Source organism: Moraxella sp. CTOTU49097 (genome assembly GCF_032064105.1).
GTDB classification, from domain to species: Bacteria; Pseudomonadota; Gammaproteobacteria; order Pseudomonadales; family Moraxellaceae; genus Faucicola; species Faucicola osloensis_B.
Map to the genome: position 1 here is coordinate 1 of NZ_DAMBOA010000006.1, position 115343 is coordinate 115343.

Consider the following 115343-nt stretch of genomic DNA (forward strand, 5'->3'; position numbering starts at 1 on the left):
TACTTTTTCATTATCCTGACAGCCGCACGCTACCTAGAGCAGGATTGGTACATCGGATCGATAAAGAAACATCGGGTTTAATGGTAATTGCAAAAGACAGTCAAAGCCAGCTGCATCTAATTAATCAGCTTAAAGACAAATCCGTGTACCGGCTTTATCAAGCGATTGTGTTAGCGTCCACGGCTGAGCTTGCCCGCCATCGCACCATTGATGCCCCCATTGGTCGCCATCCGACCCAGCGTACCAAAATGGCGGTGGTGGGTAGTGGTAAACCGGCTATCACTCATCTTGAGAAAATCACAGCGATAAGCGACGCTGTCTCATTGGTCAGCGTGCGACTAGAAACAGGGCGCACCCACCAAATCCGTGTGCACTTATCAAATTTAGGTTTTTCATTGCTCGGAGATCCGCTATATGGCGCTGCTCGTAAAAATGCCATATTGTTAAAAACCTTGGATGACGACCAAAAACAGATCGTACAACAGTTCCAGCGTCAGGCGCTGCATGCGTATGAGCTTGGCTTTATCCACCCAAAAACAGGCGAGCCTATTAAAGTCCAAGCACCCCTGCCCGAAGACATGCAAAAATTACTCGACACCCTAAAGCCCTAACAAAGCCATAACTTTTTACCGTAATCTTACTTTTATTAGATTACTGAGGTGTTATTGAGTCGTGTTAGTGGGCGATTAGGGTATGCCCCGCTATTAACCCATTTTTTCTGTCAAATATTTCCAATAGCGTTTTGGCAAATACTGAATATGCAGCTTGCGATTTAAACGCTCTTTGATGGTCACGTGGGTAAAATATTTTTGCCAAAGCGTTTGGTATTGTTGTTCTGCCTCGCTATAAAACTGCTGCGGATGCAGTAGCGCTTCATCATCTACCTCACAGATGATATGGACTTGTTCGCTGGGGTCATCGTGAGCGTAATAAATACCAAACCCGCGTTTGACATCATAAATCGCCCAAGTCTGATCGGCATAGCGTTCTTTAAAATGCTGATGCAAAATGGGTAATACATTAAAATCAGGCTCAACACGCGCAAAGTATACCGGTTTGTCGGCGTCTGGCATTTGCATTTGCTCAAATCGCACAAACGCCTGCATACGGTGGCGCTCACGCCCGACCATTTTGATAAGCTTGCTCACTGCCATCACATCCGCATGGGTATAATTCTCCCACACATCAAGGTTGGGATTGGACAATTGAAACCGTACCACCCCAAACAGATGACTATACACCGTAGGCGATTCTGATAAAAAGCCCCACAGCAGTTGCCGCATACCGTTTTTGCCAAAGACGTTCTCTAATTTATCACTCACCCGTAAGGTTTTGGCTTCATCGGTCGCGACGGTGACAGTGGCTTGCCAAAAATTGGGCACCACTTCATGCTCGGCTTGAATGGTCACAATCGGGGTGTGCTGCCAACCGTTCTCAAAAATGGTGAACACACACGTGAGCCACCCTTCAAAGCTGCCATCAAAGATTAAAATGGGGGTCTCAGCCGTCACTAAATCCATGAATGATTGACCTTTTGCACAGTGAACTTTAAAACCTTAATTTTAAAAGATTGATTTTAAAAAATTAAGTCTAAAATAATAATGCTAAAACAACGCCAATTGACCATGCCGCTCGGCTTTGAATTTGGTTTGGGTCTGCGCCAGCACATAATCGCGAAAATTATCTTGCGTTAAATGACTTAAATGCTCATTGCGACCTTTGAGTGCGATAAAGTATTTGGCACGGTTCACGGCAGCGCCCATTTGCTTGAGATGATCGAGTGTCAAAGTCGAAAATTTTCGTGCCTGAACAATTTTTTTGGCGGTTCGGGTGCCAATACCAGGAATACGTACAATCATTTTGTAGGGCGCGGTCTGAATATTGACAGGGAAATGTGACTTATTACGAATCGCCCAAGCCAATTTGGGGTCACAGTCCAAATCCAAGAACGGATGGTCATCGGGTAGAATTTCTTCTGCTTCAAATCCATAAAAACGCATTAACCAATCCGCTTGGTACAAGCGATTTTCTCGTACCATCGGCACAGGGCTGCCTATGGCTGGCAAGCGATTGTCACTGAGCATAGGCACATACCCTGAATAGTACACCCGTTTTAGGTCATATTCTTGATAAAAATGGCTCGATAAACGGATGATTTGTAAGTCGGTCTCTTGCGCTGCGCCCACAATCAGCTGGGTACTTTGACCCGCAGGGGTAAATTTTGGGGTATGTTTGTGTTGTTTTTTACTATCTTTAAACACCACGATTTGTTCTTGCACCACTTTCATTGGCGCTTTCATATCGTCATGGTTTTTTTCAGGGGCGAGCAATGCCAAGCCAGATTTGGTGGGGATTTCCATATTGATGCTTAAGCGATCGGCGTACAATCCTGCTTCCTGCATCAGCTCAGCAGACGCACCGGGAATGGTTTTTAGATGAATATAGCCATTGAATTTGTGCGCAAGGCGCAAGGTTTTGGCGACACGAACCAATCGCTCCATGGTATAGTCGGGCGATTTAAAAATCCCTGAGCTTAAAAACAAACCTTCAATATAGTTGCGCCGATAAAACTGCATGGTCAAATCAACCACTTCTTCGACAGTAAAAGCTGCGCGCGGCGTATCGTGACTGCGCCTTGAGGTGCAATACGCGCAATCATAGATACAGTGATTGGTAAACAGTATTTTTAATAAGGAAACACAGCGGCCATCTTCGGTATAGCTATGACAAATACCCGAGTTAGCTGTGCCGAGTCCTTTGTTATGATTGTCACGTTTGCTGCCACTCGATGAACAGGAAACATCATATTTGGCAGCATCGGCTAAGATGGATAATTTGTCTTGCAATCTTTCATAATTCATCGCGTAAACCTTGCATATCTCATATATCAGCGGATAAAAACATAAAAAATAGGTTGCAAAATTAAACTTAAGATGACTATTTTACCTTATCAGCGGCTAAAAATACGGTTAAAAAAAAGCAAGACGACAATGTGTGACGTCTTGCTTTTGGTAGATTAACGAATTAGTGTCTACGAATTACGAATTACGAATTACGGATTACGGATTCACGATAATAGCCGGTGCTGTCGTGACAGGCACAGGGGTCATTGTCGCTACCGCAGGCGTTGATGTGGGTAGCAATACGGGGGTTGTCGTAGTAGTAGACACAACAGTGGCAGGTTTTGACACGGTTACTGTCGCGCCTGAGCCAGTTTGTACCGTCACTGGGGTGGTGGTATTGACATTCGATGTTGATACTACCGTCGTGCTAGGCGCTGTTGTTACCACAGGGGCTGTGGTAGTGACGACAGGCGTAGAGGTAGATGTAGAGACAGTGCGATAAGTCGGCGTGGTGACAATTTGTGTGGGGTAAAATGGCATACCGTCAACGATGGTAAATCCATTGGGGCGAACCATCACCGTATCGCTCGTGCCATCGATATGTTGATTAACAATCGTTGTGGTTTTTGGCGCCACGCGGGTCGTGGTTACTGTTGTGGTTTTTTTGGCGGCTGATTTAACGGTGCGCGCATTACTGGGCGTTGCCATGGCACTCATGGCAATCACCGCAACTGTCGCGGCAACGATTTGGGATTTTTTTATAGCAGTTATCATAATATTGTGTTTCCTCAAAAATACACCGGATTGATAAAATCATTATGCGCATATTGTTGATAGAAATATAAGTTATAAATGTAAATAACACGCAAAATTTGCAATTTATGCGATAACTGCTGTGAGAAAATGTAACTGCATGGGTAGGTTAACTTATCGAAAGGGCAACTTTGATAGGCTTAAAACTTTGTCAGGTAAAGCGCTTAGATAAGCAAAAAAATAGGCGTGACGGTTGTTTTATTGGGTTACAAGGTTTATCCTTATCCGTTGACATTGAATATTTGGGCAATGCCACGTTAGCGTAAATTTTTTAGCAGTCAAACTTATCAATTAAATGTAGGAGCTATTCATGTTTTCACATGTAGAACCGTATGCGGGTGACCCGATTTTGGGGTTGATGGACAAGCATAAACAAGACCCACGTGCCGACAAAGTTAATTTGGGTGTGGGTGTATACTTTGATAATGACGGTAAATTACCCGTCCTTAACTGTGTGCAAAAAGCTGAAGCACAAATCGCTAATCCACCAAAACCACGTCCCTATCTGCCAATGGACGGTCTGCCAGGTTATCGCGCCGCTTGCCAAAACCTATTGTTTGGTAAAGACGCACAAGTATTAAAAGACAAGCGTGTGGCAACCACAGCGACCATCGGTGGTTCAGGCGCGCTCAAAGTCGGGGCTGATTTTATTCATGCTTGGTTTCCACAAGCCAAATGCTATGTGTCTGACCCAACGTGGGCGAACCATATTGGTATTTTTGAAGGGTCTGGTTTTGCGGTGGGCAAATATCCTTACTATGATGCAGCGACCAATGGCATCAAATTTGATGAGTTGATTGCCTTTTTAAACACCTTGCAAGCCCATGATGTGGTGTTGCTGCATCCTTGTTGTCATAACCCAACGGGCGTTGACTTGACCCAAGCGCAATGGGATAAAGTCCTTGAAGTGGTGAAAGCGAAAAACTTGCTTGCCTTTATGGATATTGCCTATCAAGGCTTTGGTGAAGACATGGATGCAGATGTCTATGCGATTCGCAAAGCAGTGGACATGGGCTTGTTGTTCTTTGTCAGTAACTCATTCTCAAAAAATCTATCACTATATGGTGAACGCGTTGGTGGTTTATCTGTGGTGTGTAAAGACGAAGCACAAGCCAAAGCAGTACAAGGTCAACTGCAGTTCAATATCCGCCGCATTTACTCAAGCCCACCTTCGCACGGCGGTCACGTGGTTGATATCGTGATGAATGACGAAGCGTTATTCAATGAATGGGTACAAGAAGTGTATGTGATGCGCGATCGTATCAAAGAGATGCGCCAAAAACTGCGTGACAGTTTAGAGGCCAAATTACCGGGTCGCAGTTTTGAATATATCACCAAGCAAAACGGTATGTTCAGCTATACTGGTCTTACCCCTGAGCAAGTAGCGCGCATTATCAAAGATTTTGGTATCTATATGGTCGCTAATGGGCGTATCTCGGTTGCCGGTCTAAACGCTAGCAATATTGACTATGTGGCCAATGCCATGGCAGAAGTGTTAAAAGACTAAGCCTGTTAAATGCGCTTATTAAATAAACCTGTTAAAAAACTAAGATAATTAAACAATCAAAACCCTTAACCGCGTGTTAGGGGTTTTTTATGACTTATAACTTATGGTTTACGACTTATGATTAACGGGGCGGGGGAGTATTTAAGCCCTTCTGGTAAGATTGTAGAAATATTTTTGACGGTTGTTAATTAAATCGCCACAAAAAACCTTGCTTTTCGTATCGGCTTTTGCTGAGATACCGATTACAATAATTTTTATAAAAATAGGATATCTTTTATGGTCGCCCACAACCCCATACCCAATTTTCAAACCGCAACTGATTCTACGCCGCCATCCATCCCGCAAGCCATCACCCCGCAGTTTCGTGAAATCGACTACGGCAATAACGTTGCCCAGCGTACCCTCTGCGTTTTGGTGTTGGATTTGTCAGGCTCAATGGCGATACGCTCAGGCAATGGTGACAAACGCCGTATCGATATGCTCAATGAAGGGATTGAAGCGTTTTATCATGATTTGATGAAAGATGAAACAGCCCGCAACCGTGTGCGTTTGGCCATTGTCATCGTGGGCGGGGTCAATGACACTGCAGAGCTGATGATGGACTGGACGGATGCAATTGATTTTTTCCCCATTACATTTCGTGAAAATGGCATGACGCCGCTCGGGCAAGGTATGTTGCTTGCGCTCAATTTGATTGAGCAAGAGCGTATCAATCTACGCGACAACGGTATCAATTATACCCGTCCATGGGTTATTGCCATGACGGATGGTCTGCCCACTGACAGCCAAGATGTGTGGCAGGCGGCTATCAATCAATGTCACCAAGCCGAGCAAAATAATCAATGTATTATTTATCCGATTGCCATTGATGCGGGTGCGCAAGAAGTTAAGATGCTCAAGCAACTGTCGATTTTAACCCCGCCCGTGCATCTCAACTCCGTTAAATTTGTCGAATTTTTTGTGTGGTTGTCCGCGAGTCTTAAGACCGTGTCACAATCTGCGCCTGGAGAAACCGTGCAATTAGGGAGCATCTCACCGTGGGCGACCATTCAAAGTTGAAAGATAATCAGCTTCAACGCTCATAATAATGAAAAACCTAAAAAAAATTGGGGATAATGATGAACCAAACCACGGATTTGTTCGCGCAAACATTGCAATCACCAGTCCAATCATCTTGGCAAGTGTATGGCGCATCCAGTATTGGTAAATCCCATATCGACAGCAACTTGCCCAATCAAGACAGTATCTATTTGCAAAAAACCCAAGACGGTTTGGCCGCTGTGGTATGTGATGGGGCGGGCTCGGCAAAATTTAGCCAAGCGGGGGCAGCGTTTTTTAGTCAATCGATTGCACAAATGCTTCTGGGTCTTAGTGTCAGTCACAGCGGCATTGCGCTTGATTTAGGACAACTTAAACAGCAAATTATCGAGCAATTATCACAAATACGCCTTGACCTGCAGTCACAGCTGCCCGCTGAATCGAGCCTAAGAGATTATCACACTACCTTTACCGGGCTACTTATCCATTCAAATCATCAAGCCATATTGGTGCAAATCGGTGATAGCCCGCTCATCACCAGCCAATTTGTTGTACGCCATCCTCACATTGATTATTTTACCAATTTGCAAGTGTACGGGGATGATAGCAAGAATGAATACGTCAATGAGACGCATTTTATCACCCAAGACAATTGGCAATCCTTTTTAAGGGTTGAGCCCATTGATTTATCGCAAGTGGATTGCCTTGCACTGATGTCGGATGGCTGTGCGGACTTGGTATTTGAAGGCGCAAGTATTACGCCCAAAATTTACCGCCCTTTTTTTGGTAACTTGCTATTTAATTTAGCTCAAAGTCAAAGCTCACAGCAGGGCAGCGCGATTATTGAACAGGCGCTTGGTAACCCTGCGACCTATCGATTAACCGGTGATGATAAATCCTTGGTGGTGTTATTAAAAAATCAACCGCATTATCAAAGCCTTGAACCCATGGTTGATGGGCAAAATAAAACCCTTGCTAATGACACTATAGCGGCTGCACCAAATAATCCCACGGTTTGGCATACCGATGCTGTCAATCATAAAAACAACCGCGCCACTAGCACGCCTGATGACGTAGCATTTAATGACATAACCTCCAATAACATCAATAACGTAGCGCCTAACCCAACTCCGCATTCTGACAGTGGTGTACAGACTGCTCCTGCAACTTTAGCAGCTACAACGTCACAGGTTTTGCCGCCTTCACAGTCCGTCAGTGACTCAACCAGACAGCGGCGTAATACTGCTATGATGGCTGGCGCCGCGATGCTCATTGGCACCGGTGTATTGGGCTGGATAAATAAAGATCGATTGCTGCCCACGCAAACTGTCAACAATGCCAATACTGCGGCATCGGTGGCGAGCACAACGCCCACCTCGGCCATAACGACCCCACTGACCGCGCACGCACTGGGTGATTCCTATGCCATTGACTTGACCAAAGCCGCAACGGTTACCGATAGTGGCAATCCCATTGATGATCCCATCTTAAAGGTGATAGTAGCTAGCCCGCAAGGTCAGTCTATCGATGTCATCGAGCAAAACTCTAAACAAACAAGCAGCGCTAAAACTAAAAAAGACAATAAAAATAGTGTGAATCAGCCTTTATTATCCGCCACTGTGACCACGGTGGTCGCTAATAAAAACCCAACGGTCGCCAGTGGCGCAGCGAGTACCGCTTTGCAAAACCAACATACCGAGACCGAGGCTACTTTGACCGACTCAAAATTTAACAATTATGCTGTCAAACTTGCGGCTAAAGCAAGCTGTTTGCCAGTGACCGATACCCATGATTTGACAAGTTTAGGGGTCACCATCCAGCCCACGATGCATTACTACAACTGCCAAATTAGCTTGCCTATCAAATCGATGACGAGCCAAATAGCGGGGTTAAGCAAAAAGACGGAAATCTTGGATAGTCTGACGCTCGATAAAGGGCTATCAGAAATTTTAACCCACTCTACCACCAATACCGCAGCTATCGCCTCATCGGTTACGGGTTTGCCTGCTAGCACGGTCAGCGATTCTGGCGGCAATCAGCAAATACAGCTATACTATTTGGGTATTACTGACCCAGTAAACCATATGAGTGCCCCTGCTAGCACTGAGTTAGCCGCTTTACCCACCTAATCTGCCAATCTGAAGAGATAGTCCATGCCGTATTTAATTGCAAACAATCAGCGTATCACCATTGATTTGCCTATCTCTCATGAGATCGGCTCTGGCGGTATGGGCATTGTCTACCGTCTTGGTAATCTGTTAGGCACGGGCAATTTGGTGGCAAAAATCTTTAAAAATCCCAGCGATCCCAAAAACCCCAGTCTTGCCAAACTACAAGCCATGATGGCGCGCCCGCCTGAGCATATTTATGAAGTGATTAATGGGGTAGGGTATACCCAGTTTGCTTGGGTGAGACATTTGATTGTCGGCGAGCATGATGAGCTGATTGGCTATGCCATGCCAGAGCTGGACTTTGATAGGTCGTTATCGCTCAATCCTTTTATGTACCCCCGAGAGGCAGCAAAACTGACCGCGTATCAGCAGAGTCTCAATTATCGCGTGCAGCTGTGTGCCAATATTAGCGCCTTGATGGCGGATTTACATGGTCATGGGCATGCCTTTATTGATTTTAAAGAAGCCAATATGCGCCTGATGCCAGAGCCAAGCACGGGCATGGATGATGATTATAAAGGCTTTATTGTTGGGTTTATCGACTGTGATAGCTATCGTATTACTGGCAGTGATGGCAGCGTTTATCCCAGTCCTGTCATATCCCCTGAAATGACAAGTCCTGAATATCATGAACACAAAGATATTGGTTTATTGGATGAAAAACACGACCGTTTTGTACTGGCGATTGAGCTGTTTAAAATTTTAAACAATGGTATTCATCCTTTTTATTTCATTCCTGTGTCAGACCGATTAAAAAATGCTGCCCATCGCAACACCGACCAATTTATCAAAGAGCGGCTGTATGCCTACGGCTTGCAGCCACAGCCAGAGATTGCACCGCTAAAAAACAGCATTCATATGTGTTGGGATGACCAAACCCGTGCGATGTTTGATAAAGCGTTTTTATCCACCCATCCAACTGATCGCCCAAGCGCCGCCGAGTGGGAAAACCATCTACGCGGATTGGTTCAACATCGACAGTTTAAAGTGTGTGAAAATTATCCCAATGATGCCAGCCACATTCATTTTGTCGGTAAACCCTGTCATCGCTGTCTGTTTTTAACCGTACCGAATAACCCGTTAACCACGCCCGTCACGCCTGTACCCGCCATCAGCGCTGCAGCGACAAGCAGCGTCTGGCAAACCACGCCCACCCGTGCTTCTGTAGCGTCCACTGCTGCAAATCACCCAAGTCATCAGTCAAATCAGCAGCCAAGCGCGGCTTTGAGCGGTTTGATGGATGATGAGACATTGGAAAACAATCGTCGGCTTGAACAATCGCTCAATACCCAGGCTAACAGTCACACGGGCATACCGAGCCAGCCCATCAATTTAGTCAATGCAAATGTAGTCAATGCAGGGAATGCAGTCGACGACGCGACCCAAACACCGGCGACTCATTCAATGGCGATGCCAAATACAATGCCAGATACAATGACAGATGCGAGAACAGCACCCGCGCATCACACTGATACTACAGAGGCGACACCCACTTCGCCACCGCATACCACTGCCACAGGTGAGGTAGCTGTCAAAAAGCCCTCTAAAGGGTGGTTGATAGCGATGATTGCTGGCCTAGTGGCAATCGGTGGCTATGGCGTATCAAGGTTAAAATCCGCCTCAACACCGACGACATCACAATCCGCCACTAGCAATCAGTCCGGTAATGCCAAAGCGGCAAATACCGATGACAATCCACAGAAAAAACCAAAAAGCCAAAATAGTTACAGCACCATCATCAAATCGCTGCCAACAGCAAAAGCCACTATGACGCAAGCGCTTAAAGCGCAAAATGGCTTTTTTTCTTCCTCATCGCAAACTAGCGTAGCCAAGCTTTATCAAGACACGCTCGGTATTAGCCCTGAGTTTTTTGATAACGTAGTCAAGGTGGGTGAGTTTGCCGAGCCATCGCTCAAACAGCTGCAAGAGCTGGGTTACAGCCAAGATATCAATGCGACAAAGCAATACTCGCTTGAAGCCTTTCGCAACGCGGATATGGGCTATTTTAAACAGCAGCCCACCAATAAAACGCTCGCTAAACAACTCAATGAAGCGGCAAAAAGCTATTACTGGCGCAAAAAAGACCCAAAAGCCGCCGTTTATCTTCAAGCGCAAGCAGTCAAATACAATCCTAACCAAGGCGAATATGTCGCCAATTTTGCTTATTATTTATTTAAAAACAACTATCCTTATAGCAAATCTTTTTTGCTTTATGCGCTACAAACGCCGCGTGATAACAGCAAATACCCCAATACTTATATGATTGAATTGGCAGCGGCAATGGCCCTGCAAGCGGGTGATGACAAAGGCGCAGTGGGGTCGTTATTGGCACAGTTTTATACCACGGACGATCAACAAAAACGTTGCCAAAACATGTTAAATTATCCGCAAACCTATCCAGAACTGGTACCCATCGCCGAGAAAGTATTAGCCATTATCGACCAGCAAAACAGTAGCGGCGCCAATCCTGTGCCCGCTGAGTGCTTGCCGCCATACAACTGGGTGGTTGGATCGTCAAATTAGTTTATCAAATTGAAAATATGAAAATAGGGTAGTAAACATCTATGATTATTGTCTGCCAACAATGTGGTCAAAAATTACCAAAAACTGCGGTTATGTGCCCAAATTGTGGCAGTCGTCAGTTTGCGCAACAATCTGATAATCATACTCAGCCGCAGCAAGCAAATTCTTTTGTACAGTCAAGTGGCTATAATGCCTATGACAGTACCCATAACGCGACTCAGACCTCTCAAGTGAACCAGCCAGAACATTCTACTTGGCAAAGTTATACGCCAAATCCATCTGCAGGCAATTATCAACCGACCGATATGCCGCCTGTTCAGGCTAGTCAACCTATGCAGCAACCTGCTCAACCAATCTATGCACAGCCTAATTATGAACAGCCTGATATTGCTCAGGCGTCAAATCCACCCGCACAACCCACTGACTATGCGACTTCTTATGTCGCTCCCGCAGTGCAACCCCAACAACCTAGTCAATACCCAACGCCCGCTACCAATCAGCTCCCTTCGACCGCGCTGCAGACTCGCAAGCCGGCTCATACCATGCTGTATGCAGGTTTTTTGCGCCGCGCATTGGCTTATCTATTTGATTTAGCGTTAGTGAGTTTATTATTGGGATTGGCTTATCAATTATTGTTACCGCAGATTTTACCGCAGCTTGGCATTCGTGGGTTTACCGATCAAACGCTTGCCTTGATAGCGTATGGATTTTATTTGTTCTATATGACGTTATTGACCTGTTTGGGACGACAAGCAACGGTGGGCAAGGTGATTATGGGTATGTGGGTGTTTGGTATGCAGGGTCAACGGGTTAATTTTTTCCATGCGTTAATCCGCGAAACCTTAAAACTTATCTTATTGCCATTTGGTTTTTTGATGTGGTTTACCGCCCGTAAACAAACGCTGCATGATTTAATCGCACGTACCGTGGTGTTGTATGACCCCAATTAATTTTTAAACAGGGATAGCAATAAAAAAAGTTAATCAATTTGGAAAACCCCATGCTAAACATAGTGAGTCGTACAAAAGCCAGCAAAAAACCTAACGCCAAAGCGCAAACGTTGAGCGAAATCATGATTTTAGCGGTGGTATGGCTCCTGTTAATTGGGGCGTTTTTACTGGCAGATTACGCCCATTCACCCAAACTGCAGCGTTATCAACTCGAACTCTCCAGCTATACTGAAGGCATCGCCAAACCGCAACTGCTCAGCAAATATTGTGTCGACAATGTCATTACTAATCTGTATGACAACCGTAATGACCCCAACTATGGCATGACTCAAGCCTGTGCCCAAGCCAGTCAGCCCACACAATTAATGAGTGAGGCAAAGCAACATTTTGCCAAAACCCAACAAGCTTTAGCGGCCGCATGGCAAGCCCAAGGCAAACAGCAACGCCAAACGGAGCTGGTTGAGAATGAAACCGAAGTGAATTTGGGTGGCGATAAACTCAGCAATCGCCAAGATTGGCTACACCTTAACGCTAGTGGGCAACTCGATAGTTTAGACAACCTAATGGCGCTGAAAACCGATAAATTATCCCCTGCCGACCAAGCTAATTTTGCGGTGTCATTGCTTGCGGTTGCTGATGGCAATCGACGTTTTCCCTACAATCGCCTGTTTAGCAATCAGCCTGCCATTGCCAAACTGTTAAATCAATCGGCAAACGATGTCGCCAGTATCTATGACGCCAATAACAACCAACAAAAAGCCCTGCAAGCGAACAATTTACTGCCGTTAATTGGCACGCCCACGCATTTGGGAATGCTCACTCAGGTGTGTATTTGGTCATGGGTGACGTGGGGCTTGCTATGGCTGTCGCGGCGTAAGCACTGGCTAGAAGTGTTGCCGATAGCCATCACCGTGTGGGGACTGGTTATTGCGGGTGTTAGCCATACGGTGATTCTGCCGATGATGGTGGGGGGCGTGCTGTTTTGCGTCGGCGTGCTACTGAGTGTATTGACGATTTTTTCCCCCATGCGTCGGTTCATGGAAAAATTCCCCGACAACCGTGCCATGCTGTCATCTGCGTGGATTTATCCGTTGTTTGTAGGCTTTGCCACCTTTGGCTTGATGATTTTATTTGATTTAAGCACCCGTAGTTATTTGTCACTGCGTTATATTTTTCTCAATCATTTCAAAGATTTGTTTTGGTGTTTTGTGTTTATTAGCCTGGCTCGCCCGATTAGCAGTTTGCTGAGTTGGGGGCTTAAAACCCTCATTGCCAATAACTTACTACACAGCAGTTGGGGCAATGTTAAATCGGCGATGACTAAAGCGCGTGTGTGGCTACTTGCCTTTGCGGTGGGCTATCTGGGCTTGGCAGTGCTGATTCACAGTGACAGCGCGAAAGTCGCTGAATTGTCAAAGATTTGGCTGATGGTGTTTTTGGGCGTGTTTTTGGCGATTAACCAACGCGGCTTGATTAATCATCTGTTTTTCCGCTCCAAAAAAATGACACTACTGCTTGCTTTTGCAGTAGTGTTACCATTTATCGCGCTAGGTATTGCCAATGAAAAAGGCACGATGCTGGTATTTTTGTTTTTGTTTACCTTTTTGGTGGGCGTGGCGCTATCCAACAAGATTTTCCAAATGGGTGGGCGGGGTTATATTTTGGGCGTGTTGTCGAGTACCGCGATTTTGCTTTTGCTGATGATGGTGTTGGTGAATTTAAGCGGATTTGATGCGCGTACTGCCGAGCGGGTCAATGCGTGGGTCAATCCGTTTGTGGCGAGCAATGATCAGATGGCGATTTTGCATTGGTTTCGCGATAGTGTGCCGATGATTGGCTATGGGTTTGGCGATATTCCGTGGTGTGGTTATCATTTGTCGGGCTGTCAGGGCGTACCGCTACAGATGCAAAGTGACTATACGATTACCTCGGTGATGGCAGTGGTGGGTATCGGGGCAAGTGTGGTACTGATGATGGTGTATTTTGCGTGGCTTACGCTCATTGCCCGTCAGCAGATGGCGTTCGCCAGTGAGCAGATGAAATCACGGCTGTTGTCGGGTGGTTATTTTTTGCTGGCGTGGGTGATTTTGCTGTGGGTGGTAATTACGGTGTTTCAGGCACTTGTCACCATTTCGGGGAATTTAGGAATTTTGCCTCTCACGGGGGTGACGTTGCCGTTTTTAAGTTATGGCACCAGTAATTTATGGCTCAATAGTATTATGCTCAGTTTGGCGCTGTTTCAGCCAAAGTTGATGTTGGACGGCAATAAACCATAAACTGTATGCTCAATAACTTATCCAATCGTAGAAACGTCAAATTTTAGTAAGGCTTGCAAAAATTAAAGGTTCAAAATGACCGAAAACCAAACCCCGAAAGACGAAAACAGTCAAGAAACTATGAACAGTGGCGATTTAGAAACTGTCAACAACACAGGTTCTGACACGCTGTCACAGGACGAAAATGTCGCTGATTCAGTAGATGTTGAACAAATCACCCCGCCTGCCAATGCCTCCGACAATACGCAAGCAAGTGAAACAAAAAACACTAACAAAAAAATCAAAAACGACGGTAAAGTTGCCAGTTTTCGGGTTTCTCAAGCGCTTTACAAAACCATTTTGACCAACTTACAAGTGATTTTGGTGGTGTTTGTTGTCGGTCTTATCGGCTGGCTGGCGTGGTATCTCTCGCCCTTAACCGCCTCAAATACCACGTACAATGCAGAGGCGAATGAAAACGCCGTGTCACTTGTCGTCGATAATCTGGGTATGGCGGATGTGGTCAACCAAGCCAATAGCCAAACTGCTAATACCCAAAGTGCAACCGCTAATTTATCGAGTTCGGTCAACGCCACGCCTGCCAAAACGTGCGATTTAACTCAGCCCAAAAACCAAGCCCGTTTTACCGACAGTATCAACCGAGTCAATCAAAGTCTGCTCAGCTTGTACCAGCAAAAACGTCTAGCCAACCACTACCAACTGCAAACCGCCAGCCTTTGGCAACAAGCCTGTGAGCAACATATCAACGAAGACGCGTTAGCCTTTGCGCTAAAAACGCTTGCCAGCCCCGAGCGATTGTTGCAGCTACAATGGCGAGAACAACAGCCCAATCGCCGAAATCAAAACGACCCCAATGTCGCCCATATGCCAACCAATTGGCTCACCCAAACCAACCCTTGGTATGGGCTACCGGGCTGTGTATACATCAAAACCGCCAAAACGGCGGACAATCAAACAGGCTATCTGTATGTCGATAGTCGTGGCAATACCATGACTGACACAGGTGACGTTGACCCATTAACCCAGCTTTGTAATAACCCTAGATTGATTCCGGTGTCAGTCAAATCCTTGGCGGTCAAACCATTGACAGGGGCGGCGACTTTACCCAATGCACCAGCATCTGACCCAAATAATGCTTTTAATAAAACCAAAAACGATATTCAAAACCAAGCCAATGGCGTGCTGCAAACCCTACAAGACAAACCCACGCAAGACCCGAAGAAACGGATTGCCTCCACCAGCAAAACTGAGGTTGCTTTGCCGACCAATCTAGGGTTGATGTATAGCGAATTGTCCAACATTCACGCCAGCCATTTTGACCGTCAGTTATTGGATGCTTATCAAAGCTACCAACAAAAAAATGATCAACGCAGCTGGTGGCAAAAACTCACGGCACCGCCAATCAATAGTATCAATGTCGATGGCTCGGATATCAAAATCGGCTACAACATGGCGTTAACCCTGGATCCCGCTGTACAGACCACCGCCCAGCAAGTGGCGGATTGTGTCACCAATAATCCCAATGGCACGGACTGTAATAGCGTGCTATCGCCTGCGTTGCAAAATGTCGCCAATGGCATGTATGAGAACGCCTTGGTACGCAGTATCGGTATCGCGGTGATTGATGTCAAAACCCAAGGCGTGCTTGCCCTTGCTAGCGCTGACTCCAACTGCTACCGTGCCGATAATGGCGATACCACGATTAAGCCCACAGGTTGCCCGATACTGTGGAAAAAAGACTGGAGCAAGCAAAACCTGATGAACCATGCGTTATACCAAACCGTGTACCCTGGTTCGACCGTTAAAACCGTACAAGCATTGGCACTGGTACGCGCCAATCCACGGTTTAAAAATATGCAAACCCCTGAAGCGCACTATCTCAAACAAGTGATGGCAAGCTCATCTACCGAAAAAGTGGCGAATTTTTTATATTGTCACCGCACCACCAGTGCGATGTCATTGCAACGTGACCGACAAGGCGTTTGCCCGGGTATGCCCGCCTTTAAAAAAGCCAGTGATGACATGGGCTGGAGTGTGAATTGTGCCGATAAAGGGGGAGTGAATTGCGGATTTAAAGATTTATTGTTTGGTAAAGCCTATAATAGCGACCCGATGCTACAAAGCCGCTATTTTTCAGGTGTACTGCTCACCGATGGCAAGCAAGATTACACCACCAAACAATTGCAATTTACCGAAAGCCAAGTGGCAAGCTGTGTCAAAGCCAATGGCGGACGTATGAACGGGGCGTGTCGTCAAGGGGGCGATATGCTCAATGCCAGCATGAACCAAGTGTTTGGCGCAGGTAATGCCAAAACCTCAGTACTGGGTGTGTCGGATATGTTTGCCAATCTGCTGATTGCCGATAATGGTGCGACCCAGCGTCGTGGCGTGCATTTAATTGAGGATTTGTGGGGCGTCAATCAAATTCCACTGCGTCCTAAAGCTTGGCGAGGCGATGCCCAAAGTCAAGAGACACTGACCACAGCTACCAGCCAACTCGGCGCCATGCCACTGGGTATCAACCAATCTGACGCCCGTGGTGCGCTCAATTTATTATCAGGTACGCTGCTAGCAGGCACAGGTTTGGGCGGTGGCAATGGCACAGCTTTTACTGCCTGTAACCAAGCGATTGGTAGCTGTGCATGGACACAGGGCGTGATGGTGGGCAAAACAGGCACACCCGGCTTTAACTATCCCACCCGCCAAAACGGTCGCAGCTTTTATACCCCCAATGTGACCGTCAGTATGGTGGCAAATCTGTGTAACAATGCGGACATTCGCGCAGGCAAAACTCAGCCATCGGTGGCGTGTTATGCTCGTCCGTATAAATGGTTTGTCTATGGGCTAAAAGATAAAAATGGCAAATGGGATAAAGCGGTAGCGGTATTGGTTGAGCGTAACTGGACTAAAAACGGCTTGGTCGATGACCCCCGCGATGGCATTAACCGAGCGGTACAGGCAGGCATGATATTAGCCAAACAGATGTATCAAAGCTCGGCGATTAGCCGTCCTGCAAACGCCAACCCACGGGCTGATTCAGTGGCTAGTCCAGTAACTGATGCTACGCAAGCGGTTAAAAAAACACAAACTCATCAATAAAAAAGTTAACCATTAAGAGTAAATTATGGCTTACATCACTACCAACCACCGATTTATCATTGACGACAAACACCCAAGCGATGTGTTTGATGAAATGGAAAATTTCTTTAGCCTATACACCACCGCCATTGATGACTTACAACGGGTGAGCGTTCAGCTCTCCGTGCCGACGAGTTTTGATATCACTGCCAATAAGAAAATGGCAGAAAGCTACCGACAATTTACCCAATCGCTCAAATACACCATGCCTGATATTCATATTTTGCCAATTAAAACCCATGCCGCCCAAACAGCGGATGACGATGACACAGCCAGCGAAGCAGATAATTCGGTCATTTTGCTGATTCAACGGCTTGATGGCTATGCGCTAGATGACGAAGAGGAAAATACCAGTCTGTATCCCAGCCTATATAGAAGTGTGTTAGGGCGACTGATACCACGATTTGCTGAAGAAAAATCCGAGGTGGGATTCTACCCTGAGCGTGCCCCAATCATCTTGCCTGAGCCTATCGGGCAACCAGCGCCTTCAGCCCCGATATCTGTAACGCCGCAGTACCCAACCCAGCCTGTTTCGCCACAACCACAGCCTGCTCAAGCTTATCAAACGCCTGTGCAGCCAACAATACCGCCTTCAATCCCCAATCCAGTGCCTGCGGTTGCGCCGCCGCCGCTGGTCAATACCGAGCCTACGCCACATAAGCCACAACCTACGAGGGTGCAACCGCCAATTCAAACGCCAACAGCTGCGCCCAAACCGATGGTCACTGTGTTGCCAAATATCCAAAAATCCGCCAAGCCGTATCAAGATTTATTGACCGATGCGATTATGGCAGCGGCGAAACAATGGGTAGATAAATCCCAAGTGATTACTCAAATCACCTTAAAATCCAATGATGGGCTGACAACCGCGATGGTGGAACAGTTATTTAGCAGTTTTAATCATGCCCATGAACCCAACCATACCCCGCATGATGCCATTGATTTGGTATCTTACGGTTATGAAGTATTAAAACCCAAGCTTGCCACAATTGGGGTAACCTTGTCAGACGAAGCGCAATTTGGGTTAAAAGCCAAAGTGCAAGCCAAGCCAACTGATATCGCACGTTTGCAAAAAGGTGAGGTATTTAGCAATGAGATTAAACTGGGTGTTAAATTCATGACTCAGAATCAGGCACAGCCAAACTCAAATCATCACATCCCAGCAAGCCCGCACGCTTTTACTGCTACGCCACGCCAAGCGCAAAGCAAACTGCCGCAGTTGAACCAAAATCTACAGCAGATTGTTTTGACCATAAAATCTGTGGATGGGCTAGGGGAGCGCCAACAAAAAGTACGTGAGTTTCCGATTGTGTTTGCCAGTCGTGAGGCGCAAATCGCGCATGCCTTACGTCTATTTGCCGCCAATGACCTAAAGCTTGCCAGTGGCATGTATTTTGCGATTGTCGAATCTCAAGGACAGCTGCTGATTGATGAGATTGATCCCAACATCAGCATTACCCGAAACGGTCAACCCATCAACCGACATGATGTTTTGCTGCCCAATGATGTGTTAAGCATTAATCATGCGATAACTGTGCAGTTGTTGTTAGCCCATTAAATGGGCGTAAAATAAAACAGCATCGATAAAGTGGTTTTTTAAAATGATAGATTTAACATGATACAGTGTGGCATGAAACCCAGTAAGTTATATTTACCCCATGATAAGTCGTATATGGGTGGGCGGCTTATCGATTATTTGGCAGCGCATTTTTCTCATATTAGTTTGACAAACTGGCAACGACGATTTGACAGCGGTTTAATTAGCCTTGAGCGTGGTGAGCCGCTCAAGCACGATTCACCCTATTTGGCAGGGCAAACCATCTTGTACTATAGGCAGGTTGAAAATGAGCCTATCATTCCATTTGAGCCCAATATTCTTCATTTGGATGAACATTTACTGGTGGTCGATAAACCGCATTTTTTACCCGTTATACCGTCAGGTCGCTATGTCAGCCAAACCCTGCTAGCCAAATTAAGAAATCATCCAGATTTACAGCAGCTAGCCGTGAATGATATTTCACCCTTGCATCGGTTGGACAAAGACACGGCAGGCGTGATGTTATTATCGGTTAATCCAAGTAGCCGCGCTTGCTATCATGCGCTGTTTGCCGATAGACACATACACAAAACTTACCACGCCATAGCACCGACTCGCAGCGATTTAAGTTATCCCTTTCACATCCATTCCAGACTTGAGCGTGGCGAGCCGTTTTTTTTGACCAAGACGGCCCAAGGTGAGCCCAATGCGCACACTATGATTGAATTGATTGAAAATAACGGGGCGTTTAGCTTATACCGATTAACCCCTGTAACGGGCAAAAAACACCAATTGCGGGTGCATATGGCAAGTTTAGGTATGCCGCTGTTAAATGACAATTTTTATCCCACTGTCAAGACTCAAGGCAGTAGCGATTTTGCAAAACCGTTAAAATTGCTGGCAAAATCCATCGCTTTTATTGACCCATTGACTAACGAATTAAGGGATTTTAATAGTAATTTGAGTCTAAATTAATCCAAAAAACAAATGGACTAGAGATAAAACTAGGTAAGGTAAGGTAAGGTATGCAAATGAATGATTTTTCACAGGCGATTAATGCGCTACAAGCACGTTTTGGCAATCAATTATCGACCAATTTAACCATTCGTGAACAGCACGCCCACACTATGAGCTGGCTACCCAATGAGCCTGCCGATGCTGTTTTGACAGCTCACAACAAACACGACGTCGCCGATGCCGTAAAAATTTGCAACGAGTATAAAATGCCTGTGATTGCCTTTGGTGTTGGTTCATCGATAGAAGGTCAGCTTAATGCCCCTCATGGCGGATTGTGCATTGATATGTCTGCGATGACCGAGATTTTGCAGGTCAATGAAGCGGATTTGACCGCCACCGTACAGGCTGGCGTAACTCGTGAACAGCTCAATCATTATTTGCGGATGACTGGGCTATTTTTTCCCATTGACCCTGGGGCAAATGCCACGCTTGGCGGTATGGTCGCCACTCGGGCGTCTGGCACGAATGCGGTGCGTTACGGTACGATGAAAGATGTCGTGCTGTCGCTTGAAGTCGTCATGCCAAATGGTGAAATCATCCACACAGGCACACGAGCCAAAAAATCATCGGCAGGCTATGATTTGACACGGCTGATTATCGGCTCGGAAGGCACGCTTGGTATTGTGACCGAGATTACGGTGAAACTGTTTGGCGTGCCAGAATGCACAGGCTCTGGGATTTGCCATTTCCCAAGCATTGACTTGGCGTGTCAAACAGTGATGACAACCATTCAATACGGCTTGCCAGTGGCTCGCATTGAGCTACTCGATGCGGTGCAGATCAAGGCATGTAATGCGTATTCCCAATTAACCTTAAAAGAAATGCCAACCTTGTTTGTCGAATTTCATGGCACAGAAAATGGCGTAAAAGAACAAGCCGAATTGTTTGCAAGTATTATTGCTGAGTATCAAGGGCAAGACTTTGCGTGGGATACTGCCGAAGATAAGCGTAAACAGCTTTGGACGGCTCGCCACAATGCCTATCACGCCAGCCGAGCATTACGCCCAGAATGTGGCAGTTTATCGACCGATGCGTGCGTGCCAATCTCGCGCCTTGCTGAATGCGTCACCGAAACGGTCAAAGACATCGAAAGCACAGGGATGCTTGCCCCGATTGTCGGTCATGTGGGCGATGGCAATTTTCATGTGTTGCTGCTCATCAATATGAAAGAAGAAAATGAAGTGAAAACCGCTGAAGGCATTTTACATCGCCTAGCCGAGCGAGCGATTGATATGGATGGAACTTGTACAGGTGAGCATGGGATTGGGCAGGGTAAACGTAAATATATGGATAAAGAACATGGCAATGCGATTTATTTTATGAAAGCGATTAAAAACGCCATTGACCCAAACAATATCATGAATCCTGATAAAATTTGGTATTAATTATTGATTTCATAATTATTTAATCATATTTTTGAGCTGTTGACTGGCGAGTTTGACATCTTTTTGTCCCAAAATTGCAGAAACGACTGCCACGCCGTCAATCACATCACCCATGGACGTGTCGGCAGCTTGCAGCGCTTGTTGTAAGGCGGGCAGGGTGGTGTGATTGATACCACCAATGGCGACAATCGGAAGCGTTACCGCTTGTCGTATCTGGGTTAAGCTCGCTATGGTAACTGTTTGGGCATCTTGTTTGGTGGATGTAGCAAACATCGCGCCAACGCCCAGATAGTCTGCGCCATCTGCTTGCGCTTGAATGGCTTGCTGGGCGGTGCGCGCGGAAACTCCAATGATTTTATCTTTGCCTAAAATTTGTCGAACCACGCGACATGGCAAATCACTTTGACCGATATGCACCCCATCTGCCTCAACTGCGAGGGCAATATCGACACGGTCATTAATCAGTAATGGCACATTATAGTGGTGGCAAATCGCTTTGATACGCAGCGCGCGCTCATAGAATTCTTTGCTAGCAATCGCTTTTTCTCGAAGCTGCACCAATGTCACGCCGCCCAATATCGCTTGTTCAACGGCTTGTTCAAGCGTCTGCTGTTGCAGGCAATTGCGATCTGTGACCAAATACAGCCGATAATCAGCACGGTTAAGCATCATGTTTGACTTCCCATATCATATTGACATGCTCAATGCCATCTTCAAGGTAACAGTCACCTTGTATACAAAAGCCGAGCGCTTGATAAAAGTGTATCAGATAAGTTTGAGCGGCGATAAAAATCGGCTGGCTAGGGTAGTATTGCTGGCAAATTTCAATGGCTTTTTGCATCAAATCACGCCCATAATGGTGACCGCGAAAATCGCCAACCGTTAACACGCGACCAATCGCGACATAACCCAAATAATGATAATCAGGTGGGATAATCCGCGCATAACACGCCAGATTATTATCGATAAAACCCTGTAAATGCCAACACACCAAGTCGGTGTCATCAATGTCTGGATAGGCACAATGTTGCTCTACAACAAACACATCGCAGCGCGCCTTAAAAATGCCATATAAGGCTTGTGATGATAACTGTGGCAGTAGATTGAGTTGAAACGTTAGCATACGAATAAATTGAACATCAGCACTATTTTAGGCTGGCTTGGCTGTCGATATTATGCCATTTGACCATCTTTTTACCCAATAACGGTAAGCAAAACGAAGGCAATTGGTACGCGCCAATCAGCGGTAAAAACATCGCACCCATAAACGGCGTGGTGATGGTATAAGCCAATAACACATTGCGACCACCGCACGCCAGCGCAGAGATAATGGCGTTTTCATAGCCAAAGCGGCGGTATAAAAAATAAGCAGAAAAGTAAAATACTAACGACAAGACGGTGCCCAAACCAAATAAGCTTAACGCCTGCATGGGATTGGTGTCAAAGGTATGTCTAAAGCCCGACATCAATCCAAGCGGGAACATCATCAGTAAAATAATGTTAAACTTGGCAATTTTTGGATAATAAGTATTGAGCTTATCATGGGGAATATATCGGCGTGCCGCGACCGCCAAAATCATGGGGGCGATAATGTAAATCAATAACCGCTTAATATACAGAACAAAGTCTAAATGAGCGTCCTTGCTGCCAAGTAACCACAATATCACCAGTAAGCTAACAGGCATGACCAACGTGGCTGTAATGGTCTTTGCCATGGCTAGCAGTGCATCAAAACCCACTGCATTCACAATAGCGCCCGTGCCAAATAGCGGCGCGGTGGCTGACAGACCCGCGATAGCCAACAACAAATCACCACGGACACCCAGTAAATAAGCAATCAAGGTCATGGCTAAGCTCATCAGCGCACTTTGGAATATAGCAAAACCCCAAACATATTGGGTGGTCATTCGTCTAATTAGCTGGGTTTGGTCAATGCCCAACAAGGTAAAAAACATCAAGAAAAATAAAATCTGCGGCAGAAGCCCAAGCACAAAATGCGACACATCAGGAAATATAAATCCAATCACACCAAACAACGGCATAAAAATCGTACTGTGACGGGCAATAAATCCAATCATGATAAATCCTTGGCGATTTTAATGATAAACAAACAAATGATAAATAAATAATTGAGTGAGCATACTACTCATTATTGATTGATAAATGCAAATGGTTTTACTGCTAATTGTCATTTCATCATTAAATTAATCACAGTGCCATACATCTCGTTTTTGACGCCGATAGCTTTTATTTCGCATAATGTATATTATGTTAAATAAAATAATTCAAACTAAACGCTAACTGCTACTCAAACCTCACTGTATCTGCTAACGGTCTTTTACAGCTTGCAATGCGTTATCAAGATTTTGATTCACCGTCTTTTCTATCAGCGGCAAAAAACTTTTGAATAAAAACCCAAGCGTTGCTTGCATATCAAATAATTTATCATTCACTGTTAACGTACCTGTCACACCGGCACGAGAAAAGTTGACGCGTATTTGATCATCACTGCGCACTACATCGCAATGCATTTTATAGTCTTTTTCTGCTGAGACAATCCAGTCTTCGGTTATCTCAAAGGCTTGCGCTTTACTGATGCCATGCTCACGATGAATCACAAAATTACTCATACTTTTCTACTTTTTTTCTACGCTGTCTTGGGTTTTTAGCTATTTATTGTTAGTGGTCTGCGTTAGCTTAATTTAGGTTAGCCCTTCAAAACACGTGCGGGTCACGATAGCGATAATCTCATCATCGTCATACAACTGCGACGAACGTAAAAACCCCAGTACAGGGTCACAAGCTCTGGCATACAAGGTGTATAAAATTGCCAGTCCTGGTATGTTGCTTTGCAACTTGCCCTCTGCTTGCGCTTGCTCAATCCATTCACCGATGCTATCTGACAACATGACCAAGTTGTTGGTGTAATCGTCATTGGCGATTAGCAGCTCGCGCAGCTGGGAGTTTTCACTCGGCAGATTCGGCATTTTTTGCGCCAGTTTTAGTCGCATCGCCCACTGTGTCAGCGCCTTGAGCTTATCGATGGCTGTTTGGTCGGTTGCGTTTAGCTGATTGATGACCTCAAGCGCTTTGTGCATGATATCAACCAGCGCTGCCATGCCTAGCGCTTCTTTACTGGGAAAATGTCGATACAATGACGCCTTGGCAATGCCCACTGTATCGGCAATCTCATCGACGGTCATCGCGTCATAGCCTTTGGTGGCTAACAAATGGTTGACCGTTTCAATAATCAGCGACTCACGCTCTAGCATCATTCGCTGTTTAAACGTTAACTTTTTCATCACAAGTTTCTAATGTTCTTCAGGTTTCTAATATTTATGAGGTTAAAAATTAGCTAATATTATACTACAAATGTTTTTATGATACTCATTATTTTATTATATACCAATAATTATATTTTTATACTAAATAGTATAAAAACTATTGCCAACCATCCGCTACTCTTTTATAGTATTCGGTAAGTCGTTTTCAAAATTTTGTATTGAGTTGTTATATTGAGTCGCTATGATGCCCAGCCCCCATTCCTCAAAGCCATTATCCATCGTCATTACAGGTGCAACCTCAGGCATCGGTCTACAGTTGGCGATGGATTATCTAAGCCAAGGGCATGATGTTTATACGGTGGGGCGAAACAGCGATGTTTTGCACACGTTGGCAACGATGGGTGCAAAAACGATTCAGCTCGACTTAACCGAATATGATGCCGTGATGCAAGCTTTTAACGACATTAAAACGTTGGATTTATTCATTGCGGCGGCGGGTATTTGCGAATACATCGACATGCCAAACTTTGATTCGCGGTCTATCATGAGGGTGATGAACGCAAATTACGGCTCGTTAGTGCATGCCATCGAAGCGCTCCTACCCGCCCTCAAGGCAACTAAAGGTAAAATTGTCACCGTCGGCTCAGCTTCTGCTTTAGTGTCCTTTGTGCGTGCAGAGGGGTATGGTAGCTCAAAAGCGGCAATCCATTATCTTAGCAAAACCTTGCAAATGAGCCTGCAACCTTATGGGGTCAAAGTGGCTTTGGTAGTGCCGGGCTTTGTCAAAACACCGATGACGCTGCACAACGACTTTCCAATGCCTTTTTTGCAAACCGTACAGCAAGCTAGCCAAGCCATCCAACAAGGGATTGCCCATGATGATAATGTCATTGAATTTCCACAGACATTGGTACAGCCCCTCAAGCTATTGGCGAAGTTACCTGATGCAGTATGGCATTTTGTGGGCTCAAAACTTTCTCATACGACTTAATTATTTGACTTGGCTTTAAAGGCATATCCGCACATGGCAGTGTTTACAAAAAAATCCCCGCACTCTACTCACACAGCACTCAAGCCTGTAGTGGCCAAACCTACTAAACCAAAGATTGCCATTATTGGCAGTGGTGTATCAGGGCTAACTTGTGCGTATTATCTCAAAGACAGTCATGCAGTGACGATGTTTGAAAGCAATGATTATCTAGGCGGGCATGTCAATACGCTGGATGTCACTGTTACCGAGCGTTCAGCTTTTAAAAATCCGTTTAGATCATCAACGGAAAAAGTCGCCATCGATACAGGGTTTATTGTATTTAATGAGCGTACTTACCCCAATTTTATTCGCCTGCTTGATGAACTCAATGTGCCGTTTCAAAAAGCTGAGATGAGTTTTTCGGTTAAAAATACTTATATTGATTTTGAATACAATGGTCACACGTTAAACAGTCTGTTTTCTCAGCGCCGCCATGTGCTAAGCCCCAGATTTTGGCAATTTGTTCAGCAGATTTTACGCTTTAATCGCGAGACCAAATCACTATTAGCAAATTTTCGCCAAGCCGATAAAATGCAGCAAGCAGCTTTAAGCCAGCAAACACTCGGGGATTATTTAGACAGTCATGACTATGGCGAGTTGTTTAAAACCAACTACTTGGTGCCGATGGTATCTGCGATATGGTCGATGGGAATGGATGACGCCAAGCGTTTTCCCCTACTCTTTTTTGCCCAGTTTTTTGATAATCATGGGCTGTTAGATATGGTCAATCGCCCGCAGTGGTTTACCTTGGTGGGCGGCTCGAAGCAATACGTCAATGCCTTAATCACTCGGCTCGCTGCAGCAGGTACAACCCTGTATATCAATACCCCAGTGCAATCAGTCACGCGTGGCAAGGATGGCGTTAGCATTGAATTTATTCATCAAGGTAAGCGTCAAGCCCAAGTGTTTGATGACGTTGTATTTGCTTGCCATGCCGATGTGGCAAGACATCTACTAGCTGATATCACTGAGACAGAATCGGCTATTTTAGGGTCTTTTGAGTATACAGATAACGAAGCGGTTTTGCATACTGACACCCAAGTTCTACCCAAAAAACCGCTGGCTTGGGCAAGTTGGAATTACGCGATTGATAAACCCTCCGCGCGCGTGGCTGACCAAAAACCTATATTGACGTATCACATGAATATCCTTGAGCGATTGACGGCAAAACATAACTATTTGGTGACGCTTAACACACCGATTAATGAGGCACATGTCATCAAACGTGTGGATTATCGCCACCCTGTATATGACAACAAAATGACCGATGCCCAAAAACGCTGGCATGAAATTTCAGCGAAGCGGCATACCCATTTTTGTGGTGCTTATTGGTTTAATGGGTTTCATGAAGATGGAGTAAAAAGTGGTTTGCGGGTATGCCAAAGTTTGGGGTTGGATATCGACATTTTGGTTACTGCCAATACCACAGCTGCCACAACCGCTGCACAAATCAAACGGCTGTCTAAGCCCAGCAAACCGTCAGCAAAATTTACTGTATCAAAGTTACCGAGCCACGCTGACAAAAAACTCTTGGTGCTGCAACGACGGCAAGTAACCGCCACGACCAACCATGCGTTTTGCCAAAACCTAGCGCATGATGGTTTATGCAAAACCCCTCAAAGGTAAATCATCATGACATTTGCCCATCAAATCCTGCAAGGTGTGACTTGGCATGCCAGACAAATCCCTACCCGTCATGTATTTCATTACCCCTATCGGTTTTGGGCAGTTAATTTAACCCAGCTAGCGGACAATCCATTACCTAAGGTCAATATGGTCGCTAGTCATGTGCCAACATGGTTGCCCCAATGGCTGAAAAAATCGCTGCAACAATCATTGAAGATCCCTCTGCTATCACAACACCATTGGGCGCTTTATCAATTCCATCAAGCAGATTATTTTGCTATCAATCGGTTAGACCCCTCTTTGGACAACCGTCTAACCGCATCAGTAGGACAACCTACGCCATCGGCTAGTTTATTGGTCAAAGCCCAACAAACTTGGCAGCAATTGACTGGCAGTCAGCCGACTGGCGAGGTGGTGGCTTTGGTCGTGTTGCGAAATATGGGTTGGTATTTTAGCCCGGTTAATTTTTATATTGGCTTTGATGAGAACCATCAGCCAAGCCATTTTTTGGCAGAGGTCTCTAACACCCCTTGGAACAAACGCCATTATTATGGTTTTTTACTCACAGGTGAAAAGACCTTGTACCAACATGACAAAGGTTTTCATGTATCGCCTTTTAATCCCATCAATCAGCAATATCATTGGCGTGTTGAGATTGACCCTAAACGCTATGCATCGGCAAATGACAATCCCGAGCAAAATGGCTTTGATGTTGTGATTGATATTGGGCTGACAGATAGCCGCGGTAAAGTGTTTAATGCAGGCGTGAGTCTTAAAGGCGTTCAATTAGATGAGGCTTCGGTGATAACGGCAATTAAGCGCCGACCCTGGATGAGTGCCACATCACTACTGCGAATTTACTGGCAGGCTTTTAAATTATACGTGCTAAAACGTGTACCTTATCAAGCTTATAACCAACGTTTACCCTAATAATTTACTGAAATTTTTTATGGGAACTGACTATGACACCGTCTTCTTTAGAGGCTAAAAACACTGCAACCTCTCACTCGTTAAATCACCCATCAAATGGTAAGGAGACCTTGGTGAAACGCCGTCAATCCGATTTAGCCAAGCGGCGCTCGTTTACCGATTTCCTACCCTATCCAATTGTTGATCATCTGCTCACGCCCGTTCAACAAAGTGCGGCAAAAGCAGCGCGGCAAATAATATTTTTATTGCTATCAAAGCTCAAACAGGGTCATCTAACCGTGATTGAAACTTTTCATCAGTCTGACAATGTAGCGACTAAGATAGCGAGTACCGATACACAACGAACGCTAGGGGAACAAATTGGCAATCATCCTTTGACAGTGACACTCACCATCCATTCACCGCAAGTGTATCAACACCTATTAACAGGCGGTTCGATTGCTTTTGCTGATGATTATATTGATGGTTTGTGGCAAGCCGATGATTTAACAGCATTTTTACGCTTGATTGCACGCAATTTGACCCTCATCAATACCATCGAAGCCAAATTTGCCAATGTGACCAAACGCTGGGAACACCGCCAACACCGCAATCGGCATAATGATAAAAACAACGCCAAATCCAATATTTTAGCCCATTATGATATTGGCAATGCGATGTATGCATTATTTTTGGATGAGCGCATGATGTATTCATCGGCAATTTATCCGACACCCTTATCAAGCTTGTCGGCAGCACAAACCCACAAGTTGGCAAAAATTTGTGAATTAGCTGAGTTAACAGCTGACGACCATGTCATTGAAATCGGCACGGGCTGGGGTGGATTTGCTATTTATGCCGCGACCCAATATGGCTGCCGTGTCACCACCACAACTATCTCAGACGCGCAGTATGAAGAAGCAAAACGGCGAATTGCAGCTGCCAATCTAACCGACAAAATCACCCTGCTAAAACAAGACTATCGTGAGCTTACCGGCAAGTATGACAAGCTGGTCAGTATTGAGATGATTGAAGCGGTCGGTCATGAATATCTGCCAGATTTTTTTGCCCAGTGTAATCGACTGCTCAAAGATAATGGGCTGATGGTATTACAAGCGATTACCTTCAATGACCGAGGTTATCAAAAATATTTGCATGGTGTGGATTTTATCCAAACCCATGTTTTCCCAGGCGGGTGTTTATTGTCTAACAGTGAAATTCTCAGCCAAGCGCGTGACCATACCGATATGCAAGTAATGTCATTGGTTGATTATGGCTATGACTATGCCCGTACCTTGATTGATTGGCGCTATAATTTTATGCAGGCGCTACCGCAGCTCAAGGCACTCGGATATGACGATGCGTTTATACGTTTATGGCATTTTTATTTTGCGTACTGTGAAGCCGGATTTTTGGAAAAAACCATTGGCGTGGTGCAAGTACGCCTTGAAAAAGCCCATTACCGTTAACCCAATTTGCGCGGCCAAAGGTTCATGACAATTAATAACAGGACACAAGGATTTAGCAATGGCACCATTAAACTATCTGTGGGTATATCTGATCGCCGTCATGGTATTTTTGGGTATTGATGCCGTATGGCTTAAAACCATGACCCAACGCTTTTATGCACCGCGCATTGGACATCTACTCAGTGAATCACCCAATATGACGGCAGCAGGCGTGTTTTATCTATTTTATGTTTTTGCGCTTTGCGTGGTGGTCATCTACCCGCAGTTAAAAGCTCACGCGTCATTGGCGGTATTGGCAGGATATGGGGTGGTCATTGGGCTGATGGCATATGGGACTTATGATTTTACAAGCTTAGCATTACTTAAAGGTTATGATAAAACTGCGGCACTGGTTGATTTTATTTGGGGCGGCTTGGTTACAGGATTAACTTGCGTGATTGTGGGCGTCATCTACAAAAACTGGTTGATGGATTAGCCTTAAGCTAGGTACACGGCTACAACCCTAATACAAGGTTAAGGCACAATTTTAAGGCGGCTTTAAGGCAGAATTTCTTTACCATCCCAAGCCCAAATTTTGCCCGAGTCTTTAGGCGTGAGCTGATGCAAAACCTTAAGTAAACTTTGCGCTGAGAACGCTGCGGTAAATAATTTACCTTCTGCCACATTTTTTTGAAATGGTTTGGATAACTCACTGTCTACCGTGCCGGGGTGCAAAGCAACGATAATCGCGTTGGGGTTTTTTCGTTGCAGTTCGATGCTTAAATTTTTAATGCCCATATGTAAACTTGCTTTTGCCATCCGATAGCCATACCACCCGCCCAAGCGATTATCCGAAATGCTCCCTACCCGTGCCGACAATACGGCAAATAGCGACTGGGAGGATTTGTTTAAGGCGGGCAAGGCGTATTTGGCAATCATCATCGGTAATACCGCATTGATGTGGAAATATTGATGCAGCTGATCGGCTGTGATATCACGCAGCGATTTTTCAGGCGCGATGGATTGAGCCTCGATTTTAGAGTCATGTAATAACCCAATCGTCACAATAACACTGTCCAACGCTTGGGTGCTACTTATCGCTTTGATAAGCGCGGCGATAGCCAGTTCATCATCAAAATCAAGCTGATGAGAGACAATATGGGGTTGGCTAAATGCAATGGGTTTTCTAGCAATGGCATAAATGGTGGCATTTGGATAGGCGATAGCCAAACAATCACAAAATGCCTTTCCAATCGCGCCAGAAGCACCAAATATGGCAATCCGCTTCATAGTTTTACCCGCTCTATAACGATTTTTGAAAGTTAAAAAAAATAGCGATGACTCATATCACCGCTATGCCATCAGACCAATAAATTGTTGGCTACTATAGCTAAAGATAATTATGCTTAAAGACAACAATTTATGGCCAATAACTTTATCTATGATAACTTATCTTTTTGGCAATATGACACGGTCAATCACATGTACCACACCATTGCTGGCTTTGATATCTGTGGTGACAATGTTGGCAACACGGCCATTGGCATCTTGTAATTTACCATTTGAAGTCACCATGATGTTTTGACCTTGTAAGGTTTTAACCATACCTGGCTTGATATCTTTTGCCATCACCGTGGCTGGCAGCACATGATAAGTTAACACAGATTGCAATAACGGTTTGTTTGCAAACAATTGCGCTTTGTTCATACCGAGCTCAGCAAGTAGATTAGCAAAGGCAGCGTTGGTCGGCGCAAATACGGTAATGTTTTTAGTGGTCGCGACAGTGTCGGCTAGACCTGCGGCTACCACCGCTTCAACTAATATTGAGAAATCTGGATTTGATTTTGCTACCTCAACAATGTTAGCCGCGTGCATCGGTGCATGAGCGGTATGAGTTGGCGTCGTTGCACAACCGGCTAATAACGTGGTAGAAATCGCCGCTGCTAAGAAGGCTTGTTTTAACATATTTATTTTCCTTATTTAATTATGCTTATTTAATTATGATTGTTGGATAAAATACAGCTTAGCTTTTTAAGCTAAATTAACTTTAACTGATAATATTAGAATTTTCAATATATTTTTATACTAAAAAGTATAAAAAATACTATTTATTTTAATATATACTATTGGGTAAAATTCATTAACAACAAAAGCGACAATTACTGCATAAATGTCACAGTAACTAGATTATTTTCCGCTACAATTTATTTCTTTACTTTGGGCAACGCATAAGGGCAAAATTATGTACGTTAATTCAAGTACGCAATCACCGACTGTAGCAGTTATTGGCGGTGGTTCAGCAGGTTCTACGATTGCTATACGGCTAGCGATGGCGGGCATCCATGTGCATTTGATTGAAAAAAATGCCAGCCTTATCAACGCCCCGCCTATGTGTCATCTGCATGCAGGTGGCAATTTGTACCGCGAAATCAGTGATGAAGATTGCCGCATGTTGATGCGCCAATGTATTGATATTGCCAAATTATATCCAGAAAGTATTGATGTGCGCCCTACCCTCATCACGGTGCCAAAACGCGATAACAATACCGCCACTGACTTACTGCCACGTCTTGATATGTTAACGGCTTACTATCAGTCATTGGTTGATACTGACCCTAGCAACCAAGTGTTGGGCAAAGTTCAAGATTATTACCGAGTATATGACAAGCAGCAAATTCAACAGCTAATTCAATTAGCAGCTAAAGACATTCCGAGCACCACGGATGAGTGGGTCGTCGCGGCTCTTAAAGTGATAGATTTGGAAAAACTGCAATACCCCATCATTGCGGTGCAAGAATTTGGCTGGAATATTTTTAGGCTCTCTGCCAGTGCTTTTTTACAATTGCAGCACTTAGAACGCGCTCAAGTCCATCTAAATGCCCAAGTTGATGATTTAAAACGTCATAAGGATGGCTGGCAAGTGTCTTTTACCGATGAAAATGGTGAGCTTCAGCGTATCTATGCGGATTTTGTGGTCAATGCTTGCGGGTTTAGAACCGGTATTATTGATGATAAAGCAGGCGTGCATATCAAGCGCATGGTTGAATTTAAAGCTTCTTATATTAGTGAATGGCGTGATTATAAAGGGCGTTTGCCTGAGATTATTTTTCATGGTGAGCGTGGCACGCCCAATGGCATGGCGCAGTTTACCCCTTATCCTGATGGGTTTTTTCAGCTACATGGCATGACTGAAAACATCACTTTATTTAATGATGGGTTGACAAAAGCCACACAAGAAAGCAGCCAACCGCCCATTAATCCACAATACCTAAGTTATATTGAAAACGGCTGGGAACCAAACGCCCTAAAACAGCGCACCCAAAACGCCATAGATTATGTCAGTGAATTTGTGCCAAGTTTTCGAACTGCACAAGCGGGAGATAATGCGTTATATGGTGGGCAGCAAGTACCGAGTGATGATATTACTGTGCGTGTCGCAGATTTGCAGGTGTTTGCCAAGCTGCGTTATGCGGTGGCAGAGAATGTGAAAGCCAATTCTACCCTAGATGTGGCGGATAAAGTCATGGATGCGCTAGTTGATGCCAATTTAATAGAAAAATCTGCTTGCAAACGTCCCAACTGGCACAAAATTGATGTCAATGAAGTCAATATAGTCGCACGCGATATTGCCAAAGCCCGACATTACCCGTTACCGATGGCAAAAGTAAATCAACGGTTACTGGTTTGATGGATTGCTTGATTATTTGATTGCTTGGGTGATAAAAAAGGTAGAAAAAATTCTACCTTTTTTACTTTCTTTTTTACTTTATCGTGATTAAGTAACAGTCTAAGCAAATAACCCTTGGGCATATTGGTCGCGGATGACTTTTTTATCAATTTTACCCACGCTGGTTTTTGGCAATTCCGTGATAAATTTCACATCCTGAGGAATACCGTATTTTGGCAAATGACCGCGCTCATACGCTTGTTGCGCAATCGCGATGATGTCCTCGGCTTTGGTGTCTTGATGATCGGGTTTGAGCACAATCAATGCCATCGGTCGCTCACCCCAGCGCGCATCAGGAATGGCAATCACAGCAATGTCGGCAACGCTTGGGTGTAATGACATGATGGTTTCTACTTCAAGTGAAGAGATCCATTCGCCGCCCGATTTGATGACATCTTTTAGCCGGTCGGTGATTTTGACATTGCCTTTTGCGTCCATCCAACCGATGTCTTGGGTGTGTAGATAACCGCCCTCCCACAGCTCGTTGCCTGCGTCCTGATTTTTGTAGTAACTCTGCGTCAGCCAAGGTGAACGCACCACGATTTCGCCTGTAGATGTGCCATCGTTTGGCATACGTTTGCCATTGTGCCAGATTTGCAAATCGACCAATGGCACCGGCGAGCCAGACAAGCAGCGATGCTCAATTTGTTGTTCTTCGCTCATGTGTTGGAATGTTTCATCAAAGTTGACAATGCTGATAATAGGACAAGTCTCTGACATGCCATAGCCCGTACAAACTTCGATGCCGCTGGCTACCGCCATTTTGGCAAGCCCTTGATTAAGTTTAGAGCCACCGATGACCATTTTTAAGCCGTTGAATTTTTCTTGGCGGCTGTTGATTTCACCCAGTAGCATTTGCAAAATCGTTGGTACGCCATGGGTGGTGGTGACATTGTGTTTTTTTACCAAGTCAACCATGGTGGAAGGCACATAGCGACCCGGATAGATTTGCTCCAGCCCTAGCATGGTTGCGACAAAAGGAAACCCCCAAGCATGGACATGGAACATAGGCGTCATTGGCATATAGACATCTGAGTAGCGCAGCCCTTGACCTTCGATATTAAGTGCATTGGCAACGGCAACTACGAGACTATGCATGACGATTTGACGATGGCTAAAAAATACGCCTTTGGGATTGCCGGTTGTACCGCTGGTATAGAAAGTTGTGGCAATGGTGTTTTCATCAAAATCTTCAAACTCGTACTCATCGCTGGCTTGTGCTAGCATGGCCTCATATTCGCCTTGGGCGTATGGGGGCATTGGCATGTTGTTATCATCCAACCAAATCACATGCTCGACCGATGGCGCATCTTGGGTGTGGCTTTTGATCATCGGTGAAAATTCTGAATTTAACAGTAGCGCTTTTGGTTTGGCATGATTGATGGTATATAGCACTTTGTCTTCTGACAAACGCACATTGACGGTTTGCAAGATATAGCCACACATCGGGATGGCAAAATAACACTCCAAATAACGGTGTGTATCCCAATCCATGACCGCAACCACATCGCCTTTTTGTAGGTTTAAGCCTTTTAATACATTGGCTAAGCGATTGACACGTTTGAAAAACTCATGATAGGTGTAACTGGTTTTGTCGGCATAATGGATTTTTTTGTCGCCAGAGACCACTTTGGCGCGAGACAATAAATTTTTGATAAGCAAGGGAAAACCATAAGCTTGGTCGGCTTGTAGGTAGTTTTCGTGTTGATTTAAAATAGCTGTCATAGAACATTCCTTTGTTGTGGTTAACCAACGAGTCAATTAAATATTGCTCGTCTAACTTTCCTGTGAGTACTTCCTTGTGAGTATTGACTATATACGAGCGTTATAACCAATACAACAAAAAATATGAAACTTTCCAGTTCAATATGTTTCATATTTTTACGCTTTTTTTACACTTTGGTGAAAAAAATTTTATTATAGGGTTTTGATAGACTGCCTTTGCTATAATGCGCGTTACATATCCCCACTGAACGAAAAAATATGACCCAACACTTTTGTTTGCCTAGCGATATCAGCCCCGAACAATTTTTGAGCGAGTATTGGCAAAAAAAACCACTGCTAATCAAACAGGGCTTGCCGCAATTGGTTGGTATGTTTGAGCCAGACGATATCATCGGGCTTGCGCAAGATGAGGACGCCACTGCCCGACTCATCAGCGAAAATAACCAGCAATGGTCACTTAAAACCGGCCCTCTTACCGCCAAAGATTTTCAGAAACTGCCAAAACATTGGACGGTGCTGGTGCAAAATATGGAACAATGGTCGCCAGCGCTTGGCAATCTATGGCATGCGTTTGATTTTATTCCGCAGTGGCAACGTGATGATATCATGGTGTCGTATGCCCCCTCAGGTGGCAGCGTTGGCAAGCATTATGACAATTATGATGTCTTTTTGGCACAAGGGTACGGCAGACGCCATTGGCAATTAGGCAAATATTGCGACCAAACCACCCAATTTGAAGCAGGTCAACCGATTCGTTTGATGAATGAGATGGGCGAGCTGATATTCGATGAGGTGCTTGAGCCAGGCGATGTGCTGTATGTCCCGACCAATCTTTCCCATTACGGGGTGGCCGCTGAGGATTGTTTGACTTTTTCCTTTGGTTTTAGGCGACCTACCCCATTACAACTGCTCGATAGTTTGGCGGATGTCGCTACCCATTTTGATGATTTAGCCATTCCCCTCAAAATCAACCAACCAATGGCAGTTGCAGGCGAGCTGTCGATAGCCAGCGTTCAAGATATCAAAGCGCAGCTTATTGCGCTGCTAAACTCTGAACTTGGCGATGAAATAATCACTCAAGCGATTAGCGAAACGGTAAGCAAGCGTCAATATGAGCTGATGCTCTCTGATGAGTATGCCGATATTGATGAGCTACAAAGCGCCTTGGCAGCGGGTGCGGTCATCATGCAAGACATGTCTAGCCGTATTATCTTTACCCGAAACCAGGCGGATTCAAAAACTCAAGCAAAAATTTATGTCAATGGCTGTGCTATTGACTCGGAAGATATGCCCGCTAACGCGCAATCACTCCTCATTCGGCTCGCCAATGGCGAATCCGTCGATGAGCAAATTTTGCAAGCAGCCCATGTTAAAACTGATATAATTTGTGATTGGATAGAAAATGGCTGGGTAGTGCTTGATTACCCTGAAGACATCATTGGATAACGAAAAAATATTATGAGCTATTATTTTGGGTTTACCCCTTCCGCAGAATTGAGCGCTACCATTGATGAGGCGTATGAGCTGATTGCTAGCAAAAGTAGCGAACGTTATGACGTTTATCGCGATAAAATCACCCACTTGACCAGTAAAGAGCTGATGGATGCGCTACTGATTAAATTAATCGAATCGCTACCGGATGATTCAGAACGAAAAGCGCATTTGATTAAAACCGCAGAAACCATTGAAGCGACTAGCGATAAACTGATTAACACACTATTAAGCCCTACAAAAAATGAAGATGTGTTACCTAGCTTTGATTTTTTTGACCAAAAAGTGTTAAAAAACACCCAATCCGGTGAACGTCGTATCTCAGTGCCACTGAGTGATGAGCTAGCAAAGAACTTACTGGCTACCATAGAAAACGTCCAAGCAGGTAAAGGGCTTGAAGAGCAGCAAAATTTAATTCGGTTATTTAGCGAGCTAACCAAAGCCTGTTTGCAGCATTTTTTGGTCGATTTCACCAAAACGCTCAATTTAAATATGCTCAAACGCGCGGCAATTCCAGTGACCGACGGCATCATCGTCAAAGTAATTGACATTGCCCTACGCCGTTTAATCCCACAAATGCCGCAAGAATCGCTTGAGCGTTTTACCAAACATTACCAAGCGTTAATATTTAACAATTAGGTATTGCTAACCGTTATTATTCAATTGGATAAAACTGCGTTACAATAGCCCACTTATTTTTTTAAATTAATAGGTCCACCATGAATCAACTTAGCAATCAGCAAATCGAAGAAGCGCTACGCAATTCTGAATGTCTCATCAGTAGCTTTGAAGTGAGTAGTGCTTACGAGCGTTTGGCAGCCAGTGTCAACCTGCATTATGCAGGTCAAAATCCCATTGTGATGGTGGTGATGAATGGCGGGTTGATTCCAGCAGGTCAACTGCTTACCCAGTTTACCTTCTACCATCGTATGTACTATATACATGCTACCCGCTATCGCAACAACCAAGGCACCAATGAACTTGAATGGAAATTCAAACCTGAAATTGATTTGGCAGGTGAAGATATTTTATTGATTGATGATATTTTTGATGAAGGCATTACCCTAAAAGCGGTGGTGGACGAGCTGGCAAAAGAAAATCCAAAATCTATCCGCACTTGTGTGCTACTCAATAAACTGCATGACCGAAAAGTACAAGAGTTTAAAGTCGATTTTGTGGGTCTCGATGTTGCGGATCGCTATGTGTATGGCTGTGGTATGGACTATCACGGGTATCTACGCCATATGCCAGGGATTTATGCGTTAAAAAATGTGTAAAACTACTTGTCATAAATAAAAAGGTATCGCTAGATACCTTTTTTTATGGCATATTTTTTAGAATATATCTTTTTATGATGTCTATTTTTGTGACTATCTTTTATGGCATGTTGTTGAGATGATCAAATTGTAGCTGTAAGCCAGTTTGTCGAACGGCTTTTTGCGTCACCGCTAACTCAAAATTCTCTTTAGCGCTATATATGGATAAGGCTGATTTACTGCGCGTCACCGCTGTATAAATCAGCGCTTGGCTTAGTAGCCTTGTATGCGCTTTATCAATACAAATGGCGACCGTATGAAATTCTGAGCCTTGTGACTTATGAATGGTCATCGCATACGCATAGTCGCAACTTTCACGGCTTAATCGCTGAATGGGTATCACTTTTTCTGCAAAACATGCGTATAACTGCCCTTGGTACAACAAACAAATCGCAATATCACCATTGAATAACCCCAACTGATAATCATTGTTTTGGATGATAATCGGTAAACCGTGATAAAAGTAAGCTTTGGTTCGAGTGATTTTAGAAAACTCGGTAAAAGCTAAGCTCATCTTTTGGTTGATTGATTGGGTGCCCAATTGTCCTTGATGACCTGCACACAGAATGCGGTAACTATCAAATATCTCAAATAACCCTTTTCGATTATTCGCTTCAAAAATATTGACGGGCTTGCTGTACCATTGCTGCATAAGCGCAAAAAATGGATGGTAAGGTTTCGCTAATTGGTTAAAAACAGCAGGCAAACTCGAAGACGCATCAATTGGGTAAAAAGGAATATTGGCTATTTGCTGCTTTGTTTGCTGTGTTTTATCAGCCAAGTCTGATGGATTTTCACTTTGAGACGGCTTAATTGCTTGCAAATCAATGGGTTGTAATAATTGCTGGATTAACTTTATTTTTTTAGGTGCAGGCAAATTTTGCTGAATAGCGAGAGCGAACTGACCGACAACTGAATTTGAATCAAAGCGTTTTGACTCGGTCAACTCAGTGATATAAGGCTGCAAAAGCGTCACCGCACACAAATCTGATAGAACCGACCCCGCGTCTACTGCCGCCAGCTGGTTTGCATCACCCAACAAAATCAGCCGACCCGTGGGTTTGATAGCATCAACCAACTGACTGGCAAGCTCAAGCCCTAGCATGGACGCTTCATCTACAATAATCAAATCATCGGGTAACGGATTTTTGGCGTGATAGCGTGGTGTGCCATCACTACCAATACCCAACAGTCGATGTAAGGTTTTTGCATTGTCCAAAGTGATTTCTTCATTTTGCAGGCTTTTTTGCAAGCTTATTCGTAATGACTCTTGCATACGCTGCGCTGCCTTCCCTGTAGGTGCAGTCAAGGTGATAGATAAAGGTGGTAAATTAGGGTCCTGTTTTCTTTTATGCTCGTGCTCCTTTTGCAGCGTGGTTACCAGCTTCGCCACGGTAAAAGTTTTGCCCGTGCCAGGTCCACCGATAATGATACTAAGTGCGTGTTGGCCTGATTTTTCGATGGCGAGTTGCTGCATCGCATTGGGCGCCAAACCGTTATCGATTTCCTGTGATGATGATATACCACTAAACGCCGCCACTTTTCTATGGGCAATTTTCATCAACTGTTTGGCTAACGATTGTTCTGCATACCATTGCCGATGTAGCCAAACAATGTAGCTAACTTGCGTTTCACCAACTCCATCAACTGCTTGGGCGAGCTTTTGAAGAATAATAGGTGTATTGGTATCATGGTTGTATAACTCATCATCCTTCGCCCCTATTACGCTTACCCAGTTATTGTCCGTCAACTCTGCAATGAGTGATTTTTCATCTTCATTGTTGACTGTCATTTCATAAACAGTATGACCTTCTGACAGTTGTTCATTGATTTGGTCAAAAATTTGCAAGATTTTTGGTTTTTCTTTTGGTTTTTCTTTTGTTTTTTTGCTATTTTTTTGATTATTTTTGCTTAGGCTATTTTTATTGGTGTCTATATTAGTTAGCTGTGATTTTTGCTGCTTGCGGTATTGAATAAAATTGGCTAATTGGGTTAATTTAGCGGTTTCTTCAAGTGCAGCGGTTGGCTCAGTCGTGTTTGTTTTCATGATAAATTCTTTATGCGTAATTGTTAAATTTTAATTGTCATTGGGATAGCCGAACATATCATCCAGTGCCAAGATAAAGTCACTATCAAACTGCTTGACTAGTTTCCCCCGGGTGTCATGTTTGGGTGACATACCGCGTAAAAAGGCATATTCGACCGCACCCAAATGGGTATTGATATCATAATTGGGTAGTCGTAACTTTAAATAGCGATGCAGCGCCACTTGGTAAATGCTCGCTTGCAACCAATAACTATGCGTGGTCATCGCGTCATATAATGCCGTTTGGTTGTAACTGTCGAAATCACTACCAAGATAATTGCTTTTATAATCGACGATAAAAAACTGTGTGCCGTGCTGATACACCAAGTCAATCTCCCCTTTGAGATACTGCCAAACCATGGTGTTGACTTCTTGGCTTTGCAATTGCAGTGGGATATCAAATTGGTGAAACAACGTGTTTAAGTCGCTAAATGACAAATGCTGATTTAAGCGTAGATTAAACCCTAATTCAGCAACTTTTTGGTTATATTTTATATTGACCAGCGGCACTGCCGAAGCCGCTAACGGCGTATGGATGATGTCATCTAGCCAATCCACCAACGCGACATAATCTGGCTGCAAATGGTCGATGTTGATATCATGCCAGTTGCCATACTGTCCTGCACTACTCTCTTTTGTAGAAAAATAATTGCTCGGCATTTGGTAGCGTCTTAACGTGCGATCCACCATGACGGACCAGCGTTTTAACTTGTCTGATCTGGCATCTTGCTGTGGCACCGCCAACTCAGGGGTTTCATTGTAATTATTGGCGATATCTTCTAAAACACTATGTAAAAAAGTTCCCGGGTTTGTGCCTTTTTCAAAGTTAAATCTAATGGAATTAACCTCGTTACTCGACTCCCCCGCTGGCCCGTTATTGGGGATAGGCAATAAATGGATTTGCGCCGCTGACAAAATATCATCATCTTGCCTATCTTCTGCATTAACCACTGTGTCAACGCTGGTATGGTCGATATAACGAGACAATGCGGTGAAACTGGTATTCGCCCATCCTTTAAAAGTGTCGATGGTGATGACTTTGATGATTTCATCGTAATCAATCTTAGCGACTGTCTTAGCGACTGTAGCGTTTTGCTCATTTTGCCTATTTGTTTTGGGTGTGAACTTTAGCTTTGAGTCATAGTATTTGCTTAGGCTATTTGAATTTATGATATTTGTCGTTTCAGTCAATGTTTCTTTGACAGCAAATTTTGCTAAATCGTCCATGAAAGGCGCCAAAGCAGAATTTTTCACCGCAGATTTTTTGGCGACGGTCACTAGATACACTTGTTCTTTTGCGCGGGTAAGGGCAACGTACAATAATCGCAATCGTTCCTCGTAGGCAGATTGGTCTTCAATGGCGACATAATTGATTGAATTGATTGGATTGTTATCGGCTATTTGGCTGGGTAACGCGGTCAATCGGCGGTTTAATAGCGGGTTATCATTGTTTTGCGTCAATTTTTGAGTGAATTGGGGCGCTGCTTGATGGGTGGCTTGTACACCATACAGATATAACGGCGCACCATAAAACTTGGCTTTACTCTCCCCGGTAAACCCAACCACAAATACTATCGGAAACTCCAAGCCTTTAGACGCGTGAACCGTCATCAGTTGCACGCCTTCATCAGATGGCAAGCGCTGCTGCGTTGACCAATCTTCTTTAGGCTGCTGTTGCACTTGGGCGCAGAACCACTCAAACAGTTGATGCTCGCCTACCTGTCCATTGAACTGGTCGCTGATAATATCTAACAACTGGCGCAGATCGATGAGCAATCGCTCGCCATTTGGATGTTTGGCGAGGCGCTGCCAAAAATTGAGTGTGATTTGGCTGGGTAAAGTAAGCGGCTGATTGAGCAGCCACTCTATAGCCACCAAAAAACTGTGTTTTTGCCACAATTCGCTGGCGGTCAATACCAACTGCTGAATCTCAGCCAGACTGGTGTGTATTGCCGCTTGATGAGGATGAGGATGAGCTTGTCCTTGCGCCGCTTGGGTGTTAGTTTGATTAAGCGCATCATACAACTGGTTGATTTGTTCAAGGGTCAGCTGAAAAAAACTAGACAACATCAAGGATTTTAATTTTGATTCGCTAAATGGCGTCAACAGCACGCTTTGCAAGGTCATTAAATCTATACTCATGCTATCGCCAAAGACACTTTGACTACCGCCTCTGACCGTCGCAATCCCATGATGATGCAAGCGTTTCTCGATGGTATGAAGCTCACTGTTTTTGACTGCCAACACACAAATATCGCTCAGCGTCAAGCCACGAGTTTGGTAGCTTAATGGTTTGCCATCATCAAATAACTCAAAAATCTGCGCGGCAATCGCATCGGCATAATCCACCGTTCTTTCATCACTTGATGAGATGATGTCATTCGAGGAATTAGTATCATTTGATGTGACGTCATTCTCTCCTACTGCTATCACTTGCTGACTATAGGGCGCTTTATATTCGATAGCAATATGATTGAACGCAGGTAAGCTGACAGCTTCATTTTCCGCCGCATTACCGACAACCAGCTCTGCGGTTTGGCGTGTAGCAGAGATTTTGCGATAATAAATTTCATGCCCCATAAAATACGGCTGTTGGTTAACATTAGGCAGCTGGTCAGATTGATTTGGGTCAATATCCTGCTCGCCAACGCCATACCAGTGATTGAGGCTATCAATCAGTGCGGCTGATGAGCGATGGTTTTGGTTCAGTGACTTGGGTTGTTCTGGAAATAATTTTTTTAGCGTGGTGTAGTTTTGGACGTCCCCGCCACGAAATCCATAAATTGCCTGTTTGGGATCGCCTACCAACAGCAAAAACTGCGATGGGGTGTGATATTTTTTTCCATTTGATTTTTCTGCTTTATCTGCTGTCTCTGGCTCAAAGTCTTGTAAATAAACCCTTTGAATCAGTAACGCTTGTTCGGTGTTGATATCCTGCGATTCATCAATTAAGGCGATGGGATACTGATGGCGAATATAACGCGCTAACGACTGACCTTTTTTGCCCGATAACGCATCGTTTAACCGCGCCAATTGTAAGGCAAAGGTAGTTAGCCGCTGTGATTCTAGTCGTTTTGGTAGGTGGGTACGCACATAACGGCTGATAAACTGGGTAAAGTAAAAATTTACTTGTTTAAAGTAGTCTTGCAAGGCTTGCGTTTGTTGGATAAGCTGCCAAATGTTGTCCACGATATCAAAGGATTTGAATGTGGCGCTTTGCTGTTCTTTTTTGCCATTAAAGCCTTTATTATTGACGTATAAATCTTCAATGCCTTCTAGCACCTTCACTACATTGCCAACTTTGTACATAGCAAAAACATTGGTAATGTCATCCGTGCTGAGTAAATTTTGCAGATTTTTAATTTCGTTAAAGTGTTTATGAAGTTTATTGCCAGCACTAAACCCTTGGGCTTTGCGAAAGTCACTATCAAAATAGGCCTCAAACTCACTATCATTATCATCTGCAATCGACTGCATCAGTGCTTTGATGGCCGTGGTATCAAACGTTGTCAATGTTACCGTATCAATGTCAGCGGTATAAAAATTCAGCGCGCGATTGACCGCCTCGTAGTAGTCATCAACCGGTAAAAACACGTTATTGTCAAACATCATCGGATACAATTCAGGCATATTGGCATTGACCTGCGCCATAAATGCCCTAATTTGGTCGTGAATCATACCCTTGATGATGCCGCTGACATCATTACTAATTTGCACCTCTGCAGAAAACCCCGTTTCGCTACTGTATTCTCTTAGCCACTTTTGACACAAACTATCGAGGGTGCTAACAAATAAGCGATCAAGCTGGTTGAGCGCCAATGTGGTGCGCTGCAGTGCGATACGAAAATTGACGATATTTTTGGCAGGTTTATGGGTGCTGTTTTCACTATCGTCGGCGGTTGGCTTTGGGGTGCTGATGCTTTTTTTCGGGCTTGCTTTTGGGCTTGCTGCAGCAGTTACATCTACCGGCAAACCAAAGACTTGTTTGGCGACCCACTCGATTAAGTGTTTATTGATAGGGTCTTGGTACTTACCCAGTAAATTTTTTTGTGCCGCAAGCGCTTGTACCTGCGCAATAAAATGTTCATATTTTTGCACAGCGATAGCTTTCCTGCTATCCAACTCACTGTCGTTTAACGGTGTAAATGTAGAATGGTTAATCATTTGCAACAATTGATAAAAATCTTGCAAACGCTCACGAATCCGCTGGCGCATTTCGGCGGCGGCACTTCGCGTAAAGGTCGTGGCGATAATTTTTTCACACGGCTGCCCCGCTTGCACGATTAGTCGCAACATCACGCCCGTCAGCGTCCATGTTTTGCCTGTGCCTGCTGAGGCTTCAATCAAATGGCGCCCAGTCAATGGCAACGTGACGGCGGGCGGCAAATGCGGTAAAGATTCAGCGTCTTCTTTGATACTTGCTTCTTCGATGTTTGTTTGAGTGTTTGTTTCGATGCTCGCCTCGATATTTGTTTCACTACTTACTTTTATGCTTGGGGTATGAATATCGTGTTTCATAAGATTTCTTTAATAAAAATGCGTGTCATGCTTCAATAAGTTGGTGCAATTCTTTGAGCATAGATAACATAGGCTCATAAATTAGCGCGCCCAATGTCTGTGCAAACCCAATAACCACCGATGGTTTATAATCACCAATTAAATGCTGCCAAATCGGATAGTCAAACTGGTTCACATCCACAAAATTAAAACTACTATCTTTTAGCCAATCACCTAAATGCTGGCTGGCTGGTGCCTCTGGCTGTTTTTGTTGTTTTTGTAAAAATGACAGGCAAAAAGCAGGCGGTACAATGGTTACGACGCTATCAATGAGTTGATACACCATCACAATGTCCTGCAAATAACCACAGGCTTGCTCACAAGGGATGGCAGGTAAATATACAGTTTTTTTATTGCTAAACTGCCACAGCGAAAAGCCATCATTCAGCTGTGCTTGTTCAGCCGTGGTGCGGCGAAGCACTTGCCAACATAAATGATGCAGCCAAAATTGCAACAGGTATTTTTCTTTGCCAGAGGTTGGCAAATAATTTAACCAATAGCTGGGATTGGCAGCTGCTGCAACCTGATCTTCAATTGATTGATACGGTTTATATAATGGCAAGTTGGCAGTGATGACCCAGCTTTCTTTACTGTCCATCAGTCCTGCTTGTTTATCCAGCGCCAAGGCGCTAATGGCGATTCGCTGCTCTTCACAGGGGGTTAACGCCGTTGCCACCCAGTGGACGACCTCATCGGTGTTTTGTTCATTTAACGCCCCAAATTTGTCTGAATAGAAATTCCCTAACAACTTTGTCTCAGTAGCATCGAGCTGTTGGCTGATGGTTTTTAAGTGATGAACAAAGTCCTGCAAATCTTTTTTGAGTTGTTGCTGATTTTGCTGCAACGATTGGTAGCGGTTCACCCCGGCTGGTAATAACTCATTGATAGCGATGTTGATTGATTGTTGAGCCATCGATTCTTGAGCAACTGATGTTTGCGCATTTTCTGCCAGTTTCTTCTCGTTGTTATGAGTATTATGGGTATTGTCGCCCTTATCGGACAGGGCTTGTGCAAAAAAAGCATCTAACAAAGATTTACGCAACAACCAGCCATCTAACGCATCCAAGGTTAACGATTCAAACTCGTTATCATTGTCATTTCTATCATTGCCACCACTATAATTATCACCTTGGGCAGGGATAGCAATGTTTTGTGCCTTTATAAAGGCTTTGGCAGGATCGGCTAAGTTGCCAACGATTTTGCTTAAATTGACATAATGCTGCTGCGACTGTTCAGGTAGGTTGGACAAACGCTGTTTTAGTTGTTGCCACTGCGATAGCCAGTCAGTTAGTTGCTTTATATCCCAGACTTGCACGATTGGCTGAGTGGACGTAGCGTTTTTATCTTGCAGCGCTGTATAAAGATTGTGCCAAATTTTGGCAGGTGGGTACAGGGCAGTTTTTGACAGCTTGATTTGCTGGTTTAAGCTGGCTGTGGTTTTTACTAAATCAGCGGATACCCCCTCGTCATTAATTTGCTCATGGCTTTGAATACCTTTATCTTTATGCTCGCTGTTATGCTCAGTTTGCGGCAATTCAAAGTAACTTTTATCAAATGGCAAGGCGGCATGATGGGTAACCAAATACGCTTTCACCCATTGTTCAAAGTTGGCTAATTGGGAATTTTGAAAGTTATCGCTTAGGCTATTTGAGTCGTTATTGGGGTCAACAATAGCGTCATCACTCGCCATTCGGTTTTGCAAAAAGTCGAGTAATTCCTGTACCGGACTGGCAGGTAAATGCTCGTGGGTATCTGTGGTACTTTTACCATTATAAAATATCCAGCACGCTTGCTTGGCACACAGCAACGCGTCCAAAAACGCGCCTAAATCGTCATCTTCTCGAAATCTGTCACCGCGAATGGGCAATCCTGCCTGCATCAAATTATAACGGTTTTGCTGCTCTTGTTTTGGAAACTCAGATAAATTTAAATTCAGCATCACCACCAATTTATACGGCAGGCTACGCACTGAACCGATACGGGCAAAAGTAATCACGCCTGACGGCTCGGCACTTACTTGCTGATTGATAATCGATTGGGCGATGTTTTCAAGTACAAAAGTGAGTTTAAGTGGCAAATTCTCGGTGTCAATTTGCTGCACTGGCTCGGTAGGCGGGTTGGGAGTTTTTGCGGTTTTGCTTGTTACCGTAGCGAGGTATTTGCTATTGGCTTCGATATTTTCTTTTAGGTCATTTTGTGCGGCAAAAATGGCGCGCCACGCATTGGTTTGATTAAATAGGCTAAATTTTTGTTGAATGAGTTTTTCTATTTGGGTTAGCCAGTCAGGCAGGGTTTTGACGTCATTACCTAGGTGACGATTGTCATCCAACGTTTGATAAATATCACACAGCACAGCGACGATGTCGGCATCTGCCATGGTTAAGTTTGTCAGTGGTACAAATTTCTCCACCACGCCAAAGCTATTGGTATACTCCCCAAAACTGACCACCGTGGCTTTGGGCATCATCACGCCAGCGACCAAGCGCTCAAGCGCATAAGCAAAGGTGTATCGATAGTCATCATCGGCGGCACTTAAGGTTTGCTGCAAATGCCGCTCGTCAAACCCGCGAATAAATCCTGCCTGAGTCAGCAAATCACAAGCACGGGTCATCTGCTCCAAATTCAGCCCAAAGCTTTCATATAGCGGCGCTAGCATCAACCAATCAAATACTTCGCTACGCTGAAACCGAGCGCCTGCCCGATTGAGCAGCGTGTAGTACCCTGTAATCGCTTGCCAAAGCAGGTTGATATCTTTTGCCACCACGCCTGTCACTTTGGCTGGCAACTGATAGCCGTCACCGCCCACATGTTTGGGGAATGTGGCTTCGATGATGTTTTGGTGGGTTTCGATGTCGGGCAATAATACCAAAATATCTGATAACGCTCGTCTATCCCAAGGATCGGTGGGAATCTGCGCGGGTGTGGCTTGCATATCGCTATAATTTAGCCACCCGATAATCATACTGCGTAGCACTTCAAGCTGGCGCACCATGCTATGACAGACATGAATGGCAATACTGGTATCAAGTGGTTTGGGTCGCCATTTTTCCACGTTTTCAAGTTGCTTGTTGGATTCTTGCTTGAGTTTGTGTTTGATGGCTTTGTATAGACCAAGCGTGGATTCAATATCTTTCAGCCCATTACTTTGAATATTGGCAAGCTGCTGCTGTAAAAGCTGGGTTTGCTGCACGAGGTTTTGGCGGCTATCTTCACTCGCTGCTTTTGCTGCTTTTGTTTCCTCGCCTTTCACCAGTTTAAGCATGTCATTGATTTTGGCGGTGGTTGCGACTTCTTCTAGCATTAAGATGTCATGTTGGATAAATTCAAGTAACGTATTGGGCGGCGTGTTATCAAAATCATCTTGCCATAGCACATGTTCATATTCATTACCCGATAAGCTTGCCAGCATGGCAAACACTTCACGCGATTGTTTGCCAAACCGTGACAACAAGGTATGACCATAATCTTTTAGATACCAAGCGTCATGCTTGCTGGCATCGTCTTCCATTTGCATCTGCATGAGCCAATTTTTATCGACGATATCTGCCCAAAATTGCTCTGACGGGTTAAAGTGTAAAATCGTGACGTCGGTGAGCACCCCTAAGCGTTGTAAGTCCAGTAACTCTGTCGGCGGTAACTGCTGCAAAGTAAATAAAAATACGTGTTTTGGTAATTTGCTACGACTGATGTTGCGGATACGGGTCTCTGAATGATTTAATGCTTGCCAAAACTGCTGATGCAACTGCTCGCGAAACTGGTAGTCATCATCAAACAGTTGTCGCCATAAAAATCGCTGCGCGGCTTCTAGCTGTTCGTAGTGCTCAACGAGCCAGTCTGGTGTGTCAATGGCATTGGACGCCTCCCGCCCGTTTAAGCGATTATACAGCGCATCTTTTTTGGCAATCATGTCACTCACCGCGACAGGCTTGTCTTGCCCCCAATTACTGAGCCACTGCGGACGATAGGTCATATAGCGATTGAGCATATTTGCCATATCACTGGCTAGCTGCCAGATGCGTTGATCTTGGGTTTGCAACTCAGCAGATTGGCTAATCACCTCATTAGACAGTAGCGATTGGTTATTCGCCCAGCTCAAACTGTCAATGGTGGTTGGCGTATCAGGTGCAAAACCAGTTGTATTTGGGCTATCCGCTTCTTTGTCTTCAACCAGTGGCGATAAAAATGGATAAAGCGGATGTTGCGGCTGCTCCACAATGGCTTGTCGGTACTGGGTTAAGTAGCCAAAGATTTGCCACTGCATAACGTTTTTGGACAGCATTGCCACTTCTGGCACGTCTAATATATCGTCGTCTTCCGAGATGCGCGCATAGGTTCTTAAAACCCGCTGCATCAGTCCCAAAAAATAGCGACCCCAAAATTCGGTGGTTACTAAGGTACTGATGCCTGCCTTATCTGCGACTTGTTTTTTTAACCACTCCCCCATGACTTTAGATGGCACAATCACTTGAAATGGCTCAAAAATTGAGCCTTGATAACTGGGATTTTTGTAGGCGTTTAACAAATGGTCAAATAGCTTATCGACTTTATTGCTTTGTATAATCGTTAGCATGCAGTAAATACTCAAGAATTTTTATAGATAGCGAGTGGGTCGCTCAAAAAATTATACAGCAAAAAAATGCACCACCATCACCGCTCAATGAAAAAATCGCCCGAATTGCGACATTCACGACAGCCAGTGTCGCCAGCAATCTATTAACCTCTGTAACTCACTTAGCTGTCATACAATACAAAATATGCAATACACCGCGAACAAAGTGATAAACTTATTCCTACGTCACTCATGAGTATGTTTTTGGTTACGTTTCATTTTTAAGTGTTGTAAGCCATTTGGTTTACTTATAATATTAAGCTTACTAGCTCTAACGCATAAAAGAAAAAACAAGGAGACGACCATGACTGACAATACTAACGCTAATCCTATCGACAAATCCCAATTAGACAACGCCCAATCTGATGTTGCCAATGAAGCGATGGAAGGCATCAATCGTACCGACATCAACCAAGATAATGCGAGCACTCGTACCTCTAAGGGTTCTGATGAATCGCTACTTGATATGTTACATGAGGCGAAAAAACTCGAAGATGAAGATGAAGAATAAGATAAAATCAAACGGTTAAGGTCGCTACTTAGCCGTTTTTTTACGGGTTAATAAATATACTTGATAAGCCAGCGCTGACGATAACACAATCACAATGGGTAACATCAGCGTCATGTATTTGTAGTGGATATAGCCCAAAGCACCTAATACCCCACCGCCGCAAAAGCTATACCATATCATCGCTTGAAACACGAACATCTTCTTATTAATCGGTCTGCCCGCCAGCCAATTACCCAAGGCTGAGCCCATATCTGAGGTCAACCCTGTCAAATGGGTGGTGCGAATCACTGCACCGCTATAGGTCGCGACCATCGAATTTTGTAATCCGCACGCCATCGCGGCAAACACCTGTCCCCAAAATGACTGATAGCTAAATAAAATTAGACTGATGATTAATAAACTTGCTTCAATTAACAGAGCGTTGCCATAGCGCTTACCTTCTTTTAATGCCGTACTACCCACCACAAAGCCACTGATAACTGCCCCAGATAAAAACGATAACAGCACGATACAAATCATCGCCATCTGCTGGTAATGCTGTTCCGCCAATGCTGTGGCAAATAGCGTCACATTGCCCGTTACATGGGAAGCAGATAAGTGCGTGAAGCCGACTAACGCGGTGCTATTGATACACCCCGCATTAAACGCCAGCACGCAGCCACCCCATAAAATCCACTTGGGTAATTTATTAATCATTAGATACCGCCATTTATCAGTCTTTAGCTGACTTGCCAAACAGGTTAAGCCTGACAAAAAATGGTAAGCTTAACCAGACGTCTTTGCAATCCCTATCCAAACATCCATCAAAAAAAGTAAGCAAAAAACAGTAAGCAAAAAAAAGAGCAACCATGGTCGCTCTTTTATCAACATAGCAGTCTAAAAATTAGTCTTCTACCTGCATCATCACTTGTTCAGAGAGTGCCACGGTATTAAACCCAGCATCGACAAATAAAATCTCGCCGGTGATACCAGACGCCCAAGGCGATAACAAGAACATCGCGGCATTACCGACTTCTTCAATATTGACATTGCGCTGTAGCGGTGACATTTTGGCGTTGGTGTCGAGCATTTTACGAAATGATTTGATACCGCTTGCCGCCAAGGTACGAATTGGACCTGCAGAAATCCCATTGACACGGATACCATCGCTGCCTAGAGAACTGGCAAGGTAGCGAATACTTGCTTCCAGACTGGCTTTGGCTAGACCCATGACATTGTAGTTTGGCAACACATGGATACTGCCTTCATACGTCAAGGTTAACAGCGAGCCTTGGCGTTTTGCCAGTAACTCACGGCTGGCTTTAGCAAGCGCCACAAAGCTGTAGCTACTAATATCATGGGCAATGGCAAAGCCCTCACGGGTGGTCACTTGGGTAAAATCACCATCTAGCTGATCGGCAGGGGCAAAACCAATGGCATGCACGACCCCATCAATGCCATCTGGCCAGTGTGCAGCAACTTGGGCAAAACACGCTTCGATTTCGCTATCTGACGCCACATCACACGCCAATACCTTCTCTGCACCAAAAGTTTCGGCTGCCATATCCACGCGTTTTTTCATTTTTTCATTCGGATAGGTCAAAATTAAACTCGCGCCTTCACGATGTAACGCTTCTGCGATACCCCAAGCAATCGATAATTTACTGGCGATACCGGTAACAACGAAACGCTTCCCTGTTAATAGCATGGTTTTTCCTTATTTTTCAGTGAACGAATATGCACTATAATAGCTCAAAATTAGGGGGTAATTCTAGCAAAAAACCCAAACAAAGCAAATTTAGTGATTTTCATGGCGTTTGTGACAAAAATCGCTTTACAAATAGTGGTAAAGCGTTAAGCTATGCCTATTTTTTTTAAACTTAAATGTTATCATGACTATGCCTGCAAATTTTGACGAGATTATCCAACAAAACAGTGATGCCTACCGCACCCTCATTGCATCAACAGGGGAAGATTTAACACGTGAGGGACTGCTTAATACCCCAGAACGTGCCGCTAAAGCCTTTAGTTTTTTGACCCAAGGCTATCATCAAGATTTGGTGGAAATTACCAACAACGCGATTTTTCCAACTGACAATAATGAATTGGTCATGGTAAAAAATATCGAATTCTATTCGATGTGTGAGCATCACATGTTGCCTTTTTATGGCGTGGCGCACGTGGCGTATCTGCCCGATGGCAAAGTGATTGGACTGTCAAAAATGGCACGTATCGTGGATATGTACGCTCGCCGTTTGCAAATTCAAGAAAACCTTACCCGCCAAATCGCCCAAGCGGTGATGGATATGACAGGGGCAAAAGGCGCGGCGGTGGTGATGGATGCCGCGCATATGTGCATGATGATGCGCGGGGTGATGAAACAAAAATCCGATACCCGCAGTATGTCACTGCTGGGCGAATTCAAACACAATACCGAGGCAAGACAAGCGCTGTTAATGGCGATTCCAAATGCTTAGCACCTAAATAGTCAACCAAAATTAACTAGTCAAATAAGCCCCAGTAATGTTACTGGGGTTTTTATATTTAGCCGATTTATAACGGGCATACAGCACTACTTCATATAGTGCTTTTCCATATACTACTTTCCAATATCATCTATTGGCGATACACTAAAATGGTTTTCGATTTTTGCCCTGTAAGACCATAACACTAAGACAAACACATTAAAACAATAACAAGGAACATAAAATGATCCATCATACCAAGGCAATTAACAGCTTTCTTGACTACGTTAAAGTTCAATTACCGATCATCCAAGCGCCGATGGCAGGTGTCCAAGACAGCAAACTTGCTATCGCTGTATGCCAAGCAGGCGGACTTGGCTCACTCCCCGGCGCCCTGCTCAGCCTACAAAAAATCGAAAGTGAAATAAGCAGTATCCGCCAAGCGACCGACGCGCCCTTTAATGTCAATTTTTTTGCGCATCAACAACCTGACTATACCCAAGCGATGCAAGAAAAATGGTTGAATGCCCTACAACCTTATTATCAAGAATTTGGTTTGACCCAAGATGAGATAGCTGCGACGGGTGGACGTCAGCCATTTACCCATCAACAAGCAGCGCTATTGGCAGATTTAAAAGTCCCTGTGGTGAGTTTTCATTTTGGGCTACCGGACAAAGCTTTGTTAAATATCGTCAAAAAATCCGGGGCAATTGTAATATCCTCTGCCACCACGCCTGCGGAAGCGCGCTGGTTGCAAGCCAATGGGGCGGATATGATTATCGCGCAGGGTTTGGAAGCAGGCGGGCATCGGGGTATGTTTTTAAGCCAAGATGTGACGCTGCAAGCGGGCACTTTTAGCCTATTGCCCAATATCATCCGCTCTGTCAGTTTACCGGTGATTGCGGCAGGCGGTATCAGCGACAACGCTACCGCAAAAGCAGCGTTTGCTATGGGAGCCAGCGCAGTACAGGTGGGTACTGCATTTTTGCTGGCAGAGGAGTGTGATACCAAAGACTTTCACCGCAAGGCGCTACAAAGTGAGCGAGCCGAACACACGGCTTTAACCAATGTATTTAGTGGTGGCTTAGCACGCGGGATTGTCAATCGCTTTATGCAAGAAGCGGGGTATATTAGCGAGTCTGCACCGCCATTTCCCCATGCATCGTTTGTGAGTAACCCCCTTAAAGCCAAAGCCGAAAGCATGGGAAGTGATGAGTTTAGCTCACTGTGGGCAGGGCAAAATGCGAGATTGGCGAAAAGTGGTACAGTAGATAAAATTATTCAAGATTTACTGGGCTACTAATGGCAAAAAATAATCTTGATATATTTTGTTAGTAAAAAAAACGTGAGTCGCATCACTCACGTTTTTTTTAATGAACAGTTTAAAAACCTAATGTTTTACCATCAGGATTTCTTGGGTCAGAATAGCCATAAAACCCAGAATCATCCGCTTGAATAATTTGAATACATCCCATTGGTGCTTTAGTAACAACTTTATGACCTTTGTCTTGCAACAATTTTATCGTATCAGGACTAATGCCTTCTTCAACTCTAAGCTCATCGGGTAACCATTGGTGATGAACTCGTGGTGTAATTATCGCTTCTGCTGGATTCATTTCATGGTCAATCGTATTAACCACACTTTGCAATACAGTCGTGATGATACGAGCCCCACCTGGACTACCTGTAACCAGCCAAGGTTTATTATTCTTCATGACAATCGTTGGTGTCATTGAAGAAAGTGGGCGTTTTTTTGCTTCAATCGCATTGGCAGTACCACCCACTAGACCAAACGCATTTGGCACACCGGGTTTCACTGAGAAGTCATCCATTTCATTATTGAGTAAAATCCCTGTGCCTTCTACAACAATGCCACTACCAAAGTTAAGATTTAATGTATAGGTGACAGCAACGGCATTGCCCGCTTTATCCATGACTGAAAAATGCGTAGTCTGGTCACTTTCATAAGGTTGTGGTTTACCAGGTTTAATGTTTGATGAAAGTCTTGCTTTATTATCATCAATCGTTTTGACCCGTTCATTAGCATATGCTTTCGATGTTAAACCTGTGACAGGGATTTTGACAAAATCTGGGTCGCCCAAATATTCTGAGCGATCAGCATAGGCTAATTTCATACTCTCTGCCATGTGGTGAATATTTTTGGCACTATTTACCCCATCTTCTTTGATAGGGTAATGCTCAAGCATATTTAATATCTCAATCAAGTGTACACCACCCGAACTTGGGGGTGGCATGGTAACAACTTTATAGCCTCGATAATCACCAATAATTGGCTGACGCTCAACAACTTTATAGGCTTTTAAATCTTCAAGTGTCATTGTGCCACCCTGTGATTGCATTTCTTTCGCAATTTTTGTGGCGATTTCACCTTGATAAAATGCTTTTGCCCCTTGTTTGGCAATCAAACGCAATGATTTCGCCAAGTCTTTTTGTACCAACAAATCACCAGATTTCAGCGGTTCACCGTTTTTGAAAAAAATCGCTTTGCTAGCTGACCATTTACCCAGTGTTGATTTTTCTTCTTTTAACGTCTGTGCCATTACATCACTGACAATAAACCCTTTGTCGGCAAGCTTAATTGCGGGCTCAAGCACTTTAGATAATGGCATTGTACCCCATTTTTTTAGCGCGTATTCCATCCCAGCTACTGTACCAGGCACACCTGAAGCGTCATGCGTGAACAATGATTTTCCATCAATAACATTACCTTGATTATCAAGGTACATATCACGGCTAGCTTTGGCTGGCGCAATTTCGCGAAAATCAATCGCAACATCTTTGCCAGTTTTATCATCATGCAACACCATAAAACCACCACCACCAATGTTGCCTGCATTTGGTAAGACGACTGCTAAGGCAAATCCAACCGCGACCGCCGCATCGATAGCATTCCCGCCTTGTTTTAATATATCCAAACCAACTTGCGTTGCTAACCCTTGCTCGGAAGCCACCATACCATTTTTACCATAGACAGGATGAAAGATATCATTACTGCTATCGTAGCGATTTGCCGCTGACTGGCTAGCATTGGTGACTGGTTGTGGTAATAGTTTGCTTTGGGCAATGGGTGATATCACCAACATTAAAGCCAATGACAGATTGGTTAAAATCAGTTTAGGTTTTAGTCGCATGTCCCTATCCTTCTAAATTACTAGTTGATGTTGTAGCAGATACAAATAATAGGTATTGCTACAATATACATAAATCCTTTCACAAAAAACGTCATATTAAATTGTGACAAAAATGTTTTTGTTATTTGACCAATTCGTTAATTTTTCTAACGGATATTTAAGTTATAAGTATTTACCGCAATAGGCAAGCTTTTTTAACTGCCATACCCCATCAATTAAAGATTGCTATAGCATATTAAGATAGTTTATTAAGTCTGTGATGTAGCTTAACCACATTGCCCATAATCAAAATCGCTGGGGCGGGCAGGTTTGCCTCACGTTGTTTTGCCACGATGGTCTCAAGCGTGCCTGTCAAAACTTGCTGATGTGGCAAACTGGCATTGGACACAATCGCAATTGGTGTACTGGGATTTTTTCCTGCGTCAATCAAGCCACTCGTCAATTTATCCAGCTGCTTTAATCCCATATAAAAAACCACGGTTTGGTTATCATCAAGCCAGCTAGCAAAGTCTTCATTGATGGTATCCGTCTTAAGAGAAGCGGTGACGAACTTGACAGAGTGCGCATACGCACGGTGAGTCAATGGAATACCGGCACAGCTTGCTGCCGCGGTGGCTGCGGTAATCCCCGGCACGACTTCAAACTCAATCCCCGCTGCGACCAATTGCTCGGCTTCTTCGCCGCCACGCCCAAATACATACGGGTCACCACCTTTGAGACGTAACACACGTTTTCCTTGCTGCGCCTGTTCCACGAGTAGCTCATTGATTTTTTCTTGCCTTACCGCATGATCACTGGCTTTTTTGCCGACGTAGATTTTGGTGGCATCACGCCTGCATAGATCGAGAATCTGCGCTGAAACCAAATTATCATAAAATACCACATCCGCTTGTTGCATCAATCGTAGCGCTTTAAAGGTTAGCAAATCAGGATCGCCTGCCCCTGCGCCCACAATGTACACCTTACCAAGCTGGGCTTTATCTGTCGGTTGGTTGTTAGCGTGCTGCTGTAGTAGAGTTTCAAGTTGGCTTTCAGCTTTGCTTAGGCTATTTGTATTGCCCTCAAATACCGATTCTGCGACTTGTCCTTCAAAGGCTTGCTCCCAAAACTTGCGTCTAGCCGTCACATTGGGCAATGCAGCTTTTACTTTATCGCGAAATTTACCGGCCAATCCTGCCAATTCGCCATATTGAGGTGGCACGACTGTTTCGATTTTGGCGCGCAGCAGTCTTGCCAGCACTGGTGCTTTACCTGCACTGGATACCGCAATGGTAATCGGATTGCGGTCGACGATGGCAGGAAAGATAAAGGTACATAGCGGTGGATTATCAACGACATTAACTGGGATAAAACGGGCTTCACAGTCATGAAAAATCTGCGCATTCACCGTTTCATCATCGGTACAAGCAATAACAATGGTTTGTTTATCCAAATATTTTTGCTGATAAACATCGTTAATCAATTGATGACGAGAATCACTAAATTGCGCGGTGAGCCTTGGCTCATAGCTGGGTGCGACAAAGGTGATTGTAGCACCCGCTTTATCGAGCAAATCCGCTTTACGCAGTGCCACTTCCCCACCGCCAACCACAAGTACGGGGCGATTTTCTAATTTAAAAAATAGCGGTAAGGTATTCATAGACATTCTCAACATTAGATAGCGACAAGAACAATAGTGACAAGAACAATTAAGCCGAACCGAAGTTCAGCTTAACATTTTCATACATACTGCCCATCAAAAATTATAATTGTGTGTGTAGACCACATTCACGGTTCTCTTCGACTTTGGTCGGGTCAAAGTAGTCATGTTCATTTGGCAAATCGTGCTCTTTTAAGTAGGCTTCTAGGTCATCTTCTGACCAATGGAACAATGGCGCTACTTTTAACACGCCGTCTTTGCTTTCTGACAACACATCAAGCGATTGACGAAATTCTGTTTGATCTTTACGAATCGCATTAATCCACACATCAGGGGCAATTTCTTTTAACGCACGTCCAAATGGCTCAAGTTTAACTTGCTCAGTGAATTTTGCGTGCGCTGGGTTGTTGACGCTAGGTACACCGTTGAACTCGACATCACGCCAAGCTGCGGTCTGTTGTGGCAAATAGGTAATCACGTTTAAGTTTAGACGTTTAATCAAATCTTGCGCATGGCGATAAGTGGCTTCAGTGTTGTAACCAGAATCCACGAACAATACTTTGATATCGGGACGTTGTTTGGCAACCATCTCTAACAGTACCACTTCATAAGGGCGAAAGTTGGTAGTGATGATAGGATTACTACCTTGTGCCAATGCCCAAGCAATGATTTCTTCTGGGGTTTTGCCATTTAATTCTGCGTTGGCTTTGTCTAGGTCGATATTTAATTTATTGCTCATTGGATTTCCTAATGTTTTATGGTCAAAAATTGGGATACGCTATGCTAATCAATTATGCGATGTTTAAAAAATGATTTTTAATGATATTATTATGAAAATTTAGAATTAACAAATTGACTTGAAATGCAGAAACAAGAAGTTAGAAACGAAAAAATAGCCACTTGCGAAAGTTAAAAAAAGCGAACCCTTAGATTCGCTCACTCTTAACATCATTCAACAATTAATTGGCAAAAATCGGTAATTGTGTCACACTGCGCCCTGTATAACGGTGTTTGATATCGACAAAATAATCAAACCAGCTAGGGTTAAAATCACTGTCATCAATATCAAACTCACTAAACCCTACTTCAGTAAGTAGCTGCAACGTATCTGGCAAGATATCACCGCTTGCGCGCAACACAATAGCTGGGTTATAACTGGGGTGTTGCTGGATTTTTTGCGCCAAACTATAACCGCGTCCATCACGAAAACCATGAAAATAAATTACAATCACGGATAATAGCGGCATCACTTTGACAAAGTCCTGTTGCAAAAACTGATAATCACTAGCACCCGATAAAATAATACCCATTTTTTTATCGCCTAACCGATGGGACAGCGCTACCAAATTATCCGCTTCTAACTGCGGTTTTGGCGGATTTTTCTCGCTAAATTCAACAGGGCGATAGTCCACCAAAATTTCAGTGATATCTGAGGCATACTGGGATGGGTCGATATGCTCGATTTTTTGCTCATGAATACTCACGCTCACTGACTTTACATTATCAATCACTTGGCTTTGGTTAATGAGTGCCATGGCTTATCCCTCCACCGGCTGTTCTGATTTGTCACGATATACATACTCTTTAAATGGCTCAATACCGATACGATCAACCACTTCGGCAAACGTTTCACTACCAAAGTCGGTATCCGCCGCTTGACGGTATTTAAGATAGACTTGCAGGATATCATCCACCGTCGCCGCAACCGCATCGACAGGCACCGATTTTCCCAAAATATCGCCTAATTTGGCATTTTGACCCGATCTACCACCGAGCGAGATTTGGTACCAATGTTCGCCTTTTTTATCTACGCCCAAAATACCGATATCTGCGACATGGTGATGCGCACAGGCATTCATACAGCCTGACATGTTTAGGCGAATTTCACCAATATCATGGACAAAGTCCGCGTCTTGGAAATATTGGTTGACTTGGTTGACGATATTTAAGGTACTGGCATTGGCCAATGAGCAGTAGTCAAAGCCTGGACATGAGATAATATCCGTCAATAAGCCAATATTTGGGCGGGCAAGGTCGTATTGTTTGAGCACCTGATAGACCTCATATACTTCTTCAAGTTTGACATCCGTAAGCACCAAGTTTTGATGATGGGTGCCGCGCACTTCACCAAAACTGTATTTGTCCGCCAAATCAGCCACCACGCGCATTTGGGTGGCGGTGATATCGCCGGTGTCTTGCATAAAGTGTTTGAGTGAGATAATCACCACGTGATAGCCTTTGACTTTATGCTCGCGGGTATTTTGGTTAAACCAACGCACAAACTCGCTATCTTCAAACTGGCTAGCCAGTTTGTCTTGGCTAGCTTGTAATTGTTGTTGGCTGAATGCTTGGTACGCCGGCTGTGGAAAGAAGGTTTTGGCGTGTTCAATTTGTTCAGCTGTCAGTGTTAACGCACCGTCTTTATTGTGTTTTTCCCAATCTTCTTCCACGATTCGTGAAAACGCTTCAGCGCCCATACTTTCTACCAAAATCTTGATACGGGCTTTGTATTTATTGTCACGGCGACCGTATTGGTTGTAGACACGTAAGATGGCATCTAAATAAGAGAGTAAATGGCGTTCAGGTAAAAACGGACGAATCACTTTACCAATCACAGGCGTGCGACCTAGACCACCGCCCACCATCACTTCAAAGCCGATGTCACCTGCGTCATTTTTGACCACATGCAAGCCAATATCATGCAGCTGGGTCGCGGCACGGTCTGCCCGAGTACCGATGACCGCAATTTTAAATTTACGCGGTAAATAGGTAAATTCTGGGTGAAATGTTGACCATTGGCGAATGATTTCACAATACGGGCGCGGATCGGCAATTTCATCAGCCGTCACACCGGCAAACTGGTCAGTGGTGGTATTACGGATACAGTTGCCCGAGGTTTGAATCGCATGCATTTGTACCGATGCCAATTCTGCCAAAATATCGGGCACTTCTTCTAATTTTGGCCAGTTAAATTGCATATTGGTACGGGTGGTGATATGACCATAGCCACGGTCGTATTTTTCGCTGATGTCGGCAAGTTTGCGCAGTTGATACGTCGCAAGCAGACCATAAGGAATCGCCACGCGAAGCATCGGCGCATGACGCTGAATATATAGACCGTTCATCAGGCGTAATGGCAAGTACGCTTCTTCACTGAGCTCGCCAGCCAAAAAACGTCGGGTTTGGTCGCGAAACTGCTCGACCCGATCGTCTACCAATTGTTGGTCAATTGCGTTGTATTTATACATGCGGATTCCTATGTCACTAATACAAATTCTAATTACAAATTAAATTTAAAACCTTTAGCTTTTGCAGCCATTTCAACTGGGTGAAATTTTAACCTGCCTATCATAAATGCCCAAGTAGTATTTAGTAAATTCCATTTTTACATAAATATATCGAGTTACTGCATTTATTATTGCGAACTGCAATATTCTATTATACGCTACCTTAATTTTTTTGAACCGTCTGTTTTTTTGACACGTTAATTTTGACACGCTAATATAGGAAATCCGATGAGCCAAAGCGCCACTTCAACTCTCCATTCTCTAAGCCAACTAGTACCACCGCACGGTAGTGACACATTAAAAGAAAAATTACTTACAGGCGATGCGCTAACCGCTGCCCAGCAAAAAGCCAAAAATCTGCCAAAAATCCAAATCAGCTCCCGTGAAGCCGGTGATTTGATTATGCTCGGTATTGGCGGCTTTACCCCGCTAGATGGTTTTATGAACCAAGCAGACTGGCAAAGCGTATGTGACAATATGCATTTAACCACTGGCGACAATGCGGGCGTGTTTTGGCCCATTCCTATTACCCTATCAACCGATACTGCCACTGCCGATACGCTAAACCCAGGCGATGACATTGCGCTGGAATATCAAGGTGAAATCATGGGGATTTTGACCTTAAGCGAAAAATACCGCATTGATAAAGCGCACGAATGCCAAACCGTCTTTGGCACCACAGAACTTGAGCATCCCGGCGTTGCCATGGTAATGGCACAAGGTGATGTCAATCTAGCCGGCGATGTAGTGGTGTTAAGCGAAGGCGAATTCCCGAGCAAATATGGTGATATCTACCTCACTCCGGCACAAACCCGTGACATCTTTACTCAAAATGGCTGGAAAACCGTCGCTGCCTTCCAAACCCGCAACCCGATGCACCGCTCACATGAATACCTTGCCAAAATCGCCATTGAAATCTGTGATGGCGTACTCATTCATTCATTGCTTGGTGCATTAAAACCTGGGGATATTCCTGCAGACGTACGCCAAGAAGCCATTGGTACATTAATCGACCATTACTTCCGTAAAGACACGGTCATCCAAGCAGGCTATCCACTGGATATGCGCTACGCCGGTCCGCGTGAAGCATTATTACATGCCTTATTCCGTCAAAACTATGGTTGTAGCCATTTGATTGTCGGGCGTGACCATGCAGGCGTGGGTGATTACTATGGCGCGTTTGATGCGCAGCATATTTTTGATACGCTCAAACCGAATGATTTAATCACCCAACCGTTAAAAATTGACTGGACATTCTGGTGTGATGCTTGTGACTCGATGGCATCGACCAAAACTTGCCCACACGATGCCAGCCATCATGTCAAAGTCTCAGGTACCAAATTGCGTAAAGCCTTATCGGAAGGGGAAGACGTGCCTGATAACTTCAGCCGTCCAGAAGTGTTAGCGGTACTTCGTAACTACTATGAAGGCTTAGAAGAGCATCAAAAGCATAAAGTTGAGCTAACAGGTCACTCTGCAAAATAATTATTGTGCAGTTTACCGCTTATCGATCGATAAAAAGGGTATGTCATAATACCCTTTTTTTTATCCAACATTTAGCAATAAAATTAGCAAAAAAAAGAAGCACGCGGCTTCTTTTTTTATTGCTTAACGAAGCTGAATTTAAACAAGCTAAATCACATATTCAACGTGCGAATCTTGCAGAAAATTGGCGACAAAATGATTCGAGGGATGATTAACCAGCGTCTCATAATCCCCAACTTGCACGATTTGACCTTGGTTCATCACCACAATTTCATCCGATAATTCTGCCGCTTCTTCTTGGTCATGGGTCACTAAAATACTGGTGACACCGAGCTCATGATGAATCGAGCGCAGCCAAGCGCGCAATTCTTTACGCACCTTGGCATCGAGTGCGCCAAATGGCTCATCAAGTAACAATAACTTTGGTTCTACCGCTAGCGCACGCGCTAATGCGATACGCTGACGCTGACCGCCTGAGAGTTGATGCGGGTATTTTTTTGCGGTTTGGGATAGTTGCACCAGCTCCAGCAGATGATTGACCTTTTTGCTGATTTCCGCGTTGCTTAGGCGTTTATTTTTTGGCATGACGGTCAAGCCAAACGCCACGTTATCGAACACGGTCATATGGCGAAATAACGCGTAATGCTGGAACATAAAGCCGATATGACGCTGCTGCACAGGCACATCGGTCACATCTTCACCATCAAACAAAATACGCCCCGTATCGGCAAGCTCAAGCCCTGCGATGATGCGCAGTAAGGTTGTCTTACCGCAGCCTGAAGGTCCCAAGAGCGAGGTTAATTTGCCCGTCGGTACGGTTAAATTAATCGGTTGTAGTGCAGTAAAGCGACCAAACTGTTTGGTGATATCACGGATTTCGATACTCATGGTATTCTCTTAACTTTTTTACTTTTTAAATTGCATCAATGTTATTCATCATTGGCAGACTGACGTTTAGTCAACGCCTGCTGCACGATTAAGGTAACGAGTGCCAACAACGCCAACAAACTCGACAACGCAAACGCCGCCGTCATGTTGTATTCATTGTAAGCAATCTCAACCAATAGCGGCATGGTATTGGTTTCACCGCGGATATGACCTGAGACCACACTCACCGCGCCAAACTCACCCATCGCACGGGCATTGGTCAAAATAATACCGTATAGCAATGCCCATTTGATATTGGGCAGCGTCACCCGCCAAAACATTTGCCAGCCTGATGCACCGAGTGTTAATGCCGCTTGCTCTTCACTGCTACCCTGCGACTGCATCAGCGGAATCACTTCACGCGCCACGAATGGAAAAGTCACAAACATGGTGGCAAGCACGATACCAGGAATGGCAAAAATCACTTGAAAACCAAAGTATTCTAGCCAGCCGCCAAGCCAAGTATTGGCGCCCAGTAGTGCCACAAACATCAAGCCTGCAACCACCGGCGACACCGAAAATGGCAAATCTAGTAGCGTGGTGAGAAATTGCTTACCTTTAAAATCAAATCGGGTCAATAGCCAGGCTAATGCAATCCCAATCACCGTATTAATCGGTACCACAATCAGCGCCGTAATCAAGGTAAGCTTGATAGCCGATAATGCCTCGTGATCGGTCAAGGCAGCCACATACAACTGCCAGCCAGATTTTAAGGCTTCATAAAACACCGATATCAGCGGAATCACTAGCATCAGCGTCATAAACGCCACCGCAATACCAATTAACGTATAACGTAGCCATGTCGGCTCACGGGTTGCGGCTTGGGTTTGGTAAGGATATTGGCTGCTATCTATCATACACTTGCCCCGCCCATACGTTTGGTTAATAGCCACTGCAAGGCATTAATGGCAAATAAAATCACAAACGAAATCATCAACATAAACAAAGCAACCGCGGCAGCCCCCTGTACATCAAAACTTTCAAGCTTACCAATAATGATTAACGGCAAAATCTCAGATTTCATCGGTAAATTACCCGCAATAAAAATCACCGAGCCATACTCCCCCGTCGCCCGCGCAAACATCATGCCTGAGCCCATCAGCAAGGCAGGATACAACTCCGGCAATATGACCCGTCTAAAAGTTGTCAATCTCCCAGCGCCCAGCACCGATGCCGCCTCTTCATATTCTGGCGACAGCTCCGCAAGCACAGGTTGCACCGCACGCACAATAAACGGCAAACTCACCACAATCAGCGCTAACCAAATACCAATGGGGGTAAAAGCAATTTTAATGCCGAATGGCGCAAAAAACTGCCCGATTAAACCATTGGGCGCATATAAGGTTGCTAGCGAAATCCCCATTACCGCAGTTGGCAAGGCAAAGGGCAAATCGACGAGCGCATTTAAAATCGACTTTCCCCAAAACTCATAGCGCACCAACACCCATGCAATCAGCGTACCAAATACCAAATTGGTCAATGTCGCTAGCAATGACATTTTTAGCGACAGTTCAATCGCTGCCTTGACGCGCGGCTCGGCAATGGTTTTGATAAAGCCTGCCACGCCAATATCGGCGGCTGTCATTACCATTGCCACAAATGGCAACAGCACGATAATCGACAACGCCAACACACTAATGCCCAAACTCAAATTAAAAAACGGCATGATATGGCGCTTTTTATTGCGTTTCAAGGGTGAATTGGGTGTTTTAGGCTGATTGTTTGAGGTTAAATCGGCTTGATGGTTAGCATTGATGCTTGCCATGCAGGGCTTCCTTTACTAATAATCGGTAGGCGACGTCAGAATTTAGAATAATAAACATACAAAAATAAAGATACGAAATAAACAATTCTGTACCCAAAATCTTATGCACGGCTATAGTACCATCTCACTTTGAATTTCCAAACTATATTTATGCGCTTTAAATATTCTTAGCTAGAATAAAAAACCAGAGCCGAACTCTGGTTTTGTGATGTTAACACAGCCAACTATTTTGCCGCAGGTGCCGATGCTATGGTGCTCGTTGGGCTGGCTAGTTGGTCAAAGACACCCCCATCTTTGAAGTATTTGGTCATGATATCCGTCCAGCTGCCAAATTCGGCATTGGGACTAAAGGTGGTAAGCGCGGGTAATTTATCTTGATTTTTAGCCAGTACCGCAGCGTCGCTTGGGCGCAAGTATAAATCTGCCGCCAATTGCTGGGCAGGCTCGCTCCATAAATAATCAAGATACGCTTTCGCTGCGTCGTTGGTGCCTTTTTTATCGGTCACTGATTTAACAATCGCCACGGGGTTTTCTGCTGATATGGTGTAGCTTGGATAGACAATTTGCACATCGCCTTTACCAAACTGTTTGACCGCTAGGTTGGCTTCATTTTCAAAGGTGACTAACACATCGCCAATTTGACGTTGTAAGAACGTGGTAGTCGCCGCACGCCCACCATTTTCATACACCGGTACGTTCTTGAGCAACTCTTTGACAAAGTTTTTGGTTTTACTTTCATCTTTATTAAAACTATGCAAGCCGTAGCCATACGCGCCTAAGAAGGCATAACGACCATTACCCGTGGTTTTTGGGTTGGCAAGTACGATTTGCACGCCTGGTTTTGCCAAATCAGACCAGTCTTTGATTTGTTTTGGGTTGTCTTTACGCACCAAAAACACGATGGCACTGGTATAGGGTACTGCTTTGTTTGGGAATTGGCTTTGCCAATCTTGTGCCACCAAGCCTTTTTTCACCAATAGCTCCACATCTGAGCCTTGGTTCATACTGACCACGTCCGCTTGCAGACCGTTGGCAACTGCGAGCGCTTGTTTACTAGAGCCGCCATGCGATTGCTGGATATCGATGGTTTTGCCACTATTTTTGGTTTCATAGTCTTTGATAAACATGGGGTTGTAGCTTTTATAGAAGTCACGCGCGACGTCATAGGAGACATTGAGTAGTTTAATAGCGCCTTTATCGCTCGCGCCTGCATTTGATTGCGTAGTGGATTGACCTGAAGCGGCTTGTTGGTCTTGCTGGGTGGGCGCACGTGAACAGCCCGCTAGGCTCACGCCTAATAACGCCAGACTTGATAGCACAGCTATGGTTTTGTGCTGAACCTTAGTTTTTTTTTGAAAATTAACAGTCATCATGGTCACCCCTCATCTCAATGTATAAAAATCAATATATAATGTTAAATGTTAAATGTTAAATGTTAAATGTTAAATTTATTCATACTATTTTACAAAAAAAGCGTCGTCAAGCAAAAAAACTATTATTCTTTATCCATATTCCACTTATGAATATTACATCATAAAATATAATGTAATATTTAAAATTAAAAGTTGAGCAAACTGAATCCCATTCGCATCACACCTAAATCACAAATGTCACGTTGTCAGCGTTATCATTTTCGCCTACAATTTTATTTTTAATTATCAAGAATTCTCCATGGCAAAAGCTTCCAAAACCGTTATCAAATCAATTGAAGAGCAGCTCGCACGACTGGATTTGCAAAATACCTCATCAAATCAGGCTGATGACGTATTTTTGGCGCTGCTTGACGATGATGAGCATGACAATAAAGCAACTGCAAAGCGTGCCAATGTTGATAACTTAAGCGTTGATAACTTAAGCGATTATGACCTTAGCGAACAATTAGCCATTCAAGATCGTGATAGCCAACTGCAACAGGCGTTAAGCGATACTGTATTGTCACTGAGTGATTATCTATCCGCTGTGCAGTTGGTGATTAGTGAAACGTTTGCCCATACCGTTTGGGTGAAAGCTGAAATCCGTAGTCTGTCAGCCAAAGGGGGTCACTATTATTTTGAATTAGCGGATAAAGATATTGATGGCAAAGTCACCGCCAGCTGCCGCGGCACGCTATGGCGCGGTCAAGCAGCCAAAGTACTGTCAAAGTTTGAAAAAAACACTGGCATGAGCCTTGAGCGAGGCTTGAATGTATTGCTCAAAGTCTCAGCCACGTTCCATGCCCAATATGGCTTTTCGTTAAACATCGTCGATATCGATCCCACCTACACACTGGGCGATTTAGCAAAGCAATACCAAATGATTTTAACCAGACTGCATGAAGAAGGGCTGCTCGATCTCAATCAATCGCTCCCGATGCCGTTTGATATTGAGCATGTGCTTGTCATCGCGCCTGAAAAAGCTGCAGGGTTGGGCGATTTTCGCGCGGATGCCGATAGGCTCGCCAGTACAGGGGCGTGTATTTTTCATTATGAGCACGCCACCTTTCAAGGCAATCACGCCCCTGAAGACATCCGCCAAGCCCTCATTAAAGGCATGAAAAATCTGAGTAAGCAGCATATTTCCGCAGATTTGATAGTGATTATCCGAGGTGGCGGCGCGGTGGGCGATTTGGCGTATCTCAATGATTACGAACTTGCCGCGCTGGTGGCTGAGCAGCCGATACCGGTCTGGGTTGGCATTGGTCATGAGCGCGACCGCGTCATGCTAGATGAAGTCGCCCATCAAAGTTTTGATACCCCATCGAAGGTTATCGCAGGTATTCGCAATCATTTGCTCACTATTACCCAAGGTGCCAAACAACACTTTTTGACCATCGAGCAAATTGCTAAATCCAGCATTTTGCAGGTACGCCGTGATAGCGAACAACAACTTACCAAGATACAATCGGCAGCGCAGCGACAATTATCTGCCGCTAAACTTGCCATGGACAACCAATTTGTACAGATTCGCCAACTTGCTTATCAGCAAATCACTACGGCTCGTCAATCCACCAACCAACTGCGTGAGATGATATTGTTACAGCATCCGTCAACCGTATTAACCCGTGGCTATGCAATTATCCGAACCTCGCATCCTGCATCCAAAGACTTAGTATCTAAGGACTTAACCTCACATGACTTAGCGTCAAAAGATTTAGCATCCAATACGGTGCTGACTTCGATTGCCCAAATTGAACCCAATTCAACCATAACCATTGAACTACAAGATGGCTATCTACAAGCCACTGTCAATGCTAAATACCCAAAAAACTGACTTATCAATCAACAGGAATAACCATGACCGAGCCAACCGATTTTAAAAGCGCCTATGAGGTGTTAAAAACAAATGCACAGCGCTTGCAAAATAGCCAAGAGCCCAACATCGACGCGCTGATGACTATTGTAGCGGAGTCCATTGACGCCTATAAAATATGCCAAGCGCGGATTGATGCCGTTGAAGCCTCGCTTAATCAAGCATTTGAAACAGACTAAGTTTCAATCAAGCAGAAAAGCAAAATAAAAAAAGCCACTATCGAAGGATAATGGCTTTTTAGTTGCGCATTTAAATTTCTACTTTGGCGCCCATTTCTACCACATTGTTGCTAGGAAGTTTTAGAAACTCTGCCGCGGTGCCGGCATTACGGTGCATATGGGCAAACAATTTTTCACGCCATAGAGCCATACCTTTGATACTCTCAGATGCCACCACCGCCTCATGGGATAAGAAATAACTTACCTTAGCAGGGTCGAAATCAAAGTTAAATTGCTGAATGTGTTTGAGCGAATCTGGCACATCAGGGTCATTTTTAAAGCCAAAATTGAGTACCACCTTCCAGCAATTGTGTCCCAAATAGGTCACTTCACTGCGTTTACTGAGACCCACCCAAGGGGTTTCTAAGGTATTCACGGTGACAAAGATATTGTACTCATGCAAGCATTTATTGTGCTTTAAGTTTTGTTTTAACGCCACGGGCACGATATCGACTTCAGAGACCATAAATACAGCAATCCCTTTGATTTTTTTGATATTTTCAAAGAGCACTTGGCAGCGCTGGTTGATTAAGATTTTCTCTTGCAGTAACGCTTGCTGATTTTGCAGCTCTTGGATATTCTCAAGCGGCGCGTTTTCAATATCTTGGGTCAGCTTTTCTAATTTGCCTTGTGTTGACTCCAAAGCTATTTGTAAGCGTTTATTGGTAAAACTACCAAATAAGTCATCTAAGAAATTTTTTAAGTTAATTTGTCTTGTGGTATGGGCAATTCTCACCAAATTACGCCCATCTCGCCAAGTCATCATGAGCACAAACATGACGCCCCCTAACAACAATGGGAACCAGCCGCCTTTGAGTAGTTTGAGCAGATTTGACGCCCAAAACAAGAAATCCACTACAAAAAACAATGAGGTCGCGGCAATACACAGTAGCAATGGGTATTTCCACGCATAGCGAATCACAAAGAAGGTCAATATCGTGGTAATCAGCATATCCGTACAAACCGCAATACCATAAGCGGCCGCTAACGCACCCGATGATTTGAACATCACCACAGCAAACGCAATGGCGATAAATAAACCCCAGTTAATCGCTGGAATATAGATCTGACCCACTTCTTTGACATTGGTATACACGATACGCATACGCGGTAAAAAGCCCAATTGCACCGCTTGTTTGGTGATACTAAACGCCCCAGAAATCAGCGCTTGTGACGCAATCACTGTCGCTAAGGTTGCCATCACCACCATCGGAATACGCATGGCATCTGGAATCATCAAAAAGAAGGGATTGGATTTGCCATCAGGGTTGGCGAGTAAAAATGCGCCTTGACCAAAATAATTGAGCAACAAGGCGGGCATGACAATGGAAAACCAAGCGATACGAATCGGTTTTTTGCCAAAATGCCCCATATCAGCATACAAGGCTTCACCGCCTGTCACACACAACACAACTGCCCCCAAGATGATAAAGGCGAGTGTCGGATTGGTCATCACAAACTGATAAGCATAGATGGGATTGATGGCTTGCAAGATTTCGACATTGTGCTGAATATGATAAACCCCAATGCCAGCAATCAACAAAAACCATAGCACCATCACGGGTCCAAACAGCTTACCGATACCTTTGGTACCAAATTTTTGCACAAAAAATAACAGGAACAAAATGGTCAGCGTGGCAGGAATTACCACACTATGCAGCCGTGGCGATACCACCGTCAAACCCTCTACTGCCGATAGCACCGAGATGGATGGGGTAATCACCCCATCGCCATAAAACAAGCAGGTACCAAATATTCCCATGGTCATGATGACTGCGTGCAATTTTGGGCGATGTCGCACCGCGCTTGATGCCAAGGCAAGCATCGCAATCAGACCACCTTCCCCTTTATTGTCGGCACGTAGCACCAAAGAGATGTACTTGAGACTAACGATGATGGTGATAGTCCATACAAATAACGACAGCACCCCATAGATATTGGCAACGTTAAAGGCGACATGACCAGAATTAAAAACTTCTTTTACTGAATACAGTACACTGGTACCGATATCGCCATAAACGACCCCGATTGCCCCTAATGTCAGTGCAGGAACCGAGGTTTTAGCATGTGCTTTACTCATAAATTAACGACGCAATTTGATAAGATGGATTATTATAAGTCGAATTATAAAATTGCGGTTAAATTATATTTTGTAACCAAAGTTATCTATGTACTTGACGATAGTAACATTTTATCAGCGTCAATTTGAGATAAGTAACCTAACCCCTTATTTTTAATGGTGAAATGGCGGTTTGGCAAGCCAAATCATACCAATCAATAATAAGAACACCAGGCCAAATACATAAAAGACCTCATTCGAGCCAATAATTAGCGCCTGTTGGTTAATATTTTGGTTGATGAGTGCCAGCGTTTGTTCATAACTCATGCCAGACGCTTGCAGACTTTTTGACCACGCATCAAAATTGGAATTTTGGGTGATACTTTCGGTCAAATAAGTATGCGCATGATTGCTGCGTCTTTCCCACACAGTCATCACCATAGAAGCGCCAATCCCGCCCGCCAGGGTTCTCACAAAGGTAAAAATCCCTGTCGCAGCCGCCATTTTATCATGCGAAATATTGGAGAGTGCAATGGTAGTTAAGGGCATAAAAAACATGGCAGTACCCAGTCCTTGGATAAACTGCGGCCAAAACACATCCCAAAACGTCATTTGCGGATTAAAATCACTGCGCCATACAAAGGTGGCACAATAAATTAAAAAACTTAACGTCACCAAGATGCGCATATCGATGTTTCGCGCGTATTTACCGATTAAGGGCGTCAACAATACCGGGAAAATACCAATCGGTGCCGCTGCCAGACCTGCCCAAACCGCGGTATAGCCCATGGTCTGCTGCAACATGACGGGCAATAGCACAATGGCGCCCATATATAGCAAAAATGCCAAGCTAATCACCAATGTGCCAATGGTAAAATTGCGGTCTTGAAAAATCGACAAATCAATAATTGGATGTTCCTCACCGCGCTCCCAAATTATCAAATAACTCAAACATAAAACGCTAATGACGGCTAAAGCAATGATTTCAGGGGAAGCAAACCAATCGAGCTCACGCCCACGATCCAAGAAAAACTGCAATGCACCCACCCCGATAATCATCAAAACTAGGCCTACTTTATCAATATCGGTCTTGATGACAGGCGTTTCGCGGTTTTTAAGTTGTTGCCAGGCCAAAATGATGGCGACAATACCAATCGGAATATTGATAAAAAATATCCAGCCCCAGTGATAGTTGTCGCAGATATAGCCGCCCAAAATCGGACCTAATATCGGCGCGGTGACTACCACCATAGCAAACAATCCAAGCGCCATCGCCCGTTTTTCAAGCGCAAAAGACTGTAATAATAGACTTTGCGCCAGTGGAATCATCGGACCTGCCACTGCGCCTTGCGCCACCCTAGCAATAATCAGCATCGTCAAGCTATGTGACACCCCGCATAGCCATGAACAAAACACAAATAAACTTGCCGACACCAAAAACACTTTGACCGAGCCATACTGACGAGCCAACCACCCTGTGAGTGGAATAGATATGGCGTTGGAGACGGCAAACATGGTAATCACCCATGTACCTTGCGAGGTCGCCGCACCCAAATCCCCTGCAATGGTCGGTAAGGCCACATTGGCAATCGTCGAATCAAGCACCATCATAAACACTGCCATCGATAGCGCAAATGTCACAATCGCAAGCGGCATCCCTGATAAAGGCGCGCGCTGATTTAGCTGACTACGGGCTGGACTACCAGCCACTGGCTGCTTCGTATCCATAGTGGGTGAAATTGCTTCCGCCATTTTTCACCTCATGATTGGTTTTGCTGGATGATTTGTTGGATGATTTTGGTCGCGCCTGACATATCGACTTGCGGCTGCAGCTGGGCAACCGGTTTGTTGCTAGCGGTCGCGGTAGCCACCTGCGGTTTGCCTTGTTGGTCTCGGCTATCAAGCTCGGCATGCATGCTTAGCCCCACGCGTAGCGGATGCTGTTGTAATTCTTTGCTATCGAGCGCAATTCGTACAGGCAGACGCTGGGTGACTTTAATCCAGTTACCGGTGGCGTTTTGGGCAGGCAAAACCGAGAACGCACTGCCCGTCCCTGCTGACAAGCCAATCACTTTGCCATGATAAACAATCTCTTTACCATAGATATCTGATGTTAAATTCACCGCTTGACCTAGGTGAATGTCTTTAATTTGGCTTTCTTTAAAATTGGCATCGACCCACAAATCATGTAGTGGCACAATCACCATCAAAGGCGTGCCTGCGCTGATTTTTTGACCCAATTGTACACCGCGTTTGGCAATTTGCCCATCGATGGGTGCTACGATCTGGGTACGGTTGAGATTGAGCCAAGCGGTTTGGATATTCGCTATCGCGGTTTGCACCGCAGGTTGGGACAGTACATCATTTTTACCCAAATTGGCGATTGTCACATTGCGCTGCGCTTGCGCAGTCACGACCGCAGAGCGAGCGGTGGCTTGCTTGGCAACTGCCGCATCGAGCTGGGCTTGGGCTTTTTTGACAGTGTCGGCAGCATGCTGGACTTCTTCTTGCGATACCGCTTGACTTGCCATCAAAGCGGCGCGGCGTTGATAGTCAGATTGTGCCGCAAGCAGCGCAATTTTCGCCGATTCAATTTGCGATTGCACTTCATTCATCGCAGTTTGCGCTTGCGAGATATTGACATCAGCTTGTTGGATGGTTGCGGTTTGGGTTTTGTACTGTCTGATTGCTGTGCGCAATTGTGCTTTGGCGGTTTCAAGGGCTAAGCCATTATCCGCTTGGTCTAACGCCACCAAGGTTTGCCCGGCTTTAACCATATCCGTGTCATTGACCCCAATCGCCGTCACCGTCCCCGATATTTGCGCGTTAATTTGTACTTGGTTGCCGCTCACATAGGCGTCTTCGGTACTGACTTGATAGCGCCATTGGGTAAAGTATAACCATAACGTCACCGCAGCAATGGCTAAAACAATCAAGGTAAATAACAATAGGTTTTTTTTACGTTTGGATTTGGCAGGGAGTTGGGTTGTGCTATGCGTAGTTGCGGGTGTCGGTTCGGGGCTATCATCAACCCCAGTCGGCATGATTTCAGCCATTTTTTCGTCCTTATCACTAAACTTGAGTGGCAAAATCTAAAAAATCCGACAGTTGACAGACGGATTTATGCTAGAAAATAGCTCGATTATGGAATTTAATATACTTAATGGGTGGCAATATAAAACTATCCTAAACAGCCATCAAGCATCAAATAAAACATAAATGTTGCATAAGAATACAGTTAGGTAGATAATGTTGTTTATTGTAAAAATTTTGCGCAATTCGTGCGATTGCTAAAATTTAAAGGCTAAGATATAAAGCGTAAGATAAAGAGCGTAAGGATACCAAAAAGCGATGAACGAAAATGATTTACGGGTCATTAAGACTGAACAACATATCGAGCAAGCTTTTCTGGCATTACTGCAGCAGAAACCTTACCGCGCCATCACGGTCCAAGATATTTTAGATACTGCAGCGATTAATCGCTCAACCTTTTATCGTCATTACGCCAGTAAAGAGGCGCTGGCAGAGAAAATGGTGAGTAATTTTCGCCAAGTGTATGAGAAGTTTTTAACTGAACGCTTTAGTGTCGCCAGTCAAGAAAATTTACTGATGTGTTTGGAACAATTTTGGGCGTTTATTCACGCGCAAAAACAACGCATACTGGCTTTTTGGCAAATCAAAACCCCCAATATTCATTTATATGATGACATGTATGCGTTAATCAAACAAAATTATATTGAGCATGCCAAGCGCCATGGACGCCCAGGCGACTTGGAGTTTCAAGGGCATACGTATGCAGGGATTATATTAAATAATTTAAGTTACTGCCTGCAGCAAGACCACCAAATGTCACTCGAGGATATTCGTAGCAATATACAACTGATGATGCAGACAGTGTCTATACAGTAATCTCTCATGGCAATAATCTGTCATTGCCATAATCTGCCATCATCATAATCCGCAGTAGCCTCAATGTCCTCATTAAAGATGAGTTAAAGCGCGCTTAAAAAATTTAGGATTTTTTACCGACCAAATCAATCACCCAAAGCTCCGCTTGCGAGCCTAGCCGAAACGGCACACCCCAAAAACCATACCCCGAGCTTACAATCACATCGGTATTGTTGATACGTTCATAGCCGTAACCCAAACGATTTAAGAATTTAACAATGAAATTGGCAGGAAATATTTGCCCATTATGGGTATGTCCAGATACTTGCAAATCAATCGGTAATTGTACGTTTTTTTCAATCTCATTGGGCTCATGGTCAAGTAAAATTATCGGCTTATCGGTAGTTGACGGCATTAAGTCCTTGGTCGCTTTACGATAACTGGCATGATTATCCAGTCGCCCTACCAACCAAAGCTGGTTATCAACCAACACTTTGTCATCTGCCAATAAGGTGATATTGGCTTTTTGGATCGCATCGCGAATCTCGCCTTCATGCCCATACATATCATGATTGCCTAGCGTGGCATACGCGCCCATTGGCACGGCATTTGCTAGTTGCTGCAGCGCAGGCTGCATATTTTGCGAGGTATAGTAGTCAACATTATCATCCATAATATCGCCAGGCATCAACAGCAGTTGCACCTTCTGTGCTTTCACCATATCGGTTAATCGGTTAATTTGCCGCTCACCGACCATTAGACCCAAATGCAAGTCTGAAACCATCCCAATCCGAATCGGTTTGGCAAGTGGCTGGTTGGCAGTCAAGGTGATATGACGAATGGTGGGTGTATAAGCATTATAAATACCCATCAATACCATACCAAAAAACACGAGCGGCAACAACATGCGTTCCCCGTAAGTTTGATAACTCACTGAATTAAAAAATTGCGGGGCAACTTTCATCAACACCAGATTAATAATACCCACCGCCACCATCGACATGATGACAAACCACAAAATAGTTAGCCAAGTCATAGACAGCTTGAGCCCAAAGATCGTCAATCGCGCGATGCCAAATACCAATAACGCATTACTTATCACAAATAGACTAATCATCAGATAGCGAGAAGACCGATCGGATAACCAAGACCCTGCCCACCACTGCAGCCCCCGCCCCGCCCCATAAGTAAACAATTCAAACAACAATACAATGACGGTCAGAAATATCCAACGCATACCAGCCCCAAATTTTTTATCATAAGTAAAGGTTATATAAAGAATGTTTGTGAATTTACAATGTGACTTTATCTATTAAAGCCAATCAGTGAATTTAAAAAAATCAATTAATATTATTTGCGCATTAAAAAACCCAACTTACGAGAATAAGTTGGGTTTTTTCGATATCGGCTCATCCGATAACGGTATTGTGGCAGGTTTATTGATTTTTAACAAGCAATAAATTTGCTATAATAACCCTTTTGGCACTTTTAAAAATTATGACATATTCAACTGCTGTTAATTTATCCGATATTGCGAGCCCTGCCCAAACCCGCGTCATTGTGGGGATGTCAGGGGGCGTTGATTCTTCTGTCACCGCCGTTTTGCTCAAACAAGCGGGCTTTGATGTTGAAGGCTTGTTTATGAAAAACTGGGAAGAAGATGACGGTACCGAATATTGTACCGCCATGACTGACCTTGCCGATGCGCAAGCGGTGGCGGATAAAATCGGCATTAAACTGCATACCGCCAACTTTGCCATGGAATATTGGGATCGCGTATTTGAGCATTTTTTGGCGGAATATAGCGCAGGTCGCACCCCAAATCCTGATATTTTATGCAACAAAGAAGTCAAGTTTAAAGCATTTTTGGATTATGCGCTAACTTTGGGGGCGGACTATATTGCCACCGGTCACTATGCACGCCGCGGTTTTAGCGATGAAAATGGCAAAGCGCCACTACTGCGCGGACTTGATAACAATAAAGACCAAAGCTACTTTCTGCACGCGGTGGCAGGCGATAAAATCGCCAAAACCTTGTTCCCTGTGGGTGAGTTGGAAAAACCTGAAGTACGCCGTATTGCCGAGCAGTATGATTTAGCGACAGCGAAGAAAAAAGATTCTACGGGTATTTGCTTTATCGGCGAGCGACGCTTTAAAGACTTTTTACAGCAATATTTGCCCGCTCAAAAAGGCGATATCTATACCGATGATGGCAAAAAAATCGGCACCCACGATGGCTTAATGTATTACACGCTTGGTCAGCGTGGCGGTATTGGTATTGGTGGGGTTAAAGATAGAGATGAGGCGCCTTGGTTTGTGTTACACAAAGACTTGGATAATAATCGGCTGATTGTCGGTCAAGGGCATGACCATCCAATGCTACAATCCACTGAATTGGCCGCTTATAAGCTTGACTGGGTGGTTGGTGCACCCACCCAACTGTTTACTGCCCAAGGTTATCGCTGTACCGCCAAAACGCGCTATCGTCAGCCTGATCAAGCCTGTACAGTTTTTGCCCTTGATGAAACGAGGGACACCATAAAAGTGGTGTTTGACGAGCCACAGCGCGCGGTGACCCCCGGTCAGTCTTGTGTGTTTTATCAAGATGACATCTGTTTAGGCGGTGGCGTGATTCAAACCATCGATGCCCCTACTAGCCTAGCTGAAGTTTAAAGTTTAATACCCATCCAGATACAAACAGCGCAAATTGATACTATTTGCGCTTTTTTATACCCTGTTGATTAAGAAAAGTTTGCAGCTAAGCGTTTGTTCCACCCTGCTTTTTTTCGTAGGTAGCCAATTCCCCAGCAGCTTAAATAAATCACAAATGAAATGGTAGTGATATAAGGTGAAATCGGCAGTCCAGGTCCTAACGATAGTAATATCCCGCCGACCCCAGCGATGATGGCAAACAGCATGGACAACAAATAGACATAGATAGGTCTAGCCGTCACTTGACTCGCCGCCGCCGCAGGCGTGATGAGTAACGATAATAGCAGCAATGCACCGACAAACTGCACACTTACCGCCACCACAAGACTCAGCGCAAACATAAACAGCAAAGATAAAAATGTTAAATTCAGATGCTGCGCTTGGGCAACTTGCGGGTCAACTGCGGCAAATAACATGCGCTGACCAAATATGGCAATGATTGACAGCACAATCACCGCAACCACTAACATCGACTGCAATTCAGCGGGCGTGATTGCAACAATTTGCCCGGTTAATAAGCCAAATTTATTGGAGGAGCGCCCTTGATACAAGGATAAAAACAACACCCCCAGCCCAAGCCCGAATGGCAACAAAATACCCACCACTGAGTTGCGGTTTTTGCCATCAATCCCCATGACCCCTAGCACCATGCCAGCCGTCACCGCCCCAATGACGGCACCTAGCGTCACTGAAGACCCTAACCATAAGGCACACGCCGCCCCTGCAAACGACAGCTCTGCTGTCCCATGCACGGCAAACGCCATGTCCCGTGCCTGAACCATCGGTCCGATGAATCCCGCCATCACACCCAACAATACCGCGGCCACGATGGACGTCGACACCAAGGGCAACAGCTCAGCAAAGTTATCAAAATTGATGATGGTATGTAGCCAAGTTGTGAGCAGCATGTAAATTCCAAAAGTTAAAAAACCATCGAATGTGATGGCTTGTTTTTGATTGAAGCAAATAAATTAGCGAAATCGATTGATTAAGTCGATACCACCGAGCTTGGCAGTCGCATTTTCAAGATACACCACTTTATCTACCAAAGGTATAATCGGCTCGAGTTCGTGACTAATCATCAAAATCGCAGTATGATGCGCCTGTTTGCGATGGGCTAAAATATCACTGACCACATACTGGCTTGCCACATCAAGGCTCAGCAGCGGCTCATCCATCAACAAAACATCAGGCTCAGAGACCAACGCTTGGGCGATACGCATGCGCTGCTGCTCACCACCCGACAGCATGGTAAGCGGCGCATCACAAAATGACTCACCGCCAACTTCCGCAATGGCTTTATCCACCAAATATTTTTTTTGTTTTGCTGTCTGCCAAAAACTGCCCAAGGTTTTTTTGGGGCTAAATAGACCAAACAAATAATTTTCCCCATCTAGCCCTAGCTGCACCAAGTCCCTACCCCGAATCGGTAGTTTTGGCGCAAAGTCTTTGAGCTGAGGCACATAGCCCACTCGAATATCTTTGCCAAGCGTGATTGAACCACTGGATAGTGGCACAAGTTTGAGTAAACTTCGCAGCAATGTCGTCTTGCCTGTACCGTTAGCGCCGAGCAATGCCACAAATTCACCGGATAAAATCGAAAAATTGACATCCTGCCATAGCAGACGTTGCCCAAAGTGCATACTGGCATCTTTGACTTGCAAAATGATTTGCTGTGACTGTGGCAGTTTGACAAACGATTGGCAATGAATAGCCTGCGCAAACTGCCGCTCGCTATTGGCTATTTTGGTGGTTGACATGGACATGGTGGCTACTTCTTCATCCTAACGGCAAGATGCTAACGACAAGATCCCAAAGGCGAGGATGGTTGATTGGCAATATCACATTGCAAAAAATCCGGGCTAAAAATTAAGCATTATAAGCGATAACCAGCCAATACTATACCAATTAACGCAAATTTTTCCCCAAACGCATTTATAGGTAGCCTAAAAGTTTTAGGCTACTATTTTTAGGCTAGTTAAAATTAGCGCATCGCTGCCGCAAAATCATCCAGGGTTTTTTCAATAAATTGGGTATAGCTTGTCACGCCATCGGGCAGCGTTTCATAGACCGCCACAACTGGGACTGTTGATGCCTTCGCCAATGTGATGAGTTGCTTTGAGGTGGCATCTTCGGTCTGGGCATTGACCACCAACAGACCGACTTGTTTATTGCTCAGCAGGCTTTTGCTGTCATTGAGCACTTTGACCGATACCCCCGCATCCGTCTCTGATTGCACGACATAGGCTTTTGGCGTTACATCCTTGATGCCCATATCGGCTAGCAAATACCCAGTGACAGGCTCAGTAGCAAAGGCAGTGATGGCTTTTTGCTGTCCGATTTGTTTGGCTTTGACTTTAAGCGCATCAATTTGCTGGATAAAGTGTTGGGTATTTTTTGCATAAATTGCTTGATTGGCAGGTGATGTTGCCGCCAATTGCTTGTTGACCGCTTCAGCCACTTTTTTTGCTGTATCGAGGGAGAAAAACACGTGCTCATTGAAGTCACCGTGCGAATGACTATGCCCTTCACTGGGCACGTGAGGATGATCACATGGTTGCGGATCAGCGGTCTTTATTTCGTGTTGGGTATCATGTTGGTGTTGTTCACTGGCAGGCTCATCTGCCGCATTGTCCGTGGTAGGCGACAGTCCTGAAAGTGCTACGGCATTAATCACTACAGGTTTGTGACTCACCGACTCAGCTAAGCTCATACCCCAATCATCATACCCGCCACCGTTGACCAGCATAACAGCGGATTTAGTGATATTAAGCTTGTCGGTCGCTGTGGCTTGATAATCATGCGGATCTTGTGATAAATCATCGACCCCCACAATCACGTTAACTTTATCCCCCCCGACCGCTTTAGCCACAGAACCCCACACATTGGTGGTGGCATACACCGTGGGTAATTGGGTATCAATAACGGTGTTTGATGAGACTGTTGTAGCTGAGCTATTTGATGCGGATTGATTTGAGGCTGATTGCTTTGAAGTGGATTGATTATCAGTTTGCTTTTGGCAGCCTGTTAATCCCCCCAATAGGCTCATCATCAATGTTACCGCTGCAATTGTCGGGATTTTTAGTGGCATTAGTGGCAAAAAAGGTCGGCTAAAAAAAGCATATTTGTTAATCAATTCGTTTATCATGCTGGGTCGCCAAATCAAGTATTGAGAATAGTAAAAATGTTATATTATAACATTTTAATGGTGTTCTCAAGGTAGCTCAAGGATTTATGCTGGCTTGGATTTCACCTATCGCACCTTTAAATTCAACTATTTGCGCTGACCTTTTTATGCCATAATAAATTTATCACCTTGCTGTATGGTTCACAGGCAAATCGGTTGTTATTTTCTACGCTTTACGCCTGTCAGCACTTTTTTGTATGACCCACTCTCACAGGATGTTTTTATGAAACAATTTTTCGCGCCTTGTCTGGTACTTGCCAGTATGCTGGGTACAACATTTGCCCACGCAGCCTCTATGCCAGTGGATACCAATGCCCGCTTTAAACTAGGGTTAAACGCGTCTATCAATCATTATGCGTACGACAAGGACAATGATGTTACGATCATGCCACAGGCATTTTATGACAACAATCGAGTCTACATTGAAGGCAGTGAAGCGGGTTATTATCCCTACAAAGATGCACAAAACGAATGGCGATTGACCGCAAGCTACGATAGCCGTTCATTTGATCCAGACGATGCGAGCACAGCGGCGTTAAAAGGACTCGATGAGCGTAAATGGTCTGCTATGGTGGGCACCAGCTATATGCGCATTACCCCGTATGGCGGCTTTAAAGCGCAAGTGGAAACTGATGCGTTAGGTCGCAGTGATGGTACTAGCGCAAAAGTGGCGCACTTGAGCAGATTTAAAGCAATGGATGATAAAATCACCATTTATCCTGAGCTAGGACTGCAGTGGTACAATGACAAGTACAACAATTACTACTTTGGTGTTTCTGAGCAAGAATCGCTACGCACAGGAATAACAGGGATAAAAGCTTATAACGCTGATAGTAGCGTTGCCCCTTATGTCAATGTCAGTGCCAGTTACGCCATTTCGCCACGCTGGAGTGCGTTTATCAGTCAGCATTTAGAGTATTTAAGCGATGAGCAAAAAAAACAGCCCACTGGTTGATAACCGTGTCGATAGCAAAACTAAAATTGGCTTTAACTATCAGTTTTAAAGCTTAGCTTGATGCCTAGCTTGCCCATAAGTTTTAATGCCTAGCTTGCCCATAAAAAGCGCAAATTGTTTGATTTGCGCTTTTTTTATTTATAAGAAAGGATTATTTACTTCGTCCACGTGCGACGCTTGCTGCTGTTGAATAGTAGATTTTTCCACCGTTTGCGCTTGATGGGCTTCTAAATACGCAACGATTTGGTTCAATACATCTTGTAATTGTTTTGCCGTGGCTAAACTTTGTTTATCCAACGTAAACGTCGCACTGCCATAGAGATTGACTTGCTCTCCTTGATTCTCAAGGGTAAATTCGCCCAATCCGACGCTTTGGCTATCATTTTGAAATGGTTTAAAAGCACTCATCTTTTCCCCTGTTTAGTTGTTGATTTGCTAGTTGTTGATTTGCTAGTTGTTGATTTGCTAGTTGTTGATTTGCTAGTTGTTGATTTGCTAATTACTGCTTGTGGTTATGGTGAAATAGTGGCTACATTGCTCGGCAAACTGGGAAACGCATTGACCCCGGTACGTTTTTTAAGGGTGCTTAGGCTAATTTTTTCAACGGTTCCACTATCATCATTCGGGCTAAAAAATACTATCGCTTGATGTTGTGATGGCAGATATACCGCTTTAAAAAAATGCGATGGCACCAGCACACGATTTTTTAGCCGTTTGACTTCCGGTGTTAAGAACGCCACCCCTGTCACCACATAAGCTGAGCCGTATTGGTTGGTCAGGTTGCGAGTTTGTGTTTCAATTTTTACCCAAGTTTTACGGTTGTTGTCAGGCGTTTGTGGGGCGATATTTGCCAAACTAAAGCTATCAAATTGTGAGTCCGTGGTTGCCATATCAGCATTCGGCGCTAAATGCCCTCTGTCAAATCCGGTATTGGTATAATCGCTTAATAGACTACGCACCTCGGTCGGCAGGCGAGTTTCTTCATGAAAGTTATCCTCTCTGACCAAGGTTTTGGCAGCCGTTATTCGTTGTCGCGTCAAATGCTCAGCGACCCAAATCGGGGTTTTGGTGACCCCCGAATACATCACCGCAAAGCCATTAAAGCACAGGGGGTAGGTTTTTTGCGACAGCTTAGCGGTCATTGACGGCTGGGTTTTCTCCAAAAACTCGCTAGCGCATTTTTGTAGCGCCTTGTCTAGCGGGCGCGTGGTGAGTGTTTGGGTATCTGTGTTCGCTTGGGTGGTAGGAATGGTAATAGGGATAGTAACAGTATTGCTATCGGGCTTAGCGGTTGAGGGCGCAACACTACAACCTGTCAAATACAGCAAGCCAACGCTTATGGCTGATAAGATGGCATTGTTGGTAACAAAATGAGTTTGAACTATCATGAGTGACCTTAAAAAAGAAAAAATGAAGAAAATGAAAAATAGTACAATGACGACAATGGTATGGTTCGGGCTAAAGTGTTGGACAACACAGTTTAAATCTCGGTTTAAAACTTCTTGGTTATTTTATAAGGTTTTTTAGTGGAATACGCAAATATTTACTGGTAGTGATAGCAGTTTTTTGAAATGTTTGTTGTCTAATAGGCAATTGACTCACTTTTATCCCCATATTTTCCCATCAACAATTGCTTAAGTTCTGATAAAATACACCTTTTGTCGTTAGTAAATTTTTATGAGTACATCAACCACACCACAAAACGCCGTCGTCTTACTCTCGGGCGGGCTAGATTCCGTGACTTGCCTTTACTGGGCAAAAGCCAATTACGCCAACGTCACAGCGGTAAGCTTCAATTACGGTCAGCGCCACAATAGCGAACTTAATGCCGCCAAAAAAATTGCCGCGACAGCCCAAGTCAACCACCGTATTATCGATATTGATTTGGCACAGCTAGGTGGCTCAGCGCTGACCGATGCTTCGCTGGTGGTACCCGATGCCAAACAAACAGATTTTAGCGATAATCAGCATAATGACAGCATTCCAATTACTTATGTACCTGCGCGTAATACCATCTTTTTGTCGTATGCGCTGGCATTGGCAGAGGTGACACAGTCCAATGCCATTGTGATTGGTGTCAATGCAGTCGATTACTCAGGCTATCCTGACTGTCGTCCTGAATATATTGAAGCCTTTGAAAAGATGGCAAATCTTGCTACCAAAGCCGGTGTGATGGGCAATCATCTCCACATTGCAACGCCATTGTTGCATTTAAGTAAAGCAGAAATCATTAAGTTGGGGGTATCGCTAGGGGTGGATTATGCATTAACCGTGTCATGCTACCGCGCAGATAGCGAAGGACGCGCCTGCGGACACTGCGATAGCTGTTATCTACGTCAGCAAGGTTTTTTACAAGCTGAAATAGATGACCCGACTATTTATCAGTAATCTATCATCATCAAATCCTGCCAGCTTTATTGCGTCAACGGTAAAGCTAGCCATTGTACGATTGAACACCTGCTGTTCTATACTGCTGTCTCTTATGAGGATAAACTATGAAACATTCAGCCATCGTGACCCTATTTGCTAGCATGGTTTTGCCGTTTGCCGCCCATGCTGCCAACCCACAATACGTCAATGCTTGCGCTACCCAAATGACCGATAAACACATCACTGATGCCGCTTCTGCAAAAAAAGTATGTACTTGTGTGGTAGATGAACAATCAAAAATCACCCAAGCGCAAAAAATTGAGCTTGATACTTGGGTAAAAAGTGGCAAAGATGTTCGCCAAAACAAAACTTTTCAAACCATCAGTGCCCGTATGAAAGCATGTGGCAACGGCGTTAAATTTAATAAAGCCCGTCCCTAACCGGTTACCATTAAGTCCATAATCGATACCGCCGCGCCACTAGACCAGTTGTTTACTGGTCTTTTTTTGTTTTGTCGCATGAAGAAGTTTGTACTCAATCTGGCTTTCTGATATTGTTAGTTCAATTTTTGCTTGGGAAATGCCCATGACTCAACTACCCAATTTTTTGGTCACCACTGTGGAAGCGGATACCAGCCGTCAGGCCACAGCGCAGCCGCAATTTATCCAGCGTCAAATCAACCTGCCAGCGTATGCCAAACAGGCAGATAAAGGTTTGATTCTGTATTTTTATCCAAAAGACAACACCTCAGGCTGTAGTGTGCAAGCGCAAGATTTTAGCCAGCATTTGCCCCAACTGCAGCAGCTTGGCTACCAAGTCATTGGCGTATCAAGAGATAGTGTCAAAAGCCATGAAAAATTTATCGCCAACCAACAGATTAATTTCCCTCTTGTCAGTGATACCGATGAACAGCTTTGCCAATATTTTGGCATCATTGCCGAAAAAAAACTGTACGGCAAAGTCAGCCTTGGCGTGGTGCGTTCAACCTTAATTTTTGACAACGCAGGCAAGCTGGTTCATGAGATGCGCAATGTCCGCGCCAAGGGACATATTGATAAATTACTTGCGATATTGCCCACCCTTTAACCCAAAACAACCTAAATTAATCCAAACGCCTTACATTATTTTTATTTTGATTTTTTGACTCGAGATCACTCATTGTATGTCCGTGAACCAATTTTTTAAAAATATCTATCACGACTTGTATTATGACGTCTATAAAGCAGTCGGTGGCTCGCTCGAAGATGAAGCGGTTAATTGGCCGCTGTATCTCTCCAAACTTGCCAGTACAGGCATCAAAATCATGGTGCTGTTGGCAATTTTGGGCGTGGTCTATCGGTTAAGTTTATTGCTCATCAATTCTGCCCGTTTCATCGCCAAAGACAGTAAATACAGCCAATCGTTAAGGCTCATCGCACGGTTGATGTGGTTGTTTTCAAGTTTGCTTGCGGTGATGAGTCAGCTTAATTTTGAACCTGAAACAGTCAAAGCCACTGCCAAAGCGGGTATTTGGTCAGTGATTTTTTATATGGCGTGGTACAACCTCGGTTATTTGATGCAAAAAATGCTCAAAAATTATGGGCTAAACGCGTCGATTGAACAACTACTGCATAATTTGTTGTCCATGCTCATTATCGTATTATGGATTGCCTCGGTGATGTCGCAGTTTGGTTTTGATATTGTGTCTGTGGTCGCAGGTCTTGGGATTGCGGGTATCGCAGTGGGTTTTGCGGCACAAGCTACACTTGCCAATTTTATTGCCGGTATCACCATTTTGATTGAGCAGTCATTTCAAGTCGGTGATTGGGTCAGCATCAATGAAAAAGAAGGTAAAGTGGTGCAAATCGCCTTGCGCACTACCCAAATTTTGACCCGTGATAATATCACTGTGATTTTCCCCAATTCAACCGTTGCTTCAGCGGAAGTCATTAATTTAACTGCCAAAAATCTGATTCGTTTTGATATTGAAGTGCGTATCGCGTTGGAAGCGGATATTGAAAGCGCTCGCGCTATTATTGTTGATATTTTAGCCAACACCAAAGAGGTATTAGAGCGTCCTGCGCCCACAGCAACAGTGGATAAAATTGGCGATTTTGGGGTGTTTTTTATCGTGCGGTTTTGGGTCAATCCGCCACATGTGTCTCGAATGCCATTTATCAAAGAAAATCTACGCGAACAAATCAAAGTAGCACTCGATGATGCCGGCATTGCCACACCTTACCCTCATATGCAGCTTTTAATGCCAAGCGCAATGCCAAGCGAAGTAGCCTCATCGATAAAAACTTCCCCATAATTTCAGACATTCTGTCATTTGTCCTTTGCTAATCATGCTAAAATACGCCATTAATCAACTTTGACTTTTTTTGGCAGTATTTATGACAGACAGCAATACAACGCCCGTTGGGCAAACTTTTCACATTGTAATCACTTGTGCGGATGGGCTAGAGATTCCCTTGCAAACTGAGCTGGCAAGCTTTGGTATAGATACACAAATTGAGCGCACGGGTCGGCTGATGGCAACATTGACGTTGGCGCAGATTTATCAAGTCTGTCTATGGTCTCGTGTGGCATCACGGGTGTTATTACCACTGGGCAAAAAGAACATCAATCCCGAGTACGATATTGCAGAGCAGCTCTATACCTTTGCCAAAACTGTCAAATGGACCCAGCTATTTGATTTGCAGCAGACCTTTGCGATTCGTTTGACCCTAGATAAACGCGTACAAGCCAACCAGCAATTCACCATGCTGCGCGTCAAAGATGCGATTGCTGACCAATTTAATGAGCAGTTCGGTCGTCGCCCCAATGTCGATAAAAACCCCGATTTTGGCATTGTCGCTACTGTGGGTGACAAACAAGCTGAATTGTATCTAGACTTATCAGGTACCAGTTTGCACCGCCGTGGTTATCGTGCTGCGATGACCGAAGCGCCACTCAAAGAAAACTTGGCGGCTGCCCTGCTCTATAGCGTGAATTTTCACACCACCCAATTTGACAGTATCGTCGACCCGATGTGTGGCTCAGGCACGCTGATTATCGAAGCCTTACTGATGAGCGCAGATTATGCCGTAGGACTGGATAAAGCCGATAGCCAATTTGGGTTTTATGCATGGCAACATCATGACACTGCGCTTTGGGAGTCAATGGTGCAAGACGCGCAAGCCCGTTTTCATCATCGCCTAAATGCCATGGCAAATGGCGAGATGCCCGCGGTATTTGCTTTTGATATGGACTCAGGCGCGGTTCGAGCGACGCATAAAAATTTAATCGCCGCAGGTTTGACGCCTATCATCAACCGTATTACCTTGCAGCAGCGCTCATTGGCGACCCTTAATTTGGCACTAGAAAAACAAGTCAATGGCTGGGTCAATCCCCTGTTTATCACCAACCCACCGTATGGTGAACGTCTGGGTGAAGAAGAATTGATTAAACCCTTGTATCAAGGTTTGGGTAAAAAATTACAAGCCTTGTTTGCAGATAGCCCTGCCAAAGTGACTTTGGGTGTTCTCGCTGCCAAAGTTGAACAAGCCGACGTACTACCGCTTGCCGAGCCAAAAACTCTGCGCTGTCACAATGGCGCTATCACCGTTTATTTTCGTTATGGTGAGCTATTAAAGAGCAAAGATACACCGGTGATTACGCGCTTTGAAAAACGTGAAATCGCCGTAGAAGAAGGTCAAGATTTTATCAATCGACTACAAAAAAATCTTGCCAATCTGCGCAAACTCGCTCACAAACAAGCTGTGACCAATCTGCGGGTGTATGATGCCGACTTACCTGATTTTAAAGTAGCGGTGGATGTGTATGGCGAATTTGTACATGTGCAAGAATATGCCGCGCCCAAATCAATTCCGTTAGAGACCGCCAAAAAACGCTTTAATCTAGCGCTGCATGGCGTGCGTGAAGCTTTGCAAGTGAACCGTGAGCAAGTGTTTATCAAAACCCGCGCCCGCCAATCCGGCAATGAGCAGTATGAGAAAAAAGCCAATTCGGGTAAATTCCATGTGGTCAGCGAGCCAACCGCCAACAACCAACGGGCGTATTTTTTGGTGAACTTTAGCGATTATTTGGATACAGGGTTATTTCTTGACCATCGCAGCATCCGAAAAATTATTGCAGAAAACTCACGCGGTAAAACAGTGCTTAATCTATTTGCTTATACTTGTACTGCCAGTGTGCATGCGGCATTGGGCGGGGCAAAAGCGGTGACATCGGTAGACTTATCACAAAACTATCTGGATTGGGGACGCAAAAATTTTGCCCTAAACGGCTTGCCAGATTTGCCAAGCTACCAGTTTATTGCCCAAGATATTTTTGAATGGATTAAAAGCAATACCGAGCAGTACGATGTGATTTTTATCGATCCGCCGACTTTTTCTAACTCCAAGAAGTTTCAAGGTACTTTTGATGTGCAGCGCGACCACGTACCACTCATTAACCGTGCCATGAATCGCTTATCCTCTGAAGGCGTGTTGTATTTTTCCAATAACTTTACCAAATTTGTGCTAGACGACGAAATCAGCAACCGTTACCACGTTGAAGAAATGACCAACCAAACCATCGGCTTTGATTTTGATAGTAAACGCCCTATTCACCAGTCGTGGGCGATTCGCCACAAATAATTTGCCAATAAAAAAGCGATGACTCGTGTTAGCCATCGCTTTTTTTGATGAGTTCGGTTATTTTGCCAGAGTCTTGGTTTCAATCACGCTATCAAGCTTATAAAGGCTGCCATAGCCTTTGGTATCGGTCGGTGGGGTGCGATAGCGAGTCAAGCGCAAAACCCGCTGTGCGCTTTCATCATGACGATAATTGATGATAGGCGCATCCAAAAGATGCCATTGACCCACCGCTGTTTTTAATCCCTGCGTGTCATAATGGATATCGCGCACTTCTAGGCATTTTCTATCGGTCACGTTGTCGCAATACTGCCATTTGGGTTTGACCTCCAAAAATACGGTTTCCCCTTTGCCGTATTTTACTTCAGGCTTTAATATGCCATCCCAAATTAACGCAATGCCGTCTGCCAGAGTTTGTTGCAACATTGCATGTGTTTGCCAGCTCATTATCATCATTGATAATTGACTATCGCTGTGCATTTGCTGAGCCAACCAAGTTTCACTTTGTTGTAGAGAGCCGCAACCCATCAAGGTAGTCACCGCATTGGTGCTTGCCTGTAGCTTGTCCCCTTGTAACCTATAGCCGCTCGATAATCGATTACAGCCTACACTGTAACTGATTCGATTTTGGGTGAAATCAAGTGTTACCTTGTGGTTATCAATTTGCGGCTTCAAATGATCAGATGGCGGTGGATTGGTACTGTTGGGATAAGCATTCACGCTAGACAATTGCCAATGATAATTTTGCAAATCATCCACAGTGGGTGCTTTACCAATAAATATCGCAGGCTGGGCATCAGGCACTCTTTCACTAGGGGCTGATAGGTTAGTATTCACCGTTTGGCAACCCGTCAGGGCAAGCATGAGCAATGCGCTGGTTTTAAAGCCACCTTTGACCACTTGATTGTTTATCATTGTTTATATCCATTTTTAGACCATTAATTAAATTTTAGCCAAATATCTTTGGTTATTCAGCATCCGTTCTGTAAATTTAGTTCAGTACCTTTAAATTTAGTTGAATATATTTAATGGAAGAGTTGGCATAAAAAAACCCAGTCAAGCGACTAGGTTTTTGATTTCAAACTTAACATAAACGGTTATTTATTCGGTTGTGGCGTGGTGCGCAGATAAGGCTTAATTTCTTTATGACCTTTTGGGAATTTCGCGGCGATTTCTTCATTTTTGACACTCGGCGGGATAATCACATCGTCCCCGTCTTGCCACTCAACTGGCGTTGCAATGCCATAATTATCTGACAATTGCAAGGCATCAATCACCCGTAAAATTTCATTGAAGTTACGACCTACGGCGGCTGGGTAAGTAAAAGTTAACCGCAGTTTATGCTGTGGATCGATAATGAATACGCTACGAACCGTATGCGTGGTTGACGCATTTGGGTGAATCATGTCGTAAGCTTCCGATACTTTTTTGTCAGCGTCTGCAATGATGGGGAAATTTACCTCGCAGCCTTGGGTTTCTGAGATATCGCCCGCCCAAGCTTTGTGAGCTTCGACGCTATCGACTGATAAAGCAATGGGTTTGACATGGCGTTTTTTGAATTCATCACCCAATGATGCCGTGCGTCCTAATTCCGTGGTACAGACTGGGGTAAAGTCTGCCGGATGTGAGAATAAAACCACCCAGTTATCACCTTGCCAATCGTAAAAATTGATATTGCCTTCAGTGGTTTGTGCGTCAAAATTTGGTGCCGTGTCGCCAATTCGTAATTGTGCCATCGCTGACTCCTTATGATTTTATTTGATTAATCGTATATGGTTATTGTTTGATATCGGTCTATCACAGAGACTCAGCAAAATTTTAACAGATTTTAAATTCATCAATAATGACTTTTTGCGAATCTTTGTTTCTAAAAAGTCATAAGCGCGCTACGATTGACTGTTTTATAGTGGAGGTTTTAATCAAATTCCGCGGACTTTAAAAACTGCGCGACCACATTAAACTGCCCAGCGGTGGTATCTTCTTCATACATGGCTTGGCGAAACGCATTGGAATTGGCAATGCCTGAGGTATACCAAGCAATATGTTTACGAGCGATACGGCACCCCGAGTATTCACCATAAAACGCATAAATCTCTTGCAAATGGCTTAATACTATCTCCTTTAGCGCATCCATCGTTGGACTGGGCAAGATTTCACCGGTATTTAGATAATGCGCAATATCACGAAAAATCCAAGGCTGCCCTTGCCCTGCTCGCCCAATCATAATGCCATCGGCGCCTGTTTGCTCGTATACTTGTTTGGCTTTTTGCGGGCTGTCGATATCCCCATTGACGATAACAGGAATGGTGAGAAGATTTTTGACCTCTTTAATTAACTCATAGCGAGCGCTGCCCAGATATTTATCTTCGCGGGTGCGTCCATGTATCACAATCATGGCGATACCTGCCTGTTCTGCCATTTGTGCGACACGTAAAATATTTTCTTCGCCATTGGCATAGCCTAGACGGGTTTTTAGCGTGACTGGCACATCCACTGCATTGACCGTGGCATCCAATAGCCGCTTGACCAATTCTTCATCTTTGAGTAGCGCTGAACCGGCAAGCTTTTTGCATACTTTTTTTGCCGGACAACCCATATTGATATCGACAATTTGCGCCCCATTGGCAACTTGATAGCGAGCCGCTTCGGCGATTTTTTTTGGGTCTGAGCCAGCGATTTGCGCAGAAATAGGCGCGATTTCACCATCAAAATTGGCGCGATACAGCGTTTTGTGATGGGCAAATAACGTGGCATCAGAGGTCATCATCTCCGACACGGCATGTCCTGCGCCAAAGGACTTAGCCAGCATGCGAAAAGGCTTATCGGTGACACCTGCCATCGGGGCAACGATGATGCGGTTGGCGATGGTCTGGTCACCGATATTGAGGGGGGTAAGTAATGGATGGTTACACATAAATAAAAAGAGTGATGGGCTCAAAAACGGGGAAACATTATAACTTTTATTGTCCATGCTTTGGCTAAAAATATCACACATTTATCATACTTCCCATTTCCCCCTCTTTTAACCAATCGGGTGAGTTTTTATATCAATTTTTTACGATTTTTTATTTGTTTGTCATATAGACTTAACCCAATACAAGTTTAATAGTGTCATACTCATCAATTTGCTAGATATAGATTTAGACATAGAAATGGGCATAAACATATGTTAAAACAGCTTAAACTTTGGTATCGAGGTGGTAAGCATGTCAATGGCGAAGTGATTTATCAGCTACCCCATTGGTCTGCTAGGGTGGCTCGTCGTATGGTTGATTTTGTTTCGCTTGAATGGAAGTGGTTATTGGCATTTTTATGCCTAATCATGATAATTCTTATTATCGCTATTTGATTCGTCGCTATTTTACCCATTTAGCGATGCCAATTTGGGCAACATATGGGAGGTAAAGATATTGTATATAAAGCCGCTGACAAGGTTCACTATGTTTTACCATGACAAATAGTTGAGATTTTAGTATACTAGCTTGTTTATTTGACACGCTTATACGACCGCTATGACCCAAATTCCTGTCATTCAAAACCCAGACATGGTCAATCCCCAAGACCTTACCGCAAAAACCAATTTACTTGGCATGAGTAAGGCTGAGCTTGGACAATTTTTTGTAAAGCTCGGCGAAAAACCGTTTCGCGCCACCCAAGTGATGAAGTGGATTTACCAGTTTGGCGTGACCGATTTTTATCAAATGACGAATTTGTCCAAAAAACTACAAGAAACATTGGACGAAGTGGCAACTGTGTCGCCCCCAACGGTCAAGTTTAAACAATTTAGCGAAGATGGCACCCGCAAATGGGTGTTTGAAGTAGCAGGTGGCTCGCTGGTGGAAACTGTCCTCATCCCAGCTGACGATAACAAACAATTTGGACGTAAAACCTTGTGTATTTCATCGCAAGTCGGCTGTGCGCTTGACTGCTCGTTTTGCAGCACCGGTAAACAAGGCTTTGAGCGGGACTTATCCCCTAGCGAAATTATCGGACAGCTGTGGGTTGCCAATCAGTCTTATATGGAAAATGTACCTGTCACTGAACGTGAAAATCGGGTCACTAATGTGGTGATGATGGGCATGGGTGAACCCCTATTAAATTATGAGCCTGTGGTAGCCAGTATGTCATTGATGCTCGATGATTTTGGTTTTGGTCTGTCCAAACGCCGCGTTACCCTATCAACGTCGGGCATCGTGCCAAAGATGTATGAGCTCGCCAAAGACATTGATGTGGCACTTGCCATTAGCCTACATGCACCCAATGACGAACTGCGTAACGAACTGGTACCCATCAATAAAAAATATCCACTCAAAGAGCTGATAGCCGCCGCCAAATCTTATGTATATGACGAAAACCCCCGTCATAAAAAGCACGTCACCATCGAATATGTGATGTTAAAAGACGTCAATGACACGGATCAGCACGCCCGTCAGCTAGTCAATCTACTCAAAGATTTGCCCTGCAAAATTAATTTGATTCCGTTTAATCCGTTCCCGCATGCGCCTTACGGACGCTCTAGTAACAATCGCATTCATGCGTTTAGCAATATCTTAAACCAAGCGGGCTTTGTCTGTACCATTCGCCAAACCCGTGGCGATGACATTGATGCAGCGTGTGGACAACTGGTCGGACAAGTCACTGATAAAACCCGCCGAGCAAAACAGTGGCAAGAAAAAGTGTCCAAAACGTTACAATCTAAACCATCTCATTAAATCTTTTATCATTATAATAGTTTGGCGTGATAAAGGCGCAAGTTAGCCTTATCGGTTGGTGTTATCACGGTTTTTTTGCTATAGTAATAGCCATTTTTAGTGATAGGCTTGTTTTTGCCATTGGGTTTCATCGACAATTAAAATTGGTTATCGACTGTCAAAATTTTTAATTATTCAATTTAGTTCATTTGATTATGAGTAAGTTTGTTATGCCACCATGTCACTCACGTCAAACTCATTTATACCACAGTCAACCTGCTATTTTGTGTCAATTACACGACAACCATATAGAAGACAATGATAAAATGCCGGGCAAATCAAATTTTTTATCGAAGATTTTTGCCGTAGGCATGATTGGCTTTTCAAGCTTCACCCTTTGCCTAACGGGTTGCACCACCACCCGACAAGTCACCACGCAAACAGTCACCGCCAGTGACCCCAGTCGTTGGGAAAAAAATCCAGAAGAAATCGCCAGAATTCGTACCGCGATTGCCGCTGAATATATTCGTGGTGGTAAATTAGACGATGCCAAACGACAGTTAGAAAGTGCATTAAAGTCTTATCCAAAGTCAGCAGAAGCCAATGATATGATGGGTGTGTTATTGCAGCAAGAAGGCAGCCCGCGCAATATGCAAAAAGCCGAAGCTTATTTTAAAAACGCCATCGCACTCAATCCTGATTTTAGTCAAGCAAACAACAACTATGGCGTCTATCTCGCCCAACTCAGTCGTAACCAAGAAGCGATTGCCCAGTTTCAAATTGCGGGTTCTGCGTTAGGGTATGACGGTCGTGCCAGTGCGTTAGAGAATTTAGGGCGTACGGCGTTAAAGGTCAAAAACAAACCACTGGCGATACAATCATTTATCAAGGCGCTTGATGCCAACCGCCAAAGCATTGTCGCCCGTACAGAGCTCATTGATATTTTATTGACCGATGGCAAATTTTTGGAGGCGCAGGCACTCTATAATGATTTGGTTAAAATTATTGGTCAATCCAACCTTGACCCGCGCACTTTATCGCAAGGGATTAGGCTTGCCAAACTTGCGAACAATACCATGGAAACGCAAAAATTAGCGCAGCAGCTTTTGGATCGCTATCCACTTAGCGATGAAGCAAAGCAGATTCGTTCTGGACTTTTAACCCCAACGTCAACTTGGAAATAAGATGGAAAACAGCAATAACACCGACAATCAACAAAACTCTACCCCTGTTCATGACACAACCCAGCTTTTGGGTCAGCGTTTTAAACAAGCCCGTGAGAAAAAAGGCTTATCGATTGAGGATGTCGCTGCCAAAACTTTCATTTTAAAAAGTCATCTTCGGGCGCTTGAAGCCAATGATTTTGACGCCTTGCCACAGCCTACCTTTGCGCGCGGTTTTGCCACTACCTATGGGCGTTTTTTGGGTTTAGATAAAAATCTGGTCGCGCAAAGTTTTGATGCCCAGTACCCCGCTACCCTCAAACAAAAATATGCCACGGTCATCAATGCCCCGATGCAGCCGATGGGCACGCTTAATCGTGAAGCGCGTCCCAGTGTGCGTATTAACCCTTTTGTCATTGGTGGGGTTTTATTGGTATTGGGGCTGGCGATTTTTATTTTTAATAAAGTTAGCAAAGCACATAATGACTCGGTTGAACAAGCGCCTGCTAGCGCTGTTGCCAGTATGCCAACCCAAGACCAAGTCAGCGGTGCGTCGCTTAACAATGCAGGCTCAGCGATTGTGACAAACACGGTGACTGCCAGTGGGTTACCCGCCACCGGATCTGCCATTACCGGTGTTGCGGTGAGTGCTGATAACGCCAGTGGTACAGCAGCGACAGGGCAAGCTGGTGCTAAAGCTTCGATTGACATTTTTGTGAAAGATACCACCAAAATCACCATTGTTGATGCGACAGGCAATACGATTTTAGATGGCGATCAAGCACGCGGTAGTTACCAATTGACAGGTCAAGCGCCATTTCAAGTCACTATCGACAAAGCCAGCAACGTGAGCTTGGATTTGAACAAACAACCGATTAAATTAAGCAATTATGCCCAAAACGATAAAGCCAATTTTACGTTAAAACCTTAACGGCTTATCACTTTAAAAATACGCTAAATCATTCGTTATAATAGTTATAATAATAGGAACGCCTATGTCAGCGCATAACCCCATTAAACGTAAACTCACCAAAAAAATCTACGTCGGTAATGTCGCAGTAGGCGGTGACGCCCCCATTAGTGTGCAAAGTATGACCAATACTGATACCTGTGATGTCGATGCCACTGTGGCACAGATTCAGCGCTGTGTCGATGCCGGTGCTGATCTGATGCGCGTATCAACGCCAACGATGGAAAGTGTAAAAGCCTTTGCCGAAATCAAAAGACAAGTTTCTGTGCCCCTGGTCGCAGACGTTCATTTTGATTATAAAATTGCACTGGCGGTGGCTGATGCCGGTGCAGACTGTTTACGTATCAACCCAGGTAATATCGGCAATGAACAAAAAGTGCGCGAAGTGATTGCCGCCGCCAAACATCATGGCATCAGTATGCGCATTGGCGTAAACGCGGGATCACTAGAAAAAGACATCCAAAAAAAATATGGCGAACCCACGGGTGAAGCTATGCTTGAATCGGCGATGCGCCATATTGATATTTTAGATCGTAATAACTTTGATCAATTTAAAATTTCAGTTAAAGCCAGTAATGTGTTTTTGACCATGGATGCGTATCGGTTGATTTCTGCACAAGTTGACAATCCCCTGCATTTAGGTGTGACAGAAGCGGGGGTGTACCGCACCGGTACTGTTAAGTCTGCGATTGCGTTAGGCGGGCTATTACTAGAAGGTATTGGTGATACCATGCGTATTTCGCTAGCCGCTGAGCCAGAAGAAGAAATTAAAATCGGTTTTGATATTTTAAAATCCCTCGGTATCCGTAGTAATGGGGTGAATTTTATCGCCTGCCCTAGCTGCTCACGCCAAGAGTTTGATGTGATTCGGGTGATGATGGACTTAGAAAAACGCCTAGAGGATATCCGTGAGCCAATGGATGTATCGGTGATTGGCTGTAAAGTCAATGGTCCAGGGGAAGCCAAAGAATCGGATATCGGCGTGGTGGGTGCTAGTCCAAATAGCCTAGTATATAAAAATGGGGAAAAATCACATTTGATTGATACCACCAAGCTTGCTGATGAGATTGAAGCCATGGTCCGTCAAAAAGTGGCTGAGCGTGAAGCGCAGCGCGCCAATGAAATTTTACGGGTTAAATAATTTTTGTATCGTTTATTTTTTTAGTTTGCATTGTTTGGGAAATTGACCATGTTAAAATCCATTAAAGGGTTTAATGATATCTTACATATTGAGACAGAATCTACGCGCCCATCGAGTGAGTGGCGCCAACTTGAAAGCAGCCTTATCGATGTGCTCAATCAATTTGGCTTTGAGCAAATACGCCTCCCAATCGTTGAAGAAACCCAGCTGTTTGCCCGTGCGATTGGCGATGCCACTGACATTGTCGAAAAGGAAATGTATAGTTTTTATGACAAATCCAACCCACCCACGGCATTGACGCTACGCCCTGAAGGCACGGCAGGCGCGGTACGTGCCGTGGTGGAGCATAACTTATTGCGGGGTGATAATCCAAAACTTTGGTATATTGGTCCTATGTTTCGCTATGAGCAACCGCAAAAAGGCCGTTATCGCCAGTTTCACCAATTAGGGGTTGAGAGTTTTGGCAGTGAATTGGCGGATGCCGATGCTGAGCTCATTATCATGACTTACCAAATGTGGCAAAAACTGGGTATTTTAGACGTGGTTCAACTTGAGATTAATAGCTTGGGTGAGATAGATGAGCGACTGGCGTATCGCCAAGCCTTGGTGGATTTTTTAACCGATAAAAAATCTCAATTGGATGAAGATAGTCAGCGCCGCTTAACCACCAACCCACTACGTATTTTGGATAGTAAAGATAAAAATACCCAACAAATTTTAGAGAATGCCCCAAAGCTTGCTGACTTTTTGGGGGCAGCAAGCCAGCAGCATTTTGAAGCTTTGCAACAGTATCTTAAAGCAGTCGGCATCAATTTTGTGATTAATCCAAAACTAGTACGGGGTTTAGATTATTACAATAAAACCGTATTTGAATGGACAACTGACCAGCTAGGTAGCCAAGCCACAGTGTGTGCTGGGGGTCGTTATGATGGACTTATCGGACAAATCAAATCTATTGGCAGTGATAAACCAGCCGCCTCCGAGCCTGCTGTAGGTTTTGCCATGGGGCTTGAGCGTTTGCTGTTACTCATGCAAAAGGTGCATCCATTTGAGGCAACACCTGCCTGTGATGTATTTGTGGTCGCCCATCCTGATGTTTACACCGATGCCATCAAATTTGCCCATGAGCTGCGTACGCGACGTTCAAATCTTCGCGTGAAAATGGCAAGTGCCACGAGCTTAAAAGCGCAAATGAAGAAAGCCGACAAATCAGGTGCGCAATTGTCAGTGATTATCGCGCAAGATGAAGTCGCCAATCAGCAAATTACCATCAAAAAAATGGCAACTGGTGACCAAATTACGGTCGCAAGTGACACGCTCTTTAGCGAAAATCCAGATTTTATCTAATCTATTTGATTAGGCCAAATTTGATGGGTAACTTATATCAGTAATTTTTTGAAAGGCTTTATGTAATGGTTAAAGACGTACAACCTAAGCTAGTAAATGATGAACAACAATCCTTAGGCGCGCTCAAACAATATGGTGGCTATATTGTATCCGCCATTATGTTGGTATTAGCCGGTTATTTTGGTTGGACTTACTGGCAAAAGCATGGCGGCAATATAGATACCGCAGCAGCGAACGATTTTGCCAAAATTCAAAGCGACCAGAACAACATTGAGACCCTAACCACCCAAGCTGCCACCGATCCTAAAGCACAAGCGCAACTGGCTACGGCGCAAACCAATTTGAGCAAAGACTTGAGCGAATTTGTGGCTAAACATGATAATTCGGTTTATACATGGCAAGCCTTAATGCTGCAAGCCAAACAACAAACCGATAACAATGATCTAAAAGCGGCGGCGGCAACGCTGCAAAAAGCGTCTCAGTTAACGCTTAAGGATGATGGGCTAAAAGCCATTGCCATTTTGCGCCAAGCACAAGTGCTGTTGTCGGATAATCAAGCGGATGCGGCACAAAAACGCTTACAAAGCCCCTTACCTGCTGCCTTTGAAGCCAGTAAACTTGAGATTTTGGGGGACATTGCCAACCAACAAGGTGATAAAAAAGCGGCGGCTACTCATTACCAAAAGGCTTGGCAATTGATTGAACAACGTAATCAAAACAACCCAAACCCCCAAGACCGTGCATTGCTACGTATCAAAATGGAAAGCCTAGGCTTAAGCGTCAAACAACCTGATTTAACTGGGGGCGTACTCGCTAAGCCTACCCAAGCTGAAAAAACTGCCCCTGCTGCAGCAATCGCATCTGCGCCCGCAGTTGCGTCAAGCACAAAATAGGCACACATAGCTAAAAAATAGGCAAAAAATCTTAACCTGACAAAACTCTTAAATGGCAATATTTAAATTTCACCGTACGTTACGAGATAAACAATGACGACCATAACAACAACAAAATCGACACCCTTATCGACAAACTTAATGAAACCTGCCGTATTTGCAACCGCCTTGGTGGTAGCGATGACCCTGACAGGTTGTGACAAGTTTAAAAAATCTGACAATGTCCATAAACCTGCCGCACTTGTGAAACTCGCTAGCAGTCAAAATGTGATTTCTCCACTGTTTAGTCAAGGCAGTAATACAAAAGTTAGCAAACGCTTTGGCAGTTTGCGCAATAAAACCACCATCAGCCAGCAACCTACCGCCTTTCGCGTGGCGTATGACAACAATGGCTATGTGAATGCGTTAGCAGACGGTAGCGTGCAAGCGTTTGATGGGCAAGGCAAAGTGCTTTGGAGTACCAAACTCAAACAAGGCCTAATGTCAGGGGTGGCGCTAGATGAACAATCTCGCGTAGCCGTGGTCAGTGACAGCAAAGGGGTCATCATTGCGTTAGATAGAATGACTGGCAAAGTGATTTGGCAAACGCCGTTGGACACCGTAACCCTATCCCCTGCCCTCATCAGCCAAAACCGTGTCATTACCCTTGGCAATGATGGTAAAATTAGTGCGCTGTCGCTAGAGTCTGGCGCGCCTATTTGGACTTTTAACACCCAAAATCCAAATTTAAGCGTTCGCGGTAGTGCCACGCCGATTTTGTTCAATCGCAATACGGTGCTGGTTTCAACAGCTGATGGTCGTATCCATGCTTTAAACATCGATAATGGCGTACCCATTTGGTCAAAACGTTTTGGTATCAGCAAAGGCAGTAGCGATATCGAAAAAATTTCTGATGTGGACGCCACCCCCGTACTAGATGGCAATATGTTATATGTTGTGTCCTACAGTGGTCAGTTAGTCGCTGCCGATATGGCTTCACAGCAGCTTAGTTTTGTCAAAGAGTTGGCGAGCCTAAAATCAGTCGGCACAGATGCTAGCCAAGTTTACGCCACTTCGCTCAATGGCGAATTGGTGGCGATGGATAAAATGACAGGCACGGTTAATTGGCAAACCGATAATTTGTCTTACCGTGGCTTAAGTAATGCGGTGAGTATCGGCAACTATGTAGTGGTTGGTGATGCCATGGGTTATTTGCATGTATATGACCGCACCTCAGGGGCACTGGTTGACAGAAAACAAGCCAAATCCGACGTAGCGGTATTACAGTTTATCAATAACCGTTTGATTGCCCAAAGCGCAAATGGCGCATTTAGTGTTTGGCAAGTAAATCGTTAATTGTTAAACTGTTGACGCATTTAGCGGTTTTGGTGATTGGGTTAGCAGCCCATACTGATAAAAGTGTGAGTTTAAATGGCAACCCAGCATTGCAGCGCGATGTTGGGTTTGTTAAGTTATAGAAATAATGAATTTTTCAAGCATGTTTAAAATCTTGCTTGTTGAAAATCTTGCTTTTTAAAAATTTTGGAAATTAAATTTATGAAACCAGTTGTTGCCTTGATTGGCCGTCCGAACGTTGGCAAGTCCACCCTATTTAATCAGTTAACCCGCAGTCGTCAAGCCTTGGTTGCTGATTTGGCAGGTCTGACCCGCGACCGTCAATATGGCGATGCAACCTTTGAAGAAAAATCCTTTATCGTCATCGATACCGGTGGTATTGGCGAAGTGGATGAAGGTGACGGCAGCATTGATGATTATATGTCGCACCAATCGCATACCGCTATCCATGAAGCCGATATCATTGTATTTGTGGTTGATAGCCGCGTGGGTATCACAGGCGCCGATGAAGTCATTGCCAAACAACTTCATACCCTTGGCAAGCCGGTGTTTTTAGCCGCCAATAAAATGGATGGTGTCCATGAAGCGGCGATTCATGAATTTTATGCGTTAGGTTTTGGTGAGCCATTTTCCATGGCAGCCAGTCACGGGCGTGGGGTGGGCAATTTATTAGAAGCCGTCACTGCCAATATGCCTACCGATGACCAAGAAGAACAAGCACCTGATGGCTTACGTATCGCCATCATTGGCAGACCCAACGTCGGCAAATCTACGCTTGTCAATCGCTTGCTCGGTGAAGAACGCGTGGTGGTTTTTGATATGCCAGGTACCACGCGCGATAGTATCTATATACCTTACGAGCGTGACAACAGACATTATGTGTTGATTGATACCGCAGGCGTGCGTCGCCGTGGACGTATTGATGAAAAAGTTGAAAAATTTTCTGTGGTAAAAACCTTGCAAGCCATCAAAGATGCCCATGTGGTCATCGTGGTCATTGATGCGCAAGAAGGCATTACCGACCAGGATTTAAACTTATTAGGCTACGCCTTAGAAGCAGGTCGCGCGATGGTACTTGCCATCAATAAATGGGACGGGCTTGACCAAGACCAAAAGAATTTTGTCAAAATTGAAATGGATCGACGTTTTAACTTTATCCCTTATGTAAAAGTGCATTTAATCTCTGCGCTTCATGGGACAGGCGTTGGCAATCTTTACCCATCGATTCACCGTGCCTATGATGCGGCGATGTTTGATATTTCCACCAGTCGCTTGACCCAAATTCTGCAAGATGCGGTTACTGCACACCAACCCCCTATGGTGGGCGGGCGACGCATTAAACTTCGATTTGCGCATTTGGGGGGTCATAATCCACCAATTATTGTGATTCATGGCAATCAGACCAGCCAAGTGCCAAACAGTTATCGTCGCTATCTAGAAAACGAATTTCGCAAAGTATTCAAGCTTGAAGGCACCCCGATTCGGGTTGAGTTTAAACAAAACGCTAATCCTTATGCCGGTCGCACCAATACCATGACCGATGCGCAAAAAGAACGTAAACGTCGAGAAGTACAAAAATTCAAAAAGCGCGGCAAAAAACGTTGAGGTGATGTTAATTGGCTTTTTAAGGGATGAGTGAATGGTACAGAAGACGTTAGGGTATCAAATTAGGGTAAAGCGTATCGTTGCGATACCCTTTTTATTGGTTTTATTTATTTGCCTTGTGATTTATACCTTAGTCGACTTGACCCAAACAGTGCAATCTGAAATCAAACAGGCCAGTAAGATAAATTATCTACTTGCCCAGTCTGTCGCCAGCAACCCCAACAGTGTGACAACCGCTAGCATTGATAAACTGTTAAGCGAAATGCCGCAGTACGAAAGCATTGTATTTTTTCCATTTAATCAACAGCAGCATCCGACCACGCGCCCGATTAAAGTCACTGAAGTGCTTTTTGAGCGCTATTACGGATTGAGTGAACCTGTAAAAATCAATTTATTAAAATTAACGCCCAATCAAAACAACACTAAAGTCGACCAGCTAATTGGCTATAGTAATCTTACCCTTGACCTACAAACCATTCGCCAGCAATGGTTTTGGCAACATTTGCCGTTAATGCTTGTGCTATCATTTATTGCGCTGTTCAATTTGTGGTTTGTATTGCAAAAGGTGCAAAATTTAACCAATCGCTTGCCAGAACTTGAAGACTTAAGCCATCAAATTTTGCAAGATGAATTTTCACAGGCAGAGGCGTATCAGCTACCAAAAAGTAATGAGGCGTGGGTGTTTGAGAAAGCCTTGGTGTATTTGCTCAACAAGCGCAAGGCGCAAATTGCCCAAATCAACACCCTGCGCCAAGAAAAAAATGCCCTTGAAGAAACCCAAATTAAGCAGCTTGAGCATAGCTCAAAATTTGAAAATATTTTGATTCATGAGTTTAAATCCTCCGTGAGTCGTATCGAATCGGGTTTACAGCTATTACACAATCAATATATCAGCGCTGAGCAAAAAGATGCCGTTGAAATTATTAGTTTGGGTAAAGATGATTTAAATGCTAAGCTGGATCAAATCATCCAAATTAACCGTATCGATAAAGGTCAAACAGGGGTCAGCGCCTACCAATTTAGTCCAACGGGGTTAATCACCCAAATTGTCAATGATTACCAGCCTTTGGCTGCCGAGAAAAATATCACGTTAAAGGCAAAGCCCTATCATGCCGACTATATCCTAGAAGGCGATGTTCAAAAAATCACTTTGATTATCAGTTCATTGGTAGAAAATGCCATTAAATTTACCGATAAAGGCAGCATAACAATCACCTCACAGTTGCAACATTTACAAACGCAAGTACGATGGATGTTGCAGATTGAAGACACCGGCATAGGCATTGCGAAGGAACATTTAGAGCAGATTTTTGAACCTTTTTTCCAAATTAATCCTGAAGTAAAACATTCCTCCTCAACTAATTCTGCAGGATTATTTTTGGTAAAAAAACTATTAGCACTGATAAAAGGCGGCATCACAGTTACCAGCGAACCAAATGTAGGCACGAATTTTCAAGTATCGTTACTGCTAAAAGATTGGAAACACAACTATGAACGCAATTTATTGATAAATAAACATATTGTTGTTTGGTATCACTATGAAGATTTATTCGAAAAAGCCAAACGCATGGAAAATGCCGGTGCTAAAGTTGAGACCTTTACCAATACCGAACTTCTTGAAGATTATTTGTCCTCTCATACGGTGGATGCGCTGTTTATCTCGCGAAATATTGATTATCAAGCGATATTAGACTTCGTCAGCAAATTTCGTGAGCGTGAACAGAACGGCAGGGTCACTATTGTTTGTGTTTATGACACCAAAGCGTTAAACCCGCATAGCATTGAACTGCTAAAAATAGCTGGGGTGGATTATTTTGTGAAAAAAGAAGTAATAGACGATACACCCGATCAATATATCAAAGAGCTGTCCGATATTTTGAGTTAAAATTTGAGTTAAAAAAACCCTTCAGATGAAAGGTTTTTTTATAATTTTTCTTTGTAATTTAGAATAAACCTTTAAAGAACAGTACGATGTGTTGCCACATACGTTTGAAAATTCCAGCTTCCTGAACTTGGGTTTCAGCGACTAGTGGCACAGACGCCACAGGTTTACCATTGAGCATAGCAACCAGCTTACCCACTTCTTGACCCTGCGCTAACGGCGCTTTAACATCGGCTGGCAAATTGACCACGGTGCTGATTTTTTCTTGATCCAGCTTTGGCACTAGTACTTGTAAATTGCCTTTGCTGACGACGTTGACTTTATCGACAGCACCGAAGTTGACTGGCACGCTGCCGTAGTTTTTTTGTGCCGGGGCGGCAATTTTAGTAGCAAAATTACTAAATCCCCAGTTGAGTAAGTTACGCGATTGGTCTGCGCGCTCTTGAGCGCTTTTAGTGCCCATAATCACTGAAATCAGGCGCATATCACCGCGTTTACTGGATGCTACTAGACAGTAACCTGCTTCGTCGGTATGCCCTGTTTTTAGACCGTCTACCGTTGGATCGGTGAACAACAGCGCATTGCGGTTGCCTTGGGTGATGCCGTTATAAGTAAATTGTTTTTGGCTATAGATGGGATAATACTTTTTGCTGTTCTTGATAATCGCTTGGGCGAGTTTTGCCAAATCTTCGGCAGACGCTTGATGGCCTTCTTGTGGCATACCGGTCGCATTCATAAAATGGGTATGGGTCATGCCAATTTTTTTGGCTTCTTCATTCATCAAATCGGCAAACGTGGTTTCGCTACCGCCGATATGCTGTGCCATCGCTTTTGACGCATCATTACCCGATTGGATAATAATACCTTTTAACATATCAATCACAGGGGCGGTTGTATTGACAGGCACATACATACAAGACTCTTCACTTGAGCCTTTACACCAAGCTTCAGGAGTCATCAGGACGGGTTCGTTTTCCTTTAATGCCCCTGATAGCAGCCGCTGCTCAATGATGTAACTGGTCATCATTTTGGTCAATGACGCAGGTGGGAACGGCTGAGCGGCATTTTTTTGAGCCAATACCGTACCCGTATCATAGTCAATTAGGATAAAAGCAGAATTGTCTAGTTCAGGCTGTTGTATGGCAGCATTTGCCTGTACAGTGGTGGCAAAAAAACTGGCGGCGACAAAAGTGCCGACCATCAGACGTTGGGTGTATTGCGGTATTACGATTGCTTTCATCTCACTCACTCTTGGCTCAAATCAAATGCGACCTGTTTGCTTGGACGCTTGGTAAAACAAATTGCCTATATTAGCAAAAAAAATCATGATTCAACACTGTATTCGGTCTAAAAATCAACGATTTATCACAAATAAAACCCCCTAAATCAGTTAGGGGGTGGATAGCGCAGCTTGACTTAAATTATTATTTACTGTTGGCAAGGTCTTTGCACAGTTCAAGATTCTCCGCTTTTGGATAACTGAGTGTCCATTGGCGGGTTTCATTCAAAATTTGCTTGTAATCTTGCTGAGAGGATAAGTATTGCACCGCTAAACGAGGATCGCTGATGGTCGGCATTAATTTTTTTAGCTCGACATTATAAGCGGTGTTAAACCCTGTTTGTTGCGATTTATTCAGCATGGGTGGGCAGATTTCTGACAACACTTGTAATACCGCCACTTCTTCTTTGGTGGTCGATAAGTCTGACATATCGATTGCGATGGTATCGCCATTTTTATCTTCAGCGATACCACTCACAGTGACGCCCATTAACAGCATGCCTATCATAGCTTGGCTGATTTTGCCCAGTTTAATCATACAGTGTCCTAACGTTATCTAAGTAAAATACAGCCCATATCATACTAAATAATCAAAAAAAATATAGCGAATAATCACGCTATATGGTCAGTATTTTGTGAACAAGTAAAAATTTTTGAAACAGTTTAGCAATATACTGCTGGGTAAAAACTTCGGCATGATCCATTTTACAGCTTAGTTTAATAGCTCAATCGCTTGAATTTGCAAAACACTATCCGCTATCTGGCTAAAATGAACATCGACATTTTGATAACGCATGACAAATGGGGTATTAAGCGCTTGTTGTCGATACGCAGGTCTGGGGTCTTGGGCAATGAGTTGCTCGATGGTTTGCCAATCTGTTTGCTTCAGCTGACTTTTTACTGCAATATGCGATAAATCCTGCAATAAATCTGGATGCCAATGCACCGACTTGATAATGGGTTTTTGGCTGGCATACCCAGCAATCGCATCATCGATACTATCGCTATAAGGCAAATACGGTTTGATATCAATGACCGGCGTGCCATCTATCATATCAGCGCCGATGATATGCAGCCTCAAGCCCGCCTCAGTGTTTTCAATATGCGAGAATTTGACCACTGATAATCCAATATTTGCCGGTCGATACATACTTCGACTGGCAAAAACCCCTATCTTTTGGTTGCCGCCAAGTCTAGGTGGACGGACTGTTGGCTGAAAATTTGACGGATTGGGATTGACTCGATTTTGATGAAATTGCCATATAATCCAAAGATGACTAAATTGGGCAATGCCTTCAAAAGCACTGAGCACATTGTAGGGCGGCAACATGCTGATAGTAGCGTTGATATCGACAAGATTGGGCTGGCGAGGTGTGCCAAACTTTTGTTTAAGCGGAGAGTTCACAATGCCGATAATCGGCAGGGTAATTTGTTGTGGTAACATAATGGGTCGTTAAAATATGATATTTTAAACTATGATTATGCCATTTTTTTACGCCCAAATTCGACTAAATCATCAAAAATTTGCTATCATATCGCCCCAGAATGTCAATATTAACCCGCTTTTTTTATCCTTTATCCAGTTTTATTTTTATTTATGACCAATACAAGGTTGGGCGCTATGTCAAAATTTTATGAAGAAACCGTTACCTATGTGCATCATTGGAATGACACATTATTTACCCTAAAAACCACCCGTAATGCCGGTTTACGTTTTAGGAATGGTGAATTTGCCATGATTGGTTTGGAAGTCAATGGAAAACCTTTGATGCGTGCCTACTCAATTGCCAGCACCAACTATGATGAAGAGCTCGAATTTTATTCTATCAAAGTCCAAGATGGTCCTTTGACGTCTATTTTACAGCACATCAAGGTGGGCGATAAATTATTGGTCAGTAAAAAACCCACTGGCACCCTGGTGCTTGATGACCTAAACCCTGGCAAGCATTTGTATATGCTGGCAACAGGTACAGGCTTGGCACCATTTTTGTCACTTGCCCGTGACCCAGAAGTGTATGAGCGTTTTGAGAAAGTTATCGTGGTGCATGGCGTACGCTATGTGAGTGAGCTAGGCTACCGTGAGATGTTTGAAAAAGACTTGTTTGAAGATGAGTTACTGGGTGAATACGTTAAAGATAAACTTATCTATTACCCCACCGTCACGCGTGAGCCTTTTCGCAATGAAGGGCGTATGACTGATTTAATGAAGTCAGGCAAGTTATTCCAAGATATTGGATTACCACCCATCAATCCAAACGATGACCGCGCAATGATTTGCGGTAGCCCATCTATGAATAAAGATGTGGCGGCACTACTCGATGAATTTGGTCTTAAACCATCGCCTCGTATGGGTGGTACGGGTGATTATGTGGTTGAACGTGCCTTTGTTGAGCAATAAAAGTTAAACAATGAAAGTTAAACAGTAAAGTCATAAAAAAAGAGCCTTAGGGCTCTTTTTTTATGACTCAAAATTAGTAGCTATACTCTAAAACCAAATTACCACCCGCATCCTTATCATCGCTGATGCTGTCTTTTTTACCCCAAACACCCAGTTTTACCGAGGTTTTGTCATTGTATTTATGTTTCCAATCGGCTTCAACAATATCCAAATCTTGCTTGGTTGGGAAGGCAGCATTAATCAGTTGATTAGACTGATTCACTTTGGCATTAGCGTATTTTAACCCGAGCTGGTTATTAGCATCAATATGACCTGATAGCCCCACACTAATGATTTCACCATCCCCACCAATCGGATGACCTAGCGGCAAGCCTTTTTGATAATAACCATCTGTATATATTGAGTGACGATAAATAATATTAGTTTTGTCTAAATCAACATAAGTATTTGCCCATTCTGCATGCCAGAGCCAAGGCTGTTGAAACAGTGGAATGGCACCTTTTAACCCTGCCAAATAAGCGTGTTTACTAGGCAAACCACCTGCTTCATCTTCTCCAATGAATTCACCATAGACACTCACCGGCAAATTCACCAACGGTTTTAAATTCAGCTGTGCATCGATTCCTGCGATTTGGTTTGAGGGATCTTCATCTTCGCCGCCATTATCATATTTACCGATTAAAGCCTTACCTAAAGACTTTAGGCTTTCGGACTTATTATCGCCACCCCACATCAAGGAACGCGATGCACCGATTTGAAACGCTTCATGCGGCTGAAAACTCGCCCGCATACCAATCAATTTAGCGTGAGGCTCTGCCTTATAGTCTTGTAATTGACCGGCAGTAATCTGGTAATTAAAATTACCCAGTTTTGATAATACAGGAAAATTAATAGGGGTATTATTGGCGCGCTGCATTAAAAAGCCCGTGACAGGTCTAGCCGCATCACTGCGAATTAAACTGCCATCAACCCCGTTGCCCCACCATACCGGAATACTACCAAAGGCAAGGCGATGATTGCCTAATTTTGTGCCGATGTAGCTGCCATCCAGATTAGATAACTTGCTAGGCTCATCATCATGAACATTTAAGGTGCCTTGAATTTTATAATCAATGTTATCACCCGCATGACTATGAGAAATACTAACACCCAAAGGTGTCACCGTATTGCCTTCTGTATTAAATCCGCTAAACACCGCGCGCTCGTCACCATTCACGTTGCTCACTATTTGTAGCTTGGATACATCGTTGGCTTCAAGCTTTTGTTTAACTTGACTAATTAACAGTTTGTCATTGTCTGATTTGGGATGCGCTTGACTCAAGGCTGTCTCTATGGCTTCTGAACTAATCGGCCATGTTGATATATCAACATTTAGAACGCCGTTGATTTTTAAAATCTCAAGTGTTTGACGTAAATCACTATCAATTTGAACTAATTGACCTGCCTGACTTAATTGCGAAAGTCCAAGTAGTACACCCAATGAGAGATATTTAACCGTTTTATTTGTCATACGAGGCTCACAATTTATGTATTGGCATTGAATAGAGTGGTTAGTACATCAACCGTGGTAGTAGCAATCGTTTGCATTTCATTTGTTGTCAATGTCGGGTGGATTAAAAACATCAAGCTTGTTTCCCCTAATTCTTTAGCAACTGTCAATCGCGCGTTGGGACGTGATGGATGATTGTCAAATGCTTTTTCTAAATAAATTTCTGAACAAGAGCCAGAGAAACAAGGAATTTTTTTCTCATTAAGCGCATTTAAAATACTATCTCGATTGATATTTTCTGGCAAGTTTTCAGGTCTCACATACACATAGTATTTATAATACGCATGGACAGAATCGCCACCCATGACTTGGTGAAATTCTATATTTGGTATGCGTAAAAATTGTTGCTCACCTGCAAACTGTGTTAGAGCCTCACGCAAAATCTTGGCGTTTTGTGTGCGAATGTTGGTCCACTCAGCCATTTTTTTAAGCTGAATACGACCAATCACCGCTTGCATTTCCATCATGCGCCAATTGGTGCCAAAGCTGTCATGTACCCAACGAAAACCCGGTGGATGTTGTTTATGATAAATACTATCGTAGTTTTTACCGTGGTCTTTATACTCCCACATTTTTTGCCATAATGCTTTGTCATTGGTCGTGACCATACCACCTTCGCCGCCTGTGGTCATGATTTTATCTTGACAAAAACTCCAAGCACCAACGTGACCAATACTACCTACTGGCTTACCTTTGTACTTAGCACCATGCGCTTGGGCACAGTCTTCGATGACCCATAGGTTATGCTGCTTGGCAAGTGCCATAATTGCATCCATATCGCAAGGCCAGCCAGCTAGATGCACGCAAATGATGGCTTTGGTTTTATCCGTGATTTTTGGTGCAATTGTCGTGGCAGAAATATTACCCGTATTGTTATCTACATCTGCAAATACCGGCATTGCGCCAGAATTGACCACGGTTGAAACACTGGCGATAAAACTACGGGGCGTGACAATCACTTCGTCACCCTCGCCAATACCCATGGCTTGTAACGCAACATCGAGTGCCAATGTACCATTTGCCAGCGCCACTGCGTAGTCTGTCCCTGCCCATGCGGCAAATTCTTTTTCAAACTCTCGACATTCTGTGCCCGTCCAGTAGTTGACTTTATTGGACAATAGCACCTGTGACACGGCATCGGCTTCTTCTTGGGTAAAGCTAGGCCAGGGTGAAAATTGGGTGTTTAACATGTTTTATGTTCTCATATTTTTAAAAATGAAGTTAACGATTTTTTTAGTTTTTGATCAAAGGTCTTGCAGGGTTGCCGACGACAGTTACGCCAGCGGGTACATCTTTAGTGACGACGGCACCCATGCCAACGATAGCGCCTTTACCAATTATTAATGGCTTATCTGGTGTACCTTGACGTAGCACCGCACCTGTTCCAATATAAGCATGGTCTTCGATGTGCACATTGCCATTGCAACTAACCCGTGGCGCAAAAGTAACAAAATCACCAATCACACAATCATGCTCAACATAGCTATATAAGTTAGCATGAAAGCAATGCCCTATTATGGCATTTGCCCCAATAGTAACAAATGGACTTAGTGCAGCCCCATTGCCAATTATAACATTATCCATTATAACAGTTGATTGGGCTTTGACAGTCCAAATGTTGATGCCATCGTTGGTGAGTTTTTCAGCTAGTTTTTGGCGGATATTGCTATTGGCAATGGCAATTAACACATACTTTTCTTGTGCCTTCATCGCCTTGAACATCTCATAGTTAATGGTTGTATGACCATTGACTTGTTGCTCAGTCTTCACCGCATCATCAATAAAATAAATAGTTTCACCTGTTGCTATATGCTCTCGTGCGACTGACATCAGGCTTCGTCCACAGCCTGCGGCACCATACACGGCATAGATTTTATTCATGCACAGTTCCTGTAGATTTTGTCCCTGTAAACTTGGTCATAGTCGCTTCACCCTCCGCGCTAATACCGTCTTTGATAGTGACTTTTTTAACGGTTTTTAGCAAGATTTTCATATCTAACAAAAATGATTGATGCTCAACATACCAGGTATCAAGCTTGAACTTATCTTCCCAACTCAAACTATTGCGGCCATTGACTTGGGCATAACCTGTCACCCCTGGACGCACGTTATGACGTTTAGCTTGTTCGGCGTTATATAAAGGTAAATACTCCATAAGTAAAGGTCTAGGACCAACCAAACTCATATCCCCTTTTAGCACATTCCACAGTTCGGGCAACTCATCAAGGCTACTGGCACGCAGTTTTTTACCAAATTCGGTCAAGCGTTCGCTATCTGGCAGCGCGTTACCCTCTTTATCACTCGCATCTTTCATGGTGCGAAATTTAATCATCTCAAACGGCTTACCATGTAAACCCGGACGAGTTTGACGAAATAGCACAGGCGAGCCCAGTTCTTTTTTGACTTTATACGCCGTAATAGCGAGTACAGGCGATAGCACCACAAGGGCAGACGCAGAAGCGGCAATATCAAAGGTACGTTTTAGCATAATTTTCTCGGTATTAAGCATAATTAAATCTAAAATGAATATTCAAACTATTTAATTAAATTGGGAATAAAATAATATAGCTTGTTTTAGCACGTCATTGTGGTCATATTTTTTCATTACTTCTTCACGACAAGCATTTTTCATTTCAATTAGTTGCTCTTTGATAACTAACATATGATTCATTTTTTCTTGCAAATCCTGCACATTCTTTGGGTTAACAAAAAAACCATTTATACCCTGTGTTACTATCTCTGAATGACCTGTTATATTTGATACTAGAACAGGGACTTTCATCAAGTTAGCTTCTAGTACAGCAACCCCAAAACCTTCTCTATGAGAAGGCGAAACAAATAAGTCCATAATACTTAGAAATTTCTTCACATCTTTTTGAAAGCCGACTTCAATGATATTTGGATTACTTTTAATGATTTGAAGCGTTTCTTGGCTAAGTGGGTCTAAATCTGGCTCATATTTACCAACCAATATTAATTTTATATCCTTTTGCTCCAGTTGATTAAAAGCTCCTACTAATTCTTTTATACCCTTATCTTTCACTAATCTGCCAACATAACCGAATACAAAGTCATTCTCACTGATTCCATATTCTTTACGAATAATTTTGGCATTATAATTATGGTTAGAGAATTCATTGATATCTAGCCCATTAGCACTACCATTATGAATTACTCTCACTGGCTTTTTAGTTAATTGTTGTTCAACTTTCTGTTTTATTCCATGACTCACCGCAACAATATCAGTTGCGCAAAAGCAATTAAGTTTTTCAAAGTTAACTAATAACTGCCTTTTTTTTCCTACTGCTCCTTCATAGCGCAAGCCATGAATATAATAAATGCGGGTTGGCACTCTAGTTAGATAACCACTGGTTAGACCCAGTAATGAAGCTTTTGGTGTATTACAGTGAATAATCTGTGGTCTCTCCTTAGCAAATAGATATAAAAATTTTAACAAACCTGAAATATCATCTTTAAGTGAGATATCTCTTTTCATAGCGATAGTTTTATACTTAACGTTTTCACGTTGAGCTATTTTTTTAAGAACATTATCGGGAGAACTGATTAGCGTTACGTCAAATTCTTTTGACAGCTCATTTATTTGTCCCTTAAAAAAATTGAGTGACATCGGAATAGTTGTCATTAAAAAAAATTTTTTAGGCTTCATTCTTCTTCTCTAATACTTTTTTGTATTCGCTAATATAATTATCAACCATTACATCTAAGCTATAGTTTTGTGCTCGTTGATAGCATTTTTGACTAATTTCTTCATAGTATTTTTCATCTGAACCAAGCTTCAGAATATATTCTGCTAACTTTTTATCATCACCAACTTCAAACAATAACCCTGCATCCTTTACTAATACTTTAGTTCCCTCAACGTTTGTAGCTACTACAGGTTTTTTTGCTGCCATATATTCTAAAACTGATAAAGGCAATCCTTCAAAATAAGAACTCAAGACATCAATATCAGAACTTTTTATAATACTGTAAATATCTGGACGATTTCCTAAAAATATTGCGCGATTTTCAATTTTCAACTCTTTTACCAGCAATTCGCATTCTTGACGTTCTTGACCATCACCACACATTAATAATTTAAAATTTTCCGGCAAACGAGTGAGCGCCTTAATTACTGTTTGATAATCCTTTTGTTTTGCAAATCTAGCGGCCATTAAAATAATTATGTCACTTTCTAAAAGTCCTAGCTTCTCTCTTGGGATTCTAGGTTGTTGATTTATTTTTTGAATATCAATGCCATTAAGAATTACTTGTATTTCTTCTGGATCAACGGTTAAATTTTGAATCACAAAATTCTTAACCTCATTACTTACAGCAATTATTTTACTAAAACGTGTATAAATGAAATTTTCAAAATATTTAAATATTGGATTAGCAGCACGCCTATTAAATGCATTATGTTCCGTAAATACTATTGGCGCAGCCCTTTTATTAAATAGTGAAGCAAGTGCAACAATATAAGAAGTTGGAAATATATGAACATGTATTAAATCATATTTATCTAAATAACTTGCTATTTGTTTTATAAACTTGGGATTAAAACGATTTACATTACTTCCAAAGACATGTACCTTTATGTTTGCTTGCAATAACTCATCTAAAAAGTGGCTATTTTGCCCATCAATTAATAGTAACTCTACGTCTATATCTTTTTCTGCAAGTTTTCTAGTTAAATTAGTTACAAAACGTGCACCACCGCTAGTTTCAGGTAAGCTATCAATTACTTGAAGAATTTTCATAATCACAAATACTCTATATAGTTGATTGGACTTTGATAAATAGTTTGGCTTCTTCTTTTCTTAAGGTGAGAAGACTTCAGAATTACTTCGAATATATAATATAGTGGAATATTTGCTGACGATAATACTAAAACTTTAGTCCAAAACTTGTCCAAGGGATATTTTTTATTTAAATAAATAAGAGAAGGTAAAACCTTTATATATTTAGGATAATAATAAGAGCCAAACTCTCTATAAAATAGTAAAGGCTCATTAGTCATCATAAAGTTACTGAACAGCTTTGTCCGATACCATAACTCAGCGTCTTCAATCCGTATTGCTTTTTCATCATATGGATTATCTAAAAACCATTGCTTTTTTCCCATAATCGTTGGATGAATGAAATGTTCAACTTTAATCAACCCAGAATTTTCCTTATAACGCATCCCAAAGACCAAATCATTTTCATCAATCACATAAGCATTGGTACCTAATACATCAATATTGGGATTATCTTTAAGTATCTGTAATTGGGTCTCTAGCCTATTTGGGTGCATAATGTCATCCGCATCCATCCTGGCAATATACTCGCTATTAGATAACGCTGCCAACTCATTGAGCCTTGCTCCCAAGCCTTTATTCTTACCATCAGAAAAAACTTTGATTCTATTATCCTGTTGCTCAAAACCTTTAGCTATTTTAAGCGATCCATCATTTGAACCATCATCTAACAGTAGTAATTCCCAGTTGTCATAAGACTGACTAATCACAGACTCAATAGCCTTAGATAAGAACTGTTCAGCATTAAAAAAAGGAATACCAACACTAATCAAATCTTTATCAGCTTGCATAAAATTTAAATCCTACGTAAATTAAAATAAGCATTAAAATATAATGAATTCTAATTTTAGCTTTTAAATATGGTGAATAAAACAAAGGTATGATTAAGAAAGGTATAACCACCCAAGAGAATAATCCCCATCGGTCAGAAAAAGGTAATTGAAAAGCCAAAAATAGCAACCAACTGGCAATAATATAATATATTAAAATGACATTATATTGTTTTTTTAACTCTATCTCTGTAAGGTTTTTTCTAATATATAGCGCTATTAGTAGAAAAAAAGTATTAAATACAACGAACTGGGGTTTAAAGCCAACAACATAATCATAAGTTTCACCATTAAGATAACTAGAACGTCCATCACTTCCTAATAATTGGCTCAAAGATGGTGCAATATTTAGAAACCCAATATTAAGAAATGCTAGCAGAATTACCGAAAAATACAGTAATACAAGGAAGTAAATCAATTTACCACTTTTGGTAGATAGATGATATGACAAAGCTACTAGTAGTATAGGAATAATAGAAGTTAAATGGAAAGCTACCGCAACCACACTATATATTATGATTTTAATTTTATTATCTTTCTTAAGTAACAAGGTAAATGCATAAAGTAAAATAGCTAATGAAACTCCCTGTCTTATTACATTAGTACTCATACTAGAAAAAAAGAAAAAAGACATAAAAGCAAATAAGGCCATTAAAAGATTAGCTTGATATAATAAACTATAATTTTTTAAAGCTTTATAAATGAAATAAAAAAATATTATAGAAACTAAGGATAAAAAATAAGTATAATTTAAGTCAAAATGCTGAATTAATAACGCTATTAACTGAAATAGAAACTCACTACTAAAATTCAATTCTGGTTTCTGCATCCATAACAAAAAATAGTAATTTCCTGTATCGGTTCCTACATCATATGATCTAAAACCTGTAATTAAAGTTAAGACAATTACAGGCAACAACACTAAGTAATTTGATAACTTATTTTGTACTAAGATATCTTCCTTAATCTCAGAAGACAGAGCCATTAAAACACCTAGATAGGCAGTTAAAATGTAGATTGCATTGTAGCACCATTGGTATGTAGCATTCTCTAGTAACATTGCCTTATTTGGATTCCATATTTATATAAAGATTTAATAACTTTTCTGAATTTTTCTTTATATCAAAACCTTGTTTAGCTAACAAATCTATATAGCCTACTTGAGGTTTTAAAGAAAGGTTAAAACCTTTTATCTTATTTAGCCAATTATGCATTTTATTTAAGTTTTCGTATTCAATTAAGTCAATCCCCAAATCAACTTCTCTTGATATATTGATTGAAATTAATGACGGTAATCCTATCGCTTGACTTTCCACCAATACAACGGGGAACCCTTCATGTAGCGATGGCATCAACATCAAATCCGCCCCAGCCATTAGCTCTGGCACATCATCTCTGACACCTAGTAAATGCACATTTTCAGATAACCCATATTCTATTATTAAATCTCGAATTTTACTTTCCAAACCGCCTTGCCCAACAATAAAAAAAGTAAATTCAAAACCTTGTTCTCTCAACGCTTTGGCAATTTTCAATGAAAATTCATGATTTTTTACTTCAGTTAATCTGCCAACTTGGATAAGTCTAAGCCCTTTATGTGGCAATACATTATCCCAGTAGTTTTTCTGCGTTTTTGCAATATCAGCATATTTTTTTAAGTCTATTGCATTTTTCAGTATTAAAACATTATCCGTAGTATCATACAGATATTGGGCTGCTTCGAGACCACAGGCTATTCGATAAGTTGCTAATTTTTGGATGGTTTTTTTCGCCCAGATTTCATATAGTTTCTTTAAATTTGAATTTCTCCCATTACTTGTGTTGTGAGAATGGGAAATTCTATGCTTGATTCCAGCACTTTTAGCAGCTATTAAATGAAAGGCATTATTAAGCAGGACATGAGAATGTAGTATTTCATATTCAGGATTAGCTTTTAAAAATTTTTGTAA

Annotated in this window: 93 protein-coding genes and 1 pseudogene (1 of these 94 running past the window's edge); 45 read left to right on the forward strand and 49 right to left on the reverse strand. The window is 43.6% G+C overall.

Annotated features, from left to right (window positions below):
- Positions 1–611, forward strand: a 611-nt coding sequence (locus RT064_RS05255; RefSeq protein WP_313062180.1) for an RluA family pseudouridine synthase, incomplete at its 5' end; no start/stop codon positions are given.
- A 93-nt stretch (positions 612–704) separates the two neighbouring features.
- On the opposite strand, the gene RT064_RS05260 is transcribed toward RT064_RS05255, so the two are convergent.
- The 3 genes from RT064_RS05260 to RT064_RS05270 form a co-directional block, all read right to left on the reverse strand.
- A complete protein-coding gene (locus RT064_RS05260; RefSeq protein ID WP_313062182.1) occupies positions 705–1520 on the reverse strand; it encodes a TIGR03915 family putative DNA repair protein in 816 nt (271 codons plus the stop codon).
- An 84-nt stretch (positions 1521–1604) separates the two neighbouring features.
- On the reverse strand, positions 1605–2861 hold the full coding sequence (locus RT064_RS05265) for a putative DNA modification/repair radical SAM protein (protein WP_313062184.1): 1257 nt from the start codon (positions 2859–2861) through the stop codon (positions 1605–1607).
- Between the two features lie 198 nt (positions 2862–3059).
- A complete protein-coding gene (locus tag RT064_RS05270; protein ID WP_313062186.1) occupies positions 3060–3617 on the reverse strand; it encodes a hypothetical protein in 558 nt (185 codons plus the stop codon).
- Between the two features lie 349 nt (positions 3618–3966).
- On the opposite strand from RT064_RS05270, the gene RT064_RS05275 reads away from it, so the two are divergent.
- The 10 genes from RT064_RS05275 (at position 3967) to RT064_RS05320 (ending at position 21198) form a co-directional block, all read left to right on the forward strand.
- Positions 3967–5163 carry an amino acid aminotransferase gene (locus RT064_RS05275; protein WP_204156042.1) on the forward strand — a complete coding sequence of 399 codons (1197 nt, stop codon included), beginning with the start codon at positions 3967–3969 and terminating at the stop codon, positions 5161–5163.
- Between the two features lie 276 nt (positions 5164–5439).
- Entirely contained in the window at positions 5440–6222 is a 783-nt protein-coding gene (locus RT064_RS05280) for a vWA domain-containing protein (protein WP_313062189.1), read from the forward strand.
- 56 nt (positions 6223–6278) lie between these two features.
- The gene (locus RT064_RS05285; protein ID WP_313062190.1) at positions 6279–8330 is read left to right on the forward strand and encodes a PP2C family serine/threonine-protein phosphatase; all 2052 of its coding nucleotides are present in this window, start codon (positions 6279–6281) and stop codon (positions 8328–8330) included.
- 24 nt (positions 8331–8354) lie between these two features.
- Positions 8355–10895, forward strand: a complete 2541-nt coding sequence (locus RT064_RS05290) for a hypothetical protein (protein WP_313062192.1) — start codon at positions 8355–8357, stop codon at positions 10893–10895.
- A gap of 41 nt (positions 10896–10936) precedes the next feature.
- Positions 10937–11845: an RDD family protein gene (locus RT064_RS05295; protein WP_313062194.1), complete on the forward strand. Its 909-nt coding sequence runs from the start codon at positions 10937–10939 to the stop codon at positions 11843–11845.
- A 50-nt stretch (positions 11846–11895) separates the two neighbouring features.
- Positions 11896–14121, forward strand: coding sequence for an FtsW/RodA/SpoVE family cell cycle protein (locus RT064_RS05300; protein WP_313062196.1), 2226 nt, complete (start codon positions 11896–11898; stop codon positions 14119–14121).
- Positions 14122–14196: 75 nt separating this feature from the next.
- Complete coding sequence (locus RT064_RS05305; protein ID WP_313062197.1) at positions 14197–17220, forward strand: penicillin-binding transpeptidase domain-containing protein; 3024 nt, start codon at positions 14197–14199, stop codon at positions 17218–17220.
- Between the two features lie 25 nt (positions 17221–17245).
- Positions 17246–18817, forward strand: a complete 1572-nt coding sequence (locus RT064_RS05310; protein WP_313062199.1) for a hypothetical protein — start codon at positions 17246–17248, stop codon at positions 18815–18817.
- Between the two features lie 57 nt (positions 18818–18874).
- Complete coding sequence (locus RT064_RS05315; protein ID WP_313062200.1) at positions 18875–19771, forward strand: pseudouridine synthase; 897 nt, start codon at positions 18875–18877, stop codon at positions 19769–19771.
- 50 nt (positions 19772–19821) lie between these two features.
- Entirely contained in the window at positions 19822–21198 is a 1377-nt protein-coding gene (locus RT064_RS05320; protein WP_313062202.1) for an FAD-binding oxidoreductase, read from the forward strand.
- 15 nt (positions 21199–21213) lie between these two features.
- On the opposite strand, the gene thiE is transcribed toward RT064_RS05320, so the two are convergent.
- The 5 genes from thiE to RT064_RS05345 all read right to left on the reverse strand — a co-directional run bounded on the left by thiE (position 21214) and on the right by RT064_RS05345 (position 24500).
- Positions 21214–21870 carry a thiamine phosphate synthase gene (thiE, locus tag RT064_RS05325; RefSeq protein ID WP_313062203.1) on the reverse strand — a complete coding sequence of 219 codons (657 nt, stop codon included), beginning with the start codon at positions 21868–21870 and terminating at the stop codon, positions 21214–21216.
- Positions 21860–22321, reverse strand: coding sequence for a GNAT family N-acetyltransferase (locus RT064_RS05330; RefSeq protein WP_313062204.1), 462 nt, complete (start codon positions 22319–22321; stop codon positions 21860–21862). The genes thiE and RT064_RS05330 overlap by 11 nt, the downstream gene beginning before the upstream one ends.
- A 22-nt stretch (positions 22322–22343) precedes the next feature.
- Positions 22344–23276, reverse strand: a complete 933-nt coding sequence (locus tag RT064_RS05335; protein WP_313062206.1) for a lantibiotic ABC transporter permease — start codon at positions 23274–23276, stop codon at positions 22344–22346.
- A 249-nt stretch (positions 23277–23525) separates the two neighbouring features.
- The gene (locus tag RT064_RS05340; protein ID WP_313062207.1) at positions 23526–23828 is read right to left on the reverse strand and encodes a polyhydroxyalkanoic acid system family protein; all 303 of its coding nucleotides are present in this window, start codon (positions 23826–23828) and stop codon (positions 23526–23528) included.
- Positions 23829–23900: 72 nt separating this feature from the next.
- Positions 23901–24500 carry a TetR/AcrR family transcriptional regulator gene (locus RT064_RS05345; protein ID WP_095355405.1) on the reverse strand — a complete coding sequence of 200 codons (600 nt, stop codon included), beginning with the start codon at positions 24498–24500 and terminating at the stop codon, positions 23901–23903.
- Between the two features lie 223 nt (positions 24501–24723).
- On the opposite strand from RT064_RS05345, the gene RT064_RS05350 reads away from it, so the two are divergent.
- From RT064_RS05350 to RT064_RS05370, 5 genes are read left to right on the forward strand one after another with little or no spacing between them, the layout of a single operon-like run.
- Complete coding sequence (locus RT064_RS05350; protein WP_313062209.1) at positions 24724–25473, forward strand: SDR family NAD(P)-dependent oxidoreductase; 750 nt, start codon at positions 24724–24726, stop codon at positions 25471–25473.
- Between the two features lie 33 nt (positions 25474–25506).
- A complete protein-coding gene (locus RT064_RS05355) occupies positions 25507–27138 on the forward strand; it encodes an NAD(P)/FAD-dependent oxidoreductase (protein WP_313062210.1) in 1632 nt (543 codons plus the stop codon).
- 6 nt (positions 27139–27144) lie between these two features.
- Positions 27145–28068: a DUF1365 domain-containing protein gene (locus tag RT064_RS05360; RefSeq protein WP_313062212.1), complete on the forward strand. Its 924-nt coding sequence runs from the start codon at positions 27145–27147 to the stop codon at positions 28066–28068.
- Positions 28069–28100: 32 nt separating this feature from the next.
- Complete coding sequence (locus RT064_RS05365) at positions 28101–29516, forward strand: class I SAM-dependent methyltransferase (protein WP_313062214.1); 1416 nt, start codon at positions 28101–28103, stop codon at positions 29514–29516.
- Between the two features lie 58 nt (positions 29517–29574).
- Positions 29575–29991, forward strand: coding sequence for a DUF2177 family protein (locus RT064_RS05370; protein ID WP_060995743.1), 417 nt, complete (start codon positions 29575–29577; stop codon positions 29989–29991).
- A 62-nt stretch (positions 29992–30053) separates the two neighbouring features.
- On the opposite strand, the gene RT064_RS05375 is transcribed toward RT064_RS05370, so the two are convergent.
- Both RT064_RS05375 and RT064_RS05380 read right to left on the reverse strand, forming a co-directional pair.
- Positions 30054–30785, reverse strand: a complete 732-nt coding sequence (locus RT064_RS05375) for an SDR family NAD(P)-dependent oxidoreductase (protein ID WP_313062216.1) — start codon at positions 30783–30785, stop codon at positions 30054–30056.
- 159 nt (positions 30786–30944) lie between these two features.
- Positions 30945–31460, reverse strand: coding sequence for a fasciclin domain-containing protein (locus RT064_RS05380; protein ID WP_313062218.1), 516 nt, complete (start codon positions 31458–31460; stop codon positions 30945–30947).
- Positions 31461–31737: 277 nt separating this feature from the next.
- Here RT064_RS05380 and RT064_RS05385 point away from each other — a divergent pair, with 277 nt between their 5' ends.
- Positions 31738–33183, forward strand: coding sequence for an FAD-dependent oxidoreductase (locus RT064_RS05385; protein ID WP_313062220.1), 1446 nt, complete (start codon positions 31738–31740; stop codon positions 33181–33183).
- Positions 33184–33282: 99 nt separating this feature from the next.
- Here the strand turns inward: RT064_RS05385 and RT064_RS05390 are convergent, their stop codons facing one another.
- Positions 33283–34947: a fatty acid--CoA ligase gene (locus tag RT064_RS05390; RefSeq protein WP_313062222.1), complete on the reverse strand. Its 1665-nt coding sequence runs from the start codon at positions 34945–34947 to the stop codon at positions 33283–33285.
- Between the two features lie 258 nt (positions 34948–35205).
- Between RT064_RS05390 and RT064_RS05395 the strand changes: the two genes are divergently transcribed.
- From RT064_RS05395 to RT064_RS05405, 3 genes are all read left to right on the forward strand, one after another.
- On the forward strand, positions 35206–36393 hold the full coding sequence (locus RT064_RS05395) for a JmjC domain-containing protein (RefSeq protein ID WP_313062224.1): 1188 nt from the start codon (positions 35206–35208) through the stop codon (positions 36391–36393).
- A gap of 12 nt (positions 36394–36405) precedes the next feature.
- Positions 36406–37077, forward strand: coding sequence for a hypothetical protein (locus tag RT064_RS05400; RefSeq protein WP_313062227.1), 672 nt, complete (start codon positions 36406–36408; stop codon positions 37075–37077).
- Between the two features lie 80 nt (positions 37078–37157).
- Entirely contained in the window at positions 37158–37715 is a 558-nt protein-coding gene (locus tag RT064_RS05405) for a hypoxanthine-guanine phosphoribosyltransferase (protein ID WP_007115322.1), read from the forward strand.
- 100 nt (positions 37716–37815) lie between these two features.
- Here RT064_RS05405 and recD read toward each other — a convergent pair whose 3' ends face one another.
- Genes recD through RT064_RS05420 form a run of 3 tightly spaced genes read right to left on the reverse strand, consistent with a single transcriptional unit; the run spans position 37816 to position 48967 of the window.
- Positions 37816–39801, reverse strand: a complete 1986-nt coding sequence (recD, locus tag RT064_RS05410; protein WP_313062229.1) for an exodeoxyribonuclease V subunit alpha — start codon at positions 39799–39801, stop codon at positions 37816–37818.
- A 30-nt stretch (positions 39802–39831) separates the two neighbouring features.
- Complete coding sequence (locus tag RT064_RS05415) at positions 39832–44358, reverse strand: UvrD-helicase domain-containing protein (protein WP_313062231.1); 4527 nt, start codon at positions 44356–44358, stop codon at positions 39832–39834.
- A 25-nt stretch (positions 44359–44383) separates the two neighbouring features.
- On the reverse strand, positions 44384–48967 hold the full coding sequence (locus tag RT064_RS05420; protein ID WP_313062234.1) for an exodeoxyribonuclease V subunit gamma: 4584 nt from the start codon (positions 48965–48967) through the stop codon (positions 44384–44386).
- 343 nt (positions 48968–49310) lie between these two features.
- On the opposite strand from RT064_RS05420, the gene RT064_RS05425 reads away from it, so the two are divergent.
- Entirely contained in the window at positions 49311–49517 is a 207-nt protein-coding gene (locus RT064_RS05425; protein WP_313062235.1) for a hypothetical protein, read from the forward strand.
- 24 nt (positions 49518–49541) lie between these two features.
- On the opposite strand, the gene RT064_RS05430 is transcribed toward RT064_RS05425, so the two are convergent.
- The gene (locus RT064_RS05430) at positions 49542–50213 is read right to left on the reverse strand and encodes a YoaK family protein (RefSeq protein WP_313062237.1); all 672 of its coding nucleotides are present in this window, start codon (positions 50211–50213) and stop codon (positions 49542–49544) included.
- A 187-nt stretch (positions 50214–50400) separates the two neighbouring features.
- The gene (locus tag RT064_RS05435; protein ID WP_076776629.1) at positions 50401–51204 is read right to left on the reverse strand and encodes an enoyl-ACP reductase FabI; all 804 of its coding nucleotides are present in this window, start codon (positions 51202–51204) and stop codon (positions 50401–50403) included.
- A 190-nt stretch (positions 51205–51394) separates the two neighbouring features.
- Between RT064_RS05435 and folE the strand changes: the two genes are divergently transcribed.
- Both folE and RT064_RS05445 read left to right on the forward strand, forming a co-directional pair.
- On the forward strand, positions 51395–51973 hold the full coding sequence (gene folE / locus RT064_RS05440) for a GTP cyclohydrolase I FolE (protein ID WP_313062354.1): 579 nt from the start codon (positions 51395–51397) through the stop codon (positions 51971–51973).
- 232 nt (positions 51974–52205) lie between these two features.
- On the forward strand, positions 52206–53264 hold the full coding sequence (locus tag RT064_RS05445) for an NAD(P)H-dependent flavin oxidoreductase (protein ID WP_313062239.1): 1059 nt from the start codon (positions 52206–52208) through the stop codon (positions 53262–53264).
- A gap of 79 nt (positions 53265–53343) precedes the next feature.
- Here the strand turns inward: RT064_RS05445 and ggt are convergent, their stop codons facing one another.
- The 5 genes from ggt to RT064_RS05470 all read right to left on the reverse strand — a co-directional run bounded on the left by ggt (position 53344) and on the right by RT064_RS05470 (position 60000).
- Positions 53344–55113, reverse strand: coding sequence for a gamma-glutamyltransferase (gene ggt / locus RT064_RS05450; protein ID WP_313062240.1), 1770 nt, complete (start codon positions 55111–55113; stop codon positions 53344–53346).
- Between the two features lie 235 nt (positions 55114–55348).
- Positions 55349–56752, reverse strand: coding sequence for a siroheme synthase CysG (gene cysG / locus RT064_RS05455; protein WP_313062242.1), 1404 nt, complete (start codon positions 56750–56752; stop codon positions 55349–55351).
- 103 nt (positions 56753–56855) lie between these two features.
- Complete coding sequence (locus tag RT064_RS05460; protein ID WP_219332841.1) at positions 56856–57491, reverse strand: phosphoadenosine phosphosulfate reductase domain-containing protein; 636 nt, start codon at positions 57489–57491, stop codon at positions 56856–56858.
- A 220-nt stretch (positions 57492–57711) separates the two neighbouring features.
- Complete coding sequence (locus RT064_RS05465) at positions 57712–58287, reverse strand: DUF934 domain-containing protein (RefSeq protein WP_313062246.1); 576 nt, start codon at positions 58285–58287, stop codon at positions 57712–57714.
- A 3-nt stretch (positions 58288–58290) separates the two neighbouring features.
- Positions 58291–60000 (reverse strand): nitrite/sulfite reductase, encoded by a 1710-nt coding sequence (locus RT064_RS05470; RefSeq protein WP_313062249.1) that lies wholly within the window; start codon positions 59998–60000, stop codon positions 58291–58293.
- 267 nt (positions 60001–60267) lie between these two features.
- On the opposite strand from RT064_RS05470, the gene sat reads away from it, so the two are divergent.
- Entirely contained in the window at positions 60268–61524 is a 1257-nt protein-coding gene (gene sat / locus RT064_RS05475; RefSeq protein ID WP_313062250.1) for a sulfate adenylyltransferase, read from the forward strand.
- 177 nt (positions 61525–61701) lie between these two features.
- Here sat and RT064_RS05480 read toward each other — a convergent pair.
- The 4 genes and pseudogenes from RT064_RS05480 to RT064_RS05495 form a co-directional block, all read right to left on the reverse strand.
- Positions 61702–62412: pseudogene (locus tag RT064_RS05480) on the reverse strand (sulfate/molybdate ABC transporter ATP-binding protein); the annotation flags it as partial.
- A 41-nt stretch (positions 62413–62453) separates the two neighbouring features.
- Entirely contained in the window at positions 62454–63308 is an 855-nt protein-coding gene (gene cysW, locus RT064_RS05485; protein ID WP_050325393.1) for a sulfate ABC transporter permease subunit CysW, read from the reverse strand.
- Positions 63305–64216, reverse strand: a complete 912-nt coding sequence (gene cysT, locus RT064_RS05490; RefSeq protein ID WP_198510400.1) for a sulfate ABC transporter permease subunit CysT — start codon at positions 64214–64216, stop codon at positions 63305–63307. The genes cysW and cysT overlap by 4 nt, the downstream gene beginning before the upstream one ends.
- Before the next feature lie 224 nt (positions 64217–64440).
- Positions 64441–65589 carry a sulfate ABC transporter substrate-binding protein gene (locus RT064_RS05495; protein WP_409519534.1) on the reverse strand — a complete coding sequence of 383 codons (1149 nt, stop codon included), beginning with the start codon at positions 65587–65589 and terminating at the stop codon, positions 64441–64443.
- Between the two features lie 298 nt (positions 65590–65887).
- On the opposite strand from RT064_RS05495, the gene xseA reads away from it, so the two are divergent.
- Together xseA and xseB are read left to right on the forward strand one after the other, a co-directional pair.
- Positions 65888–67465 (forward strand): exodeoxyribonuclease VII large subunit, encoded by a 1578-nt coding sequence (gene xseA, locus RT064_RS05500; RefSeq protein WP_313062255.1) that lies wholly within the window; start codon positions 65888–65890, stop codon positions 67463–67465.
- A 23-nt stretch (positions 67466–67488) separates the two neighbouring features.
- Positions 67489–67683, forward strand: coding sequence for an exodeoxyribonuclease VII small subunit (gene xseB, locus RT064_RS05505; RefSeq protein ID WP_284034081.1), 195 nt, complete (start codon positions 67489–67491; stop codon positions 67681–67683).
- A gap of 70 nt (positions 67684–67753) precedes the next feature.
- Here xseB and RT064_RS05510 read toward each other — a convergent pair whose 3' ends face one another.
- The 3 genes from RT064_RS05510 to RT064_RS05520 form a co-directional block, all read right to left on the reverse strand.
- The gene (locus RT064_RS05510) at positions 67754–69802 is read right to left on the reverse strand and encodes a potassium transporter Kup (protein ID WP_313062257.1); all 2049 of its coding nucleotides are present in this window, start codon (positions 69800–69802) and stop codon (positions 67754–67756) included.
- Between the two features lie 153 nt (positions 69803–69955).
- Positions 69956–71533 (reverse strand): DHA2 family efflux MFS transporter permease subunit, encoded by a 1578-nt coding sequence (locus RT064_RS05515; RefSeq protein WP_313062258.1) that lies wholly within the window; start codon positions 71531–71533, stop codon positions 69956–69958.
- Positions 71534–71541: 8 nt separating this feature from the next.
- Positions 71542–72837, reverse strand: coding sequence for an HlyD family efflux transporter periplasmic adaptor subunit (locus tag RT064_RS05520; protein WP_313062259.1), 1296 nt, complete (start codon positions 72835–72837; stop codon positions 71542–71544).
- A 295-nt stretch (positions 72838–73132) separates the two neighbouring features.
- Between RT064_RS05520 and RT064_RS05525 the strand changes: the two genes are divergently transcribed.
- Positions 73133–73690 carry a TetR/AcrR family transcriptional regulator gene (locus RT064_RS05525; RefSeq protein WP_313062261.1) on the forward strand — a complete coding sequence of 186 codons (558 nt, stop codon included), beginning with the start codon at positions 73133–73135 and terminating at the stop codon, positions 73688–73690.
- A 103-nt stretch (positions 73691–73793) separates the two neighbouring features.
- On the opposite strand, the gene RT064_RS05530 is transcribed toward RT064_RS05525, so the two are convergent.
- Positions 73794–74906 carry a metallophosphoesterase gene (locus tag RT064_RS05530; RefSeq protein ID WP_313062262.1) on the reverse strand — a complete coding sequence of 371 codons (1113 nt, stop codon included), beginning with the start codon at positions 74904–74906 and terminating at the stop codon, positions 73794–73796.
- Between the two features lie 260 nt (positions 74907–75166).
- Between RT064_RS05530 and mnmA the strand changes: the two genes are divergently transcribed.
- Positions 75167–76342: a tRNA 2-thiouridine(34) synthase MnmA gene (gene mnmA / locus RT064_RS05535; protein ID WP_313062264.1), complete on the forward strand. Its 1176-nt coding sequence runs from the start codon at positions 75167–75169 to the stop codon at positions 76340–76342.
- A 68-nt stretch (positions 76343–76410) separates the two neighbouring features.
- On the opposite strand, the gene RT064_RS05540 is transcribed toward mnmA, so the two are convergent.
- The 3 genes from RT064_RS05540 to RT064_RS05550 all read right to left on the reverse strand — a co-directional run bounded on the left by RT064_RS05540 (position 76411) and on the right by RT064_RS05550 (position 79529).
- The gene (locus tag RT064_RS05540) at positions 76411–77289 is read right to left on the reverse strand and encodes a metal ABC transporter permease (RefSeq protein WP_007115351.1); all 879 of its coding nucleotides are present in this window, start codon (positions 77287–77289) and stop codon (positions 76411–76413) included.
- A gap of 63 nt (positions 77290–77352) precedes the next feature.
- On the reverse strand, positions 77353–78147 hold the full coding sequence (locus RT064_RS05545) for a metal ABC transporter ATP-binding protein (RefSeq protein ID WP_313062266.1): 795 nt from the start codon (positions 78145–78147) through the stop codon (positions 77353–77355).
- Positions 78148–78365: 218 nt separating this feature from the next.
- Positions 78366–79529 carry a metal ABC transporter solute-binding protein, Zn/Mn family gene (locus tag RT064_RS05550; RefSeq protein WP_313062268.1) on the reverse strand — a complete coding sequence of 388 codons (1164 nt, stop codon included), beginning with the start codon at positions 79527–79529 and terminating at the stop codon, positions 78366–78368.
- A 262-nt stretch (positions 79530–79791) separates the two neighbouring features.
- On the opposite strand from RT064_RS05550, the gene RT064_RS05555 reads away from it, so the two are divergent.
- Positions 79792–80523, forward strand: coding sequence for a MipA/OmpV family protein (locus RT064_RS05555; protein WP_313062270.1), 732 nt, complete (start codon positions 79792–79794; stop codon positions 80521–80523).
- Positions 80524–80661: 138 nt separating this feature from the next.
- On the opposite strand, the gene RT064_RS05560 is transcribed toward RT064_RS05555, so the two are convergent.
- A complete protein-coding gene (locus RT064_RS05560) occupies positions 80662–80931 on the reverse strand; it encodes a hypothetical protein (protein ID WP_099834039.1) in 270 nt (89 codons plus the stop codon).
- A gap of 104 nt (positions 80932–81035) precedes the next feature.
- On the reverse strand, positions 81036–81911 hold the full coding sequence (locus RT064_RS05565) for a DNA/RNA non-specific endonuclease (protein WP_313062271.1): 876 nt from the start codon (positions 81909–81911) through the stop codon (positions 81036–81038).
- A 289-nt stretch (positions 81912–82200) separates the two neighbouring features.
- Here RT064_RS05565 and queC point away from each other — a divergent pair, with 289 nt between their 5' ends.
- The 5 genes from queC to rlmKL all read left to right on the forward strand — a co-directional run bounded on the left by queC (position 82201) and on the right by rlmKL (position 87515).
- A complete protein-coding gene (gene queC, locus RT064_RS05570; protein WP_312534743.1) occupies positions 82201–82911 on the forward strand; it encodes a 7-cyano-7-deazaguanine synthase QueC in 711 nt (236 codons plus the stop codon).
- A gap of 107 nt (positions 82912–83018) precedes the next feature.
- Positions 83019–83333 (forward strand): hypothetical protein, encoded by a 315-nt coding sequence (locus RT064_RS05575; RefSeq protein WP_313062274.1) that lies wholly within the window; start codon positions 83019–83021, stop codon positions 83331–83333.
- A 145-nt stretch (positions 83334–83478) separates the two neighbouring features.
- Positions 83479–83979, forward strand: a complete 501-nt coding sequence (locus RT064_RS05580; RefSeq protein WP_313062276.1) for a peroxiredoxin — start codon at positions 83479–83481, stop codon at positions 83977–83979.
- Between the two features lie 76 nt (positions 83980–84055).
- Positions 84056–85186: a mechanosensitive ion channel family protein gene (locus RT064_RS05585; protein WP_313062278.1), complete on the forward strand. Its 1131-nt coding sequence runs from the start codon at positions 84056–84058 to the stop codon at positions 85184–85186.
- Positions 85187–85268: 82 nt separating this feature from the next.
- Entirely contained in the window at positions 85269–87515 is a 2247-nt protein-coding gene (rlmKL, locus tag RT064_RS05590) for a bifunctional 23S rRNA (guanine(2069)-N(7))-methyltransferase RlmK/23S rRNA (guanine(2445)-N(2))-methyltransferase RlmL (RefSeq protein ID WP_313062280.1), read from the forward strand.
- 57 nt (positions 87516–87572) lie between these two features.
- Here rlmKL and RT064_RS05595 read toward each other — a convergent pair whose 3' ends face one another.
- The 3 genes from RT064_RS05595 to dusB form a co-directional block, all read right to left on the reverse strand.
- Positions 87573–88427, reverse strand: a complete 855-nt coding sequence (locus tag RT064_RS05595; protein ID WP_313062281.1) for an META domain-containing protein — start codon at positions 88425–88427, stop codon at positions 87573–87575.
- 182 nt (positions 88428–88609) lie between these two features.
- Positions 88610–89248: a peroxiredoxin gene (locus RT064_RS05600; RefSeq protein ID WP_313062283.1), complete on the reverse strand. Its 639-nt coding sequence runs from the start codon at positions 89246–89248 to the stop codon at positions 88610–88612.
- Positions 89249–89427: 179 nt separating this feature from the next.
- Positions 89428–90426 carry a tRNA dihydrouridine synthase DusB gene (dusB, locus tag RT064_RS05605; RefSeq protein WP_313062361.1) on the reverse strand — a complete coding sequence of 333 codons (999 nt, stop codon included), beginning with the start codon at positions 90424–90426 and terminating at the stop codon, positions 89428–89430.
- Between the two features lie 252 nt (positions 90427–90678).
- On the opposite strand from dusB, the gene RT064_RS05610 reads away from it, so the two are divergent.
- The 10 genes from RT064_RS05610 to RT064_RS05655 all read left to right on the forward strand — a co-directional run bounded on the left by RT064_RS05610 (position 90679) and on the right by RT064_RS05655 (position 102542).
- Positions 90679–90861, forward strand: a complete 183-nt coding sequence (locus RT064_RS05610) for a hypothetical protein (protein ID WP_099834048.1) — start codon at positions 90679–90681, stop codon at positions 90859–90861.
- 163 nt (positions 90862–91024) lie between these two features.
- Positions 91025–92224 (forward strand): dual-specificity RNA methyltransferase RlmN, encoded by a 1200-nt coding sequence (gene rlmN / locus RT064_RS05615; protein ID WP_313062284.1) that lies wholly within the window; start codon positions 91025–91027, stop codon positions 92222–92224.
- A gap of 209 nt (positions 92225–92433) precedes the next feature.
- Complete coding sequence (gene pilW, locus RT064_RS05620) at positions 92434–93387, forward strand: type IV pilus biogenesis/stability protein PilW (protein ID WP_313062285.1); 954 nt, start codon at positions 92434–92436, stop codon at positions 93385–93387.
- A 1-nt stretch (position 93388) separates the two neighbouring features.
- Complete coding sequence (locus tag RT064_RS05625) at positions 93389–94297, forward strand: RodZ domain-containing protein (protein WP_313062287.1); 909 nt, start codon at positions 93389–93391, stop codon at positions 94295–94297.
- A gap of 64 nt (positions 94298–94361) precedes the next feature.
- On the forward strand, positions 94362–95477 hold the full coding sequence (gene ispG / locus RT064_RS05630; RefSeq protein ID WP_007115373.1) for a flavodoxin-dependent (E)-4-hydroxy-3-methylbut-2-enyl-diphosphate synthase: 1116 nt from the start codon (positions 94362–94364) through the stop codon (positions 95475–95477).
- A gap of 48 nt (positions 95478–95525) precedes the next feature.
- Positions 95526–96824, forward strand: coding sequence for a histidine--tRNA ligase (gene hisS, locus RT064_RS05635; RefSeq protein WP_204155985.1), 1299 nt, complete (start codon positions 95526–95528; stop codon positions 96822–96824).
- A gap of 65 nt (positions 96825–96889) precedes the next feature.
- Positions 96890–97717 carry a YfgM family protein gene (locus RT064_RS05640; RefSeq protein ID WP_313062291.1) on the forward strand — a complete coding sequence of 276 codons (828 nt, stop codon included), beginning with the start codon at positions 96890–96892 and terminating at the stop codon, positions 97715–97717.
- A 93-nt stretch (positions 97718–97810) separates the two neighbouring features.
- Positions 97811–99052: an outer membrane protein assembly factor BamB gene (gene bamB, locus RT064_RS05645; RefSeq protein WP_313062293.1), complete on the forward strand. Its 1242-nt coding sequence runs from the start codon at positions 97811–97813 to the stop codon at positions 99050–99052.
- Positions 99053–99253: 201 nt separating this feature from the next.
- Positions 99254–100657: a ribosome biogenesis GTPase Der gene (gene der / locus RT064_RS05650; protein WP_313062295.1), complete on the forward strand. Its 1404-nt coding sequence runs from the start codon at positions 99254–99256 to the stop codon at positions 100655–100657.
- Between the two features lie 34 nt (positions 100658–100691).
- Positions 100692–102542, forward strand: a complete 1851-nt coding sequence (locus tag RT064_RS05655; protein ID WP_313062297.1) for a sensor histidine kinase — start codon at positions 100692–100694, stop codon at positions 102540–102542.
- Between the two features lie 58 nt (positions 102543–102600).
- On the opposite strand, the gene RT064_RS05660 is transcribed toward RT064_RS05655, so the two are convergent.
- From RT064_RS05660 to tsaA, 3 genes are all read right to left on the reverse strand, one after another.
- Positions 102601–103740 (reverse strand): D-alanyl-D-alanine carboxypeptidase family protein, encoded by a 1140-nt coding sequence (locus tag RT064_RS05660; protein WP_309577387.1) that lies wholly within the window; start codon positions 103738–103740, stop codon positions 102601–102603.
- A 223-nt stretch (positions 103741–103963) separates the two neighbouring features.
- Entirely contained in the window at positions 103964–104356 is a 393-nt protein-coding gene (locus tag RT064_RS05665; RefSeq protein WP_160001763.1) for an MCR_0457 family protein, read from the reverse strand.
- Between the two features lie 174 nt (positions 104357–104530).
- Positions 104531–105262, reverse strand: a complete 732-nt coding sequence (gene tsaA / locus RT064_RS05670) for a tRNA (N6-threonylcarbamoyladenosine(37)-N6)-methyltransferase TrmO (RefSeq protein ID WP_313062301.1) — start codon at positions 105260–105262, stop codon at positions 104531–104533.
- A 177-nt stretch (positions 105263–105439) separates the two neighbouring features.
- On the opposite strand from tsaA, the gene RT064_RS05675 reads away from it, so the two are divergent.
- The gene (locus RT064_RS05675) at positions 105440–106216 is read left to right on the forward strand and encodes a ferredoxin--NADP reductase (RefSeq protein WP_313062303.1); all 777 of its coding nucleotides are present in this window, start codon (positions 105440–105442) and stop codon (positions 106214–106216) included.
- A 73-nt stretch (positions 106217–106289) separates the two neighbouring features.
- On the opposite strand, the gene RT064_RS05680 is transcribed toward RT064_RS05675, so the two are convergent.
- The 9 genes from RT064_RS05680 to RT064_RS05720 form a co-directional block, all read right to left on the reverse strand.
- On the reverse strand, positions 106290–107726 hold the full coding sequence (locus RT064_RS05680) for a capsule assembly Wzi family protein (protein ID WP_313062305.1): 1437 nt from the start codon (positions 107724–107726) through the stop codon (positions 106290–106292).
- 14 nt (positions 107727–107740) lie between these two features.
- A complete protein-coding gene (locus tag RT064_RS05685; protein WP_313062306.1) occupies positions 107741–108955 on the reverse strand; it encodes a DegT/DnrJ/EryC1/StrS family aminotransferase in 1215 nt (404 codons plus the stop codon).
- A gap of 43 nt (positions 108956–108998) precedes the next feature.
- Positions 108999–109646 (reverse strand): acetyltransferase, encoded by a 648-nt coding sequence (locus RT064_RS05690; protein ID WP_313062307.1) that lies wholly within the window; start codon positions 109644–109646, stop codon positions 108999–109001.
- Positions 109639–110253, reverse strand: a complete 615-nt coding sequence (locus RT064_RS05695) for a sugar transferase (protein ID WP_313062309.1) — start codon at positions 110251–110253, stop codon at positions 109639–109641. The genes RT064_RS05690 and RT064_RS05695 overlap by 8 nt, the downstream gene beginning before the upstream one ends.
- Before the next feature lie 51 nt (positions 110254–110304).
- Positions 110305–111432 (reverse strand): glycosyltransferase family 4 protein, encoded by a 1128-nt coding sequence (locus RT064_RS05700; RefSeq protein WP_313062311.1) that lies wholly within the window; start codon positions 111430–111432, stop codon positions 110305–110307.
- Positions 111422–112525: a glycosyltransferase family 4 protein gene (locus RT064_RS05705; protein ID WP_313062313.1), complete on the reverse strand. Its 1104-nt coding sequence runs from the start codon at positions 112523–112525 to the stop codon at positions 111422–111424. Before RT064_RS05705 ends, RT064_RS05700 begins: the two co-directional genes overlap by 11 nt.
- A 2-nt stretch (positions 112526–112527) precedes the next feature.
- The gene (locus RT064_RS05710) at positions 112528–113355 is read right to left on the reverse strand and encodes a glycosyltransferase family 2 protein (RefSeq protein ID WP_313062315.1); all 828 of its coding nucleotides are present in this window, start codon (positions 113353–113355) and stop codon (positions 112528–112530) included.
- Positions 113345–114379 carry an EpsG family protein gene (locus RT064_RS05715; protein WP_313062317.1) on the reverse strand — a complete coding sequence of 345 codons (1035 nt, stop codon included), beginning with the start codon at positions 114377–114379 and terminating at the stop codon, positions 113345–113347. Before RT064_RS05715 ends, RT064_RS05710 begins: the two co-directional genes overlap by 11 nt.
- A gap of 79 nt (positions 114380–114458) precedes the next feature.
- On the reverse strand, positions 114459–115343 hold the 3' portion of the coding sequence (locus RT064_RS05720; RefSeq protein ID WP_313062318.1) for a glycosyltransferase. Its footprint extends 213 nt past the window's final position; the window shows 885 of its 1098 coding nt (coding positions 214–1098); the start codon falls outside the window, past its right edge; it ends in the stop codon at positions 114459–114461.

What these genes read in the sequence shown, in the direction of transcription:
- RT064_RS05295 (WP_313062194.1), top strand. Translation starts at nt 10,937, where the DNA reads ATGATTATTGTCTGCCAACAATGTGGTCAAAAATTACCAAAAACTGCG.
- RT064_RS05470 (WP_313062249.1), bottom strand. Translation starts at nt 60,000, where the DNA reads ATGTATAAATACAACGCAATTGACCAACAATTGGTAGACGATCGGGTC.
- RT064_RS05555 (WP_313062270.1), top strand. Translation starts at nt 79,792, where the DNA reads ATGAAACAATTTTTCGCGCCTTGTCTGGTACTTGCCAGTATGCTGGGT.
- RT064_RS05375 (WP_313062216.1), bottom strand. Translation starts at nt 30,785, where the DNA reads ATGAAGCGGATTGCCATATTTGGTGCTTCTGGCGCGATTGGAAAGGCA.
- RT064_RS05315 (WP_313062200.1), top strand. Translation starts at nt 18,875, where the DNA reads ATGATACAGTGTGGCATGAAACCCAGTAAGTTATATTTACCCCATGAT.
- queC (WP_312534743.1), top strand. Translation starts at nt 82,201, where the DNA reads ATGAGTACATCAACCACACCACAAAACGCCGTCGTCTTACTCTCGGGC.
- RT064_RS05395 (WP_313062224.1), top strand. Translation starts at nt 35,206, where the DNA reads ATGACCCAACACTTTTGTTTGCCTAGCGATATCAGCCCCGAACAATTT.
- RT064_RS05665 (WP_160001763.1), bottom strand. Translation starts at nt 104,356, where the DNA reads ATGATTAAACTGGGCAAAATCAGCCAAGCTATGATAGGCATGCTGTTA.
- RT064_RS05550 (WP_313062268.1), bottom strand. Translation starts at nt 79,529, where the DNA reads ATGATAAACGAATTGATTAACAAATATGCTTTTTTTAGCCGACCTTTT.
- RT064_RS05625 (WP_313062287.1), top strand. Translation starts at nt 93,389, where the DNA reads ATGGAAAACAGCAATAACACCGACAATCAACAAAACTCTACCCCTGTT.
- RT064_RS05335 (WP_313062206.1), bottom strand. Translation starts at nt 23,276, where the DNA reads ATGATTGGATTTATTGCCCGTCACAGTACGATTTTTATGCCGTTGTTT.
- RT064_RS05690 (WP_313062307.1), bottom strand. Translation starts at nt 109,646, where the DNA reads ATGAATAAAATCTATGCCGTGTATGGTGCCGCAGGCTGTGGACGAAGC.
- RT064_RS05545 (WP_313062266.1), bottom strand. Translation starts at nt 78,147, where the DNA reads ATGTCCATGTCAACCACCAAAATAGCCAATAGCGAGCGGCAGTTTGCG.
- RT064_RS05675 (WP_313062303.1), top strand. Translation starts at nt 105,440, where the DNA reads ATGTCAAAATTTTATGAAGAAACCGTTACCTATGTGCATCATTGGAAT.
- RT064_RS05700 (WP_313062311.1), bottom strand. Translation starts at nt 111,432, where the DNA reads ATGAAGCCTAAAAAATTTTTTTTAATGACAACTATTCCGATGTCACTC.
- RT064_RS05510 (WP_313062257.1), bottom strand. Translation starts at nt 69,802, where the DNA reads ATGAGTAAAGCACATGCTAAAACCTCGGTTCCTGCACTGACATTAGGG.
- rlmKL (WP_313062280.1), top strand. Translation starts at nt 85,269, where the DNA reads ATGACAGACAGCAATACAACGCCCGTTGGGCAAACTTTTCACATTGTA.
- RT064_RS05515 (WP_313062258.1), bottom strand. Translation starts at nt 71,533, where the DNA reads ATGGCGGAAGCAATTTCACCCACTATGGATACGAAGCAGCCAGTGGCT.
- RT064_RS05520 (WP_313062259.1), bottom strand. Translation starts at nt 72,837, where the DNA reads ATGGCTGAAATCATGCCGACTGGGGTTGATGATAGCCCCGAACCGACA.
- RT064_RS05355 (WP_313062210.1), top strand. Translation starts at nt 25,507, where the DNA reads ATGGCAGTGTTTACAAAAAAATCCCCGCACTCTACTCACACAGCACTC.
- RT064_RS05370 (WP_060995743.1), top strand. Translation starts at nt 29,575, where the DNA reads ATGGCACCATTAAACTATCTGTGGGTATATCTGATCGCCGTCATGGTA.
- RT064_RS05530 (WP_313062262.1), bottom strand. Translation starts at nt 74,906, where the DNA reads ATGCGTTGGATATTTCTGACCGTCATTGTATTGTTGTTTGAATTGTTT.
- RT064_RS05585 (WP_313062278.1), top strand. Translation starts at nt 84,056, where the DNA reads ATGTCCGTGAACCAATTTTTTAAAAATATCTATCACGACTTGTATTAT.
- RT064_RS05695 (WP_313062309.1), bottom strand. Translation starts at nt 110,253, where the DNA reads ATGCTAAAACGTACCTTTGATATTGCCGCTTCTGCGTCTGCCCTTGTG.
- mnmA (WP_313062264.1), top strand. Translation starts at nt 75,167, where the DNA reads ATGACATATTCAACTGCTGTTAATTTATCCGATATTGCGAGCCCTGCC.
- xseA (WP_313062255.1), top strand. Translation starts at nt 65,888, where the DNA reads ATGGCAAAAGCTTCCAAAACCGTTATCAAATCAATTGAAGAGCAGCTC.
- RT064_RS05655 (WP_313062297.1), top strand. Translation starts at nt 100,692, where the DNA reads ATGGTACAGAAGACGTTAGGGTATCAAATTAGGGTAAAGCGTATCGTT.
- recD (WP_313062229.1), bottom strand. Translation starts at nt 39,801, where the DNA reads ATGAAAACAAACACGACTGAGCCAACCGCTGCACTTGAAGAAACCGCT.
- RT064_RS05350 (WP_313062209.1), top strand. Translation starts at nt 24,724, where the DNA reads ATGATGCCCAGCCCCCATTCCTCAAAGCCATTATCCATCGTCATTACA.
- RT064_RS05390 (WP_313062222.1), bottom strand. Translation starts at nt 34,947, where the DNA reads ATGACAGCTATTTTAAATCAACACGAAAACTACCTACAAGCCGACCAA.
- RT064_RS05320 (WP_313062202.1), top strand. Translation starts at nt 19,822, where the DNA reads ATGCAAATGAATGATTTTTCACAGGCGATTAATGCGCTACAAGCACGT.
- RT064_RS05705 (WP_313062313.1), bottom strand. Translation starts at nt 112,525, where the DNA reads ATGAAAATTCTTCAAGTAATTGATAGCTTACCTGAAACTAGCGGTGGT.
- dusB (WP_313062361.1), bottom strand. Translation starts at nt 90,426, where the DNA reads ATGTGTAACCATCCATTACTTACCCCCCTCAATATCGGTGACCAGACC.
- tsaA (WP_313062301.1), bottom strand. Translation starts at nt 105,262, where the DNA reads ATGTTACCACAACAAATTACCCTGCCGATTATCGGCATTGTGAACTCT.
- RT064_RS05595 (WP_313062281.1), bottom strand. Translation starts at nt 88,427, where the DNA reads ATGATAAACAATCAAGTGGTCAAAGGTGGCTTTAAAACCAGCGCATTG.
- RT064_RS05445 (WP_313062239.1), top strand. Translation starts at nt 52,206, where the DNA reads ATGATCCATCATACCAAGGCAATTAACAGCTTTCTTGACTACGTTAAA.
- RT064_RS05610 (WP_099834048.1), top strand. Translation starts at nt 90,679, where the DNA reads ATGTTAAAACAGCTTAAACTTTGGTATCGAGGTGGTAAGCATGTCAAT.
- RT064_RS05560 (WP_099834039.1), bottom strand. Translation starts at nt 80,931, where the DNA reads ATGAGTGCTTTTAAACCATTTCAAAATGATAGCCAAAGCGTCGGATTG.
- RT064_RS05715 (WP_313062317.1), bottom strand. Translation starts at nt 114,379, where the DNA reads ATGGCTCTGTCTTCTGAGATTAAGGAAGATATCTTAGTACAAAATAAG.
- RT064_RS05285 (WP_313062190.1), top strand. Translation starts at nt 6,279, where the DNA reads ATGATGAACCAAACCACGGATTTGTTCGCGCAAACATTGCAATCACCA.
- ispG (WP_007115373.1), top strand. Translation starts at nt 94,362, where the DNA reads ATGTCAGCGCATAACCCCATTAAACGTAAACTCACCAAAAAAATCTAC.
- RT064_RS05340 (WP_313062207.1), bottom strand. Translation starts at nt 23,828, where the DNA reads ATGAGTAATTTTGTGATTCATCGTGAGCATGGCATCAGTAAAGCGCAA.
- bamB (WP_313062293.1), top strand. Translation starts at nt 97,811, where the DNA reads ATGACGACCATAACAACAACAAAATCGACACCCTTATCGACAAACTTA.
- thiE (WP_313062203.1), bottom strand. Translation starts at nt 21,870, where the DNA reads ATGATGCTTAACCGTGCTGATTATCGGCTGTATTTGGTCACAGATCGC.
- RT064_RS05465 (WP_313062246.1), bottom strand. Translation starts at nt 58,287, where the DNA reads ATGGCACTCATTAACCAAAGCCAAGTGATTGATAATGTAAAGTCAGTG.
- RT064_RS05365 (WP_313062214.1), top strand. Translation starts at nt 28,101, where the DNA reads ATGACACCGTCTTCTTTAGAGGCTAAAAACACTGCAACCTCTCACTCG.
- folE (WP_313062354.1), top strand. Translation starts at nt 51,395, where the DNA reads ATGCCTGCAAATTTTGACGAGATTATCCAACAAAACAGTGATGCCTAC.
- RT064_RS05600 (WP_313062283.1), bottom strand. Translation starts at nt 89,248, where the DNA reads ATGGCACAATTACGAATTGGCGACACGGCACCAAATTTTGACGCACAA.
- RT064_RS05425 (WP_313062235.1), top strand. Translation starts at nt 49,311, where the DNA reads ATGACTGACAATACTAACGCTAATCCTATCGACAAATCCCAATTAGAC.
- RT064_RS05265 (WP_313062184.1), bottom strand. Translation starts at nt 2,861, where the DNA reads ATGAATTATGAAAGATTGCAAGACAAATTATCCATCTTAGCCGATGCT.
- RT064_RS05300 (WP_313062196.1), top strand. Translation starts at nt 11,896, where the DNA reads ATGCTAAACATAGTGAGTCGTACAAAAGCCAGCAAAAAACCTAACGCC.
- RT064_RS05495 (WP_409519534.1), bottom strand. Translation starts at nt 65,589, where the DNA reads ATGATGACTGTTAATTTTCAAAAAAAAACTAAGGTTCAGCACAAAACC.
- RT064_RS05525 (WP_313062261.1), top strand. Translation starts at nt 73,133, where the DNA reads ATGAACGAAAATGATTTACGGGTCATTAAGACTGAACAACATATCGAG.
- RT064_RS05575 (WP_313062274.1), top strand. Translation starts at nt 83,019, where the DNA reads ATGAAACATTCAGCCATCGTGACCCTATTTGCTAGCATGGTTTTGCCG.
- RT064_RS05710 (WP_313062315.1), bottom strand. Translation starts at nt 113,355, where the DNA reads ATGCAAGCTGATAAAGATTTGATTAGTGTTGGTATTCCTTTTTTTAAT.
- RT064_RS05280 (WP_313062189.1), top strand. Translation starts at nt 5,440, where the DNA reads ATGGTCGCCCACAACCCCATACCCAATTTTCAAACCGCAACTGATTCT.
- RT064_RS05275 (WP_204156042.1), top strand. Translation starts at nt 3,967, where the DNA reads ATGTTTTCACATGTAGAACCGTATGCGGGTGACCCGATTTTGGGGTTG.
- RT064_RS05405 (WP_007115322.1), top strand. Translation starts at nt 37,158, where the DNA reads ATGAATCAACTTAGCAATCAGCAAATCGAAGAAGCGCTACGCAATTCT.
- der (WP_313062295.1), top strand. Translation starts at nt 99,254, where the DNA reads ATGAAACCAGTTGTTGCCTTGATTGGCCGTCCGAACGTTGGCAAGTCC.
- RT064_RS05385 (WP_313062220.1), top strand. Translation starts at nt 31,738, where the DNA reads ATGTACGTTAATTCAAGTACGCAATCACCGACTGTAGCAGTTATTGGC.
- RT064_RS05660 (WP_309577387.1), bottom strand. Translation starts at nt 103,740, where the DNA reads ATGGTCGGCACTTTTGTCGCCGCCAGTTTTTTTGCCACCACTGTACAG.
- sat (WP_313062250.1), top strand. Translation starts at nt 60,268, where the DNA reads ATGAGCCAAAGCGCCACTTCAACTCTCCATTCTCTAAGCCAACTAGTA.
- RT064_RS05260 (WP_313062182.1), bottom strand. Translation starts at nt 1,520, where the DNA reads ATGGATTTAGTGACGGCTGAGACCCCCATTTTAATCTTTGATGGCAGC.
- RT064_RS05565 (WP_313062271.1), bottom strand. Translation starts at nt 81,911, where the DNA reads ATGATAGTTCAAACTCATTTTGTTACCAACAATGCCATCTTATCAGCC.
- RT064_RS05580 (WP_313062276.1), top strand. Translation starts at nt 83,479, where the DNA reads ATGACTCAACTACCCAATTTTTTGGTCACCACTGTGGAAGCGGATACC.
- RT064_RS05685 (WP_313062306.1), bottom strand. Translation starts at nt 108,955, where the DNA reads ATGTTAAACACCCAATTTTCACCCTGGCCTAGCTTTACCCAAGAAGAA.
- cysW (WP_050325393.1), bottom strand. Translation starts at nt 63,308, where the DNA reads ATGATAGATAGCAGCCAATATCCTTACCAAACCCAAGCCGCAACCCGT.
- RT064_RS05330 (WP_313062204.1), bottom strand. Translation starts at nt 22,321, where the DNA reads ATGCTAACGTTTCAACTCAATCTACTGCCACAGTTATCATCACAAGCC.
- RT064_RS05540 (WP_007115351.1), bottom strand. Translation starts at nt 77,289, where the DNA reads ATGCTGCTCACAACTTGGCTACATACCATCATCAATTTTGATAACTTT.
- RT064_RS05420 (WP_313062234.1), bottom strand. Translation starts at nt 48,967, where the DNA reads ATGCTAACGATTATACAAAGCAATAAAGTCGATAAGCTATTTGACCAT.
- hisS (WP_204155985.1), top strand. Translation starts at nt 95,526, where the DNA reads ATGTTAAAATCCATTAAAGGGTTTAATGATATCTTACATATTGAGACA.
- RT064_RS05640 (WP_313062291.1), top strand. Translation starts at nt 96,890, where the DNA reads ATGGTTAAAGACGTACAACCTAAGCTAGTAAATGATGAACAACAATCC.
- rlmN (WP_313062284.1), top strand. Translation starts at nt 91,025, where the DNA reads ATGACCCAAATTCCTGTCATTCAAAACCCAGACATGGTCAATCCCCAA.
- RT064_RS05310 (WP_313062199.1), top strand. Translation starts at nt 17,246, where the DNA reads ATGGCTTACATCACTACCAACCACCGATTTATCATTGACGACAAACAC.
- RT064_RS05435 (WP_076776629.1), bottom strand. Translation starts at nt 51,204, where the DNA reads ATGCTATTAACAGGGAAGCGTTTCGTTGTTACCGGTATCGCCAGTAAA.
- RT064_RS05360 (WP_313062212.1), top strand. Translation starts at nt 27,145, where the DNA reads ATGACATTTGCCCATCAAATCCTGCAAGGTGTGACTTGGCATGCCAGA.
- RT064_RS05270 (WP_313062186.1), bottom strand. Translation starts at nt 3,617, where the DNA reads ATGATAACTGCTATAAAAAAATCCCAAATCGTTGCCGCGACAGTTGCG.
- RT064_RS05430 (WP_313062237.1), bottom strand. Translation starts at nt 50,213, where the DNA reads ATGATTAATAAATTACCCAAGTGGATTTTATGGGGTGGCTGCGTGCTG.
- cysG (WP_313062242.1), bottom strand. Translation starts at nt 56,752, where the DNA reads ATGAATACCTTACCGCTATTTTTTAAATTAGAAAATCGCCCCGTACTT.
- RT064_RS05305 (WP_313062197.1), top strand. Translation starts at nt 14,197, where the DNA reads ATGACCGAAAACCAAACCCCGAAAGACGAAAACAGTCAAGAAACTATG.
- RT064_RS05400 (WP_313062227.1), top strand. Translation starts at nt 36,406, where the DNA reads ATGAGCTATTATTTTGGGTTTACCCCTTCCGCAGAATTGAGCGCTACC.
- RT064_RS05345 (WP_095355405.1), bottom strand. Translation starts at nt 24,500, where the DNA reads ATGAAAAAGTTAACGTTTAAACAGCGAATGATGCTAGAGCGTGAGTCG.
- RT064_RS05415 (WP_313062231.1), bottom strand. Translation starts at nt 44,358, where the DNA reads ATGAAACACGATATTCATACCCCAAGCATAAAAGTAAGTAGTGAAACA.
- cysT (WP_198510400.1), bottom strand. Translation starts at nt 64,216, where the DNA reads ATGGCAAGCATCAATGCTAACCATCAAGCCGATTTAACCTCAAACAAT.
- pilW (WP_313062285.1), top strand. Translation starts at nt 92,434, where the DNA reads ATGCCACCATGTCACTCACGTCAAACTCATTTATACCACAGTCAACCT.
- ggt (WP_313062240.1), bottom strand. Translation starts at nt 55,113, where the DNA reads ATGCGACTAAAACCTAAACTGATTTTAACCAATCTGTCATTGGCTTTA.
- RT064_RS05380 (WP_313062218.1), bottom strand. Translation starts at nt 31,460, where the DNA reads ATGTTAAAACAAGCCTTCTTAGCAGCGGCGATTTCTACCACGTTATTA.
- xseB (WP_284034081.1), top strand. Translation starts at nt 67,489, where the DNA reads ATGACCGAGCCAACCGATTTTAAAAGCGCCTATGAGGTGTTAAAAACA.
- RT064_RS05290 (WP_313062192.1), top strand. Translation starts at nt 8,355, where the DNA reads ATGCCGTATTTAATTGCAAACAATCAGCGTATCACCATTGATTTGCCT.
- RT064_RS05460 (WP_219332841.1), bottom strand. Translation starts at nt 57,491, where the DNA reads ATGAGCAATAAATTAAATATCGACCTAGACAAAGCCAACGCAGAATTA.
- RT064_RS05680 (WP_313062305.1), bottom strand. Translation starts at nt 107,726, where the DNA reads ATGACAAATAAAACGGTTAAATATCTCTCATTGGGTGTACTACTTGGA.